General features: G+C 60.4%; 104 protein-coding genes and 1 other RNA gene (2 of these 105 cut by a window edge). 66 read left to right on the top strand and 39 right to left on the bottom strand.

The window, feature by feature from the left end:
- Both AACY02_RS01565 and AACY02_RS01560 read right to left on the bottom strand, forming a co-directional pair.
- Positions 1 to 597 carry the start of a COG3014 family protein gene (locus tag AACY02_RS01565; RefSeq protein WP_339430458.1) on the bottom strand. It extends 798 nt beyond the left edge of the window, so 597 of the gene's 1,395 nt are visible here — the first part of the coding sequence; its start codon is at positions 595 to 597; its stop codon lies beyond the left edge, outside the window.
- A gap of 204 nt (positions 598 to 801) precedes the next feature.
- Positions 802 to 2,211, bottom strand: a complete 1,410-nt coding sequence (locus tag AACY02_RS01560; protein WP_339430503.1) for a COG3014 family protein — start codon at positions 2,209 to 2,211, stop codon at positions 802 to 804.
- A gap of 237 nt (positions 2,212 to 2,448) precedes the next feature.
- Between AACY02_RS01560 and AACY02_RS01555 the strand changes: the two genes are divergently transcribed.
- Complete coding sequence (locus AACY02_RS01555) at positions 2,449 to 4,344, top strand: cytochrome c/FTR1 family iron permease (protein WP_339430457.1); 1,896 nt, start codon at positions 2,449 to 2,451, stop codon at positions 4,342 to 4,344.
- 42 nt (positions 4,345 to 4,386) lie between these two features.
- Positions 4,387 to 4,842, top strand: coding sequence for a YaiI/YqxD family protein (locus tag AACY02_RS01550; protein WP_339430456.1), 456 nt, complete (start codon positions 4,387 to 4,389; stop codon positions 4,840 to 4,842).
- 126 nt (positions 4,843 to 4,968) lie between these two features.
- On the opposite strand, the gene elbB is transcribed toward AACY02_RS01550, so the two are convergent.
- Positions 4,969 to 5,637 (bottom strand): isoprenoid biosynthesis glyoxalase ElbB, encoded by a 669-nt coding sequence (elbB, locus tag AACY02_RS01545; protein WP_339430455.1) that lies wholly within the window; start codon positions 5,635 to 5,637, stop codon positions 4,969 to 4,971.
- Positions 5,638 to 5,752: 115 nt separating this feature from the next.
- Here elbB and AACY02_RS01540 point away from each other — a divergent pair, with 115 nt between their 5' ends.
- The gene (locus AACY02_RS01540) at positions 5,753 to 6,988 is read left to right on the top strand and encodes a sterol desaturase family protein (protein ID WP_339430454.1); all 1,236 of its coding nucleotides are present in this window, start codon (positions 5,753 to 5,755) and stop codon (positions 6,986 to 6,988) included.
- Here the strand turns inward: AACY02_RS01540 and AACY02_RS01535 are convergent.
- Positions 6,969 to 7,601 carry a DedA family protein gene (locus AACY02_RS01535; protein WP_339430453.1) on the bottom strand — a complete coding sequence of 211 codons (633 nt, stop codon included), beginning with the start codon at positions 7,599 to 7,601 and terminating at the stop codon, positions 6,969 to 6,971. The genes AACY02_RS01540 and AACY02_RS01535 overlap by 20 nt on opposite strands.
- A gap of 207 nt (positions 7,602 to 7,808) precedes the next feature.
- Here AACY02_RS01535 and hemB point away from each other — a divergent pair, with 207 nt between their 5' ends.
- Both hemB and ppk1 read left to right on the top strand, forming a co-directional pair.
- The gene (gene hemB, locus AACY02_RS01530) at positions 7,809 to 8,822 is read left to right on the top strand and encodes a porphobilinogen synthase (protein ID WP_339430452.1); all 1,014 of its coding nucleotides are present in this window, start codon (positions 7,809 to 7,811) and stop codon (positions 8,820 to 8,822) included.
- 18 nt (positions 8,823 to 8,840) lie between these two features.
- Positions 8,841 to 11,066, top strand: coding sequence for a polyphosphate kinase 1 (ppk1, locus tag AACY02_RS01525; RefSeq protein ID WP_339430451.1), 2,226 nt, complete (start codon positions 8,841 to 8,843; stop codon positions 11,064 to 11,066).
- A gap of 67 nt (positions 11,067 to 11,133) precedes the next feature.
- Here the strand turns inward: ppk1 and ppx are convergent, their stop codons facing one another.
- The 5 genes from ppx to AACY02_RS01500 form a co-directional block, all read right to left on the bottom strand.
- Complete coding sequence (gene ppx, locus AACY02_RS01520) at positions 11,134 to 12,636, bottom strand: exopolyphosphatase (RefSeq protein WP_339430450.1); 1,503 nt, start codon at positions 12,634 to 12,636, stop codon at positions 11,134 to 11,136.
- 208 nt (positions 12,637 to 12,844) lie between these two features.
- Complete coding sequence (locus AACY02_RS01515; protein WP_339430449.1) at positions 12,845 to 13,582, bottom strand: amino acid ABC transporter ATP-binding protein; 738 nt, start codon at positions 13,580 to 13,582, stop codon at positions 12,845 to 12,847.
- On the bottom strand, positions 13,569 to 14,219 hold the full coding sequence (locus AACY02_RS01510; RefSeq protein ID WP_221730806.1) for an amino acid ABC transporter permease: 651 nt from the start codon (positions 14,217 to 14,219) through the stop codon (positions 13,569 to 13,571). Before AACY02_RS01510 ends, AACY02_RS01515 begins: the two co-directional genes overlap by 14 nt.
- The gene (locus tag AACY02_RS01505; RefSeq protein ID WP_221730805.1) at positions 14,216 to 14,884 is read right to left on the bottom strand and encodes an amino acid ABC transporter permease; all 669 of its coding nucleotides are present in this window, start codon (positions 14,882 to 14,884) and stop codon (positions 14,216 to 14,218) included. Before AACY02_RS01505 ends, AACY02_RS01510 begins: the two co-directional genes overlap by 4 nt.
- A 21-nt stretch (positions 14,885 to 14,905) precedes the next feature.
- Positions 14,906 to 15,691: a transporter substrate-binding domain-containing protein gene (locus AACY02_RS01500; RefSeq protein ID WP_339430448.1), complete on the bottom strand. Its 786-nt coding sequence runs from the start codon at positions 15,689 to 15,691 to the stop codon at positions 14,906 to 14,908.
- 256 nt (positions 15,692 to 15,947) lie between these two features.
- Here AACY02_RS01500 and AACY02_RS01495 point away from each other — a divergent pair, with 256 nt between their 5' ends.
- The 7 genes from AACY02_RS01495 (at position 15,948) to AACY02_RS01465 (ending at position 24,088) form a co-directional block, all read left to right on the top strand.
- The gene (locus AACY02_RS01495) at positions 15,948 to 16,655 is read left to right on the top strand and encodes a FadR/GntR family transcriptional regulator (protein ID WP_339430447.1); all 708 of its coding nucleotides are present in this window, start codon (positions 15,948 to 15,950) and stop codon (positions 16,653 to 16,655) included.
- 120 nt (positions 16,656 to 16,775) lie between these two features.
- On the top strand, positions 16,776 to 17,105 hold the full coding sequence (gene trxA / locus AACY02_RS01490; RefSeq protein WP_003206727.1) for a thioredoxin TrxA: 330 nt from the start codon (positions 16,776 to 16,778) through the stop codon (positions 17,103 to 17,105).
- 248 nt (positions 17,106 to 17,353) lie between these two features.
- Positions 17,354 to 18,613 carry a transcription termination factor Rho gene (rho, locus tag AACY02_RS01485; RefSeq protein ID WP_042561678.1) on the top strand — a complete coding sequence of 420 codons (1,260 nt, stop codon included), beginning with the start codon at positions 17,354 to 17,356 and terminating at the stop codon, positions 18,611 to 18,613.
- A 139-nt stretch (positions 18,614 to 18,752) separates the two neighbouring features.
- On the top strand, positions 18,753 to 20,708 hold the full coding sequence (locus tag AACY02_RS01480) for an acyltransferase family protein (RefSeq protein WP_339430446.1): 1,956 nt from the start codon (positions 18,753 to 18,755) through the stop codon (positions 20,706 to 20,708).
- Between the two features lie 80 nt (positions 20,709 to 20,788).
- Complete coding sequence (ubiD, locus tag AACY02_RS01475) at positions 20,789 to 22,255, top strand: 4-hydroxy-3-polyprenylbenzoate decarboxylase (protein WP_339430445.1); 1,467 nt, start codon at positions 20,789 to 20,791, stop codon at positions 22,253 to 22,255.
- Complete coding sequence (locus AACY02_RS01470) at positions 22,255 to 23,223, top strand: CDP-6-deoxy-delta-3,4-glucoseen reductase (RefSeq protein ID WP_339430444.1); 969 nt, start codon at positions 22,255 to 22,257, stop codon at positions 23,221 to 23,223. Before ubiD ends, AACY02_RS01470 begins: the two co-directional genes overlap by 1 nt.
- A gap of 196 nt (positions 23,224 to 23,419) precedes the next feature.
- Entirely contained in the window at positions 23,420 to 24,088 is a 669-nt protein-coding gene (locus AACY02_RS01465) for a gamma-glutamylcyclotransferase (protein WP_339430443.1), read from the top strand.
- Here AACY02_RS01465 and glpT read toward each other — a convergent pair.
- Positions 24,064 to 25,413 carry a glycerol-3-phosphate transporter gene (glpT, locus tag AACY02_RS01460; RefSeq protein ID WP_339430442.1) on the bottom strand — a complete coding sequence of 450 codons (1,350 nt, stop codon included), beginning with the start codon at positions 25,411 to 25,413 and terminating at the stop codon, positions 24,064 to 24,066. The genes AACY02_RS01465 and glpT overlap by 25 nt on opposite strands.
- A gap of 226 nt (positions 25,414 to 25,639) precedes the next feature.
- Here glpT and AACY02_RS01455 point away from each other — a divergent pair, with 226 nt between their 5' ends.
- Entirely contained in the window at positions 25,640 to 26,269 is a 630-nt protein-coding gene (locus AACY02_RS01455) for a flagellar basal body-associated protein FliL (RefSeq protein WP_339430502.1), read from the top strand.
- A 17-nt stretch (positions 26,270 to 26,286) separates the two neighbouring features.
- On the opposite strand, the gene AACY02_RS01450 is transcribed toward AACY02_RS01455, so the two are convergent.
- On the bottom strand, positions 26,287 to 27,264 hold the full coding sequence (locus AACY02_RS01450; RefSeq protein WP_221730797.1) for an NADPH:quinone oxidoreductase family protein: 978 nt from the start codon (positions 27,262 to 27,264) through the stop codon (positions 26,287 to 26,289).
- A 150-nt stretch (positions 27,265 to 27,414) separates the two neighbouring features.
- On the opposite strand from AACY02_RS01450, the gene AACY02_RS01445 reads away from it, so the two are divergent.
- Positions 27,415 to 27,822 carry a flagellar basal body-associated protein FliL gene (locus AACY02_RS01445; RefSeq protein WP_221730796.1) on the top strand — a complete coding sequence of 136 codons (408 nt, stop codon included), beginning with the start codon at positions 27,415 to 27,417 and terminating at the stop codon, positions 27,820 to 27,822.
- Between the two features lie 19 nt (positions 27,823 to 27,841).
- On the opposite strand, the gene AACY02_RS01440 is transcribed toward AACY02_RS01445, so the two are convergent.
- The 4 genes from AACY02_RS01440 to AACY02_RS01425 form a co-directional block, all read right to left on the bottom strand.
- Positions 27,842 to 28,960, bottom strand: a complete 1,119-nt coding sequence (locus AACY02_RS01440; protein WP_339430441.1) for an ABC transporter permease — start codon at positions 28,958 to 28,960, stop codon at positions 27,842 to 27,844.
- Entirely contained in the window at positions 28,960 to 31,683 is a 2,724-nt protein-coding gene (gene rbbA / locus AACY02_RS01435; RefSeq protein WP_339430440.1) for a ribosome-associated ATPase/putative transporter RbbA, read from the bottom strand. The genes AACY02_RS01440 and rbbA overlap by 1 nt, the downstream gene beginning before the upstream one ends.
- Positions 31,680 to 32,645, bottom strand: a complete 966-nt coding sequence (locus AACY02_RS01430) for an HlyD family secretion protein (protein WP_339430439.1) — start codon at positions 32,643 to 32,645, stop codon at positions 31,680 to 31,682. Before AACY02_RS01430 ends, rbbA begins: the two co-directional genes overlap by 4 nt.
- A 122-nt stretch (positions 32,646 to 32,767) precedes the next feature.
- A complete protein-coding gene (locus AACY02_RS01425) occupies positions 32,768 to 33,217 on the bottom strand; it encodes an EVE domain-containing protein (RefSeq protein ID WP_339430438.1) in 450 nt (149 codons plus the stop codon).
- A gap of 197 nt (positions 33,218 to 33,414) precedes the next feature.
- Here AACY02_RS01425 and AACY02_RS01420 point away from each other — a divergent pair, with 197 nt between their 5' ends.
- Positions 33,415 to 33,570: a hypothetical protein gene (locus AACY02_RS01420; RefSeq protein ID WP_339430437.1), complete on the top strand. Its 156-nt coding sequence runs from the start codon at positions 33,415 to 33,417 to the stop codon at positions 33,568 to 33,570.
- A gap of 34 nt (positions 33,571 to 33,604) precedes the next feature.
- On the opposite strand, the gene AACY02_RS01415 is transcribed toward AACY02_RS01420, so the two are convergent.
- The 4 genes from AACY02_RS01415 to AACY02_RS01400 form a co-directional block, all read right to left on the bottom strand.
- On the bottom strand, positions 33,605 to 34,210 hold the full coding sequence (locus AACY02_RS01415; protein ID WP_339430436.1) for a 5-formyltetrahydrofolate cyclo-ligase: 606 nt from the start codon (positions 34,208 to 34,210) through the stop codon (positions 33,605 to 33,607).
- A 79-nt stretch (positions 34,211 to 34,289) separates the two neighbouring features.
- Positions 34,290 to 34,468, bottom strand: a non-coding RNA gene (gene ssrS / locus AACY02_RS01410) — 6S RNA.
- A 30-nt stretch (positions 34,469 to 34,498) separates the two neighbouring features.
- Positions 34,499 to 34,816, bottom strand: a complete 318-nt coding sequence (locus AACY02_RS01405; RefSeq protein WP_339430435.1) for a cell division protein ZapA — start codon at positions 34,814 to 34,816, stop codon at positions 34,499 to 34,501.
- Complete coding sequence (locus AACY02_RS01400; protein WP_221730788.1) at positions 34,813 to 35,022, bottom strand: TIGR02449 family protein; 210 nt, start codon at positions 35,020 to 35,022, stop codon at positions 34,813 to 34,815. Before AACY02_RS01400 ends, AACY02_RS01405 begins: the two co-directional genes overlap by 4 nt.
- Positions 35,023 to 35,151: 129 nt before the next feature.
- On the opposite strand from AACY02_RS01400, the gene AACY02_RS01395 reads away from it, so the two are divergent.
- From AACY02_RS01395 to gcvH, 8 genes are all read left to right on the top strand, one after another.
- Positions 35,152 to 35,712 (top strand): YecA/YgfB family protein, encoded by a 561-nt coding sequence (locus AACY02_RS01395; RefSeq protein WP_221730787.1) that lies wholly within the window; start codon positions 35,152 to 35,154, stop codon positions 35,710 to 35,712.
- Positions 35,713 to 35,739: 27 nt separating this feature from the next.
- Positions 35,740 to 37,074, top strand: coding sequence for a Xaa-Pro aminopeptidase (pepP, locus tag AACY02_RS01390; protein WP_339430434.1), 1,335 nt, complete (start codon positions 35,740 to 35,742; stop codon positions 37,072 to 37,074).
- The gene (gene ubiH, locus AACY02_RS01385) at positions 37,071 to 38,258 is read left to right on the top strand and encodes a 2-octaprenyl-6-methoxyphenyl hydroxylase (protein ID WP_339430433.1); all 1,188 of its coding nucleotides are present in this window, start codon (positions 37,071 to 37,073) and stop codon (positions 38,256 to 38,258) included. Before pepP ends, ubiH begins: the two co-directional genes overlap by 4 nt.
- A gap of 109 nt (positions 38,259 to 38,367) precedes the next feature.
- Positions 38,368 to 39,585 carry a 2-octaprenyl-3-methyl-6-methoxy-1,4-benzoquinol hydroxylase gene (locus AACY02_RS01380; RefSeq protein WP_339430501.1) on the top strand — a complete coding sequence of 406 codons (1,218 nt, stop codon included), beginning with the start codon at positions 38,368 to 38,370 and terminating at the stop codon, positions 39,583 to 39,585.
- A gap of 176 nt (positions 39,586 to 39,761) precedes the next feature.
- Positions 39,762 to 40,766, top strand: coding sequence for an extracellular solute-binding protein (locus AACY02_RS01375; protein ID WP_339430432.1), 1,005 nt, complete (start codon positions 39,762 to 39,764; stop codon positions 40,764 to 40,766).
- Between the two features lie 157 nt (positions 40,767 to 40,923).
- Entirely contained in the window at positions 40,924 to 42,540 is a 1,617-nt protein-coding gene (locus AACY02_RS01370; RefSeq protein WP_339430431.1) for an ABC transporter permease, read from the top strand.
- Between the two features lie 156 nt (positions 42,541 to 42,696).
- A complete protein-coding gene (gene gcvT / locus AACY02_RS01365) occupies positions 42,697 to 43,779 on the top strand; it encodes a glycine cleavage system aminomethyltransferase GcvT (RefSeq protein WP_339430430.1) in 1,083 nt (360 codons plus the stop codon).
- 48 nt (positions 43,780 to 43,827) lie between these two features.
- A complete protein-coding gene (gcvH, locus tag AACY02_RS01360; RefSeq protein ID WP_339430429.1) occupies positions 43,828 to 44,211 on the top strand; it encodes a glycine cleavage system protein GcvH in 384 nt (127 codons plus the stop codon).
- Between the two features lie 54 nt (positions 44,212 to 44,265).
- Here gcvH and AACY02_RS01355 read toward each other — a convergent pair whose 3' ends face one another.
- On the bottom strand, positions 44,266 to 45,408 hold the full coding sequence (locus AACY02_RS01355; RefSeq protein ID WP_339430428.1) for a DegT/DnrJ/EryC1/StrS family aminotransferase: 1,143 nt from the start codon (positions 45,406 to 45,408) through the stop codon (positions 44,266 to 44,268).
- 158 nt (positions 45,409 to 45,566) lie between these two features.
- Between AACY02_RS01355 and gcvP the strand changes: the two genes are divergently transcribed.
- Positions 45,567 to 48,440, top strand: coding sequence for an aminomethyl-transferring glycine dehydrogenase (gene gcvP / locus AACY02_RS01350; protein ID WP_339430427.1), 2,874 nt, complete (start codon positions 45,567 to 45,569; stop codon positions 48,438 to 48,440).
- A gap of 182 nt (positions 48,441 to 48,622) precedes the next feature.
- Here gcvP and AACY02_RS01345 read toward each other — a convergent pair whose 3' ends face one another.
- From AACY02_RS01345 to AACY02_RS01325, 5 genes are all read right to left on the bottom strand, one after another.
- Complete coding sequence (locus AACY02_RS01345; protein ID WP_169843014.1) at positions 48,623 to 48,943, bottom strand: DUF2388 domain-containing protein; 321 nt, start codon at positions 48,941 to 48,943, stop codon at positions 48,623 to 48,625.
- 66 nt (positions 48,944 to 49,009) lie between these two features.
- Positions 49,010 to 49,453: an NfeD family protein gene (locus AACY02_RS01340; protein WP_339430426.1), complete on the bottom strand. Its 444-nt coding sequence runs from the start codon at positions 49,451 to 49,453 to the stop codon at positions 49,010 to 49,012.
- Between the two features lie 3 nt (positions 49,454 to 49,456).
- Positions 49,457 to 50,377, bottom strand: coding sequence for an SPFH domain-containing protein (locus tag AACY02_RS01335; RefSeq protein ID WP_339430425.1), 921 nt, complete (start codon positions 50,375 to 50,377; stop codon positions 49,457 to 49,459).
- A gap of 91 nt (positions 50,378 to 50,468) precedes the next feature.
- The gene (locus AACY02_RS01330) at positions 50,469 to 52,253 is read right to left on the bottom strand and encodes a GspE/PulE family protein (protein WP_339430424.1); all 1,785 of its coding nucleotides are present in this window, start codon (positions 52,251 to 52,253) and stop codon (positions 50,469 to 50,471) included.
- 92 nt (positions 52,254 to 52,345) lie between these two features.
- Entirely contained in the window at positions 52,346 to 52,684 is a 339-nt protein-coding gene (locus AACY02_RS01325) for a hypothetical protein (RefSeq protein WP_339430423.1), read from the bottom strand.
- A 126-nt stretch (positions 52,685 to 52,810) separates the two neighbouring features.
- Between AACY02_RS01325 and AACY02_RS01320 the strand changes: the two genes are divergently transcribed.
- The gene (locus AACY02_RS01320; RefSeq protein ID WP_221734057.1) at positions 52,811 to 53,275 is read left to right on the top strand and encodes an Lrp/AsnC family transcriptional regulator; all 465 of its coding nucleotides are present in this window, start codon (positions 52,811 to 52,813) and stop codon (positions 53,273 to 53,275) included.
- Between the two features lie 93 nt (positions 53,276 to 53,368).
- Here the strand turns inward: AACY02_RS01320 and AACY02_RS01315 are convergent, their stop codons facing one another.
- On the bottom strand, positions 53,369 to 54,739 hold the full coding sequence (locus tag AACY02_RS01315) for a CYTH domain-containing protein (RefSeq protein ID WP_221734056.1): 1,371 nt from the start codon (positions 54,737 to 54,739) through the stop codon (positions 53,369 to 53,371).
- A 156-nt stretch (positions 54,740 to 54,895) separates the two neighbouring features.
- Here AACY02_RS01315 and argE point away from each other — a divergent pair, with 156 nt between their 5' ends.
- The 11 genes from argE (at position 54,896) to AACY02_RS01260 (ending at position 67,141) form a co-directional block, all read left to right on the top strand.
- Positions 54,896 to 56,050: an acetylornithine deacetylase gene (argE, locus tag AACY02_RS01310; RefSeq protein WP_339430422.1), complete on the top strand. Its 1,155-nt coding sequence runs from the start codon at positions 54,896 to 54,898 to the stop codon at positions 56,048 to 56,050.
- A 184-nt stretch (positions 56,051 to 56,234) separates the two neighbouring features.
- Positions 56,235 to 57,536 (top strand): amino-acid N-acetyltransferase, encoded by a 1,302-nt coding sequence (argA, locus tag AACY02_RS01305; protein ID WP_339430421.1) that lies wholly within the window; start codon positions 56,235 to 56,237, stop codon positions 57,534 to 57,536.
- 562 nt (positions 57,537 to 58,098) lie between these two features.
- Positions 58,099 to 59,424, top strand: a complete 1,326-nt coding sequence (locus AACY02_RS01300) for an OprD family porin (protein ID WP_339430420.1) — start codon at positions 58,099 to 58,101, stop codon at positions 59,422 to 59,424.
- Positions 59,425 to 59,835: 411 nt separating this feature from the next.
- On the top strand, positions 59,836 to 61,182 hold the full coding sequence (locus tag AACY02_RS01295) for an OprD family porin (protein ID WP_339430419.1): 1,347 nt from the start codon (positions 59,836 to 59,838) through the stop codon (positions 61,180 to 61,182).
- Between the two features lie 297 nt (positions 61,183 to 61,479).
- Entirely contained in the window at positions 61,480 to 62,118 is a 639-nt protein-coding gene (locus AACY02_RS01290; RefSeq protein WP_339430418.1) for a peroxiredoxin, read from the top strand.
- A gap of 336 nt (positions 62,119 to 62,454) precedes the next feature.
- On the top strand, positions 62,455 to 63,048 hold the full coding sequence (gene ssuE, locus AACY02_RS01285) for an NADPH-dependent FMN reductase (RefSeq protein ID WP_339430417.1): 594 nt from the start codon (positions 62,455 to 62,457) through the stop codon (positions 63,046 to 63,048).
- Positions 63,049 to 63,149: 101 nt separating this feature from the next.
- Positions 63,150 to 64,130 (top strand): sulfonate ABC transporter substrate-binding protein, encoded by a 981-nt coding sequence (locus AACY02_RS01280; protein ID WP_339430416.1) that lies wholly within the window; start codon positions 63,150 to 63,152, stop codon positions 64,128 to 64,130.
- 25 nt (positions 64,131 to 64,155) lie between these two features.
- Entirely contained in the window at positions 64,156 to 65,316 is a 1,161-nt protein-coding gene (gene ssuD / locus AACY02_RS01275; protein ID WP_339430415.1) for an FMNH2-dependent alkanesulfonate monooxygenase, read from the top strand.
- Entirely contained in the window at positions 65,313 to 66,095 is a 783-nt protein-coding gene (ssuC, locus tag AACY02_RS01270) for an aliphatic sulfonate ABC transporter permease SsuC (RefSeq protein WP_339430414.1), read from the top strand. Before ssuD ends, ssuC begins: the two co-directional genes overlap by 4 nt.
- Positions 66,092 to 66,898, top strand: coding sequence for an aliphatic sulfonates ABC transporter ATP-binding protein (gene ssuB, locus AACY02_RS01265; RefSeq protein WP_339430413.1), 807 nt, complete (start codon positions 66,092 to 66,094; stop codon positions 66,896 to 66,898). The genes ssuC and ssuB overlap by 4 nt, the downstream gene beginning before the upstream one ends.
- Positions 66,899 to 66,925: 27 nt before the next feature.
- Positions 66,926 to 67,141, top strand: a complete 216-nt coding sequence (locus AACY02_RS01260; protein ID WP_003229256.1) for a TOBE domain-containing protein — start codon at positions 66,926 to 66,928, stop codon at positions 67,139 to 67,141.
- Between the two features lie 51 nt (positions 67,142 to 67,192).
- Here the strand turns inward: AACY02_RS01260 and AACY02_RS01255 are convergent, their stop codons facing one another.
- The gene (locus tag AACY02_RS01255; RefSeq protein ID WP_339430412.1) at positions 67,193 to 67,825 is read right to left on the bottom strand and encodes a TetR/AcrR family transcriptional regulator; all 633 of its coding nucleotides are present in this window, start codon (positions 67,823 to 67,825) and stop codon (positions 67,193 to 67,195) included.
- A gap of 189 nt (positions 67,826 to 68,014) precedes the next feature.
- Positions 68,015 to 69,391, bottom strand: a complete 1,377-nt coding sequence (locus tag AACY02_RS01250) for a glutamine synthetase family protein (RefSeq protein WP_339430411.1) — start codon at positions 69,389 to 69,391, stop codon at positions 68,015 to 68,017.
- A 278-nt stretch (positions 69,392 to 69,669) separates the two neighbouring features.
- On the opposite strand from AACY02_RS01250, the gene AACY02_RS01245 reads away from it, so the two are divergent.
- From AACY02_RS01245 to AACY02_RS01210, 8 genes are all read left to right on the top strand, one after another.
- Positions 69,670 to 70,038: a glutamine amidotransferase gene (locus tag AACY02_RS01245; protein WP_339430410.1), complete on the top strand. Its 369-nt coding sequence runs from the start codon at positions 69,670 to 69,672 to the stop codon at positions 70,036 to 70,038.
- 95 nt (positions 70,039 to 70,133) lie between these two features.
- Positions 70,134 to 71,492, top strand: coding sequence for a glutamine synthetase family protein (locus AACY02_RS01240; protein ID WP_339430409.1), 1,359 nt, complete (start codon positions 70,134 to 70,136; stop codon positions 71,490 to 71,492).
- Between the two features lie 56 nt (positions 71,493 to 71,548).
- Positions 71,549 to 72,913: an aspartate aminotransferase family protein gene (locus AACY02_RS01235; RefSeq protein ID WP_339430408.1), complete on the top strand. Its 1,365-nt coding sequence runs from the start codon at positions 71,549 to 71,551 to the stop codon at positions 72,911 to 72,913.
- A gap of 173 nt (positions 72,914 to 73,086) precedes the next feature.
- Positions 73,087 to 74,199: a polyamine ABC transporter substrate-binding protein gene (locus AACY02_RS01230; protein WP_339430407.1), complete on the top strand. Its 1,113-nt coding sequence runs from the start codon at positions 73,087 to 73,089 to the stop codon at positions 74,197 to 74,199.
- A 187-nt stretch (positions 74,200 to 74,386) separates the two neighbouring features.
- Complete coding sequence (locus tag AACY02_RS01225) at positions 74,387 to 75,484, top strand: polyamine ABC transporter substrate-binding protein (protein WP_339430406.1); 1,098 nt, start codon at positions 74,387 to 74,389, stop codon at positions 75,482 to 75,484.
- Between the two features lie 66 nt (positions 75,485 to 75,550).
- Complete coding sequence (locus tag AACY02_RS01220; protein ID WP_339430405.1) at positions 75,551 to 76,693, top strand: ABC transporter ATP-binding protein; 1,143 nt, start codon at positions 75,551 to 75,553, stop codon at positions 76,691 to 76,693.
- Between the two features lie 35 nt (positions 76,694 to 76,728).
- On the top strand, positions 76,729 to 77,610 hold the full coding sequence (locus tag AACY02_RS01215; protein WP_221734061.1) for an ABC transporter permease subunit: 882 nt from the start codon (positions 76,729 to 76,731) through the stop codon (positions 77,608 to 77,610).
- A complete protein-coding gene (locus AACY02_RS01210; RefSeq protein ID WP_221734038.1) occupies positions 77,607 to 78,497 on the top strand; it encodes an ABC transporter permease subunit in 891 nt (296 codons plus the stop codon). Before AACY02_RS01215 ends, AACY02_RS01210 begins: the two co-directional genes overlap by 4 nt.
- A gap of 93 nt (positions 78,498 to 78,590) precedes the next feature.
- Here the strand turns inward: AACY02_RS01210 and AACY02_RS01205 are convergent, their stop codons facing one another.
- Both AACY02_RS01205 and AACY02_RS01200 read right to left on the bottom strand, forming a co-directional pair.
- The gene (locus AACY02_RS01205; RefSeq protein ID WP_339430404.1) at positions 78,591 to 81,002 is read right to left on the bottom strand and encodes a penicillin acylase family protein; all 2,412 of its coding nucleotides are present in this window, start codon (positions 81,000 to 81,002) and stop codon (positions 78,591 to 78,593) included.
- Between the two features lie 103 nt (positions 81,003 to 81,105).
- Entirely contained in the window at positions 81,106 to 81,684 is a 579-nt protein-coding gene (locus tag AACY02_RS01200; RefSeq protein ID WP_339430403.1) for a DUF6436 domain-containing protein, read from the bottom strand.
- 98 nt (positions 81,685 to 81,782) lie between these two features.
- Here AACY02_RS01200 and AACY02_RS01195 point away from each other — a divergent pair, with 98 nt between their 5' ends.
- Entirely contained in the window at positions 81,783 to 82,733 is a 951-nt protein-coding gene (locus tag AACY02_RS01195) for an alpha/beta hydrolase (protein WP_339430402.1), read from the top strand.
- Between the two features lie 99 nt (positions 82,734 to 82,832).
- Here AACY02_RS01195 and AACY02_RS01190 read toward each other — a convergent pair whose 3' ends face one another.
- Positions 82,833 to 83,585, bottom strand: coding sequence for a DUF2059 domain-containing protein (locus tag AACY02_RS01190; protein WP_339430401.1), 753 nt, complete (start codon positions 83,583 to 83,585; stop codon positions 82,833 to 82,835).
- Positions 83,586 to 83,693: 108 nt separating this feature from the next.
- Here AACY02_RS01190 and AACY02_RS01185 point away from each other — a divergent pair, with 108 nt between their 5' ends.
- Complete coding sequence (locus tag AACY02_RS01185) at positions 83,694 to 84,326, top strand: 2OG-Fe(II) oxygenase (protein WP_339430400.1); 633 nt, start codon at positions 83,694 to 83,696, stop codon at positions 84,324 to 84,326.
- Position 84,327: 1 nt separating this feature from the next.
- Positions 84,328 to 84,813: a DUF523 domain-containing protein gene (locus AACY02_RS01180; protein WP_339430399.1), complete on the top strand. Its 486-nt coding sequence runs from the start codon at positions 84,328 to 84,330 to the stop codon at positions 84,811 to 84,813.
- A gap of 120 nt (positions 84,814 to 84,933) precedes the next feature.
- Here AACY02_RS01180 and AACY02_RS01175 read toward each other — a convergent pair whose 3' ends face one another.
- Positions 84,934 to 85,503, bottom strand: coding sequence for a transporter substrate-binding domain-containing protein (locus AACY02_RS01175; protein ID WP_339430398.1), 570 nt, complete (start codon positions 85,501 to 85,503; stop codon positions 84,934 to 84,936).
- A gap of 135 nt (positions 85,504 to 85,638) precedes the next feature.
- On the opposite strand from AACY02_RS01175, the gene AACY02_RS01170 reads away from it, so the two are divergent.
- Positions 85,639 to 86,064 carry a DUF4399 domain-containing protein gene (locus AACY02_RS01170; RefSeq protein ID WP_339430397.1) on the top strand — a complete coding sequence of 142 codons (426 nt, stop codon included), beginning with the start codon at positions 85,639 to 85,641 and terminating at the stop codon, positions 86,062 to 86,064.
- Between the two features lie 53 nt (positions 86,065 to 86,117).
- On the opposite strand, the gene serA is transcribed toward AACY02_RS01170, so the two are convergent.
- Positions 86,118 to 87,347, bottom strand: coding sequence for a phosphoglycerate dehydrogenase (gene serA, locus AACY02_RS01165; protein ID WP_339430396.1), 1,230 nt, complete (start codon positions 87,345 to 87,347; stop codon positions 86,118 to 86,120).
- A 205-nt stretch (positions 87,348 to 87,552) separates the two neighbouring features.
- Between serA and AACY02_RS01160 the strand changes: the two genes are divergently transcribed.
- From AACY02_RS01160 to AACY02_RS01145, 4 genes are all read left to right on the top strand, one after another.
- Positions 87,553 to 88,947 (top strand): FAD-binding oxidoreductase, encoded by a 1,395-nt coding sequence (locus tag AACY02_RS01160; RefSeq protein ID WP_339430395.1) that lies wholly within the window; start codon positions 87,553 to 87,555, stop codon positions 88,945 to 88,947.
- A gap of 41 nt (positions 88,948 to 88,988) precedes the next feature.
- Positions 88,989 to 89,654 (top strand): fumarylacetoacetate hydrolase family protein, encoded by a 666-nt coding sequence (locus tag AACY02_RS01155; protein ID WP_221734095.1) that lies wholly within the window; start codon positions 88,989 to 88,991, stop codon positions 89,652 to 89,654.
- A gap of 267 nt (positions 89,655 to 89,921) precedes the next feature.
- Positions 89,922 to 90,845, top strand: coding sequence for an SdiA-regulated domain-containing protein (locus tag AACY02_RS01150; protein WP_339430394.1), 924 nt, complete (start codon positions 89,922 to 89,924; stop codon positions 90,843 to 90,845).
- 106 nt (positions 90,846 to 90,951) lie between these two features.
- On the top strand, positions 90,952 to 91,869 hold the full coding sequence (locus AACY02_RS01145; RefSeq protein WP_339430393.1) for an SdiA-regulated domain-containing protein: 918 nt from the start codon (positions 90,952 to 90,954) through the stop codon (positions 91,867 to 91,869).
- Between the two features lie 148 nt (positions 91,870 to 92,017).
- On the opposite strand, the gene rpiA is transcribed toward AACY02_RS01145, so the two are convergent.
- Positions 92,018 to 92,692: a ribose-5-phosphate isomerase RpiA gene (gene rpiA / locus AACY02_RS01140; protein WP_339430392.1), complete on the bottom strand. Its 675-nt coding sequence runs from the start codon at positions 92,690 to 92,692 to the stop codon at positions 92,018 to 92,020.
- A gap of 147 nt (positions 92,693 to 92,839) precedes the next feature.
- Between rpiA and ilvA the strand changes: the two genes are divergently transcribed.
- Together ilvA and AACY02_RS01130 are read left to right on the top strand one after the other, a co-directional pair.
- A complete protein-coding gene (gene ilvA / locus AACY02_RS01135; protein ID WP_339430391.1) occupies positions 92,840 to 94,354 on the top strand; it encodes a threonine ammonia-lyase, biosynthetic in 1,515 nt (504 codons plus the stop codon).
- Between the two features lie 40 nt (positions 94,355 to 94,394).
- Positions 94,395 to 94,808, top strand: coding sequence for a DUF2269 family protein (locus AACY02_RS01130; protein WP_339430390.1), 414 nt, complete (start codon positions 94,395 to 94,397; stop codon positions 94,806 to 94,808).
- A gap of 91 nt (positions 94,809 to 94,899) precedes the next feature.
- Here AACY02_RS01130 and AACY02_RS01125 read toward each other — a convergent pair whose 3' ends face one another.
- Positions 94,900 to 95,556 (bottom strand): HAD family hydrolase, encoded by a 657-nt coding sequence (locus tag AACY02_RS01125; RefSeq protein WP_339430389.1) that lies wholly within the window; start codon positions 95,554 to 95,556, stop codon positions 94,900 to 94,902.
- 143 nt (positions 95,557 to 95,699) lie between these two features.
- Here AACY02_RS01125 and AACY02_RS01120 point away from each other — a divergent pair, with 143 nt between their 5' ends.
- Both AACY02_RS01120 and ptsP read left to right on the top strand, forming a co-directional pair.
- A complete protein-coding gene (locus AACY02_RS01120; RefSeq protein ID WP_003229203.1) occupies positions 95,700 to 96,179 on the top strand; it encodes an RNA pyrophosphohydrolase in 480 nt (159 codons plus the stop codon).
- 22 nt (positions 96,180 to 96,201) lie between these two features.
- Complete coding sequence (gene ptsP / locus AACY02_RS01115) at positions 96,202 to 98,481, top strand: phosphoenolpyruvate--protein phosphotransferase (RefSeq protein WP_339430388.1); 2,280 nt, start codon at positions 96,202 to 96,204, stop codon at positions 98,479 to 98,481.
- A 109-nt stretch (positions 98,482 to 98,590) separates the two neighbouring features.
- On the opposite strand, the gene AACY02_RS01110 is transcribed toward ptsP, so the two are convergent.
- Positions 98,591 to 99,337, bottom strand: coding sequence for an NRDE family protein (locus AACY02_RS01110; RefSeq protein WP_339430387.1), 747 nt, complete (start codon positions 99,335 to 99,337; stop codon positions 98,591 to 98,593).
- Positions 99,338 to 99,467: 130 nt separating this feature from the next.
- Here AACY02_RS01110 and AACY02_RS01105 point away from each other — a divergent pair, with 130 nt between their 5' ends.
- The 3 genes from AACY02_RS01105 (at position 99,468) to AACY02_RS01095 (ending at position 102,165) form a co-directional block, all read left to right on the top strand.
- A complete protein-coding gene (locus AACY02_RS01105) occupies positions 99,468 to 100,250 on the top strand; it encodes a sulfite exporter TauE/SafE family protein (RefSeq protein WP_339430386.1) in 783 nt (260 codons plus the stop codon).
- Between the two features lie 80 nt (positions 100,251 to 100,330).
- Positions 100,331 to 101,143: a prolipoprotein diacylglyceryl transferase gene (gene lgt, locus AACY02_RS01100; protein ID WP_339430385.1), complete on the top strand. Its 813-nt coding sequence runs from the start codon at positions 100,331 to 100,333 to the stop codon at positions 101,141 to 101,143.
- A gap of 50 nt (positions 101,144 to 101,193) precedes the next feature.
- Complete coding sequence (locus tag AACY02_RS01095) at positions 101,194 to 102,165, top strand: thymidylate synthase (RefSeq protein WP_221734084.1); 972 nt, start codon at positions 101,194 to 101,196, stop codon at positions 102,163 to 102,165.
- A gap of 123 nt (positions 102,166 to 102,288) precedes the next feature.
- On the opposite strand, the gene cadR is transcribed toward AACY02_RS01095, so the two are convergent.
- Positions 102,289 to 102,738 (bottom strand): Cd(II)/Pb(II)-responsive transcriptional regulator, encoded by a 450-nt coding sequence (gene cadR, locus AACY02_RS01090; protein WP_339430384.1) that lies wholly within the window; start codon positions 102,736 to 102,738, stop codon positions 102,289 to 102,291.
- Positions 102,739 to 102,822: 84 nt separating this feature from the next.
- Between cadR and AACY02_RS01085 the strand changes: the two genes are divergently transcribed.
- From AACY02_RS01085 to AACY02_RS01055, 7 genes are all read left to right on the top strand, one after another.
- Positions 102,823 to 105,078, top strand: coding sequence for a heavy metal translocating P-type ATPase (locus AACY02_RS01085; protein ID WP_339430383.1), 2,256 nt, complete (start codon positions 102,823 to 102,825; stop codon positions 105,076 to 105,078).
- A gap of 16 nt (positions 105,079 to 105,094) precedes the next feature.
- Positions 105,095 to 105,958, top strand: coding sequence for a LysR family transcriptional regulator (locus AACY02_RS01080; RefSeq protein WP_339430500.1), 864 nt, complete (start codon positions 105,095 to 105,097; stop codon positions 105,956 to 105,958).
- 502 nt (positions 105,959 to 106,460) lie between these two features.
- Complete coding sequence (locus AACY02_RS01075; RefSeq protein WP_339430382.1) at positions 106,461 to 106,826, top strand: DUF6124 family protein; 366 nt, start codon at positions 106,461 to 106,463, stop codon at positions 106,824 to 106,826.
- 290 nt (positions 106,827 to 107,116) lie between these two features.
- On the top strand, positions 107,117 to 108,193 hold the full coding sequence (locus AACY02_RS01070) for a putative 2-aminoethylphosphonate ABC transporter ATP-binding protein (protein ID WP_339430381.1): 1,077 nt from the start codon (positions 107,117 to 107,119) through the stop codon (positions 108,191 to 108,193).
- Positions 108,193 to 109,917: a putative 2-aminoethylphosphonate ABC transporter permease subunit gene (locus AACY02_RS01065; RefSeq protein ID WP_339430380.1), complete on the top strand. Its 1,725-nt coding sequence runs from the start codon at positions 108,193 to 108,195 to the stop codon at positions 109,915 to 109,917. The genes AACY02_RS01070 and AACY02_RS01065 overlap by 1 nt, the downstream gene beginning before the upstream one ends.
- A 42-nt stretch (positions 109,918 to 109,959) precedes the next feature.
- Complete coding sequence (locus AACY02_RS01060) at positions 109,960 to 110,985, top strand: putative 2-aminoethylphosphonate ABC transporter substrate-binding protein (protein WP_130900350.1); 1,026 nt, start codon at positions 109,960 to 109,962, stop codon at positions 110,983 to 110,985.
- A 146-nt stretch (positions 110,986 to 111,131) separates the two neighbouring features.
- The gene (locus AACY02_RS01055; protein WP_339430379.1) at positions 111,132 to 112,265 is read left to right on the top strand and encodes a TIGR03364 family FAD-dependent oxidoreductase; all 1,134 of its coding nucleotides are present in this window, start codon (positions 111,132 to 111,134) and stop codon (positions 112,263 to 112,265) included.
- A gap of 93 nt (positions 112,266 to 112,358) precedes the next feature.
- Here AACY02_RS01055 and AACY02_RS01050 read toward each other — a convergent pair whose 3' ends face one another.
- Both AACY02_RS01050 and AACY02_RS01045 read right to left on the bottom strand, forming a co-directional pair.
- Positions 112,359 to 113,735 (bottom strand): GTPase/DUF3482 domain-containing protein, encoded by a 1,377-nt coding sequence (locus tag AACY02_RS01050; RefSeq protein ID WP_339430378.1) that lies wholly within the window; start codon positions 113,733 to 113,735, stop codon positions 112,359 to 112,361.
- Positions 113,728 to 113,875, bottom strand: the 3' end of a protein-coding gene (locus AACY02_RS01045; RefSeq protein WP_339430377.1) for a DUF2868 domain-containing protein. The gene runs 1,232 nt beyond the window's last position; 148 of the gene's 1,380 nt are visible here — the last part of the coding sequence; the start codon falls outside the window, past its right edge; it ends in the stop codon at positions 113,728 to 113,730. The genes AACY02_RS01050 and AACY02_RS01045 overlap by 8 nt, the downstream gene beginning before the upstream one ends.

Here is a 113,875-nt window from a genome sequence, read left to right as displayed (position 1 = left end):
CGGTGCGTCGAGGCTGGCGACCGGGTAGCCTTGCAGGTCTTTGTACTGAGTCTTGATGCCTTCTTTCTCGGCCTCTTCCTCGCTCTTGAGGTATTCCTTGTCACGCAGGTCGGCGATCACCGCTTCACGTTCGTGGGTCCTCTTGATTGCAGTGCGTGCGCCGTCGAAGTCATTGACCGCCAGCAGGTTCAGGGCCATCTGCGTGGTCAGCATGACTTTTTCGTAGTCGTAGCCTTCGTAGCGGCGCACTTTGTCATTGACGATGAAGCTGCCGAACTGGGCCAGATATTTGCCAGTGTCGAGCTTGACCGAGTCTTCCCACTGACCAACCACCTGGTCGGCGCTGGTCCAGGCATTCTGGCTGCCGGACAGGTCGCCCTTGGCGCGCAGCAATTCACCTTTTTCGAAGTAATAGAGCAGGTCTTTGTCTGGGCCGGCGTTGTTCTTTTCCAGCAGGGTCAGCGCGGCATCGACGTTGCCGGAAGCTAGTTGCTGGTTGGTCTGGGCCAGTTCGGAGTCGTAGTTGCGAAACGCCGAACAGCCGGACAGCAGAGTGATAGCGCTGAGCGCGATCAGAGTAGGGGCGCGGAATGCCATGGGGGTACTTCTTCCCTGGAGTAGCTACAGCCGCGGATGCTGGTCGGGCTGGTGTGACCCATCGACAGTGGCGTTGGCCTCCTGCCAATTCCTCATAACCAGAGGAGCTTTAATGCCGCATCGCGATAGCGCGGGCGCGGCATTATAGGCGTGTGGTGCTGGCTATGTAATAGCTTTTTAATTTCACTGGTTAGTTAGGTGCCATTACTGCCCGGCGCTGCCAACGTTCGTAGGTGCTGGTGCTTCGGGTAGCACCAGCGTAGACCCCACGTAGTAGTTCTTGCCCATGAATACCCGCAGATTGAGCACTTGATGGTGCTGATCGACGCGCACGGTGAACCCGTCCTCTGCACGGAAGTACGGAAAGCGCACGCGATGCAGGCCTTTTTTCAGACGTAGCCGGGCGACCAGGGTTTTGTCCGGCAGTGTGCGCCAGGTCCGCGTGTCAGCCTCTTCGAAAGGATCATGCTCGGTGACTACCAGCGAAGCCTTGGCCGGATTGCGTTCGTTCTCTTGAGCCTGGCTGATGGCGGCCATGTTGGCGCGGAACATGGCGCGAGAAATGATCGCCGGCATGTCATCGCGCAAGGTACGCATGGCCATGTCAGTAACGCTGTTGATCATCGTCAACGGGTATTGTTGTCCGTCGACGAGCACGCTCGGTACAGGAGGTGTGATGGTATCGGGCAGCATCACCGGAAACGAGATCGGCGCGACAATCGTCAGGTTTTCGTTCAACCGCACCGGGATCGGCACTTGCACCGAACTGCGCGCCGGAGCAAACCCGGCCTGGACGACGACCAGAACCTCGCTTTCATCTGCTGCCGGCGGGGGCTTGTCCAGATTGCGCAAGGCTTTTTCGAGAAACGGCACACCCGGACGCAATTCGATAGCCTGCCGATAACCGGGTGCCGCGAGGCCGCGTTCACCCAAGGCTTCATACGTGAAACCCGCCAGGTAATGGCTGAACGCACTCTGGTAGCCGTTCTTCAGTTCAACCACTTGCGGGGCGTCGAGGACGGCAACCGGATAGCCTTGCAGATCCTTGTAATGCAACGTGATTCCCTGGCTCTTGGCCTGCTCTTCAGCTTCTTCGTATTGCCGTTCCCGCTGACGCGCAATCAGGGTTTCGCGCTCGTGGGTTTTCTTGATGTCGGCACGCGCACCGTCGAAATCGTTTTCCGCCAGTTGGTTGAGGGCCATCTCTGTGGTCAGCATGACTTTTTCGTAGTCGTAGCCTTCGTAGCGCAGCAACTTGTCATTGACCAGCATCGTGCCCATTTCGTTGCCGAACCGGGTCAGCAGCTTCATGGCGCCGGATGGGTTGGCCTCTTCGCGCTGGAAAATCATCCGGTCAGCCGTGCGCCAGGCTTCCTGACTTTGCGGCAAGGCCGTGCCGGCGCTGAGAATGGCGCCTCTTTCCAGGTAATACAGCAGATCCTTGTCTTCCCAGGGATTGTGCAGCTCCAACAGGTAGAGCGCTTCGTTGAGTTCGCCCTTGGCCATCTCATCGATGGTCTGCTGCATCTCCGAATCGTAATCGCGGTAAGCGGCGCAACCGCTCAGGTGCACGATGGCGCTGAACAACAGAAAAAACGGCAGGCAATGGCGCATCAAGACAGCATCTTCCTTGAACGTCGGGGCGGCGAGGTGACGCATTATAGTGGCGGTTTGCAGAGGCCGGGGCATATGACCAGCGACACTATTGCCCGCGGTATCCTCAAGCCCGGCATGTCGCGCTCGAAGTGCAGGTGGTTACGTTAAAAAACGACCGTAGCGCCGACAAAGCTTGAGTGAATCTCATTGGGAGTGAACAATGTGTTACTTCGTATTACCAATTGAGATTCGTTCATGACTGCGCCGTCCCGTTTTCTGGCCTGGCTGTTGTTCCCGTTGTGCGCTCTGAGTTGCTCCAACCTGCTGGCCGATACGGTGGAAGGCGCGCCGCAAGCCCTGCACATGCTCGATTACATCAGTGCCGACTATCCGCCGACGGTGGACGCGGGCAAGGTCATCGACGACGCCGAGTATCGCGAGCAGCTGGAATTCATTCAGGTGTTGCAGGGGCTGATCGCAGAGTTGCCTGGCAAACCGGAGAAGGCAGGACTGGAACAAGGCGTGATTGCCTTGCGTGCAGCCGTCACCGCACGGCAGAACGGCGCGGACGTTGCCCGTCAGGCGCGGCAGTTGGGTGCGAAGCTGGCCGCGGCCTATGAAGTCAGCCAGGCACCGGTCATCACCCCCGATCCGGCGCGTGCAGCACCGCTCTTCGCCCAGCATTGCTCGGTGTGCCACGGTGAAACCGGTGCCGGCGATGGTCCGGCCGGTGTTGGTCTGGTGCCGCCCCCGGCTAACCTGCGCGATGCCGCACGTCTGGACCACCTGAGTCTGTACGCGATCTACAGCACCCTCGGTCAAGGCGTCGAAGGCACCGACATGCCGTCCTTTGCCGATCAATTGGACGACCGCCAGCGTTGGGACATGGCGACCTATGTCGCCGGGCTCAGCGCCGATGCCTCGGCCGCCAAAGCCGAGAAAACCTATAACATCGCCGACCTGGCCCGCCAGACTCCGGCCGAAGTGCAGATCGCGGAAGGCCCGCAAGCCGCCGCGACGTTCCGCGCCCAGCGTGCGCAGCCGCCGCAGGTCAAGCGTGGCCCGGCGCAGTTGCTCGACTACACCGCAGCGACGCTGGACAAGAGCCTCGCGGCCTACCGCGCCGGCGAACACGATCAGGCCTACGATCTGTCGGTGGCGGCGTATCTGGAAGGTTTCGAACTGGTCGAGAGTTCGCTGGATAACGTCGATGCCAACGTGCGCAAGGACACTGAAAAATCCCTGATGGCTTATCGGCAGTCGTTGCAGGACGGTTTGCCGGTGGCACAGGCCGAACAGCGTCTCGACGCGGCCAAGGCCAAGCTCAAGGAGTCTGCCGGCCTGTTGGGTAACGATGGCCTGAGCTGGTCGCTGAGTTTCATTTCCGGCCTGCTGATCCTGCTGCGTGAAGGCCTGGAAGCGATTCTGGTGCTGGCGGCGATTCTCGCGTTCCTGCGCAATACCGGCCAGCAATCGGCGGTGCGTAGCGTCAATGTCGGTTGGGGCCTGGCATTGCTGGCCGGCCTCGGTACCTGGGCGTTAGCGGCGTATGTGATTGATGTCAGCGGCTCGCAACGCGAATTGCTTGAGGGCGCTACGGCGCTGTTCGCCAGCGTGATGGTGTTGTGGCTCGGCGTGTGGATGCACGATCGCCGCCACGCAGCGGCCTGGCAGGATTACATCAAGAGCAGTCTGGTCGGTGGGGGCGGGCGTTTCGGCTTTGCGATCCTGGCGTTCTTCTCGGTGTATCGCGAGCTGTTCGAAGTGATCCTGTTTTACGAAACCCTGTGGCTGCAAGCCGGCCCGGCCGGACACAACGCGGTACTGGCCGGTGGCGCGACAGCGTTGGTGCTGCTGGTCGGTCTGGCGTGGGTAATCCTGCGTGGTTCGGCGAAGTTGCCGTTGGCGTTGTTCTTCAGCATCAATGCTGCGCTGCTGTGCGCGCTGTCGGTGGTGTTTGCCGGGCATGGCGTCAAGGCGTTGCAGGAGGCTGGGATCTTCGGTACGCGGCCGGTGGCGTTCTTTGATTTCGACTGGCTGGGCATTCATGCCGATGCGTATTCGCTGACCGCGCAGGCGGTGGCGATGGTCGCGATTGTTGTGCTGTACAGCCGCAGTCGCAGGGCTGAGAGCAAGCGTGTAGCCGCTTAACAGCATTCGCTGCGCTCACACTCGCGGGATGAGGAATAGATGATGCGTGTTTGGATCGATGCCGACGCCTGTCCACGGGCGGCGAAGGATCTGGTGGTGAAGTTCGCGCTCAAGCGCCAGTTCGAAGTGGTGCTGGTGGCCGGGCAGCCGCAGATTAAACCGGGGTTGGCCATCGTCAAATTGATCGTGGTGCCGAGCGGCCCGGACGCGGCGGATGATTATCTGGTCGAGCACGCCGTGCCGGGTGAACTGGTGATCTGCAGCGACATTCCGCTGGCCGATCGGCTGGTGAAAAAGGGCGTGGCGGCGCTGGACCCGCGGGGCAAAGAGTTCGATGCACAGAACATGGGCGAGCGGTTGGCGGTGCGCAACCTGTTCACCGATCTGCGTGAACAGGGCCAGGTGAGCGGCGGCCCGGCGCCATTTGGTGATCGCGAGAAGCAGGCGTTTGCCAATGCATTGGACCGGATTCTGACCCGGCTCACCCGCAAAACCTGAGTCCTGCACTGACCCGGTGGGAGCGGGCTCGCTCGCGAAAGCGCTGAGTCATTCAACTCAAAGTTGGCTGATACGACACCTTCGCGAGCAAGCCCGCTCCCACACAGGTTTTGTTTGCAGTCAGGCTCAGACGTCGTTTTCGTGGGTCAACTCAAGTACGCGGTCAACGAGTTTGTTGATCCCGGACGCCGCTTCACTGATGTTCTGCGCCAGCATGTAAGCCGGGGTGGTCACCAGTTTGCGCGCCTTGTCTTCGATGATGTCGCCCACCGCGCACTCTTCGTGGCTGGCGCCCATCTTGTTCATCGCCGTGGCGGTGTCGGCATCGTTGCCGATGGTGCAGGTCACGCCAGGGCCATAGATTTTTGCGGCCAGTGCCGGCGAGATGCAGATCAGCCCTACCGGTTTGCCCGCTTCGGCAAATGCCTCGGCCAAGGCCAGCACGTCGGGCTGCACGGTGCAGCCGGCGCCTTCGATGGCGAAGTTAGACAGGTTTTTCGCCGCACCAAAACCACCCGGCACGATCAGGGCATCGAAGTCTTCAACGTCGGCCTGGCGGATGTCCTTGATGTTGCCGCGGGCGATGCGCGCCGATTCGACCAGCACATTGCGCGACTCGGGCATTTCTTCGCCGGTCAGGTGATTGATCACATGCAATTGCGCAATGTCGGGGGCGAAGCACTGCACCTGCGCGCCGCGTTGATCGAGGCGCAGCAGGGTGATGACGCTTTCATGGATTTCGGCGCCGTCGTACACGCCGCTGCCGGACAGGATCACTGCAACTTTTTTGCTCATGGGTTTCTCTCCAGATTCATGGCGCTAAATGTCCACTAATTTGTCGCGCGTTGCCATAGGGTTAATGGGCGGCCAAGCCTAGGATCTGTCCTAAGGTTTCCCGTCAGGACGCGTCATGGACTTCATTCTCTATGCGGTGCCGTTTTTCTTCGTGTTGATCGTGGTTGAACTCATCGCTGACCGTTGGCGTGGGGTCAGCCACTATCGCCTGGCCGATGCGGTAAACAGCATCAGCACCGGCGTGCTGTCCACCACCACCGGCCTGCTGACCAAGGGCGTGGGGCTGTTGACCTATGCCTTTGCCCTGGAACATCTGGCGCTGCTCAGGCTGCCGGCGGACAGCGTTTGGGTCTGGGTGCTGGCCTTCGTCCTTTACGACTTTTGCTATTACTGGCTGCACCGCATGGGCCATGAGCGAAACATCCTCTGGGCCGCGCATTCGGTGCATCACCAGAGCGAGGAGTACAACCTCTCGACGGCGTTGCGCCAGACCAGCACCGGTTTTCTGCTGAGCTGGATCTTCTACCTGCCAATGGCGGTGCTCGGTGTGCCGCTGCTGGTATTCGTCAGCGTCGCGGCGCTGAATCTGCTTTATCAATTCTGGGTGCACACCCGGCACATCCCCAAGCTCGGATGGTTCGAGTGGTTCTTCGTCACGCCGTCCAATCATCGGGCTCACCATGCACAGAATGCTCTCTACATGGATCGCAACTACGGTGGGGTGTTCATTCTTTGGGATCGGTTGTTCGGTACGTTTCAGGAAGAAGACGACAACGAGCCGGTGATTTTTGGCGTGACCACGCCGCTGGCGAGCTGGAATCCGCTGTGGGCCAATCTGCAGTTTTATGCGCAGTTGTGGAACGACGCGCGCCGTGCCGAGCGCAAATGGGACAAGCTGCGGATCTGGTTCATGCGCACCGGGTGGCGGCCAGCGGATGTCGCGGCCAGGTACCCGATGAACAAGCCGGACTTGAGCCAGTTCCGCAAGTTTGAAGTGTCGATCGACAGCCGCCAGCAGTGGTATGTGGTGGCTCAGTTTGGCGTCTATATCGCGCTGGGCAGTTATTTGATGAATCTGGAACGCAGCTTGCCGGTCGCCGCGTTGATACTCGGCTGGGGGGCTGTGGCGTTCGGTGTGTTTGCGTTGGGCGTGGCCCTGGAGAATCGGCCGTGGGCGTTGAAGGTCGAGTTGCTGCGGCTGGCATCGAACCTGGCGTTGGTGTGGCTGGCGCCGTTGGTTGGGCTTTGGCCGGCCAGCCCGGTGGCGTGGGCTGGCGTGCTCAGTTACAGCCTGCTCAGTGGCATCGGGCTGTACGTGTGTCGCCTGCGACTTACTCGGCTGGCGTCTTAGGCTCGGCCGATTTGGCCAATTGAGCTTTCTGGAGTTGCTCGTCTTCGTAGATCTTCTTCGCCAGACGAGCATTCTTGAAGCGGCGACGCAGCCACAGGCCAACGCCCAGTATCAGCAATGCACCCAGTACCCACAGCTCGTACTTCTTGATGCTGCCGAGCATGCCTTCCAGTACCGCTCCGAAGTGGTAAGCCGCGGCGGCCAGCGCAGTGGCCCAGATCGCCGCGCCAATGCCGTTGAGCAGCAAGTAACGGCCCGGCGGATACCCCGACAGGCCGATCGCCACCGGCATCACTGTGCGCAAGCCGTAAACAAAGCGGAAGCTCAGGACCCAGATATCAGGATGCTTGCGAATGTGCTCCAGCGCGCGGTCACCCATCAGTTGCCAGCGCGGTTTGCGCGCCAGTAATTTGCGCCCATGCTTGCGGCCGAGGAAGTACCACAGCTGATCGCCGGCATAGCTGCCCAGGAACGCCACGACCACCACGATGTTGATGTCCATGTAACCGCGGAACGCGAGGAAGCCTGCGAGCACCAGGATGGTTTCGCCTTCGAAGAACGTGCCTAGAAAAAGGGCAAAGTAGCCGAAGTCATGCAGAAATTGTTGGAGCATTGTCTGGGTGCTGGCGAAATGAACGCGCAGCCTACCCCTTCGGACACATTCAGGAAAGTATCGAGATGTGTCTCGACGTGAACAATTCCTACACTGAGAATGGAATACGCCTACCTGTCACAGGTCTCACACAACTGTCATCTGTTGGTCATAATGGCCGTCTATAACTGTCACGCTCGCCCGTTTGCGCGGGCTCAGGAGTCTGCCGTGAGCTTTACCCCTGCCAACCGTTTGTTCCCCGCCACCCGCCTGCGTCGCAATCGCCGCGATGATTTTTCGCGTCGGCTGGTGCGGGAAAATGTGCTGACGGTCGATGATCTGATCCTGCCAGTCTTTGTGCTTGACGGTGAAAATCGTCGCGAAGCAGTGGCCTCGATGCCGGGTGTAGAGCGCTTGACCATCGACCTGTTGCTTGAAGAAGCCGCCCAATGGGTCGAACTGGGCATTCCGGCAGTGGCGTTATTCCCGGTTACACCCGCAGAACTCAAATCCCTCGACGCCGCCCAAGCCTGGAACCCTGAAGGTATCGCCCAGCGCGCCACTCGCGCTCTGCGTGCTCGTTTCCCGGAACTGGGCGTGATCACCGATGTGGCGCTCGATCCGTTCACCACCCACGGTCAGGACGGCATTCTCGACGAAGAAGGCTACGTGCAGAACGACATCACCGTCGACGCACTGGTGCGCCAGGCCTTGTCGCACGCCGAGGCCGGCGCTCAGGTAGTCGCGCCATCGGACATGATGGACGGGCGCATTCAGGCGATACGCGAAGCGCTGGAAATCGCCGGCCACGTCAACGTGCGGATCATGGCCTACTCGGCCAAGTACGCCAGCGCCTATTACGGCCCGTTCCGCGATGCCGTGGGTTCGGCCTCGAACCTGGGCAAGGCGAACAAAGCCTCTTATCAGATGGACCCGGCCAACAGCGACGAAGCGCTGCACGAAGTCGGTGCGGACTTGTCTGAAGGCGCGGACATGGTCATGGTCAAACCCGGCATGCCGTACCTGGACATTCTTTTGCGGGTAAAAGATGCCTTCAAAGTGCCGACCTTCGTCTATCAGGTTAGCGGCGAATACGCCATGCACATGGCGGCGATCCAGAATGGCTGGTTGAGCGAGGCGGTGATTCTCGAATCACTGACCGCCTTTAAACGTGCCGGCGCTGATGGCATCCTGACTTACTTTGCTGTCCGCGCCGCTCAATTGTTACGAGAGCAGAAATAGCCCTCCCAGGAACATTCAATGAATACCGAAGGACTCACTGAAGTTGCAGTAAAAGAAGCTCAGCCGGTGGTGGAGCAGATCACCGAAACCCCACCGGAACTCGAGCCTGCGCCGCCCGCGCCGGTCGCCGAACCCGCTGCGGCAGCGCCGGTGATCGCTATTCCGGGCCTGGATGACAGCAGCCTGTACATCCACCGCGAGCTCTCGCAATTGCAGTTCAACATCCGCGTGCTGGAGCAGGCGCTGGACGAGTCCTACCCGTTGCTGGAGCGATTGAAGTTCCTGCTGATCTTTTCCAGCAACCTCGACGAATTCTTCGAAATTCGCGTCGCTGGCCTCAAGAAGCAAATCACCTTCGCCCGTGAACAGGCCGGCGCCGATGGTCTGCAACCGCATCAGGCGCTGGCGCGGATCAGTGAGCTGGTACACGGTCACGTTGACCGTCAGTACGCGATCCTCAATGACATCCTGTTGCCTGAGCTGGAAAAGCACCAGGTGCGCTTCATCCGTCGCCGCCACTGGACGACCAAGATCAAAACCTGGGTGCGCCGTTATTTCCGCGACGAGATCGCGCCGATCATCACCCCGATCGGCCTCGACCCGACGCACCCGTTTCCGTTGCTGGTGAACAAGAGCCTGAACTTCATCGTCGAGCTCGAAGGCATTGACGCCTTCGGTCGTGACTCCGGTCTGGCGATTATCCCGGCGCCGCGTTTGCTGCCGCGAATCATCAAGGTGCCGGAAGAAGTCGGCGGCGCGGGCGACAACTATGTGTTCCTGTCGTCGATGATCCATGCTCACGCCGATGACCTGTTCCAGGGCATGAAGGTCAAGGGCTGCTACCAGTTCCGCCTGACCCGGAACGCCGACCTGGCGCTCGATTCCGAAGACGTCGAAGACCTTGCCCGCGCCCTGCGTGGCGAGCTGTTCTCGCGGCGTTACGGCGATGCGGTGCGTCTGGAAGTTGCCGATACTTGCCCGAAACACCTGTCGGACTACCTGCTCAAGCAATTCAACCTGAGCGAGACCGAGCTGTACCAGGTCAACGGCCCGGTCAACCTGACGCGTCTGTTCAGCATCACCGGTCTGGACAGCCATCCGGAGCTGCAATACACGCCGTTTACGCCGCAGATCCCGAAACTGCTGCAAAACAGCGAGAACATTTTCAGCGTGGTCAGCAAGCAGGATATTTTGCTGCTGCACCCGTTCGAGTCGTTCACCCCGGTGGTCGACCTGCTGCGCCAAGCGGCGAAAGACCCGCACGTTCTGGCCGTGCGCCAAACGTTGTACCGCTCCGGCGCCAACTCCGAGATTGTTGATGCGCTGGTGGATGCCGCGCGTAACGGCAAGGAAGTGACGGCGGTCATCGAGTTGCGAGCGCGCTTTGACGAAGAGTCCAACCTGCAACTGGCCAGTCGTCTGCAAGCGGCCGGTGCGGTGGTGATCTACGGCGTGGTCGGCTTCAAGACCCACGCCAAGATGATGCTCATTCTGCGGCGCGAGGCCGGCGAGATCGTGCGTTACGCGCACCTCGGCACCGGTAACTACCATGCCGGTAACGCCCGCCTGTACACCGACTACAGCCTGCTGACTTCCGATGACGCCTTGTGCGAAGACGTTGGCAAACTGTTCAGCCAGTTGATCGGCATGGGTAAAACGCTGCGCATGAAAAAACTGCTGCACGCGCCGTTCACCCTCAAGAAGGGCATGCTCGACATGATCGCCCGCGAGACGCAGTTTGCGCTCGACGGCAAACCGGCGCACATCATCGCCAAGTTCAACTCGCTGACCGATCCGAAGATCATCCGCGCGCTGTACAAGGCTAGCCAGTCAGGCGTGCGCATCGACCTGGTGGTGCGCGGCATGTGCTGCCTGCGTCCGGGCATCGCCGGGGTTTCGCACAACATTCATGTGCGCTCGATCATTGGTCGCTTCCTTGAGCACACCCGCGTGTTCTACTTCCTCAACGGTGGCGAGGAGCAGATGTACCTTTCCAGCGCCGACTGGATGGAGCGCAATCTCGACAAGCGTGTCGAGACTTGCTTCCCGGTGGAAGGCAAGAAGCTGCTGACTCGCGTGAAGAAAGAGCTGGAGCTGTACCTGACCGACAACACCCACAGCTGGAGCCTGCAGTCGGATGGCCGCTACATCCGCAACACGCCAACCGGCAACCAGAACCCGCGCAGTGCGCAGGCGACGTTGCTGGATCGGTTGGGCAGCCCGATTTTGCCGGTGAGCAGCTAAGCTTCGGCTCAAGCGCAATAAAAAAGGCGATCCCTCGGGATCGCCTTTTTTGTATCTGCTCAATGTGTCAGTGCACGGTGAGGACAATCCCGACCCGGGCCAGCCAATCCGCCTCAAGCCCGAAATCCGCCTGTGTCAGTTGGTTCTCGTCCAGCCAGTGTTCCGGGAACTCCACTTCCAGACTGTCGCCATTGGCATGCAGCACCACCTGCGGCATCGCCTGAGTGCCACGAATGTGGTGGAACAGAATCGCAAAGCGCAGCAGCACGCACAGGCGGATCAGCTTGATACCGTCATCGCCGAACTCGGCGAATTTGTCCTTGGGAATGTTGCGGCGGTGGCCGCGAACCAGCAGTGCGAGCATTTGCTGGTCTTCACGGGAGAACCCGGCCAGATCCGAGTGCTCGATCAGGTAGGCGCCGTGCTTGTGGTAGTGATAGTGGGCGATGTCCAGGCCGACTTCGTGCACTTTCGCCGCCCAACCGAGCAGTTCGCGCCAGATACCGTCATCCAGTTCCCAATCCACAGCGACCTGATCGAAGGCGTGCAGGGCTTTGCGTTCGACCCGTGCCGCTTGCTCCAGGTCGACGTGATAGCGCTCCATCAGCGAGGTCAGGGTGCGTTCGCGCACGTCTTCGTGATGATGACGGCCGAGCAGGTCGTAGAGCACGCCTTCACGCAGCGCGCCGTCGCAATGATCCATGCGTTGCAGTTCGAGGGCGTCGAAGATCGCTTCGAGAATCGCCAGACCTGCCGGGAAAATCGCCCGACGGTCAGGTTTGATGCCGTCGAAATCGATCTTGTCGACATCGCCGAGCTTGAACAGTCGGCGTTTGAGCCAGGCCAGGCCTTCGGCATTCACCTCGCCAGTACCATGCCCGCCGGCCTTTAGCGCCAGGCCGATGGCGCGGATGGTGCCCGAGGAGCCGATGGCTTCATCCCAGGTCAGGCGATGCAGGGCGTGTTCGATGCTCATGATCTCCAGCCGCGCCGCCGTGTACGCCTGAGCGTAACGGGCCGGGGTGATCTTGCCGTCCTTGAAATAGCGCTGGGTGAAGCTGACGCAGCCCATTTGCAGGCTTTCACGCAGCAGCGGTTCGAAGCGCTGCCCGATGATGAATTCGGTGCTGCCGCCGCCGATGTCGGCGACCAGACGCTTGCCCGGGGTGTCGGCGAGGGTGTGCGACACACCCAGATAGATCAGGCGCGCTTCTTCACGGCCGGAGATGACTTCCACCGGATGGCCGAGGATTTCTTCGGCGCGATGAATGAATTCCAGGCGATTGCGCGCTTCGCGCAGGGCGTTGGTGCCGACGATGCGCACGGCGCCCAGTGGCATGCCGTTGATCAGTTGGGCAAAGCGCTTGAGGCAATCGAGGCCACGCTGCATCGATTCTTCGTTGAGTTGGCGTTCATCGTTGATGCCAGCGGCCAACTGTACCTTCTCCCCGAGGCGTTCGAGAATGCGAATCTCGCCGTTCTGGGCCTTGGCCACGACCATGTGAAAGCTGTTGGAGCCCAGGTCGATAGCGGCGATCAGGGACAGATTCTTGGCTTGGGATTGCGGCATGGTCAGGGGGTCTCGGTCGATAACCCCGACATCGTGCCACGATCAAACGCTGACGCCAACGCGCAAGGTACAAACCGTTGATTCAGCGCATAAAAGCTTGAGACCGCGGCGTGGCCATTCGCGAGCAAGCCCGTTCCCACAGGTGACCGCGTTCCAATGTGGGAGCGGGCTTGCTCGCGAACAGGGCATCACAGGCAATGAGGATCCATCAGGCAGTCGCTTCGGCGGTACCAATGAAATTCGCCAGCTCCGCCGTCTGCGGATTGGCAAACAACACCTTCGGATCGCCCACCTCATGCACCTTGCCGTGGTGCATGAACACCAACTTATCCCCAACCTCGCGGGCAAAACGCATTTCATGGGTGACCATGATCAGCGTCATGCCTTCTTTCGCCAGTTGGCGCACCACGCTGAGCACTTCGTTGACCAGTTCCGGGTCCAGCGCCGAGGTGATTTCGTCGCACAGCAGCACCTTCGGCGACATCGCCAAAGCACGGGCAATCGCCACCCGTTGCTGTTGCCCGCCGGACAGCCGATCGGGGAATGCATCGAACTTCTCGCCCAGACCCACGCGCTCGAGCATCTTGCGCGCCAGTTCCGCTGCTTTGGCCTTCGGCACTTTTTGCACCACTTGTGGCGCAAGCATCACGTTCTCACCGACGGTCAGGTGTGGGAACAGGTTGAATTGCTGAAACACCATGCCGACTTTCTGTCGCAAGCTGCGCAGGTCGGCGCGGGCGGCGTCGAGGTATTCGCCGTCGACTTCGATCACGCCGTCGTTGATCGACTCCAGGCCATTGAGGGTGCGCAGCAAAGTGGATTTGCCCGAGCCGCTGCGACCGATGATCGCCACCACCTGGCCTTCCTCGACGCTGAGGTCGATGCCTTTGAGGACGTGGTGATCGCCGTAGTATTTATGCAGGGCGGAAATTCTAAGCAGAGGCATGCAGTCTCCTTTCCAGGTAGCGCGCACTGAGGGACAAGGGGTAACAAAGCAGGAAGTAGCCGAGGGCGACGAGGCCGTAGACCATGAACGGTTCGAACGTGGCATTGGCGAGCATGCCGCCGGTTTTGGTCAGCTCGGTAAAACCGATGATCGAGGTTACAGCGGTGCCTTTGACCACTTGCACCGAGAAACCCACGGTCGGCGCCACGGCGATGCGCAGCGCTTGCGGCAGGATCACATAGCGCAGTTGCTCCAGAGGATTGAGCGCCAGACTCGACGAAGCTTCCCACTGACCGCTGGGAATCGCCTCGACACAACCGCGCCAGATCTCTGCCAGATAGGCGCTGGTGAACAGCGTCAGGGCAATCGCGGCGGCCATCCACGGCGAGATTTCAATCCCGGCCAGCGCCACGCCGAAAAACACCAGAAATAGCTGCATCAGCAGCGGCGTGCCCTGGAACAACTCGATCCAGGTGCGGGCGATGCTGCTCGGCAAGGTGTTTTTCGAGATGCGCATGATCAGGATCAGCAGCCCGACAATGCCGCCACCAATAAATGCCACCAGCGACAGCGCCAGCGTCCATTGCAGGCCGATGAGCAGGTTGCGCAGGATGTCCCAGAACGTGAAATCGCTCATTGGCTGCTCCTCGAAATGTAGCGCCGACCGATCCAGTTCAGCAGTTGGCGGATCAGCAGCGCCATGCACAGGTAGATCAGCGTGGTCAGCGCGTAGGTTTCAAAGGCGCGAAAGTTGCGCGACTGAATGAAGTTGGCAGCAAAGCTCAGCTCTTCGGTGGCGATCTGCGAGCACACGGCCGAGCCGAGCATGACGATGATGATCTGGCTGCTCAGCGCCGGCCAGACCTTGCCCAGCGCCGGCAGCAGCACCACATGACGAAACGCCTCGAAGCGACTCATCGCCAGCGCCGCCGCCGCTTCCAGTTGCCCGCGAGGGATTGCCTGGATGCCGGCGCGGATAATCTCGGTCGAATAGGCCCCGAGGTTGATCACCATCGCCAGCACCGCCGCTTGCCACTCGGAAATCTGCACGCCCAGCGACGGCAGGCCGAAGAAGATGAAGAACAGTTGCACCAGAAAGGGCGTGTTGCGGATCAACTCGACGTAGACGCCGAAGATCGCCGAGAACGGGCGGATGTTCCACGCCCGCACCAGCGCCCCTACGATGCCCACGCCCACCCCGAGTACCGCGCCGATGGCTGTCAGCTCAAGGGTAAACAGCGCCCCGCGCAACAGCAGGTCGGTGTTCTGCACCACCGGCATGAAATCGAACTGATAAGCCATGAAGGTCTCCCGCGCAGTCGATCAGAGATCGGCCGGCAGCGGCTCTTTCAGCCAGGTTTTTGAGTTCCTTTCCAGCGCGCCGTCAGCCTTGGCGGTGGTCAGGATGTCGTTGACCTTGGTCAGCAGCGCCGCTTCGTTCTTGTTTACGCCGACGTAGACCGGCGAATCCTTGAGCTTCACTTTCAGGGCCGGAACGCGTTTCGGGTTCTTCTCGCTGATGGCGACCATCACCACGTTGCCGCTGGCGATCAGGTCAACTTGCCCGGCCAGGTAGGCGGCGATGGTCGAGTTGTTGTCTTCAAAGCGCTTGATGGTCACGCCTGCCGGGGCAACCTTGGTCAGCTCGATGTCTTCGATGGAGCCACGGGTCACGCTGATGGTTTTGCCCTTGAGGTCATCGAGGTTGGTGATCGCCGCGTCCGGTGGGCCGAATACGGCGAGGTAGAACGGCGCGTAGGCGCGGGAGAAGTCGATGACTTTTTCGCGCTCGGGGTTCTTGCCCAGGCTGGAAATCACCAGATCGACCTTGCCGGTGGTCAGGAACGGGATGCGGTTGGTGCTGTTGACCGGCGTCAGTTCAAGTTTGACCTTCAACTGATCGGCCAGCAGTTTTGCCGTGTCGATGTCCAGTCCGCGGGGCTTCATGTCGGGGCCGACCGAGCCGAACGGCGGGAAGTCCTGGGGCACCGCGACTTTCAGTGTGCCGCGTTTGATTACGTCGTCCAGACCGTCGGCGTGGGCGGGGACCTGGCTGAGCAGCAGGCTGGAAAACAAGGCGGCGAGGAGGGCGCTGTAACGCTTGGTCATGGACAATCTCCGGATCGGCGGGAAGTGATTTCTGCGATCTGCCACAGCACGGGCCATGCCAATACGCAGGTTTCGTCCCGCAAGACCGCATTTTCAGTGGGTTTGCTCGGTCTTACTGGTCTGAACAGTCAGGATGTTTTTCGCACTCCGATGGCGCATCGGCGCTCAGCACCGAACCCTGCTGGGGCACGACTTGCCGGACTCGGTGAATAGCTTTACAACTAGCCGCACATTGGCCTGGCTCGTCTGAAAAACCATGAACTCGATCTCTCGCGCCGTACCTGAAGTGGCGCTTCAAGCGATTCGCAAACTGATCACCGAGCAGGGCTTCGGCCCGGGCGATGCCCTGCCGTCGCAACGGGATCTGGCATTGCAACTGGGCGTCAGTCGGGCGTCGTTGCGTGAAGCGCTGTCGTCACTGAGCGCGCTGGGCGTGGTCACTATTCAGCCGGGCAAGGGCGTCTTCGTGCAGTCGCCGGTAGAGCTGTCGCGTGGTGAGCATGCACCGGGCTGGTCGTTCGCCGCGCAGGCTTCGCCACTGGATATCTTCCAGTTGCGCTACGCGCTGGAGGGATTTGCGGCGGGGCTGGCGGCGGTGACGTTGAGCACGTTCGATCTGGATGCGCTGGAGGACAATGTCGCGGCGATGCGTGAACAACTGCGTGCCGGCGACTTTGAAGCGGCGGCGAAGCTGGATTTCGAATTTCACCGGCGGATCCTGCTGGCCAGCGGTAATCAGGCGATGCTGAGTATTCTCACGGCCAGTGCGGAGATCTTTCTGGAAAGCCAGAAGCTACCGTTCATCCGCGCAGAACGTGCCATGGAAACCTGGCAGGAACACCGCAAGATCCTTCGTGCGCTTGCCCGTCGGGCTTCTGGTGCGGCGCAAAAAGCCATGCAGGAACATGTGCGCAATGCCGCGCTGCGTACTGGAATCGCCTTCATCGCCCCCGCCACGGCGTGACTTGAGCTATACCCAAACTCATGGGGCACCATAGCAAGACTCAATCATCTGCGGCTTCCTGAACGGAGGAAGGGCGGATATGATGGGCCACGTTTTTTTGCTTACAACCTGGAGAATTCCATGAGCAGCGATCTTATCAAACACGTTAGCGACGCTAGCTTCGAAGCCGACGTACTCAAGGCCGAAGGCGCTGTATTGGTCGACTACTGGGCTGAATGGTGCGGCCCATGCAAAATGATCGCTCCGGTTCTGGACGAGATTGCCGAGACTTACAAAGGCAAGCTGACCGTTGCCAAACTGAACATCGACGAAAACCAGGAAACCCCGGCCAAGCACGGCGTGCGTGGTATCCCGACGCTGATGCTGTTCAAGAACGGCAACGTTGAAGCGACCAAAGTCGGCGCCCTGTCGAAGTCGCAACTGGCTGCTTTCCTCGACGCCAACATTTAAGCGTCGCCGTAAAAGGCCAAAAAAAGCCTCGCATTTTGCGGGGCTTTTTGCGTATTCAGGGCTAGACGCTCCGAAACTCAGGTGGTACATTCGGCCCCGCAATGGTTTCTCCACTGCCCCCTGCTAGCCGTCGCCGACGCACTCCTTTTCGAATAAGTACGCGATCCTGTCGCCTTCTCCGCGGCGCGGCCTCATTAAGCCAAAAGCTTAATTTCCCCCCCCTCCATAAATGATTACGTCATTCCTATATGAATCTGACTGAACTCAAGCAAAAGCCGATTACCGAACTGCTCGAATTGGCCGAACAGATGGGCATAGAAAATATGGCCCGTTCGCGCAAGCAGGACGTGATTTTCTCCCTGCTCAAAAAGCACGCGAAAAGCGGCGAGGAAATCTCCGGTGATGGCGTGCTGGAGATTCTCCAGGACGGCTTCGGCTTCCTGCGCTCCGCTGACGCCTCCTATCTCGCCGGCCCAGACGATATTTACGTCTCGCCGAGCCAGATCCGCCGCTTCAACTTGCGCACCGGTGACACCATCGTTGGCAAGATCCGCCCTCCGAAAGAAGGCGAGCGGTATTTCGCCCTGCTCAAGGTCGACACGATCAACTTCGATCGCCCAGAGAACGCGAAAAACAAGATTCTCTTCGAGAACCTGACCCCGCTGTTCCCGACCGTGCGCATGAAGATGGAAGCCGGTAACGGTTCCACCGAAGACCTGACCGGTCGTGTGATCGACCTGTGCGCGCCGATCGGCAAAGGCCAGCGTGGTCTGATCGTGGCACCGCCGAAAGCCGGCAAGACGATCATGCTGCAAAACATCGCAGCGAACATCGCCCGTAACAACCCTGAAGTCCACCTGATCGTATTGCTGATCGACGAACGTCCGGAAGAAGTAACCGAAATGCAGCGCACCGTGCGCGGCGAAGTGGTTGCCTCGACCTTCGACGAGCCGCCGACCCGTCACGTCCAGGTGGCCGAAATGGTGATCGAGAAGGCCAAACGCCTGGTCGAGCACAAGAAAGACGTGGTGATCCTGCTCGACTCCATCACCCGTCTGGCCCGCGCCTACAACACCGTGATCCCGAGCTCCGGCAAGGTGCTGACCGGTGGTGTTGACGCCCACGCCCTGGAGAAACCGAAGCGTTTCTTCGGTGCTGCGCGCAACATCGAAGAAGGCGGCTCGCTGACCATTATCGCCACCGCACTGGTTGAAACCGGTTCGAAGATGGACGAAGTGATCTACGAAGAGTTCAAAGGTACCGGCAACATGGAACTGCCGCTGGATCGCAAGATTGCGGAAAAGCGCGTGTTCCCTGCGATCAACATCAACCGCTCCGGCACCCGCCGCGAAGAGTTGCTGACCGCCGACGACGAACTGCAGCGTATGTGGATCCTGCGCAAACTGCTGCACCCGATGGACGAAGTGGCTGCCATCGAGTTCCTGATCGACAAGCTGAAAACGACCAAGACCAACGACGAGTTCTTCTTGTCGATGAAGCGCAAGTAAGACGAAGCTGTTTAAAAAGAGCGCTCCCGGAAGGGGGCGTTTTTTTTGCGCTGGATTATCGGTGTACGGGATTGAATTTTACGCGGCTGATAACGGTCTCCCTTTCTGGGTTTGTATCCAAAACAAAGAAAGGGCTTTCATGCATACGTTTGGCAATCGCCGTGATATCGACGGATTACGGGCTCTGGCGGTTATTCCCGTCGTACTGTTTCATTTCGGATTCAATACATTCAGCGGCGGCTTTGTCGGTGTTGATGTGTTTTTCGTCATTTCCGGGTTCCTGATCACGACTATCCTGTTCCGCGAAATCAGCGCTCAGCGCTTCAGCTTCATCGATTTCTGGGCGCGCCGTGCCCGCCGCATCATTCCTGCCCTGACCGTGGTCATGCTGGTGACGCTGGCGCTGGGCTGGTTGCTGCTGACGGCCAAGGACTTCTCCGAGCTGGGCCGAACGGTGCGCTATCAGTCTCTGTTCATCTCCAACATTCTGTTCATGCGCGAGGACGGCTACTTCCAGCCCGCCTCTGATCTCAAACCGCTGCTGCATACCTGGTCGCTGGCGGTGGAAGAGCAGTACTACATCTTCTTTCCACTGCTGATGGCTGCGCTGATCCGTTATGTCCGGCATTGGCGCTGGATGTTGTTCGCGGTGCTGCTGGTGTCGTTTGGCTTGAACATCACCTACATCGAACAAAAGCCGGACTTCGCGTTCTTCTCACTGCCGACTCGCGCTTGGGAGTTGTTGTGCGGCGCGATGCTCGCGGTGATGCCAGCGCCCAAACATGCTGTGCGTCCCTGGCTGTATCAGACAGTGGGTCTCGCCGGTCTGGCAGCGGTTTTGGGCGCGGTGTTCACCTTTGACAAGGCCACGGTTTTCCCGGGCTGGGCGGCGTTGTTGCCGGTGCTGGGCACAACGGCGTTGATCTGGTCGGGCGCGCAAGGGGCTGGTTGGACCGCACGGTTGTTGAGCCTGCCAGCATTGGTTTGGGTCGGGTTGCTCTCTTATTCCCTGTATCTGTGGCACTGGCCGGTGTATGTCTACGCCAACGCTATTTCGATCGACGGCATTCAGCCATTGGAGGCGATTGCCTGGATAGCCTTGGCGCTGGGCCTTGCGTGGCTGAGTTTGCGCTATGTCGAGTTGCCTTTGCGGGAAAAACGCCTGCTTGTCTCTCGCAATGCGGTGCTGGCGGGAGGTCTTGCGGCCATCGTTGTGCTCGTGGCAACGGGATCGGCGATCCGTTCGGCCGATGGTGTTCCTCAGCGCCTGACCGGTAAGGCGCTGGAGTACGCGCAGTCCCGTGAGTGGCATGCAGGGCAGATGAAATGCATGTTGGTCACCCAGGACAAGTCGCTGGACAAGGCCTGCCTGGTGGGTGGCAAGGCGAATGTCCCGGCCACTCAGTTGTTCTGGGGTGACAGCCATGCCGCCGCCTTGCTGCCGGCCATCGAGAGCAATGCCCGTCGCGAGGGGCGTCCGGTATGGCTGTACAGCATGAGCGCCTGTCCGCCGATTCTCAGTGATGACCCGCGTCAGCGCTGCAAGGATTTCAACGAACAGACCATGGAGCGGGTGCGCAGCCTTGGCATCAAGGATGTGGTACTGGCTTCCAACTGGAGCCTTTATGTGTACGGCCGCGAAGACGGTGACAAGAAGGTGCTGCTCAATTCACACGACGATACTGCCCAGGCCGAGCAACGCATGGCCGCTGCGCTGAAGGCGCGCGTGGCTGCGCTGCGAGAGGCGGGGGCGCAAGTCTGGTTGTTCAAGGAAGTGCCGCTGCAGCGCAAAGGCAGCATCAATCGACTGACCAGCCTGGCGCGGATTGGGCGTTCGACCGAGGGGCTTGGTCGTCCGCTGGAGGAGCATCTGGCGCGCCAGCATTTCATCGGTGCCTTGTTCAACGCCATGAGTGCCGCCGACCCAGGGGTGCATGTGATCGATCCAACGCCGCTGATGTGCGCCAGCGGCATCTGCAGCATTGAGGTCAACGGCCACTCCCAGTACAAGGATGAGGATCACCTGTCTGATGTGGGCAGCGCCAGACTGAGTCCCCTGTTTGCGCCATTGCTGCTGGGTACGAGCCACAATTGAGCGATGCCAGACGCTGACGGGCTGCTGTTTGCCCGTCAGAGCAGGTAGGATGTACGCCTATTTTGAGGGTGCCATCGTCAATGAAATTCAAGGATCTTCGGGATTTCGTGCAGCAGCTTGAGCAGCGCGGAGAGTTGAAACGCATCCAGATTCCCGTCTCGCCGGTGCTGGAAATGACCGAGGTGTGCGACCGTACGCTACGGGCCAAGGGCCCGGCGCTGCTGTTCGAGAAACCCACCGGCTACGATATCCCGGTGCTCGGCAACCTGTTCGGCACCCCTGAGCGGGTGGCGATGGGCATGGGCGCCGAGTCGGTCAGCGAGCTGCGCGAAATCGGCAAGCTGCTGGCGTTCCTCAAGGAGCCGGAGCCACCGAAGGGCTTGAAAGACGCATGGTCGAAACTGCCGATCTTCCGCAAGATCATCTCGATGGCGCCGAAAGTCGTCAAAGACGCGGTGTGCCAGGAAGTGGTCATCGAAGGCGACGACGTCGACCTGGCCATGCTGCCCGTGCAAACCTGCTGGCCCGGCGATGTCGGCCCGCTGATCACCTGGGGCCTGACCGTCACCAAAGGCCCGAACAAGGACCGCCAGAACCTCGGCATCTACCGCCAACAAGTGATCGGCCGCAACAAGGTCATCATGCGTTGGCTCAGCCACCGTGGCGGCGCGCTGGATTACCGCGAATGGTGCGAGAAACACCCGGGCCAGCCGTTCCCGGTGTCCGTGGCCCTTGGCGCTGATCCGGCGACCATTCTCGGCGCCGTGACCCCCGTGCCGGACAGCCTCTCCGAATACGCTTTCGCCGGTCTGCTGCGTGGCAACCGCACTGAGTTGGTGAAGTGCCGCGGCAACGACCTGCAAGTGCCGGCCAGTGCCGAGATCATCCTTGAAGGCGTGATCCATCCCGGCGAGATGGCCGACGAAGGTCCGTATGGCGACCATACCGGCTACTACAACGAAGTCGACAGCTTCCCGGTGTTCACCGTCGAGCGCATCACCCACCGGATCAAGCCGATCTACCACAGCACCTACACCGGCCGTCCGCCGGATGAGCCGGCCATTCTCGGCGTGGCGCTGAATGAAGTGTTCGTACCGATCCTGCAGAAGCAGTTTCCGGAGATCACCGACTTCTACTTGCCGCCCGAAGGCTGCTCGTACCGCATGGCCGTGGTGACGATGAAGAAGTCGTATCCGGGGCATGCCAAGCGCGTGATGCTCGGTGTCTGGTCGTTTTTGCGACAGTTCATGTACACCAAGTTCGTTATCGTCACCGACGACGATATCAACGCCCGGGACTGGAACGACGTGATCTGGGCCATCACCACGCGCATGGACCCCAAGCGCGACACGGTGATGATCGATAACACGCCGATCGACTACCTGGACTTCGCCTCGCCGGTCTCCGGCCTGGGTTCAAAAATGGGCCTGGATGCCACCCACAAGTGGCCGGGCGAAACCACTCGTGAGTGGGGCCGCGTGATCGTCAAGGACGACGCCGTCACTCAGCGGATCGATGCCATCTGGAATCAGTTAGGAATAGATTGATGCGTGTAACCCTGCAGCCCTCCGGAGCGGTGCTTGAGATACAGCCCGGTGAGCGGATTCTCGATGGAGCGCGGCGCCTGGGCTACGACTGCCCGCAAAGCTGCCGCAATGGTAATTGCCACGTGTGTGCGGCGCTGCTGGTGGAAGGCCGTGTCGAACAGGCCGGCAAGGTGCACGATCATGGCGAGTTCTACACTTGCATAGCCGAGCCGCTGGAAGACTGCGTCCTGTTGTGGGATGGCGTGCTCGCGCTGGGAGAGTTGCCGGTGCGCAGCCTGTCGTGTCAGGTCATCGAATGCCGGGACGTCGGTGGCGACACCTGGCGTGTGCGCCTGCGCGCGCCGGCCGGTAAACCGCCGCGCTATCACGCCGGACAATATTTGATGATCGAGCGCGAGAACGGCGAAAAATCGGCGTTCTCCATGGCCTCGGCACCGCACGGCGGACGTGATCTGGAAATCCACGTACTGGCGCGCGAAGCCAGTGCGTTGAGCCTGATCGAGCAACTGCAACGCAACGCGATGGTGCGCGTCGAGCTGCCAATGGGCGACACCCACCTCGCCGAACTGCCCGACGGGCCGCTGGTGTTGATCGCCGCCGGTACCGGCATGGGCCAGATTCACAGCTTGATCGAACATTGCCGCGCCAATGGCTTCAAGCATCCCGTGCATCTGTACTGGGGCGTGCGCCGTCCGGAAGATTTTTATGACATCGAACATTGGGACGAATGGCTGAAGCTGCCCAATCTGTTTCTGCACAAAGTCGTCAGCGACCAATGCGGCTGGGAAGGGCGCTGCGGGATGCTGCACGAGGCGGTCTGTGAAGACTTTCCGGATCTCAAGCCTCTGCACGTCTACGCCAGCGGCTCACCTGCCATGGTCTACGGCACGCTCGACGCTTTGGTCGAGGCGGGGATGGATGCCCATCAGATGCGCGCTGATGTGTTTGCCTACGCCCCACGTGCCTGAGTCGTTATAACTCGCTATATAGCTGATCGGTATTTATGCAATTACATAAATACCGGTAGGTTATATATCCACCAGGCAATTAATTAAGAACCGTGCCATGGCACTTAAATTGCCTTTAAACATATGTGCCTTATTGTTTCAGCGGTGCGTTCTATTATGTAATTCATCACCCGCGGGGAGCTGAACGCTATTCGCCATGAGCGCCATTGAAAACGCTTTTCTGAACCTGGCTTATCCTCCGCGGCTCGATCTTGGGCCGCCGCTGACGCACGAACAACTTCTCGCCTCCATGCAATCGACCATGGCGCGCCACAAGGGTGGGCCGGTGTGGCTGTTCGCCTACGGATCGTTGATCTGGCGGCCGGAATGCACAGCGGTGGAGCGCGTGCGCGGGCGTGTGCATGGCTACCATCGTGGCTTGTACCTGTGGTCGCACGAACACCGGGGTACGCCGGAAATGCCCGGATTGGTCTTTGGTCTGGATCGTGGCGGCTCGTGCAGCGGCTTCGCCTATCGGCTGCCGGAAGACAATCTCGACGCGGCGCTGTATGCGCTGTGGAAACGCGAGATGCCGTTCCCGTCTTATCGGCCACACTGGCTCAACTGCCGGCTCGAAGATGGCAGCCAGGTTCAGGCGTTGGGATTTGTTCTGGAGCGACACCTGCCCAGCTATGCCGGCAACTTGCCGGATCATGTGCTGAGCCAGGTGTTTGAAAGCGCTTGCGGACGTTACGGCACGACTCGCGATTATGTCGAGCAGACCGCCCACGCCCTGCGCAGCCACGCCATGCCAGACCGGAATCTGGAGGCGCGGCTCAAGCGCTGTCGATTAAAAGCCGATCAGGCGATGGCTTCGCGGCTCTGACTGGCGACTTGCTTGTGCCAGAGCGTTGGGGCCAGGAAGGCCATCGCCAACAGGCAAGCGCCGACCAGCAGGACGAAACCGCCGTCCCAGCCGAAGTGGTCCACGGTGTAGCCCATCGCGGCACTGGCCGCGACCGACCCCCCCAGATAACCGAACAGACCGGTGAAGCCCGCAGCGGTACCGGCAGCTTTCTTCGGCGCCAGTTCCAGCGCCTGTAAGCCGATCAGCATCACCGGGCCGTAGATCAGGAAGCCGATCGAGAACAGGGCAATCATGTCGACGGTCGGGTTGCCGGCCGGGTTGAGCCAGTAAACCAGTGTCGCGACGGTCACCATCGCCATGAACACCATGCCGGTCAGGCCGCGGTTGCCACGGAAGATCTTGTCCGACATCCAGCCGCACAGCAGCGTGCCCGGAATACCGGCCCACTCGTAGAAGAAATAGGCCCACGAGGTTTTATCCACGGTGAAACCCTTGGCTTCCTTGAGGTAGGTCGGTGCCCAGTCGAGTACGCCGTAGCGCAGCAGGTAGACGAAGACGTTGGCCATGGCGATGTACCAGAGCATTTTGTTGCGCAGCACGTATTTGACGAAAATTTCCTTGGCGCTGAATTCGTCTTCGTGGCTGGAATCGTAGCCTTCCGGGTAATCGTTCTTGTACTTCTCGATCGGCGGCAGGCCGACCGACTGCGGGGTGTCGCGCATGGTAATGAAGGCAAACACCGCCACGCCCAGCGCTACCGCTGCCGGTACATAGAACGCAGCGTGCCAGTCGTTGAACAGGCCCATGCCGATCAGGAACAGCGGGCCGATCAGGCCACCGCCGACGTTGTGTGCCACGTTCCACACCGAGACCACGCCGCCGCGTTCCTTCTGCGACCACCAGTGCACCATGGTGCGTCCGCTCGGCGGCCACCCCATGCCCTGGGCCCAGCCGTTGATGAACAGAAGAATGAACATCATGGTCACGCTGGACGTCGCCCAAGGCGCGAAACCGAAAACGAACATCACCCCCGCCGACACCAGCAGGCCGAACGGCAGGAAGAAGCGCGGGTTGGAGCGGTCGGACACCAGGCCCATGAGGAACTTCGACAAGCCATACGCAATGGCAATCGCCGACATCGCCAGACCCAGATCGCCACGGCTGTAGCCTTCGTCGATCAGGTACGGCATGGCCAGGGAGAAGTTTTTGCGCAGCAGGTAATAACCCGCGTAGCCGATGAAAATACCGGCGAAAATCTGCCAGCGCAGGCGTCGGTAGGTGCTGTCTATTTTTTCTTCAGGCAATGGAGCCTGATGTGCGGCAGGACGAAAGAAAGCAAACATTCAAGAGCTCCAGATTTCTTGTTTTGACTGCGGATGCGAATGTTACAGTTTCGTTACCGAAAATAGCACCGGTTCGCATTGGCAAAACAGCGGAAAATGTTGGAAGTCGCATGTTCTTTTACGAACCTGTCGCTCAGCTGTAAAAACAGGGCGTTTTTGTCGCGTCCAATACGTTGTGTCTTAGACTCGCCGTCAGTAACCCCCACTGCTTCAGCAGAGTTGAATGATGGCCCTGAAAATTCGCAGGTTGGTGCCCAGATTGTTGGTCGCGGTCGCCCTCACCGTTTCGGTGCTGGCGCTGAGTTTCGCGCAGTACCCGGTTGCGCCGGGATTGCGCAACGTCACCGTGCTGATCGTTCGCCACGCCGAAAAGCCTGATGTGGGCAGACAACTCAATGCTCGAGGCGAGCAACGCGCGGTTGCCTATGCCGACTATTTCACCCCGCTGAAACTGGCGGGCGAAACACTCACGCCCCAGCGCCTGATCGCCGCCGGCGATACCGCTGAGAGTGCCCGCTCGCGCTTGACCCTGACCCCGCTGGCCGAGCGCCTGCAGTTGCCCATCGAGCAGCCTTACGACAATGGCGACTTTGAGCAACTGGTCAAAACGCTGCGCAAGAGCAATCAGGCGCATACGCTGTTGATCGCCTGGCATCACGGTCACATCAATAAGCTGATCGCGGAGTTCGGCGGCGATGGCCCGGCACTCACTGGCCGGCCAAAGTGGCCGGATAACGTCTACGACTGGCTTATCGTGCTGAGCTTCGATGACAAGGGGCGTCTGATCCAGTCGCAAAGTCAGAAAATTCAGGAGCATCTGCTGCCGGGCGACCTCCAAGGCGCGTCCGGCGGCTGACGTCTGCGCAACAGCGTTTAGCGCACCTGCACCACCACCTTGCCCACCGCTTTTCGCTGGCCAAGATCATTGATCGCCTGCGCCGCATTGCTCAGCGGATACACCTGCGACACCAACGGTTTTAACTTGCCTTCGGCAAACCAGCCGAACAACTGCTGGAAGTTCGCTGCGTTGTCTTGCGGCTGGCGCTGGGCGAAGGAGCCCCAGAACACGCCGACCACCGCTGCGCCCTTGAGCAGGGCGAGGTTGACTGGCAGTTCGGGAATGCGGCCGCTGGCGAAGCCGACGACCAAGAGGCGGCCGTTCCAGGCGATGGCGCGCACGGCTTGATCAAAAAGATCGCCGCCGACCGGGTCATAGATCACATCAGCGCCTTGGCCGTCGGTGAGGCGTTTGATTTCGTCCTTGAGGCTGGTTTCGCTGTAGTTGATCAGTTCGTCGGCGCCGGCCGCCTTGGCCACCGCGAGTTTTTCCGCGCTGCTGGCAGCGGCGATGACGCGGGCGCCCATGGCTTTGCCGATTTCCACGGCAGCCAGACCGACACCGCCGGATGCACCGAGCACCAGCAGGGTTTCGCCCGGTTGCAGGTTGGCGCGTTGCTTGAGCGCGTGCATCGAGGTGCCGTAGGTCATGCTGAATGCGGCGGCAGTGTTGAAGTCCATCGACGGCGGAATCGGCAGTACGTTGTAGCCCGGCACCGCCACTTGCTCGGCGAAACTGCCCCAGCCGGTCAGGGCCATGACCCGGTCGCCCACCTTCAGATGACTGACCTTTTCGCCGACGGCGCTGACCACGCCGGCCGCTTCACCGCCCGGGGAGAACGGGAAGGGCGGCTTGAATTGGTATTTGCCCTCGATGATCAGCGTGTCCGGAAAGTTGACCCCGGCGGCATGCACCTCCAGCAGGATTTCGTTCTTCTTGGCGACAGGACTGGCGACGTCTTCCAGCACCAGCGACTCGGCAGGGCCGAAGGCTTTGCACAGCACGGCTTTCATCAGGGCTATTCCTTTGGGAGTGATGGCCGATAAGTGTAGGTGTGTCAGTCAACGGGTCAACGAGCATACCCGGCCCTGATAGTCAGCCATAAGCTTGTGCTTGCGCGGCGGGCCGTTATGCTAGGCCGCAAACCGGATAAGGAGCGAATTGTGAAAGCGTGGATCATGTTGTTGCTGGCCCTGTCTCTGCCTGTGGCAGCGCTGGCCGAAGAAGCCAAAGAAGGCGAGGCGCCGAAGGTCAATTACATCACCCTGAGCCCGCCGTTCGTGGGCAACTACGGGTTGGACGGCACGCCAAAACTGAAGGTCTACAAGGCCGACGTGGCGCTGCGCGTAACGGGTGAAGAGGCGACCAAACTGGTCAAGGCCAATGAGCCGCTGATCCGCAATCAACTGGTGGCGCTGTTCGCCCAGCAAACCACCGAGGCGATGGGCAGCATCGATGGCAAGGAAAAACTGCGTCAGGAAGCGCTGAAGCAGACTCAGCAAGTGATGAATGACGAGACCGGTAAACCGGTGGTTGAGGATCTGTTGTTCAATAACCTGATCATTCAGTAAACCATCGCCTCGCCGCTGTTCAAGACGCCAGGCTCTTGCGGAATCGCAGCAGGGCAATGACGAAGAACAGCAGGCCGATGGCCGTCAGCGCCAGCAAGTCCGGCCAGACCACGCTCAGCCCGGCGTCGCGAAACAGTATCGCGGCGCTGAGGCTGACAAAGTGCGTGGACGGCGAGCCCTGCATGACCCACTGCAACCACTGCGGCATGCTGTCCAGCGGCGTGCTGCCGCCCGACAGCAGCAACATCGGGATGATCACCGGAATGGCCAGCAGGCCGAACTGTGGCGTCGAGCGCGCCAGCGTTGCCAGGAAGATGCCCAGCGCGGTACTGGCAAACAGATAAACCGCAGTCACCAGCAAAAACAGGCTCATCGAGCCCGACAAAGGCACGCCCAGTGCCCCTTTGACGACCACCTCCAGCGACAGCCAGGTGCACAGCACCACCACCAGCAGGTTGCTCCATATTTTCGCCAGCATGATTTCCATCGCCGTCAGCGGCAGCACCAGCAAGTGGTCGAGGGTGCCGTGTTCGCGTTCGCGCAGCAGTGCCGTGCCGGTCAGGATGATGGCCAGAATGGTGATGTTGTTGACGATCTGGATCACCGCCAGAAACCAGCCACCCTCAAGATTGGTGTTGAACAGGGCGCGACTGACCAGTTTCACCGGGGCTTTGGCCGCGGCCTCGCTCTGCCCGCCATAGGCCTGCAGTTCACGCTGGAATATCCGGCTGATGTAGCCGGCGCCCATGAACGCCTGGCTCATGGCCGTGGCGTCGACATTGACTTGAATGGCCGGTTGGCGTCCGGCGAGCAGATCGGTCTGAAAGCGCGCCGGGATGTTGATGACGAACGTGTACTGGCCGCTGTCCATGACCGGGTCCAGTTGCGCATAGGGCAGCAGCTCCGGTGTCTGGAACTCCGGCGGTTGCAACGCCTGAGCCAGTTGGCGCGAAAGGGCGCTGTGGTCTTCGTCGACGATGGCCACGCTGGCGTTGTGTACGCCGATCACCGAGCCGGCGGCGGGCATGTAGATCGCCACGGTGAAGGCGTAGAACAGGAACAGCAGCAACACGCTGTCGTGGCGCAGACTGGTCAGCTCTTTGAGTCCCAGGCGCAGGATGTGCGCAAACTTGTGCATCAAACCTCCTGCTTCTTCAGCATGACCAGGCTCAGGCCGGTGAACCCGACAAAGAATCCGAACAAGGCCAGGCATTGCGGCCAGAGCTGGCGCAGATTCAGCGCTTTGGTAAACGTGCCCACCGCGATGTCGAGGAAATGGCCGGCCGGAAACAGCATCCCCATGACCGCCGCCGCCCCTTCAAGCGAAGAGCGCGGCACGATCAGCCCGGAAAACTGGATGGTCGGCAGGCTGGTGATGATCATGGTGCCGAGGATCGCGGCGATTTGCGTGCGGGTGAAGGCCGAGATCAGCAGGCCCATGCTGGTGGTCGCCAACACGTACAGCAAACCACCGAACGCCAGGGTCAGCAGGCTGCCCTTGAACGGCACGCCGAACAGCCAGCGGTTCATCGCCACCAGCACGGCGAGGTTGACCAGACTGATCAGCAGATACGGTGCCTGTTTGCCCAACAGAAATTCCAGACGGGTCAGGGGCGTGGCGTAGAAGTTGGTGATCGACCCCAGCTCTTTCTCACGCACGATACCCAGCGCGGTCAGCATGGCCGGAATGAACGCCAGGATCAGCGCCATGACCCCGGGGCCGATGGCATTGACGCTGACCACATCCTGGTTATAGCGAAAGCGGGTTTGCAGGCTGGCGGCCGGCGGGCGGCTTAACGCCGGACTGCTCTGTTCGGCCAGTTGTTGAAGATTGGCCAGATGCACGGCTTCGACGTAGTTGCGGCTGGTTTCGGCGCGAAACGGCATGCCGCCATCCAGCCACGCCGCCACTTCGGGCTGGCGTCCGGCGTAGAGATCACGGCCGAAGCCGGGCGGGATCTCCAGCGCCAGTTTGATTTCCGAGCGTTGCAATCGTCGATGCAGCGCTTGAGCGTCTTGAATGGCCGGCTGTTCCTTGAAGTAGCGCGAGCCGCGAAAGGCTTCCAGATAGGCCCGGCTCTGCGGCGTTTGATCCTGGTCGTAAACGGCGAACGCGAGGTTTTCGACGTCCAGGGAGATCCCGTAGCCGAAAATCACCATCATGAAAATCGCCCCCGCCAGCGCAAACACCATGCGTACCTTGTCGCGCAGCAATTCCTTGCCTTCGCGACGGGCCACCGCCAACAAGCGACCGAGGCTCAAACCTTGCTGCTTGACCGGCTCAGTCGCGGCCGCTGGCGCCATTGGCGGTTCGGCTGCGGGGTGCGATTCGGCCTTGCCCTGGGCCTGTTCCAGGCAGGTCACGAAGGCCGCTTCCAGCGTGTCGCCGGCGAACTGACGTTGCAGCGCGGCCGGCGTGTCGCAAGCCAATACTTTGCCCGCGTGCATCAGTGAGATGCGGTCGCAGCGCTGGGCTTCGTTCATGAAGTGGGTCGACAGGAAAATCGTCACGCCTTGATCGCGGGACAACTCGATCAGCAAACGCCAGAAGTCGTCGCGTGCTGCGGGGTCGACGCCTGAGGTCGGCTCATCGAGGATCAGCACTTCCGGGTGATGCAACACCGCCACCGCCAGCGAAAGGCGTTGCCGCAGCCCCAGAGGCAACGCGCCGGACGGCTGGTCAGCGACGTCGAGCAGATTGAAGCGCTGGATCAGCCCGTCAATGCGCTGCGCACTCTCGGTTTTGGGCAAGTCGAACAACCGGGCGTGCAGGTCGAGGTTCTGCCGCACACTGAGTTCGCCGTACAGCGAAAAGCTCTGGGACATGAACCCGACCCGCTTGCGCGTGCCCAGATCCTTGGCGTTCACCGGGTTGCCCAGCAACGTCGCGCTGCCTTCGCTGGCCGGCATCAGCCCGGTCAGGACTTTCATGGTGGTGGTCTTGCCGCAGCCGTTGGAGCCGAGAAAGCCGAAAATCTCGCCGCGACCGATGGCGAAGCTGACGTGATCCACTGCCGTGAAGTCGCCGAAACGCAGGGTCAGGTCATGGGCTTCGATGGCGATGTCGGTGTTGCCCTCGGCGCGGGGCGCAATCACCAGCGGCTGAGCATCGTGATCGCTGTCACCCTGAAAATGCGTAAAGGCGTCATCGAGTTTGCCACTCGGGGTCACGGCTGCCAGTTCATGGCTCAGCCCGGTGGCGATCAACTTGCCGCCATCGAGCATCAGGCACTGTTCGAACTGTTCGGCTTCTTCCATGTAGGCCGTGGCCACCAGCAGGGTCAATTGCGGGCGCTGGCGTCGCACATCGTCGATCAGCTCCCAAAAGCGCCGGCGCGAGAGTGGATCGACGCCGGTGGTCGGCTCATCGAGGATCAGCAGATCCGGTTCATGAATCAGCGCGCAGCACAGCCCCAGCTTCTGCTTCATGCCGCCGGACAACTTGCCGGCCGGGCGATCGGCGAACTTCAGCAGATCCGTGGCGAGCAGCAGGTTGTGCATGCGTTGCTCGCTTTCGGCATTCGACAGGCCAAAGAGTGTGGCAAAGAACTGAATGTTCTCGGTGATCGACAGTTCGGGATACAAGTTGCCGCCCAGCCCCTGAGGCATGAAGGCGATGCGGGCATAGAGCGTGTTGCGATGGTGGCGATCCTGAATCGGGCCGCCCAGGACGTCCAGTTGGCCTTGTTGCAGGGCTTTCACGCCGGCGATCAGTCCCAGCAGACTAGATTTGCCCGCGCCATCAGGGCCGATCAGCCCGCAACGGGTGCCGACCGGCAGGCTGAAGGCAATGTCGCTCAACGCCTGCTGTTTACCGTAGCGGTGGACGATACCGGTCGCCTGAACCGCGCAGTTGCTCATTGCAAATTGGCCGGCCAGGCAATCGGCGCGGTGCGCACATAGCCGGCACCGGGCATGCCGGGTTTGGCCTGCGGCACGGCGCTGGGTTGCACCAGTTGCAGCTTGACGCGGAACACCAGTTTTTGCCGCTCGTCGCGGGTCTCGACCTCTTTTGGGGTGAACTGCGATTTGGCGGCAACGAAGCTGATTGTCGCGGGCAACGGCTTGTCTGGCAGGGCATCGAGCAGGACGCGCGCTTCATCGCCCACCGCCAGGCGCCCAGCCACGGAGGCTGACAGGTAAAGATTCATGTATTGGTCGTTAGGGTCGATCAACAACAACACCCGACCGCCAGCCCCCAGCACCTCGCCGGGCTCGGCCATGCGCAACTGGATCACTCCGTCGATGGGCGCGCGCAAGCTGCTGTCATCGATCTCACTGGTCAGTTGCGCCACTTGCGCCTGCGCCGCCCCGATCGCCGCCCCCACCGCAGACACTTGGGCCCGGGCTGCGTTGACGGCGGCGTTACCGGTGCCGATGCGTGATTGCAACTGATCGATGACCTGGGCGCTGACGTAACCGTGCTTGAACAGCGATTGGGATCGGCCAATCTCTTGCTGGGCCAGCAGCAACTCACTCTGGCGTAATTGCACATTGGCCTGCGCGGCGTTGAGGTTTTCCCGGGCGCGCAAGACTTCGGCTTCGGCCTGGTTGCGCTCGGCCTCGAGGGTGCGGGTGTCCATGCGGGCGAGCAATTGCCCTTTGCTGACCTTGTCGCCTTCATCGACCAGCACCTCGGCCAGGCGGCCGGGCGTCTTGCTGGCGATCTGCACCTCGGTGGCTTCCAGTCGTCCATTGCCCAGCGAAAGGCCTTCGGGCAGGCGGTTGCTCACCGAAAGCCAGTAACCGAAGCCACCCGCTCCCGCCAGCAGAACCAGGAGAGCCCCGGCGTATATGAGTGAAGATCGGCTGTGCGTTGACATGAGGGCATCCTGCGGCTATTGCGTCCAGTCTGACGGTTCAAGCGACGGCGTCGCTTGATGTCAATCAAATGAGCGCCAAGCCTAGCCCTTTTTGCAGGTAAAAAACGGTGACCGAAGAGTTATCAGCGTAATCCGAGTACCGCTGCCCATTGCTGGGCTGTGACGGGCATGACTGAAAGGCGACTGCCTTTTTGCACGAGTGGCATTTCGGCCAGCGCGGTCTGCTGCTTGAGGTAGTCCAGCTTCAAGACCCGGGCAAATGTTTCGACATGGGCGACATCAATCGCGCTCCAGGCGTTTTTCTCTGGTGTGGCCTTCGCGTCGAAGTAATGACTCTGCGGCTCCAGAGCCGTCGGATCGGGGTAGGCCGCTTGAATGATTTTGCCAATCCCGGCAATGCCCGGCTCAGGGCAACTGGAATGGTAGAAAAAGAACTCATCGCCCACTGCCATCGCCCGCAGGAAGTTGCGCGCCTGATAGTTGCGCACACCGTCCCAGCGCGCTTTGCCGAGTGTCTCCAGGCCTTTGATTGAGAGTTCGTCGGGCTCGGATTTCATCAGCCAATAGGCCATGTGTTTTTCTCCTGGCGGAATGGGTGGGCAAGTTGTCGGGCAATTTTATGACAAACCGACGGTCGGTTGACGTCAGCGTTTGCGCACAGGTTCACGTTGCCGCAAAATGCCGGCCTTTAAAGCTTGACGCTGCTGCACGGCCTACGAACGGAAACCGCTGCTGTCATCGTGATGAGGTGCCTTGAGGGGGGCAATCGATGAAACGCAAACCGGATTTGCTATGGACTTTGGTTATTTTGTTTGGCTTGGGCGTCGTGACCACCGGTTACGCGCAGAGCCTGTGGACCAACAAGACCGACGCACCAATCGAAGTCGCGCAACAGGTTCAACAGTCGACCGCGTTCAAACGCTGAACTGTCTTTTCGACGCCGCTGATCTGCGCGGCGTCTATCGCGCGAAATACCACGCCTTATCGGTGACCGTGCCTTGCAACGGTACATCCCAGCTCGCCTGCGCCAATCGTTCGACTTTCTGACATTCATGGGCAAGCCCCAGCAGCGTCGGCTTGCGCCAGTTCTTGCGCCGCGCCAGATACGCGAGGCTGCGATCATAGAAGCCGCCGCCCATTCCCAGTCGACCACCGACGTCGTCGAATCCCACCAGCGGCAATAACACCAGATCCAGTGTCCAGATCTTGCGCTGGCGAGCCAGATTGGCGCGCGGCTCGAGAATGCGGAAGCGATTGGGTTTGAGTTTTTCGCCGGGACGGATGCGCTGGAAAACCATTTTGGTGCGTGGCCAGGCGCTGAGCACCGGCAGGTAGGTAGCCTTGCCCCGGCGCTGCGCTTCACGTAGCAGCATGCGTGGGTCGATTTCACCGTCGGTGGGCAGGTACAGGGAAATGTGTTTTGCCCGGCGAAAATGCGGGTCTTGCGCCAGTTGCCGGAACAGCCCCTTGGCGGCCTGGCGTTGTTCGCCCGGTGTCAGTGAACGGCGTGCCTTGCGCAGCAGGCGGCGGAGTTGCGGGCGGGGCAGTAGCGCGGGTTCGGTCATGGTTCGGCTTCGGCAGGTTGGACGAAAACGTACGCATAAAAAATCCGATGTCGGCATTCACCGACATCGGATTCGAATCAGGCTCCCCGGATGAACCGCTGTCAACTTAGCCCTTGAACCCGAAAGTTCAAGGTGGAAGATGCAGTAGACTTTAAGGCTTTCCGTCTGGCGGACATGCACACCAGCCCAACGTGCAACTTCCAGGGTAGTGCGAATCGGCTCAGGGACATCGTCAACTGGCAAGCACCCCAGGGAGTGCGGCGAGTATACCTCAAGCGGCCTGGCGAATCAGCCTTTGCTGACGTCCGGATCTTCGGCCAGCACCAGATCGACACGATCGAGCAAGTCGCGTACCTGTTCACGGGTCGAGCCGCTGGCCTGAATATCCGGGCGCTCTTCTTTGTGCAAGAGATCGTGGGTGATGTTCAGCGCAGCCATCACGGCAATGCGGTCGGCACCGATGACTTTGCCGCTGCTGCGGATCTCGCGCATTTTGCCGTCCAGGTAGCGTGCGGCACTGACCAGATTGCTGCGTTCTTCCTGCGGGCAGATGATCGAATACTCTTTGTCGAGGATCTGCACGGTAACGCTATTGCTTGAACTCATGAGTCTTGCTCCAGGGCCTTGAGGCGCGAAATCATCGATTCGACCTTACGCCGGGCGATTTCGTTTTTTTCAATGAGGTGAGCGCGTTCCTCGCGCCAGGTCTTTTCCTGAGCAAGTAAGAGTGTATTTTGACTCTTTAGTTGCTCGACTCGGGTAATCAGTCTTTCGAGTCTGGCCATCAGCGCTTGCAGGTCGGTGTCTTCCATTGGGGTTCACTGAGTTCGTGTCTGACGGGAGGTGACAGCCGGACAGCCTTTAATAGTCTTGGCGAGTCTGTCGATGTAGGATACAAGGCCTTCATTCTAGACATAGCGCCGTCTGGCGCCTAGCTGCCCATGACCATTGCCAATTCCCCGTACCAAGCTTTTGCCACCCTGCTGACTGCCAGCGGCCACAACGTCTCGCCTGCCGAACTGCATGGCCTGCTGCTCGGACGCAGTTGCGCCGGTGCCGGCTTCAATGCCGAAGAGTGGCTGATCGATGCCGCCGAACTGCTGGAAAGCGAGCCCCAGGACAACGTCCGCAACGCCCTGATCGGCCTGCAAGAGATGGTCAAGGGTGAGTTGACCGGCGACGACGTGACGGTCGTTCTGCTGCTGCCAACCGACGATGCCCCACTCGCTGACCGCGCTGCTGCACTGGGCCAATGGTGCCAGGGTTTCCTCAGCGGTTTCGGCCTCAACTGCCGCGACAGCAGCATGCTCAGCACTGAAGCCACCGAAGTGCTGCAGGATCTGGCAGCGATTTCCCAGGTGCAAGATGCCCTGGAAGAATCCGAAGACGGCGAGACCGACTACATGGAAGTCATGGAGTATCTGCGCGTCGCGCCGCTGCTGCTGTTCTCGGAAACCAAGAAAGCCGATGTGCCGCCAGCCGCCAAGCCGTCGCTGCATTAATCGCGATCCAGGGAAGACCATCTGCCCATGACCCATATCCCGAAAGCGGAATACAGCCGTCGCCGCAAGGCCCTGATGGCGCAGATGGAACCCAACAGCATCGCGATCCTGCCCGCCGCCGCAGTTGCCATCCGCAACCGCGACGTCGAGCACGTCTACCGTCAGGACAGCGATTTCCAATACCTCAGCGGGTTTCCCGAACCTCAGGCCGTGATCGTCCTGATGCCCGGCCGCGAGCATGGCGAATACCTGCTGTTCTGCCGTGAGCGCAACGCCGAACGCGAATTGTGGGACGGCTTGCGCGCCGGTCAGGAAGGCGCGATCCGCGACTTCGGTGCCGACGACGCTTTCCCGATCACCGACATCGACGACATCCTGCCGGGCCTGATCGAAGGCCGCGACCGGGTGTATTCGGCGATGGGCAGCAACCCTGAATTCGATCGGCACCTGATGGACTGGATCAACGTGATCCGCTCCAAGGCGCACCTCGGCGCCCAGCCGCCGAACGAATTCGTTGCTTTGGATCATCTACTGCACGACATGCGCCTGTATAAATCGGCGGCAGAAGTGAAGGTGATGCGCGAAGCGGCACGAATCTCGGCCCAGGCGCACATTCGCGCGATGCAGGCCAGCCGCGCCGGGCTCTACGAGTACAGCCTCGAAGCCGAACTGGATTACGAATTTCGCAAGGGCGGGGCGAAGATGCCGGCCTACGGTTCGATCGTCGCCGCCGGACGCAACAGCTGCATCCTGCATTACCAGCAGAATGACGCGTTGCTCAAGGATGGCGATCTGGTGCTGATCGACGCCGGTTGCGAGATCGACTGCTATGCCAGCGACATCACCCGCACCTGGCCGGTCAACGGCAAGTTTTCGCCCGAGCAGAAAGCGATTTACGAACTGGTGCTGGCCTCCCAGGAAGCCGCCTTCGCCGAAATCGCCCCGAACAAGCACTGGAATCAGGCACACGAAGCCACGGTTCGGGTGATCACTACAGGTCTGGTGAAACTGGGTTTGCTGCAGGGCGAGGTTGACGAGTTGATCGCCAGCCAAGCCTATAAAGCCTTTTACATGCACCGCGCCGGCCACTGGCTGGGCATGGATGTGCACGACGTTGGCGAGTACAAGGTCGGCGGTGAATGGCGCGTGCTGGAAGTCGGCATGGCGCTGACCGTGGAGCCGGGCATCTACATCGCCCCGGACAATCAGAACGTAGCGAAGAAATGGCGTGGCATTGGCGTACGCATCGAGGACGACGTGGTAGTGACCAAGAGTGGCTGTGAAATCCTGACCCGCGGCGTACCGAAAACCGTCGCCGACATCGAAGCGCTGATGGCGCAAGCACGGACACACGCAGCATGAGTCGAGTCAATCTGGCAATCATCGGTGGCGGCCTGGTCGGTGCCAGTCTGGCATTGGCCCTGCAGGCCGGAGCCAAGGCCCGCGGCTGGAAAATTGTCCTGATCGAGCCGTTCGCCCCCGGCGACAGTTGGCAGCCAAGCTATGACGCGCGCTCGTCGGCGCTGTCCTTCGGCTCAAGACAGATTTATCAACGGCTGGGCGTTTGGCAGGAAATCTCCCGCCGCGCCGAGCCGATCAAACAGATTCATGTGTCTGACCGTGGGCGCTTCTCCACCGCGCGTTTGTCGGCGATGGAAGAGGGCGTGCCAGCGCTCGGGTACGTGGTGGAAAACGCCTGGCTCGGCCAGTGCCTGTGGCAGCACATAGATAAAGAAGTGATCAGTTGGCGCTGCCCGGCTGAAGTCACGCGGATGGAGCCGCTGCCCGACGGCTATCGCCTGACCCTCAACGATGAAACCACCCTTGAATGCGACCTCGCGGTGTTGGCCGATGGCGGTCGCTCGGGCCTGCGCGAGCAATTGGGCATCAACGTGCGCAAGCGTCCGTACAACCAGAGCGCGCTGATCGCCAACATCACTCCGAGCGAAGCGCATAACGGCATGGCCTTCGAGCGCTTCACCGACGAAGGCCCTATGGCACTGCTGCCGCTGCCGGAAAACCGCTGCGCACTGGTCTGGACTCGTCTGGGCATGGATGCGCAACGGCTGGCCGACCTGAGCGAGCGCGACTTCCTCAGTGAGTTGCAGGGCGTGTTCGGCTATCGCCTCGGCACCTTGAAGCAGGTCGGTGCACGACATTTGTATCCGCTGTCGCTGGTGGAGGCCGAAGAGCAGGTGCGCTCGCATCTGGCCGTGCTTGGCAACGCTGCGCACAGCCTGCATCCCATTGCCGGGCAAGGCTTCAACCTGTCATTGCGTGATGCCGATGCCCTGGCTTGCGCCTTGCTCGGCAGTGACCAACCGCTGGGCGACTTCGCCACGTTACAGGCGTACCGCGAGCGCCAGCGTCTGGATCAAGACCTGACGGTGGGTTTCTCCGATCAGGTCACGCGTTTGTTCGGCAGTTCCCAGCCTTTGGTGTCGTTAGGCCGCAACATCGGTTTGCTCGGCCTTGATCTGCTGCCCCCGGCCAAGCGCTGGTTTGCCCGTCAGGCTATGGGTTTGGGAACGCGTCCGGATGCTTGAGCGGCTGGCCGGCACTTTCACTTTCAGGATCGCGCCGCCAACTGGCGTGGTCGGTAAAACCCTTTACGTGCGGCTCAAGCCGCAAGCGAGACAGGCTTAAAGCATGGAAATGCGCGCAGATCTGCTGATTGTCGGAGCCGGAATGGTCGGCAGCGCTTTGGCGCTGGCGTTGCAGGACAGCGGGCTGGAAGTCCTGCTGCTCGACGGCAGCCCGCTGAGCGTCAAACCCTTCGATGCCGACGCGGCATTTGAACCGCGGGTGAGTGCGCTATCGGCCGCCAGCCAGCGAATTCTCGAACGCCTTGGCGTGTGGGACGGCATCGCCAAACGACGCAGCAGCCCTTACACCGACATGCATGTCTGGGACGGCAGCGGCACCGGGCAGATCCATTTTTCGGCGAGCAGCGTGCATGCCGATGTGCTTGGCCATATCGTCGAAAACCGCGTAGTGCAGGATGCCTTGCTCGACCGCTTGCATGACTGCGACCTGGGCATGTTGGCCAACGCCCGACTGGAGCAGATGCGCCGCTCGGGTGACGATTGGTTGCTGACCCTGGCCGATGGCCGTCAATTGCGCGCGCCGTTGGTGATCGCGGCCGATGGTGCCAACTCGGCGGTGCGCCGCCTGACAGGCGTGGCCACTCGCGAGTGGGATTACCTGCATCACGCCATCGTCACCAGCGTGCGCAGCAGCCAACCGCATCAGATGACCGCATGGCAGCGCTTTACCGATCACGGGCCGCTGGCGTTTCTGCCGCTGGAGCGTGACGGGCAGCAGGATTGGTGCTCGATCGTGTGGTCGACCACGCCAAGTGAGGCCGAGCGTCTGATGGCGTTGGATCAGACAGATTTCTGCCGCGAGCTGGAACGCGCCTTTGAAGGTCGACTTGGCGACGTGATCAGTGCTGATCCACGCTTGTGCGTGCCGCTGCGTCAGCGTCACGCCAAGCGTTATGTGGCCGAAGGCCTGGCGCTGATCGGCGATGCCGCACACACCATTCACCCGTTGGCCGGGCAAGGCGTGAACCTGGGCTTTCTTGATGCGGCGGTGCTGGCTGAAGTCCTGTTGCAAGCGGCGGAGCGCGGCGAGCGTCTGGCCGATGTGAAAGTGCTGAGCCGTTACGAGCGTCGGCGCATGCCACACAATCTGGCGCTGATGGCGGCGATGGAAGGCTTTGAACGGTTGTTCCAGGCCGATCCGTTGCCGGTGCGCTGGTTGCGCAATGCCGGGTTGAAGCTGGTTGAACAGATGCCGGAGGCCAAGGCGCTGTTTGTACGTGAGGCCCTCGGCCTGACCGGTGATCTTCCGGCCCTCGCCAAGCCCTGAGATTTTCATTGAGGCTACTGCCCCCTTCGCGAGCTTGCTCGCGAAGGGGGCAGAACCGACAGCACAAGTTACAGGCTGCGCAACATCTGGTAACTCCTTGGGAAAGTGTTCGATTGAGAACCTAAATGTGAGTCCTTATCATTTGGCCCACCTTTTCCGACCGAGAGATCACTCCCATGTTGGCACCCAAGCGTCTTCTGACCGCACTGGCCTTGACCCTGATCGGCACCGCCACCGCCCAGGCCGCCGACGAGGTAGTGGTTTACTCCTCGCGTATCGATGAACTGATCAAACCGGTATTCGATGCCTACACCGCCAAGACCGGGGTGAAGATCAAGTTCATCACCGACAAGGAAGCGCCGCTGATGCAGCGCATCAAGGCCGAAGGCGAAAACGCCACCGCCGACCTGTTGCTGACCGTCGATGCCGGCAACCTCTGGCAGGCCGAGCAAATGGGCATTCTCCAGCCGTTCACTTCCAAAGCCATCGATGCCAACATTCCCGCCCAATACCGCTCGTCCACCCATGCCTGGACCGGCCTGAGCCTGCGTGCGCGGACCATCGCCTATTCCACCAAACGGGTGAAACCGGGCGAACTGACCACCTACGAAGCGCTGGCCGACAAAAACTGGGAAGGCCGCCTGTGCCTGCGCACCGCGAAGAAGGTCTATAACCAGTCGCTGACCGCCACCATGATCGAAGTCCATGGCGCAACGAAGACCGAAGAAATCCTCAAGGGCTGGGTCAACAACCTGTCCACCGACGTCTTCTCCGACGACGTCGCGGTGCTCGAAGCGATCAACGCCGGGCAATGCGATGCTGGCATCGTCAACACTTACTACTACGGCCGTCTGCACAAGCAGAAGCCGGATCTGGCGGTAAAACTGTTCTGGCCGAATCAGGCCGATCGCGGCGTACACGTCAACCTGTCGGGCATCGGTCTGACCCAGCATGCGCCGCACCCTGAGGCGGCCAAGGCGCTGGTCGAGTGGATGACCACCCCTGAGGCTCAGAAGATCTTTGCCGACGTGAACCAGGAGTTCCCGGCCAACCCGGCGGTGGCGCCGTCCGAAGAAGTGGCAGCCTGGGGCAAGTTCGTGGCTGACACCTTGCCGGTGGAAGTGGCAGGCAAGCGCCAGGCTGAAGCGATTCGGTTGATGGATCGTGCCGGCTGGAACTGAGTCTGTTGCTTGCTCACCGTTGATCGTGCCCACGCTCCGGGTGGAACGCAGCCCCCGACGCTGCGCGTCGATTTGCTGAAACCCTGACGCGGAACCTCATAAGATGTGTGCCCACGCAGAGCGTGGGCACAATCATTTAGCCCTCAGAGAGCCAAAAGTGGCCCACCCCGTCCAACGCCGCTGGTATCCCATCGTCTTCGCCATTGCTGCGCTGGTGCTGTTGCCCCTGAGCGTGTTGCTGCTCTCATGGCAGAGCATCGACCAGCAGATCTGGTCGCACCTGTGGCAAACCCAGATGCCGCGCCTGCTGGGCAACACCCTGACGCTGGTGCTGGGCGTCGGTGTCGGGGTGACGCTGCTCGGCGTCAGCCTCGCCTGGCTCACCAGCCTGTGCGAATTCCCAGGGCGACGCTGGCTGGACTGGGCGCTGATGTTGCCGTTCGCCATCCCGGCCTACGTGCTGGCGTTTGTCTTTGTCGGCCTGCTTGATTTCGCCGGCCCCGTGCAAACCCTGCTGCGCGAGTGGTTCGGTTCGGGCCTGCGGCTTCCGCGGGTGCGTTCCACCGGCGGGGTGATTGTGGTGCTGGTGCTGGTTTTCTATCCCTACGTTTACCTGTTGGCGCGCACTGCGTTCCTCGCGCAGGGCAAAGGGCTGATGGAAGCGGCGCGGGTGCTTGGCCAATCACCGTGGCAAGCGTTCTGGCGCGTGGCGTTGCCGATGGCGCGTCCGGCCATCGGTGCCGGCGTGGCACTGGCGCTGATGGAAACCCTCGCCGATTTTGGCGCGGTGTCGGTGTTCAACTTCGACACCTTCACCACCGCCATTTACAAAACCTGGTACGGCTTCTTCAGCCTGTCGAGCGCTGCGCAACTGGCCAGCCTGTTGTTGTTGGTGGTGATGCTGGTGCTGTATGGCGAGCGCCGCGCGCGAGGGGCCAACCGGGCGGGCAACGAGCGGCCGCGGGTCAAGGCGTTGTATCACTTGCGTGGGTTGAAGGCGTTCGCGGCAATGAGTTGGTGTGGACTGGTTTTCGCCTGCGCGTTCGTCATTCCGCTGTTGCAACTGATCGTCTGGTTCTGGCAGCGCGGACGCTTCGATCTGGATGAGCGCTACGTCGGACTGATCATTCACACCCTGTACCTGGGGGGGATGGCGGCGTTGATGACCGTCAGCGTTGCGTTGCTGCTGGCCTTCGCCCGGCGTCTGGCACCCACTCGGGCGATTCGTTCCGGGGTGAGTCTGGCCAACCTCGGTTACGCCTTGCCGGGGTCGGTGCTGGCGGTATCGATCATGTTGGCGTTCAGTTATCTGGACCGGGAAATGGTGATTCCGCTCTCCGGCTGGCTCGGTGGCGCAGGCAAACCGTTGTTGCTCGGCAGTCTGGCAGCGTTGCTGATGGCGTATCTGGTGCGGTTTATCGCTGTGGCCTATGGCCCGTTGGAAAACAGCCTGGCGCGTATACGGCCCTCTTTGCCCGAAGCGGCACGTAGCCTGGGTGTCAGTGGGCCACGACTGTTTTTCAAAGTGTATCTGCCGTTGTTGTTGCCCGGGACGCTGAGCGCGGCGTTGCTGGTGTTCGTCGATGTGCTCAAGGAAATGCCCGCGACCCTGCTGATGCGCCCGTTTGGCTGGGATACGCTGGCTGTGCGGATCTTCGAGATGACCAGTGAAGGAGAGTGGGCAAGGGCGTCATTACCGGCGTTGACCCTGGTTCTGGTCGGGTTGTTGCCGGTCATTGGCCTGATCAGACGTTCTGCACACAGAAACACTTAGTCGTCAGTCCTGAATCATGCGGCTACAATGCGCGGCATTCGGTGCGGATCGTCTGACAGACCCGTTCGCTGAAATCGGCTGAAAGCCTTCTATTTCAAGGCTTGAGCGCCGTGCAGCGGCTGTCCGCACCTTCGCCACGCCCGGAAGGAGAAACCCATGGGACAGCGTACGCCTCTGTATGACCTGCATCTCGCCCTCGGCGCGAAGATGGTCGATTTTGGCGGTTGGGACATGCCACTGCATTACGGCTCGCAGGTCGAGGAGCATCACGAAGTGCGCCGCGATTGCGGGGTGTTCGATGTGTCCCACATGACCGTTATCGACGTTGATGGTCCTCAGGCCAAGGCCTGGCTCCAGCATTTGCTGGCCAACGATGTCGAACGCCTGCACCGCCCCGGCCGTGCGTTGTACAGCACCATGCTCAACGAGCGTGGCGGCATCGTCGACGACATGATCGTCTATCGCCTCGACGACGGTTATCGCCTGGTGGTCAACGCCTCCACCCGCGATCAGGATCTGGCCTGGATGCAGGCGCAACTGGACGGGTTCGACGTGCAATTGCACGAACGTTCAGAGCTGGCGATGCTCGCCATTCAAGGCCCGCAAGCCCGACACAAGATTGCCGAACTGGTGACCCAGTCCCGCGCCACGCTGATCCAGCACCTCAAACCTTTCGAAGCTTACGCTGACGGCGACTGGTTCATTGCGCGCACCGGTTACACCGGTGAGGACGGTCTGGAAATCGCCCTGCCAGCGGATCAGGCGCCAGCGTTTTTCAACGATCTGGTCGGCGCCGGCATTTCTCCGATCGGCCTGGGCGCCCGCGACACTTTGCGTGTTGAAGCCGGGATGAACCTCTACGGTCAGGACATTCACCAAGACGTTTCGCCACTGGCCTCGAACATGGCCTGGAGCATTGCCTGGGAACCGGCATCGCGTCAGTTCATTGGCCGCGCGGCGCTTGAGGCGGAAAGAGCCGCTGGCATTGCGCAAAAACTGGTCGGCCTGGTGCTGGAAGAACGCGGTGTTTTGCGCGCTCATCAAGTGGTTCGTATCGCCGATGTTGGCGAAGGGGAGATCACCAGTGGTAGTTTCTCTCCTACGCTAAGCAAATCGATTGCCCTGGCGCGTGTTCCGATGGCCACCGCCGATCGCGCCGAAGTGGAAATCCGTGGCAAGTGGTATCCGGTTCGCGTGGTCAAACCGACCTTCGTGCGCCATGGCAAAACTTTGATCTAACCTTTTCCGGCGGGCACGACCGCTGACAATTTCCTGAGGACACCGAGCATGAGCAATATCCCCGCTGAACTGCGTTTTGCCGAAAGTCATGAGTGGGCGCGTCTGGAAGCTGACGGCACCGTTACCGTGGGCATCAGCGATCACGCGCAGGAAGCGCTGGGCGACGTGGTGTTCGTTGAGCTGACCGACGTGGGCAAAGTGTTTGCGGCTGAAGATCAGGCCGGTGTGGTCGAATCGGTGAAAGCGGCTTCCGACATCTACGCCCCGATCAGCGGTGAAGTGATTGCCGTCAACGAAGAGCTGAGCGGCTCGCCGGAACTGCTCAACTCCGATCCGTATGGCGCGTGGATCTTCAAGCTCAAGCCAAGCGACACCGCTGATCTGGAAAAACTGCTCGATGCAGCGGCCTACAAGGCTGTCATCGGCGAGTAAACCAAACGCAATACCCAAAGCCCCGATCCGTCGGGGCTTTTTGGTGGGCGATCGTCAGGCGCCGCCCAACACGGCTTTCACTGCCGCCACCGAGCGCTCGACATCTTCCATGGTCATGGTGGTGAACATCGGCAGCGACACAATCAGTCGCCCGACCCGCTCGGCCACAGGTAGCGTTCCTTCCTTGAAGCCGCGCTCGCGGTACAGGCTCAGCAAGTGGATCGGCGGGTAGTGATAGCCGATGCCAATGCCACGCGCCTGCATCTGCTCCATGAACGTGGCCCGCGCCGGCAAGCCATCCTGGCGCTCCGGCAATACCAACTGAAACAGGTGCCAGTTGCTGTTCTCGAAATCCGCGGGCGGTAATTGCGCGCCATAGGTGGTTTCGAAATCCTCGCCGAAGCATTTGAAATAGTGTCGGGCCAGTTCACGTCGATGGGCGGTCAACGCCTCGATATGGGCGAATTGACCAAGGCCGATGGCGGCGGCGATGTCGGTCATGTTGAATTTGCCACCGAGCACGTCGACGTCCAGACCGTCGAAACCATGGCGGGTCACGCCCTGCAAGCGGTACTTCTGCGCCAGCCGTGCTTCCTCGGGCGTGTTCAGCACCAGGCAACCGCCCTCGGAGCAGGTCACGTTCTTGTTCGCCTGAAAGCTGAACGACACGAAGTCGCCGGTTGCGCCAATGCGCTGGCCATTCCAGCTCGAACCCAGGGCCTGAGCCGCGTCTTCGACAATGCGCAGATTGTGTTTGGCGGCGATGGCGTACAGGCGATCCATGTCCACTGGCAAACCGGCCAGATACACCGCAATCACCGCTTTGGTACGCGGTGTAATGGCGGCTTCGAGTTGATCCAGGTCGATGTTGCGGGTTATCGGGTCGATGTCGGCAAACACAGGCGTGGCGCCGACTTCAAGGATCACATTGGCCGTGGCCACCCAGGAAATCGGTGTGGTGATCACCTCGTCGCCCGGGCCGATGCCGGCAATGCGCAAGGCGATTTCCATGGTACAGGTGCCGGAGTTGAACGTGCGCACCGGGCGCCCGCCAAAGTATTGCGAGAGCTGCGCTTCAAAGGCCTGAACTTTCGGCCCGCTGGTAATCCAGCCGGAGCGCAGCACGTCGCCTACAGCGGCAATCGTTGCTTCATCGATAACGGGTTTGGAAAACGGCAGGAATGGCAGTTGGCTCATGGGGCGTCGATCATCCGCTGGTTGGATGCCTGAGGCAGGCGCGCCACAGCATGGCCCGAAACCGCCGTCGGCGCCAAGCCGTGCGCGTCGATATCGACTGCTATGCTGGTTTGACCGTGTTGCATTGACGCCGAGCGCCAGCCAAGAGAGAGCCCGTCATGTCCCAGTTGCCGTCCCTGAGCCAGTTACGTGATCCCGATGCCTTCCTGCGCCGTCACTTGGGCCCCGATGCCGCCGAGCAGCAGGCGATGCTCGACAGCCTGGGGCTCGGCAGTCGGATCGAACTGATCGAGCAAACCGTGCCGCCGTCGATCCGCTTCAATCGTGCGCTGGATTTGCCGCCAGCCCTCGATGAGCAAGCGGCACTGGCCAGGTTGCGCGGTTATGCCGAGCAAAATCAGGTCTGGACCAGCCTGATCGGCATGGGTTACCACGGCACCCTCACGCCGACCGTCATCCTGCGCAACGTGCTGGAAAATCCCGGCTGGTACACCGCGTACACGCCCTATCAACCGGAGATCGCCCAAGGCCGGCTCGAAGCGCTGCTGAATTTCCAGCAACTGACCATCGACCTCACCGGCCTCGAACTGGCCAATGCCTCGCTGCTCGACGAAGCCACGGCGGCAGCGGAAGCCATGGCGTTGGCCAAGCGCGTGGCGAAGTCCAAGAGCAATCTGTTTTTCGTCGACGAAAACTGTCATCCACAAACCCTTTCCGTTGTGCAGACCCGCGCCGAGGGCTTCGGTTTTGAAGTGATCGTCGACGCTGTGGATAACTTGAAGCAGCACCAAGTGTTTGGTGCGCTGCTGCAATACCCCGACACGCACGGCGAGATCCGTGATCTGCGGCCGTTGATCGATCACCTGCATGCGCAACAGGCACTGGCCTGTGTCGCCACCGATTTACTGAGTTTGCTGTTGCTGACGCCGCCGGGTGAACTGGGCGCGGATGTGGTGTTCGGCTCATCCCAGCGCTTTGGCGTGCCTATGGGGTACGGCGGCCCGCACGCCGCGTTTTTTGCCAGTCGCGAGGCATACAAACGGGCCATTCCCGGGCGGATCATCGGGGTGTCGAAAGACGCCCGGGGCAACGTGGCGTTGCGCATGGCCCTGCAAACCCGCGAACAACATATCCGCCGCGAGAAGGCCAACTCGAATATCTGCACCGCGCAGGTTCTCCTGGCCAACATCGCCAGTTTCTATGCGGTCTATCACGGGCCGGAAGGTTTGAAACGGATCGCCCAGCGCGTGCATCGATTGACCTGCGTTCTTGCTGCCGGTCTTGAGCGCCACGGCATCAGCCGGGTCAACGAGCATTTTTTCGACACGCTGACGCTGGAGGTGGGCGGTGCGCAAACCGCGATCATCGAAAGTGCTCAGGCTGCGCAGATCAACCTGAGAATTCTTGGCCGTGGCCGAGTCGGTCTGAGCCTCGATGAAACCTGTGACGAACGGACCGTCGGCAAACTCTTCGATGTGCTGCTCGGTGCCGATCATGGGCTGATCGTTGACGATCTTGACGCTGAAGTGCTGCTTTCCGGCATACCCGTTCCGCTCCAGCGCAACACGCCTTACCTGCGTCATCCGGTGTTCAACGCCCATCACAGCGAAACCGAGATGCTGCGTTACCTCAAGCAATTGGAGAACAAGGATCTGGCGCTCAACCAGTCGATGATCCCGCTGGGCTCCTGCACCATGAAGCTCAACGCCACCAGCGAGATGATCCCGATCACCTGGTCACAGTTCGCCCACCTGCATCCGTTTGCGCCGCGAGAACAGGCGGTCGGTTACACCTTGATGATCGAGGAGCTGGAGCGCTGGTTGTGCGCGATCACCGGGTTCGATGCAATCTGCATGCAGCCCAACTCCGGGGCTCAGGGCGAGTACGCCGGGCTGCTGGCGATCCGCAAGTATCACGAGAGTCGTCAACAGGGCGCGCGGGATATCTGCCTGATTCCGTCCTCGGCCCACGGCACTAACCCGGCCTCGGCGCAGATGGCCGGAATGCGCGTGGTGATCGTCGAGTGTGATGACGCGGGTAACGTTGATCTGGAGGACTTGAAGGCCAAAGCCGCCGAGGCGGGGAATAAGCTGTCGTGCCTGATGGCGACCTATCCGTCGACCCACGGCGTGTACGAGGAGGGCATCAGCGAGATTTGCGAGGTTATCCACCAGCACGGCGGTCAGGTGTACATGGATGGCGCCAACCTGAATGCGCAGGTTGGACTGACGCGGCCAGCAGACATCGGCGCCGATGTCTCGCACATGAACTTGCACAAGACCTTTTGCATTCCCCATGGCGGTGGCGGGCCGGGTATGGGGCCGATCGGCATTCGCGCGCACTTGGCGCCGTTCGTCGCCAATCATCCGGTGGTGCCGATTGACGGGCCAATGGCGCAGAACGGCGCCGTGAGCGCGGCGCCGTGGGGCAGTGCGAGCATTCTGCCCATCAGTTGGATGTACATCGCGATGATGGGGCCGCAACTGGCGGACGCCAGCGAGGTGGCGATTCTGGCGGCGAATTATCTGGCCCAGCATTTATCCGGTGCTTTTCCGGTGCTGTACACCGGACGCAACGGTCGGGTAGCCCATGAATGCATTCTCGATCTGCGGCCACTCAAAGCGCAGACCGGTATCAGCGAGGAAGACGTCGCCAAGCGTTTGATGGACTACGGCTTCCATGCGCCGACCATGTCGTTCCCGGTGCCGGGTACGTTGATGGTTGAACCGACCGAGAGTGAATCCAAGGCTGAACTGGACCGCTTCATCGGCGCGATGCTGAGCATCCGCGCCGAAATCAACGAAGTGCAAAATGGCAACTGGCCGGCCGAAGACAATCCGCTCAAGCATGCGCCGCACACGTTGGCGGATGTCACCGGGGTGTGGGAACGGCCCTATAGCATCGAGCAGGGCATCACCCCGGATGCCCATACCAAAGCGCACAAGTATTGGCCGGCGGTGAATCGGGTGGACAACGTTTACGGGGATCGCAACCTGTTTTGTGCCTGCGTACCGGTGGACGACTACCGCTGAACTGACGGTTGAACCGGATCCACTGTGGGCTGGCTCGCGAAAGCGCTGTGTCAGTCAGTAGAGATATTGGCTGGGTTGACGCCTTCGCGAGCCAGCCTGCTCCCACAGGGTTCTATGGTGAATGTGAAATAGCGAGCAAAAAAATGCCGCCCAATCGAGCGGCATTTTTGTGGGCGAAAGGCTTATTCGGAAGCCACGGCGTTCTTCGCCAGAATCGCATTCGCCAATTCCATGTCCGTCGCTTGCAGGCCCGGGTTGTCGGCGCGGACTTTCTGCATCGCTGCTTCCAGATACGGACCGCGAATGCCGCCGTCACTGGCAACGAAACTGCCGGCATCGTCCTGTGCCGCGACGATCAATTTGTGATCCTTGAAGGTCAGGTAAGTCGAACCGGTGGTGGCACCGGACGAAATGACGTTACGCCAAAAGCTGTCCGCCATGGCCGAACCAACGGGAAGGGACAGCAAGGCCAGCGTGGCGACAGCAAGTTTGAGACGCATGATGAGGTGACTCCTGGGGGTTAACTACGGCGTTGGATCGTCATTTTCCCGATCCGGTTCCGTACGCAATCATTCGGCATGCTCAACCAACAAAATCGCGCCTTGTTGCCCGGTCACGCGAACACGCTCGCCAACCGGTGTATCAGGCCCTCTGGCGATCCACACGCCATCAGCAACCTTGATCTTGCCGTGACCGTCGGCAATCGCTTCGCTGACCACGAACACGTTGCCGATCAATTCCTGCCCCCGCAGGTTCAGGAGTGGTTGATCACTGCGACGCACCGCGGTGCGTTGGCGTCGCCACCAATACAGCGCGGTCAGGATCGAAAACAGCGCAAACAGCACCAGCTGGATTTCCCACGGCAGCGTCGGCAAGACAAACGTTGTGACCCCGACAGCGGCAGCCGCCATGCCGATCCACAACAGATAGCCGCCAGCCCCGAACACTTCGAGGATCAGGAACACCGTGCCCAGCCCCAGCCAACTCCAGAAGGTGAACAGTTCGGTCGGCATGACTCAGACCTTCTTGCCGTCAAAAGTCGCTTTGACAATTTCGGTAATCCCACCCACCGCGCCGATCATCGAACTGGCTTCCAGTGGCATGAGGATGACTTTGCTGTTGTTGGCCGAGGCCAGTTTGCCCAGTGCGTCGATGTATTTTTGCGCGACGAAATAGTTGACCGCTTGTACGTTGCCGCCGGCGATGGCTTCGGACACCACTTTGGTCGCCTGGGCTTCGGCTTCGGCCTGGCGCTCGCGGGCTTCGGATTCAAGAAACGCGGCCTGACGGCTACCTTCGGCTTCCAGAATCTGTGCCTGCTTCTTGCCCTCTGCGGTGAGGATCGCCGAGGCTCGCAGGCCCTCGGCTTCGAGGATCTGCGCACGTTTGATACGTTCGGCTTTCATTTGTCCGGACATGGCAGCCATCAGGTCAGCGGGCGGGCTGATGTCCTTTATTTCGATCCGGGTGATTTTGATGCCCCAGGGGGCGGTGGCTTCGTCGACGGTGCGCAGCAGCCGTTCGTTGATGTTGTCACGCTGGCTGAGCATGGCGTCCAGCTCCATGGAACCGAGCACAGTGCGGATGTTGGTCTGCAGCAAATTGCGAATGGCGTGTTCGAGGTTGTTCACCTCGTAGGCGGCCTGGGCCGTGTTGACCACCTGGAAGAAACACACGGCGTCGATCTGCACCGTGGCGTTGTCGGAGGTGATGACTTCCTGAGGAGGGATGTCCAGCACGCTTTCCATCACGTTGATCTTGCGACCGATACGATCCATCACCGGAATGATGATGTTCAGGCCAGGTTTGAGGGTGTTGGTGTAGCGCCCGAAGCGCTCGACCGTCCACTCGAAACCCTGGGGCACGACTTTGAAACCCATGAACAGAATGGCGATTGCCAGGGCCACAAACAGTAAAAGCACACTTCCGGTCTGCATAACGATTCCTTGTTGGATGGATCAATGGGGTTGCGATGGCGCCAGTGTAACGGCGTGGCCCGGGCTTAAGAACAGCTTGATGGCAATCTGATTATTTGTGCTCGCTCTGCGGCGTCACCCGCAGCACCTCCTCAATCGTCGTCAACCCTGCCGCCACTTTCTGTGCGCCGGACAGGCGCAAGCTGCGCATGCCTTCCTTGAACGCCTGGCGGCGGATCGCAGTGAGGTCGGTGTCCGGGGTGATGAAGGCTTTGAGGCTGTCGCTCAGTTGCATGATTTCGTAGACCCCCGCGCGGCCGCGATAACCGGTGTCGCGGCACTCCAGGCAACCGATGGCGCGATGGGCACTGCCCGGCAGCGGCGCCTGCCAGGGGCGGGTCAGGGTTTGCCAGTCCTCATCTTCGAGTGTCAGCGGCGCCTTGCAATGAGGGCACAAGGTGCGCACCAGTCGTTGCGCCATGACCCCGAGTACGGTGGCTTTGATCAGGTAATGCGGTACGCCCAGTTCGAGTAAACGGCTGATCGCACTCGGTGCGTCGTTGGTGTGCAAGGTCGACAGCACCAGGTGCCCGGTCAGTGCAGCCTGAATCGCCATTTCGGCGGTTTCGAGGTCGCGGATCTCGCCGATCATGATGATGTCCGGGTCTTGCCGCATCAGCGCGCGCACCCCGGCGGCGAAACTCAGATCGATGTTGTGCTGCACCTGCATCTGGTTGAATGCCGGCTCGACCATTTCGATGGGGTCTTCGATGGTGCAGAGGTTGACCTCCGGCGTCGCCAGCTTCTTCAGCGTGGTGTACAGCGTGGTGGTCTTGCCCGAACCGGTCGGCCCGGTGACCAGAATGATGCCGTTGGGCTGTCGGGTCATGTCCTGCCAGCGGCGCAGGTCGTCGGCGGAAAAACCCAACTGATCGAAGTTCTTGAGCAGCACTTGCGGGTCGAAGATGCGCATGACCATTTTTTCGCCAAACGCGGTGGGCAGCGTTGATAACCGCAACTCGACTTCACCGCCGTCCGGGGTCTTGGTCTTGACCCGGCCGTCCTGGGGTTTGCGCTTTTCGGCGACGTTCATCCGGCCGAGGCTTTTCAGGCGGCTGACAATCGCCATCGTCACCTGTGGCGGGAATTGATAGACGTTGTGCAGCACCCCATCAATGCGAAAACGCACCGTGCCTTGCTCGCGGCGCGGTTCGATGTGGATATCACTGGCGCGCTGTTGAAAGGCGTACTGGAACAGCCAGTCGACGATGTTGACGATGTGCGCGTCGTTGGCGTCCGGCTCCTGATCGCTGGCACCGAGGTTGAGCAGTTGCTCGAAGTTGCCCAGGTTACCGTTCTGCTGATCGCCGCTGCTCGCGCCGCTGACCGATTTGGCCAGGCGAAAGAACTCGACGCTGAAGCGCTGGATATCTACCGGGTTGGCGACCACCCGTCTGATCGGCAGCTTCAGTACGTGAGTCAGGTCGGCTTCCCAGCCGTTCACATAGGGCTGGGCGCTGGCCACGGTCACCGAGTCGCGGTCGACTCCAACCGCGAGGATCTTGTGCCGTTGGGCAAAGGCGTAGGACATCAGCGGGGTGATGGCGGCGACGTTGATCTTCAGCGGATCGATGCGCAGGTACGGCTGGCCGGCCTGCTGCGCCAGCCACAGGGTCAGGCTTTCAAGATCGAGGTGCTTGCCCGGACGGCTGAGGTCGTCCAGTTGTTGGCTGGCGATGAACTCCAGCGGGTGTATCTGACCGTGGGCGGCATGACGGCGGCGCGCAATCAGCGCCTGCTCCGCCGAGTCCTGGCTGATGAAGCCTTGGGCGACCAGTTCGCGCAGCACATCGTTGAGTTCCAGCCAGCGGTCCTGAATAGCGAGTTGAACGGACATGCGGGCTTCCTTTTAAGCGACGTTGCGCCAAAGGATAGTCGCGGCCCGGCAGACCGTTGGGCCACTACCCGACGAAGCCGTTGCCGGATTTGTCAGCCGGCAGCCTGCGCTGGCGCCTCCCACGCGCTGTCGGCGTTTTGCAGATTCACCGAGCAGACGCTGATCAGGTTACGAAGCTTTTGCGCGATGACCTGAGCGCGATGCCAGCTCAGGCCGCCCATGATCAGATCGATCGACAGCAGATCGTCCAGCCGCTGCACGTTGACCTGCTCGGGCGTGAGCAATTGCAGTGCGAACAGGTTCAGCACTCGCACCAGCAAATCCGGCTCGGCCTCGGCGAGGATCTGATAGTGCGCCAGGCAATGGGCGTTGCTGACGTTCCAGACGTCGGCGCGGGTGGGTGGGGGGGTTACGGCTTCGAGGTGCGGCATGACGAGTCTCCAAAATCGCTGGAGGAATTTTTACATTCGGTGCCGGGTATTTCTTATCTATGATTGGCGTTAATGGCGGCTGATCGGGAAGATCAATTCGCAAAGTTGTCTATTTGAGGTTTTTTTATGCATAGCGAACTGGACGGCTACGACCGCAAGATTCTCGCCCTGCTGCAAGAGGACGCTTCGCTGTCCAGTGCGCAGATCGCCGAACAGGTGGGGCTGTCGCAATCACCGTGCTGGCGGCGGATTCAGCGGATGAAGGAGGAAGGGATCATTCGCGGGCAGGTGACGTTGCTGGATCGCAAGAAAATCGGCCTGAACACGCAGATCTTTGCCGAGATCAAACTCAATGCGCACGGGCGTTCGAACTTCACCGAATTCACCGAAGCGATTCGTGGTTTTCCGCAAGTGCTGGAGTGTTATGTGCTGATGGGCGCGGTCGACTTTCTGCTGCGCATTGTTGCGGCCGACATCGAGGCCTATGAGCGGTTCTTCTTCGAGAAGCTGTCGCTGGTGCCGGGGATTCAGGAAGTGAACTCGATTGTGGCGTTGTCAGAGATCAAGTCCACAACGAGCCTGCCGGTTTGAGTTTTCAGGCGTCTGTAATGGCCTCTTCGCGAGCGGGCTCGCACACATTTGGAATGAGTTTCCCTGTGTGCGACCCTGCTCGCGAAAGCGGTGTTACATGCGCAGCAGCATTTTCCACGCGCGATTCTGATAAACCGCAATCGCCTGCTGCTTGCGCGCATCGAGCAATTCGTCAGTGATGGTCGGCTCGTTGGCCAGTTGCGCCAGTTTGTTCAGCTCGCCGTACAGGCGATCCATTTCCGGGATCTCCAGCACGTTGCGCGCGTGGTGCAGCCAGACCTGAATGCGCTCGATACGCGGCAGTTGCTCGGCCAGATCTTCCGGCTGTTGCTGATAGCGCTGCAATTGCAGGGACGTGGCTTCTTCGCCCAACAGGCGCGGCAACCAACTGTGCAACTGCGCGCCACCCTGACGATTGCCACGCGTGTTGCGCTCGGCGGTCCAGGTGCGGGCCAGCAACCAGCGCGAGGTGTTCAGCGAGAACAGGCCCCAGCGTGGGTCTTGGAGTTCTTCGAGGAACTGCTCCGGCGCGGCTTTGCGCACGTCTTCGTCTTCGATACCGGCCTGAACCAGCGGACGCCAGTCTTCCAGCAATGCATCCAGCGCGACGCGCAGGTCGTGGGTCGATGGACGCGGCGCAGCCTGACCGAGGCTGCTGAGCAGGGCGCGCATTTCCGCCAGGTTTTCGACCCAGTCCAGCAACAGGCGCCAGTGACCGTTGAAACGGTACTGTTCAGCCAGACGCTGGCTGCTGCCGAGCAAGTGCCAGCACAGCGCGGCGAAGGCGTCGTCCAGTGGCGTTTCGGTTGTCAGTTGCGGCGCCGGCAGGCTCAGCGAGTAGCTGTTGGCGTCATATAGACGGTAGCCACGCTCGGCCTTGCTGATGTCGCACGGCATCAGAGCCAGGGTTTCGGCCAGTTCGGCGGCCAGTTCCAGCAGCGCGGCAGGCTCGCCTTCGCGCAGTTCCAGCTCCAGCTCGCAGATTTCTTCTTTCTGTTTGCCGACCACGACGTGGCCCAGATCCAGCGCGGCTTCGATGACCACTTTGCTCTTGCCACGGCCCCAGGCGATTTCGGCGCGCTCGCGAACGAAATCGGTGGTGAAGATCGGCTTCAGGGTTTTCTTGTCCAGTTCGGCCAGTTCCTCGGGCCAGCATTCGCCGTCGAGTTTCTTCACGTCGAGCTTGGCTTTGGGCAGGTTCCAGTCGTATTCGTTACGCTCGGACAGACCGGCAACGCTCTGGCCACGGGTCTTGAGGGTCTGAATCACCTCATCGCCATCCTTGCGCAGGCGCAGGGCAACTTTGGCCTGGGCCAGATCGCGCTCGGGGGTGTCGAAGTACTGGTTCATCAACTCACGGCGTTCCCAGCCACTTTTGTTGCGTTTTTTCAGTAGCGGGTGCTCGCGCAGGGCAGCGAGGGTTTCGCGGCTGACGCGGAGTTTGATTTCGGTTTCTTTCTGCATGGCCGGAAAATCCAGGATCGGGAGCGCAGCCGGGGGAATGTGTGGCTGCCAAGGCCGTGCAGTGTACAGGACTGATTCGTCCTACGCCCTGCGGCGGTTTATTCCTGGCGCCGGATGGTTCTATGATGGACTTCAACTCGGGAGTTGGAGTCAGCGATGCCTTTGCCGTCCATGAAAGACCAGTTCACTGCGCTGATTGCCGCGCCGTCGGTCAGCTGCACCCAACCGAACCTGGATCAGTCCAACCGGGCGGTCATCGATCTGCTTGCCGGCTGGCTGGGTGATCTGGGTTTCAGCTGTGATATCCAGCAGGTCACTCCCGGCAAATTCAACCTGCTCGCCAGTTTCGGCAGCGGCCCCGGCGGGCTGGTGCTGGCCGGGCACAGCGACACGGTGCCGTACGACGATGCGTTGTGGCAGACCGATCCGCTGACTCTCACCGAAGTCGATGGCCGCTGGGTCGGTCTGGGCAGTTGTGACATGAAGGGCTTCTTCGCCCTGATCATCGAAGCCGTGCGCCCGCTGCTCGACCAACCGTTCAAGCAACCGCTGCTGATCCTCGCCACTTGCGATGAAGAGAGCTCGATGTCCGGCGCCCGTGCGCTGGCCGAGGCTGGGCGGCCGCTGGGCCGTGCTGCCGTGATCGGCGAGCCGACCGGGCTCAAGCCGATCCGCATGCACAAAGGCATCATGATGGAGCGCATCGACATTCTCGGGCAGAGCGGCCATTCGTCGGATCCGCGCCTGGGCCACAGCGCCCTCGAAGCGATGCACGATGCCATCGGCGAACTGCGTGGCCTGCGCCTGCTGTGGCAGCGTGAATTCAACAACCCACAGTTCAGCGTGCCGCAACCGACGATGAACTTCGGTTGCATCCATGGCGGCGACAACCCCAACCGTATCTGCGGCCAGTGTTCCCTGGAATTCGACCTGCGCCCGTTGCCGGGCATGGACCCGAACGTGCTGCGCGCCGAGATTCTGCGCAAGCTCAACCCGGTCGCCGAACGGCATCAGGTGAAGATCGACTACAAACCGTTGTTCCCGGAGGTGCCGCCGTTCGAGCAGGCTGAAGATGTCGAATTGGTGCGTATTGCCGAAAAGCTCACCGGTCACCGTGCCGAAGCAGTAGCGTTTGGCACCGAAGCGCCTTATCTTCAGCGCCTGGGCTGCGAAACCATCGTGCTCGGCCCTGGCGACATCGCTTGTGCGCATCAGCCCGGCGAGTACCTTGAAATGTCACGTTTGCAGCCTACCGTGCATCTATTGCGACAGTTGATTGAACATTACTGCCTGAGCCCGGACAAACCCTGATGTCTCCTTGCGGGAGCGGGCTGTGTTTTGTCCGATCAAACGCTGTAAATTGCCAACATCCCAACCCGTATTCATGAGGAGAGCGCGCGTGTCGCCAAGCCTGTTCCGACGATAACCACCAGCCCGCTGTGCGTTTTCCGTTTCGCCCTTTTTTCCGGCTGCTATTTATTACAGGCCCAGGTTCATGCCCGAATACGTTAATTGGCTTCGTCACGCGTCCCCTTATATCAATGCCCACCGCGATTGCACCTTCGTCGTCATGCTGCCCGGCGACGGCGTTGAGCATCCGAATTTCGGCAACATCGTCCACGACATCGTGCTGCTGCACAGCCTCGGCGTGCGTTTGGTGCTGGTGCACGGTTCGCGTCCGCAGATTGAAACCCGCCTCGCCGCTCGCGGCCTGACTCCGCATTACCACCACGGCATGCGCATCACCGATGCGGCGACGCTGGAATGTGTGATCGACGCCGTTGGCCAACTGCGGATCGCCATCGAAGCGCGCCTGTCGATGGACATGGCTTCCTCGCCCATGCAGGGCTCGCGTCTGCGCGTGGCCAGCGGCAATCTTGTTACCGCGCGGCCGATCGGTGTGCTGGAAGGGGTCGACTATCACCACACCGGCGAAGTGCGCCGGGTCGACCGCAAGGGCATCAACCGTTTGCTGGACGAGCGTTCGATTGTGTTGCTGTCGCCGCTGGGGTATTCGCCGACCGGCGAGATTTTCAACCTGGCTTGCGAAGACGTCGCTACTCGCGCCGCCATTGACCTGGGCGCCGACAAGTTACTGCTGTTCGGCGCTGACCTTGGCCTGATCGACGAGAACGGCAAACTGGTGCGTGAGCTGCGCCCGCAGCAAGTACCGGCGCATTTGCAGCGTCTGGGCAGCAGCAATTATCAGGCGGAGTTGCTCGATGCCGCCGCTGAAGCCTGCCGTGGCGGCGTTGCGCGCAGCCATATCGTCAGTTACGTCGAGAACGGCGCGCTGCTGACCGAACTGTTCACCCGTGACGGTGGCGGTACGTTGGTGGCCCAGGAGCAATTCGAGCTGGTACGCGAGGCGGCGATTGAAGACGTCGGCGGCTTGCTCGACCTGATCAGCCCGCTGGAAGAGCAAGGCATTCTGGTGCGTCGTTCGCGCGAAGTGCTGGAGCGCGAGATCGAGCAGTTCAGCGTGGTTGAGCGTGAAGGCATGATCATCGCCTGTGCGGCGCTGTATCAGATTGCCGAATCGGATGCCGGCGAACTGGCCTGCCTGGCAGTAAACCCGGAGTACCGCCACGGCGGTCGCGGTGATGAACTGCTGGAGCGCATCGAGACTCGTGCCCGGGCCCAAGGCTTGAAGACATTGTTCGTCCTCACCACGCGTACTGCGCACTGGTTCCGTGAGCGTGGGTTTGAGCCAAGCAGCGTTGAGCGTCTGCCGGCAGCGCGGGCCTCGTTGTACAACTTTCAGCGCAATTCGAAGATCTTCGAAAAGACGCTTTGATTCATCAGGGGGTGGGGAGCCGGTACAGGCTGCAAGCTCCCCATCCCATCGTGTTTCTTCTGACACTCTCCTCCTGATTTCCCACCACTGAAAACGACGTCTGAATCGAGCCGGGTCATGCCGGCAAGGACGGCGGCTGCGCTGTGAGCGGAAAAAATCTTCCGATACACAAACTGTAACAATTGACCCGGATAGTGCGCTGGGTTGGCTGTTGGGGTGACGGAATTGTGTCTGGATTGCTTCAGTGCAAAACGGACTAAACAGGATGCTCTTAATACCCTTCAGGAATTGACTGGCGCGTTGTCGTGGGGAGCACCATAGCGCGCAAATGCGGGGTTCAAATTCCTAAAGGGTATTAGAAAAGAAGGTATCCATTCTTTTCAGGTTCATGACGAATTCATGAACCTGCATGGACCAAAAAACCGGAGATTAGACCATGGTCGTAGACACACAAAGTTACGATTGACTTGTGGGTCACGCTCTGGCGCTAATCGCGAACCTTCGGACTCGGGCATCGATCCGGGCCAGGAAAACAAGAATTAGAAACGAGAGGAGCTTAACAATGAATAAGTCCACTTTGGCCGTGGCTGTGGCCGTAGGGGTTTTGGCGCAGCAGGCAGGCGCCGCGGGTTTCATCGAAGACAGCAAGGCGTCCATCAGTTCTCGCACCATGTACTTCAATGCCGACAATCGTGACGGCGGATCGGATCAGAAAGAAGCCGCGCAGGGCTTCAAGTTTGATTACCTGTCCGGTTTCACTCAAGGCACGGTCGGTTTTGGTCTTGATGTCCAGGCGCTCAGCGGTATTCACCTGGACGGTGGCCGTGGTCATCACCCAAACAATAATTCGTTCAATCCAAGTGATTCCGACGGCTCGGCCACGCAGTCGTGGAGCCGCATCGCAGGTAACGTCAAGGCACGTCTGTCCAAGACCGAAGCTCACTTGGGTGGCGCGCTGCAACCTAGCTTGCCGATTCTGGTCGCGAACGATAGCCGTCTGCTGCCTCAAACCTTCGAGGGTGGCACGATCACCTCCAAGGAAATCGACAACGTCACCTTCAACGCCGGTCAGCTCGAGCACGCGGTGGGTCGCGCCTCGTCAAACAGTACCGGCCTGGCCGTGGCCGGTGGTACGCAGGATAGCAATCAGTTCCGCTATGCCGGTGCTGACTGGAAGGTCACCAAAGACCTGACCCTGCAGTACTACCACTCGAACCTGAAAGACTATTACAAGCAGAATTTCTTCGGTCTGGTGCACGTTCTTCCGATCAGCACCAACCAGTCGTTCAAGACCGATATCCGCTATTTCGACAGCAGCTCCGACGGCAAGAACGGCGAAGCCGGCTATCAGTTCAACAACAACAACGGCTATGCCAAGAACGCCGGTGAAGTTGACAACAAAACCTGGAGTGCGATGTTCACCTACACCTTGGGTGGCAGTGCCTTCCTGGTGGGTCATCAGCGCGTCAACGATGACGGGGGTTTCGTCTTCCTGAACCAAGGCAACGTGGTCGATGGCAATGGTCGTAACGAAGGTGCGGGGGGCGCGAGCTTCTACCTGTTCACTGATGCGATGGTCAACAGCTTCATTCGTGCCGGTGAAAACACCACGTTCGGTCAATACAGCTATGACTTCGCTGCGCTGGGCGTGCCTGGCCTGAAAGCCTCGGTTGCCTACTTGTACGGTGATGACATCAAAGCCAAGAACGGTGGCGCCGATCAGTCCGAGTGGGAACGTGACCTGCGTGTGGACTACACCATTCAGCAAGGTGCTCTGAAAGGGTTTGGCACGACGGTGCGTCATGGTACTTACCGTGGCAGCGGTACCGGCATCGCCAGCCAGGATCAAACGCGTCTGATCTTCAACTACACCTATAGCTTCATGTAAAAAGTTCTCGAAAAAGAACCTCGCCCTTTGGCGAGGTTTTTTTTGCGTTTTTTTTGATATTCCTTAATTAGAGCTTCTAATTGTTTTTTATTCTTTTTTGCTTTTTATGCGGGGGGCTAAAGTGAGCCCGTCCGGAGCCGGTGATCTGCCCGGTGTTTTGGCCATTTTGTCCCTCGACAATCCTGGCATTCAGGAATCGGCGCTTCAGCCGATACCTCGGATCGGTGGTGCGTTTGTATATACCCTAACGCTATGAAAAAGAGCTGGATAATTCTTTTTGGGATTATGCCGGGGTATTCTTCCGCGGCTTTGGCTGGGGGGTAAACGGCCAGCCGCGAATGACACGTTGAGGATTGCGGGCAATCGATCCGCAACCGCCAACAAAAGAACTGGAAACGATAGGAGCGATACATGAACAAGTCCACCTTGGCCCTGGCTGTGGCCGTAGGGGTTTTGGCGCAGCAGGCAGGCGCCGCCGGTTTCATCGAAGACAGCAAAGCTACCTTGGGGCTGCGTAACTTCTACATCAATAACGATAACCGTGACTCGGGTGCTCACTCCACCCAGAGCAAAGCTGAAGAATGGGGCCAAGGCTTCGATCTGCGCTTCATCTCCGGTTACACCCAAGGCACCGTCGGTTTCGGTATCGATGCCATCGGCCTGTTGGGCGTGCGTCTGGATTCGGGTGGCGGCACCAATGGGGCAACCAGCAGCACGTCGTACGGCGGCACGGTTTTCCCAAGTGAGTCCAATGGCAAAGCGGTTAACAACTTCTCCAGCCTGGGCCTGACTGCCAAAGCCAAGATCTCCCAGACTGAACTCAAGCTCGGCACCCTGCAGCCAAAGCTGCCAGTCATCGTGACCAACGATGGCCGTCTGCTGCCGCAAACCTTTCAAGGTGGCCAGATCACGTCCAACGAGATCAAAGACCTGACGCTGATTGGCGGTCAGATCGAAGCTGTGAAGGGGCGTAACTCCAGCAATAACGAGAACCTGGCCATTGGCGGTGCAAGTGCTCGTACGGCTAACAGCAACAAGTTCATCTACGCCGGTGGTGATTACAAAATCACCAAAGACCTGACTGCCCAGTACTACTACGGCAATCTGGAAGACTTCTACAAACAGCACTTCCTGGGCCTAGTTCACAACTGGGCAATCGGCCCTGGCGTGTTGAAATCGGACTTGCGTTATTTCAACAGCTCCGATGACGGCTTGAACGGCCACGACTCGGCTTATTTCAGTAACGGTAACTACACCGGTTTCAATGCGGGTAAGGGCAAAGTCGACAACAACCTTTACAGCGGCTTGTTCCTGTATAGCGTTGAAGGTCATACCTTCGGCGGCGGCTACCAGGTCAGCAACGGCAGCAGTGACTTCCCTTGGCTGAACCAGGGTGATGGGTCCTCGGCTTACATCACCACCGACATGCAGATCGCCAAGTTTGCCCGTGCTGGCGAACGTACGTGGCAGGCTCGCTACTCCTATGACTTCGCCAAGGTTGGCGTGCCTGGCCTGACCGCGGGTGTGGTTTACCTGCGTGGCGATAATATCGACACCGTGGGTAAAAATGGCCGTGAAAACGGCCACGGCAACTCCGAGTGGGAACGCGACCTGACCATCGGTTACGTCGTACCGCAAGGTCCGCTGAAAAACGTTGGCGTGATGTGGAAAAACGCTATGTGGCGCAACGACATCCCAGGTCAGCGTGACCAGGATGAAAACCGCCTGATCGTCAGCTACTCGATCCCGCTGCTGTAATCGCGCGTCTCGATTCGCTGAAGTAAAAAAAGCCCCGTCCGGCATCGCGCCGGACGGGGCTTTTGCGTTTTCGAGTCAGACTCACCCCCGTAAGCCCTCCCCGAAGTTCCACTCTTTTGCAGCTACTCAAGGCCTTCTCGAACCTTGCGAGCGATGTTCGGCGCGATGCCCTCGAGCGTCCAGTGAACGATGTTTAATATTCTTTTTTGGTATTGATGTCTTCTTATTTATTCTTTTATTAAAGGACGAAAGCCGAGCTACAGTTTAGGTCTCCAAACATTGATCAGGAGCAGCATCATGAGCCTCAGACTCGGCGACATCGCCCCCGATTTCGAACAAGACTCCAGCGCCGGCAAGATTCGTTTCCACGAATGGCTCGGCGATAGCTGGGGCGTGCTGTTCTCTCACCCGGCGGACTTCACCCCGGTGTGCACCACGGAGCTGGGCTTTACCGCCAAGCTCAAGGACGAGTTCAGCAAACGTGGCGTCAAAGCCATCGCACTGTCGGTCGACCCGGTGGATTCGCATCAAAAGTGGATCGAAGACATCAACGAAACCCAGAACACTCTCGTCAACTTCCCGATCCTGGCCGATGCCGATCGCAAGGTGTCGGATTTGTACGACCTGATCCACCCGAACGCCAGCGACACCTTGACCGTGCGTTCGCTGTTCGTGATCGATCCGAACAAGAAGATTCGTCTGACCATCACCTACCCGGCGAGCACCGGGCGCAACTTCCACGAGATTTTGCGGGTGATCGATTCGCTGCAACTCACCGACAACTACAAAGTGGCCACACCGGCCAACTGGCAGGACGGTGATGAGGTGGTGATCGTGCCGTCGCTCAAGGATGAAGACGAGATCAAGCGGCGCTTTCCGAAGGGCTACCGCACGGTGAAACCCTACCTGCGCCTGACGCCGCAGCCGAACAAGTGAATCAATGAAGTTTGCGGTGTAGCCACCACCGCTTTCGCGAGCAAGCCCACACACATTTTGAAATGCGTTCCCCCCCCCTGTGGGAGCGGGCTTGCTCGCGAAGGCGTCAGTTCAATCAGCACAGGGTTCAGCATTTTCAGCACCCAACAGCAGGGGATTTCAGGCCGTTTGACGGCCTGTTTTTTTGCCTGGGGGAACGTCAATCGCATAGCTCTAAAGTGCATAACCAAATAAATAAATATGATTTATGGATATATAAATCAACTGGTAAGGTCACTCACATCGACGCGAGATCGCATCCTGCGAATCGCCTGTAACGCTTAAGGAATGGTCTCAATGCTGGTCGTCTCTCTCGGTGGCAGTCCCAGCCTGCGCTCCCGCTCCGGGGTGCTGCTGGAGCGCTCGCAACGCTGGTTGCAGGCGCAAGGGGTGGAAGTGGTGAGTTATCAGGTGCGGGACTTTCCCGCCGAAGATTTGCTTCACGCCCGTTTCGACAGCCCGAAGGTACTCGACCTGCTGGCGCAGATTGAAAACGCCGACGGCCTGCTGATCGCCACGCCCGTATACAAGGCTTCGTTTTCCGGTGCCCTGAAGACCGTGCTGGACCTGCTGCCCGAGCGCGCCTTGCACCACAAGGTTGTTTTGCCGATGGCCACGGGCGGTAGCATCGCCCACATGCTGGTGGTCGATTACGCGCTCAAGCCTGTGCTGTCGGCATTGAAAGCCCAGGAAATGCTGCAAGGGATTTTTGCCGAGGACAGCCAGATCGCTTACGGCCAAGGCAGTGCCGTGGCGCAACTGGCGCCGGCGCTGGAGCAGCGTCTGCATGAGGCGCTGGAGCAGTTTGTCAGCGCCATCGCCCGCCGACCGAAGCCGCTGGAGCCGGGCCTGTTGAATGAACGTTTGTTGAGTGCTCGCTGGAGCATTTGAGCCGATTGTCCAGATACATCGAAACATGAAGTACTCGCCTTACTCGCCCGCCAACGGGCAAGCAGGTGCAGCCAAAACCCAACAGCAAAAAGGAGAGCGCTATGCGCACTGTATTTTTGCGTCGTGGTCTGGTCGCTCTGTTTGCTGCGGCTGTCACCTTCGGCGCCATCACTCAAGCTCAAGCCGAGACGTTGCGGATCGGTTATCAGAAGTACGGCACGCTGGTGCTGCTCAAAGCCAAAGGAACCCTGGAAGAACGCCTCGCCGCTCAAGGCGTGGACGTGCAATGGACTGAATTCCCCGGTGGCCCACAACTGCTGGAAGGCCTGAACGTCGGCTCGATCGACTTTGGCGTCACGGGCGAAACCCCACCGGTCTTCGCTCAAGCCGCCGGCGCCGATCTGCTCTATGTCGCCTATGAACCGCCGGCGCCGAACAGCGAGGCGATCCTGGTGCCGAAAGACTCGCCGATCACCTCGGTGGCCGATCTCAAGGGCAAGAAAGTCGTCCTGAACAAAGGCTCCAACGTTCACTACCTGCTGGTGCGCGCTCTGGAAGACGCCGGCCTCAAATACACCGACATCCAGACCGTATTCCTGCCGCCAGCCGATGCGCGTGCGGCGTTCGAGCGTGGCAGTGTCGACGCTTGGGTCATCTGGGATCCGTACCAGGCCGCCGCCGAAAAACAACTGCAGGCGCACACCCTGCGTGACGGCCAAGGCATTGTCGACAACCACCAGTTCTATCTCGCGACCAAGCCTTACGCGCACAAACATCCCGAGGTGATCAAAGCCCTCATCGAGGAAGTGCGTGCCGTGGGTCAATGGTCCAAGGCCAACCCTGAAGCGGTGACCCAACAGGTTGCGCCGCTGCTCGGGCTGCCGGCGGATATCACCCTGACGTCGATGAAGCGCCAGGGTTTTGGGGCGCTGTTCCTGACCCCGGACGTGGTCGCCGCACAACAGAAAATCGCCGACACGTTCTTCCAGCTCAAGCTGATTCCCAAGCCGTTAAGCGTCAAGGACGTGATCTGGACCCCTGCGCCCGCCGTGGCCCAACGCTCAGTCAGCCAAGCCCAGTAATTCCAATTCCCAAGGAGACCACTCCATGAGCCTCAATATCTTCTGGTTCTTGCCTACCCACGGCGACGGCCATTACCTGGGCACCGCCGAAGGCGCCCGCGCCGTCGACCACGGTTATCTGCAACAGGTCGCGCAAGCGGCGGATCGCCTGGGTTTTGGCGGTGTGCTGATTCCCACCGGGCGTTCCTGCGAAGACTCCTGGCTGGTGGCGGCGTCGCTGATCCCGGTGACCCAGCGTCTGAAGTTCCTCGTCGCCCTGCGCCCCGGGATCGTTTCCCCGACGGTGGCGGCGCGCCAGGCCGCGACGCTGGATCGCCTCTCTGGCGGTCGCGCGTTGTTTAACCTGGTGACCGGCGGTGACCCGGAAGAATTGGCCGGTGACGGTTTGTTCCTCAGTCACGAAGAGCGCTATCAGGCCTCGGTGGAATTCACCCGCATCTGGCGCCGTGTGCTGGAAGGCGAAACCGTGGACTACGACGGACAGCACATCAGTGTGAAGGGCGCCAAGTTGCTCTATCCGCCGATCCAGCAACCGCGTCCGCCGCTTTACTTCGGCGGCTCGTCGGAAGCAGCGCAGGACCTGGCTGCCGAGCAGGTTGAAATGGTGCTGACCTGGGGCGAGCCGCCAGCGGCAGTGGCCGAGAAGATTGAACAGGTGCGCGCCAAAGCGGCCAAGCTCGGACGTACCGTGCGCTTCGGCATTCGTCTGCATGTGATCGTCCGTGAAAGCAACGCCGAAGCGTGGCAAGCGGCGGATCGCTTGATCTCGCATCTGGACGACGACACCATCGCCCGTGCTCAAGCTTCGCTGGCGCGTTTCGATTCGGTCGGTCAGCAACGCATGGCGGCATTGCATGGCGGCAGTCGCGACAACCTCGAAGTCAGCCCGAACCTGTGGGCCGGTGTCGGTCTGGTGCGTGGCGGTGCCGGGACGGCGCTGGTCGGCGATGGCCCGACCGTGGCGGCGCGGGTGAAGGAATACGCGGATCTGGGCATCGACACCTTTATCTTCTCCGGTTATCCACACCTCGAAGAGTCGTATCGCGTGGCGGAACTGCTGTTCCCGCACCTGGACATCGAGCGCCCGGAACGGCCGAAAAGCACCGGGTATGTCAGCCCGTTCGGCGAGATGGTTGCCAACGACATTCTTCCCAAAACCGCGTCGCAAAGCGTGGGCGCGCCATGAAGAAAATTATCCACAGCCTCGCGCCCTGGGCGTTGCCGGTGTTGTTGCTGGCGGTGTGGCAGTTGTCGGTGTCGGCCGGTGGGTTGTCGACACGGATTCTGCCGGCACCGGTGGCGGTGATCGAGGCCGGCGTGCGCCTGGTGCGCAGCGGTGAAATCTGGACGCACCTGGCGATCAGTGGTTGGCGCGCGGCACTCGGTTTCACCCTCGGGGGCAGCATCGGTCTGGTGCTGGGGTTCATCACCGGGCTGTCGACATGGGGCGAGCGCCTGCTCGACAGCTCGGTGCAGATGATCCGCAACGTGCCGCATCTGGCGCTGATTCCGCTGGTGATCCTGTGGTTCGGCATCGATGAGTCGGCGAAGATTTTTCTGGTGGCGCTGGGCACGCTGTTTCCGATCTACCTCAACACCTACCACGGCATTCGCAATGTCGACCCGGCGCTGGTGGAGATGGCGCGCAGTTATGGCTTGTCCGGTTTCAGCCTGTTCCGGCAGGTGATTCTGCCGGGCGCGTTGCCTTCGATTCTGGTCGGGGTGCGCTTCGCGCTGGGCTTCATGTGGCTGACGCTGATCGTCGCTGAAACCATTTCGGCCAGTTCCGGCATCGGCTATCTGGCGATGAACGCCCGGGAGTTCTTGCAAACCGACGTGGTGGTGCTGGCAATCCTGCTTTACGCGGTGCTCGGCAAACTCGCCGACCTCGCCGCCCGTGGACTTGAACGTGTGTGGCTGCGTTGGCATCCGGCCTATCAGGTTGCCAGGGGAGGTGCGGCATGACGGCTCAACAACCTCCACGCCTGCTGCGCGGTATACCGCTGGCGGTGCGCAACCTGCAAAAGACCTTCGGTTCACGCCAGGTTTTGCGTGACATCGATCTGCACATTCCGGCGGGGCAGTTTGTCGCGGTGGTCGGGCGCAGTGGTTGCGGCAAAAGTACCTTGCTGCGCCTGCTCGCCGGGCTCGATCAACCGACTGGCGGCGACCTGCTTGCGGGCTGCGCGCCGCTCGGCGATGTGCGGGAAGACACCCGGCTGATGTTCCAGGAAGCACGGTTGCTGCCGTGGAAAAAGATCATCGACAACGTTGGCCTCGGTCTCGCGGGCAACTGGCGTCCCAAGGCGCTCGAAGCACTCGACGCGGTCGGGCTGGCGGATCGTGCCAACGAATGGCCGGCAGCTTTGTCCGGAGGGCAAAAGCAGCGTGTTGCTCTGGCCCGGGCGCTGATCCACCAACCGCGACTGTTATTGCTCGACGAGCCACTCGGCGCGCTGGATGCGCTGACCCGGATCGAGATGCAGCAACTGATCGAACGCCTCTGGCAGCAACACGGCTTCACCGTGTTGCTGGTGACCCACGATGCCAGCGAAGCGGTGGCGATTGCCGACCGTGTGATTCTGATCGAGGACGGCGAAGTCGGTCTCGATCTGCCTGTGGAACTGCCACGCCCTCGCGTGCGCGGTTCGCACAGGCTGGCCGCACTGGAAACCGAAGTGCTCAACCGCGTTCTTTCCCTGCCTGGCGAACCGCCGGCGCCGGAACCTGTTTCACCACTGCCTGCGCAACTGCGTTGGGCGCAATAACTCAAGCAAACGACAGGAATCATTGCCATGACTATCAAAGCCATCAACGTGCGTAACCAGTTCAAAGGCTCGATCAAGGAAATTGTCCTTGGCGACGTGCTGTCGGAAATCGACGTGCAGACCGCCTCGGGTATCGTCACTTCGGTGATCACCACCCGCTCGGTCAAGGAGCTGGAACTGGTGGTCGGCAGCGAGGTGATTGCCTTTGTGAAATCCACCGAGGTGTCGATCGCCAAGTTGTAAGCCGCTGTTTGTACCTGGCTTGAAGTCTGCGGCGTGCTCGCGAAGAGGGCGCTAGCGAATTCTCTTGGGCAGATAGGGCGGTAAATACAAACCGATATAGGCATCGAACACCCGCATCCCTTCTTCAGCCATGCGCGGTGTGATTTGTCCGTGTTGCTGCACCGAGCGTGCATAGACGCGGTCACCCAGTTCCATCGCCAGGGCAAACACGTCGACATCCTCCGGCAGTCTCGGCAGTTCGAAATGATGCTCGAACAGCTTGTGCATCAGGTCGCCCAGTTCGAGGTCGTGTTGCCGGTCGGCCTGGGTGACTTCGGTAAGACCGTGCTGGGCGAGGATCAGTTGGCGCGCCGCGGCGTCCTCGTCGTAGATCTCCAGCATCCGTTGTTCGACCAGTCGTGACAGGTCGCGCCAGTCGCGCAGGGTTTCATGGTCGATTGGCGCTTGCAGGCAGGCGCGAAAGGCAGCGTGAACATCGGCTGTCAGTGCTTCGAGCAGCGCCGGGACGCTGGCGAAAAAGTGGTAAACGGAGGAGGGCGGAATCTGTGCGCGCTCGGCCACGCTGTAGATCGACAGACTGGCCACACCCTCGGCGGCCAGCAGCGTGCGTGCGGCGTCGAGTATCGAATCGATCCGTGCCTGACTGCGGGCGCGGGGTTTGCGAATGGTGGCGGGTCGCGTCATGGAAGTCTCCTGCGGGGCAGCGGGCATTGTACGAGCCAGTGTGTGTGTTGTCTGCCAGGACGCCTTCGGGAGCGAGCCCCCTCCCACAGTTGATCTCTGTGTACTCACCATTCATCCCGAGGGTGCGGGCCATAAAAAAACGCCGTTGGCTGCAATAGCCAACGGCGTTCCTTTTGGCGCCACAACCGCTTAAACGGTATGCAGGTACCAGTTGTACTCGAGGTCGGAGATGGAGTGTTCGAACTCCTCCAGCTCGCTCTCTTTACAGGCGACGAAGATATCGATGTATTTCGGATCGATGTACTTGGCCATCACCTCGCTGTCGTCCAGCTCACGCAGTGCATCGCGCAAGTTGTTCGGCAGGCTTTGCTCGTTCTGCTCGTAGCTGTTGCCTTCGACGGGCGCGCCTGGCTCGATCTTGTTGGTCAGGCCGTGATGCACGCCTGCCAGTACCGAAGCCATCAGCAGGTACGGGTTGGCGTCGGCGCCGGCCACGCGGTGTTCGATACGCACGGCATCTGCAGATCCGGTCGGTACGCGAATCGCCACGGTGCGGTTGTCCAGGCCCCAGCACGGCGAGTTCGGCACGTAGAACTGTGCGCCGAAACGACGGTAGGAGTTGACGTTCGGGCAGAGGAAAGCCATCTGCGCCGGCAGGGTCTCGAGCACACCGCCGATCGCATGACGCAGTGCGGCGTTCTGCTCGGGATCCTCGCTGGCAAAAATGTTTTTGCCATCTTTATCAAGAATCGAAATGTGGACGTGCAAACCGTTGCCCGCCTGGCCCGGGTAAGGCTTGGCCATGAAGGTGGTGTCCATTTCATGGTCGTAGGCGATGTTCTTGATCAGACGCTTGAGCAATACAGCGTAATCGCATGCCTTGATCGGGTCGGCGACGTGGTGCAGGTTCACTTCGAACTGCGCCGGGGCACTTTCCTTGACGATGGCGTCGGCCGGGATGCCTTGCTCTTTGGCACCTTCCAGAATGTCCTGGAGGCAGTCGACGTATTCGTCGAGGTCGTCGATCAGGTAAACCTGCGTCGAGTGCGGGCGCTTACCGGAGATCGGCGAGCGTGGCGGCTGCGGACGGCCGTTCACGTTTTCCTGGTCGATCAGGTAGAACTCGAGTTCGAATGCGGCGCAGATGGTCAAGCCCATCTCGTCAAACTTTGCAACAACTTGACGGAGCACTTCGCGCGGATCGGCGAAGAACGGATCACCTTCCAGTTCGTGCATGGTCATCAACAGTTGCGCGGTCGGGCGCTTCTGCCAAGGCTCGTTGCACAGGGTGTCGGGGATTGGATAGCAGATACGATCGGCGTCGCCGATGTCCAGGCCCAGACCGGTGCTTTCCACCGTCGAACCATTGATATCCAGAGCAAATAGAGAGGCCGGCAGGTTGATGCCTTTCTCGTAAACCTTGTGGAGGCTGGTGCGTTCTATGCGCTTGCCGCGCACCACACCATTCATATCCGCAATCAGAAGGTCAACGTACAGAACCTCAGGATGTTCCTTAAGGAACGCGTTCGCTTCATTAAGCTGAACGGCACGCGGGGGTACCGACATGATGCAACACCTTTGTTGTTAAAAATATCAATCATTGATCTTTTCTGGTTTCAGTCAACCCGAACGGCCTGCCGAAGTCAAGCGAGGCCTTTTTTGCCCTAAAAAAGCGCTGCAAGGGCATTTATGGGGCACTTTGGGGCGGTTTTTTGCCTTTGGCACGCTTGGCACCCGCGGGCTTGAGCAGGCCGTGTTGTATTTTTTACGGGGGTGTTGTGTAAAAAAATGAACAAGGCTAAGCTCCGATCAAACCCATAACAGCAATAATACCGGGGTGCTTCATGTCTCGCCTGCCGTTAATCGGCATCACCGACTGCTCGCAACAGTCCGGTCTGCATGCTCATCACATCAGTGGCGACAAATCCGTCCGTAGCGTAGCCAGCATGGCGCGTGGCCTGTTGACGATGTTCTCGCAAGCAGCCGGCCATACGGCACCGTCCGATATTCTGGACGTACGGGCAAGCATCCTCTTTATGGCGTCTCCTTCCAATATAGTTCTCTTTCTCTCCCAAAGCCTGCGCCGCTCCCCACGTCGTGCTCATGATTCTGCACGCGCGGCTGCACGTTTCCAGAGTGCACAAGAAATGCAACGCCAGCGTAAAGGGCAGGTAAGCTCTTCTTTCATTGTCTATGCGCGGTGCCAGGCGTAAGCCGGCACTGCGCGCAAGCAAGCCCCCTTTAACGCGACGCACAAGCGTCAAACTTTGCCTGACCTAGCGTCAGGAGACTCAGCCCAGAGGCATTTATGAGTAACAACCTCGACCAGCTCACCGATTGGTTGAAAGACCACAAGATCACAGAAGTCGAATGCATGGTCGGCGACTTGACCGGCATCACCCGGGGCAAGATCTCGCCGACCAACAAGTTCATCGCCGAGAAAGGCATGCGCCTGCCAGAGAGCGTGCTGTTGCAGACCGTGACCGGCGACTATGTCGAAGACGACATCTATTACGAACTGCTCGACCCGGCCGACATCGACATGATCTGCCGCCCCGACCAGAACGCCGTGTACCTGGTGCCGTGGGCCATCGAGCCCACCGCGCAGGTGATCCACGACACCTACGACAAGCAAGGCAATCCGATCGAGCTGTCGCCGCGCAACGTCCTCAAGAAAGTCCTGAAACTCTATGCCGACAAGGGCTGGCAGCCGATCGTGGCGCCGGAAATGGAGTTCTACCTGACCAAGCGCAGCGACGACCCTGACTATCCGTTGCAGCCGCCGGTCGGCCGTTCGGGTCGTCCGGAAATCGGTCGCCAGTCGTTCTCCATTGAAGCGGCGAACGAATTCGATCCGCTGTTCGAAGACGTCTATGACTGGTGCGAACTGCAGGAGCTGGACCTCGACACGCTGATCCACGAAGACGGCACGGCGCAGATGGAAATCAACTTCCGTCACGGCGACGCGCTGTCGCTGGCCGATCAGATTCTGGTGTTCAAACGCACCATGCGCGAAGCCGCGCTCAAGCACAACGTGGCCGCCACCTTTATGGCCAAGCCGATGACCGGCGAGCCGGGCAGTGCGATGCACTTGCACCAGAGCATCATCGACATCGAGACCGGCAAGAACGTTTTTTCCAATGAAGACGGGACCATGAGCCAGTTGTTCCTGCACCACATCGGTGGTTTGCAGAAACTGATCCCTGAGCTGTTGCCGCTGTTCGCGCCGAACGTCAACTCGTTCCGTCGCTTCCTGCCGGACACCTCGGCACCGGTGAACGTGGAATGGGGCGAAGAAAACCGCACCGTGGGCCTGCGCGTACCGGATGCCGGCCCGCATAACCGCCGGGTGGAAAACCGTTTGCCGGGCGCTGATGCCAACCCCTATCTGGCGATCGCGGCGAGCCTGCTCTGCGGTTACATCGGCATGGTCGAGGGTCTGAACCCGAGCGCACCAGTCGTTGGTCGTGGCTATGAACGCCGCAACCTGCGTCTGCCGCTGACCATTGAGGATGCGCTGGAACGCATGGAAAACAGCGCGACCATCGAGAAATACCTCGGCAAAACTTTCATCACCGGCTATGTCGCGGTCAAGCGCGCCGAGCATGAAAACTTCAAGCGCGTGATCAGTTCGTGGGAGCGTGAGTACCTGCTCTTCGCCGTCTGATACGCCAGGCGCGGCGCTCAGGCGGCGCGCCTTCACCTCTGACAAGGAGAATTGGCATGACCAGCAACAACCCGCAAACCCGTGAGTGGCAAGCGCTGAGCAGCGATCATCACCTGGCCCCGTTCAGCGATTTCAAGCAGTTGAAAGAGAAGGGCCCACGGATCATCACCAACGCCAAAGGCGTTTACCTGTGGGACAGCGAAGGCAACAAGATCCTCGACGGCATGGCCGGGCTGTGGTGCGTGGCCATCGGTTACGGTCGCGATGAACTGGCCGACGCCGCCAGCAAGCAGATGCGCGAACTGCCTTACTACAACCTGTTCTTCCAGACCGCGCATCCTCCAGCGCTGGAACTGGCCAAGGCCATCGCTGACGTCGCGCCAGCAGGCATGAACCACGTGTTCTTCACCGGTTCCGGCTCCGAAGGCAACGACACCATGCTGCGCATGGTTCGCCACTACTGGGCGATCAAGGGCCAGCCAGACAAGAAAGTCATCATCAGCCGCAAGAACGGCTATCACGGTTCGACCGTGGCCGGCGCGAGCCTGGGCGGCATGACGTATATGCACGAGCAGGGCGACTTGCCGATCCCGGGCATCGTCCACATCGAGCAGCCGTACTGGTTCGCCGAGGGCGGCGACATGTCGCCAGAAGAGTTCGGTGTCTGGGCGGCCAATCAACTGGAAGAGAAGATTCTCGAAGTCGGCGTCGACAACGTCGGTGCCTTTATTGCCGAGCCGATCCAGGGTGCCGGTGGCGTGATCATTGCGCCCGACACCTACTGGCCGCGCATCAAGGAAATCCTCGCCAAGTACGACATCCTCTTCGTTGCCGACGAAGTGATCTGCGGTTTCGGTCGTACCGGTGAGTGGTTCGGTAGCGATTTCTACGACCTTGCGCCCGACATGATGACCATCGCCAAGGGCCTGACGTCCGGCTATATCCCGATGGGTGGTCTGATCGTGCGTGACGAAGTGGTCGCGGTGCTCAACGAAGGTGGCGATTTCAACCACGGCTTCACTTACTCCGGCCACCCGGTGGCGGCGGCGGTGGGTCTGGAAAACATCCGGATTCTGCGCGAAGAAAAAATTATCGAGACCGTGCGCAACGAAACGGCACCGTATTTGCAGAAACGTCTGCGGGAACTGAACGATCACCCATTGGTAGGTGAAGTTCGCGGTGTTGGTCTGCTGGGGGCGATCGAGCTGGTGCAGGACAAGGCCACTCGCAAGCGTTACGAAGGCAAGGGTGTCGGCATGATCTGCCGTCAGTTCTGCTTCGACAACGGGCTGATCATGCGCGCTGTGGGCGACACCATGATCATCGCGCCGCCGCTGGTGATCAGCAAAGCGGAGATCGATGAGCTGGTGACCAAGGCGCGCAAGTGTCTGGACCTGACCCTCAGTGCGGTACAAGGCTAAGTGCTAGGCTCTGAGCGGGGGAGCCGCGGCGCTCTTGCTCAAAGCTGTCACAAAGGCGGGTCTTTTCTTGAAAGACCGCCTCTGAACTTGCCAGACTAGTCGCGGTTCCAGTTGTCCGGGTTCGGCCGCTGAACAAAGTGGTTCAAAAAAGAAAAAATTTGGAGCATCAACGCATGAAGGCATTAGGCAAAAAGCTCGCTGGCAAGACTCTGCTCGCCATGTCCCTGATGGGAATCATGGCCGCTGCGGCTCAGGCGGACGACAAGGTGTTGCACGTCTACAACTGGTCCGACTACATCGCCCCGGACACCATCAAGAAGTTTGAAGACGAGTCGGGCATCAAAGTCGTCTACGACGTTTTCGACAGCAACGAAACCCTCGAAGCCAAATTGCTGGCGGGCAAATCGGGCTACGACATCGTCGTGCCGTCGAACAACTTCCTGGCCAAGCAGATCAAGGCTGGCGTCTACCAGAAACTGGACAAGTCCAAGCTGCCTAACTGGAAAAACCTGAACACCGACCTGCTCAAGGCTGTGTCGGTCAGCGACCCGGGCAACGAGCACGCCTTCCCGTACATGTGGGGCTCGATCGGCATCGGCTTCAATGCCGAGAAGGTCAAGGCTGCACTGGGTGCCGATGCGCCGGTCAACTCCTGGGACCTGATCTTCAAGCCTGAAAACGCTGCCAAGCTGAAATCCTGCGGCATCAGTCTGCTCGACTCGCCAACCGAGATGATTCCGGTGGCGCTGCACTACCTGGGCCTGCCAACCGACACCCAGAAGAAAGAAGACATCGCCAAGGCTGAAGCGCTGATCATGAAGGTGCGTCCTTCGATCGCCTACTTCCATTCTTCCAAGTACATCTCTGACCTGGCCAACGGCAACATCTGCGTCGCTATCGGTTACTCGGGCGACATTTACCAGGCCAAGTCCCGCGCGGCTGAAGCCGGTGGCAAGGTGAAAGTCAGCTACAACATTCCGAAGGAAGGTGCCGGCAGCTTCTACGACATGATCGCCATCCCTAAAGATTCCGAAAACGTCGAAGGCGCCTACAAGTTCATGACCTTCCTGCAGAAGCCGGAAATCATGGCTGAAATCACCAACGCCGTGCGTTTCCCGAACGGTAACGCCGCTGCAACGCCACTGGTTGATAAAGACATCACCAGCGACCCGGGCATTTACCCACCGGCCGACGTGCTGGCCAAACTGTACGCGATTGCCGACTTGCCGGCCGCGACCCAGCGTTTGATGACCCGCAGCTGGACCAAGATCAAATCGGGCAAATAAGCCGGTTTGAGGCAGCAACCGCTGGCCGTCGTCTTTGCGAGGCCGGTCAGCGGGACAAATAAATGACAGAAAGTTTTGCTGGAACGGTTTTTCGAGGGTAAGTTGCGCGCCGGTTTTGTTGTCGGGCAGCCATGGCTGTCATGCCGCGCGGGGCAACTTGGGCCCACCTAATCTAGAGGACCTCCACGTGCCTGTTTTTTCTTCTTTGCGCAATGCACTGCTGGTTGCTACCGGCCTGACGATCGCTGTTGGTGCCCAGGCCGCCGGTACCGTGCACATTTATAACTGGTCGGATTACATCGGCGAGAACACGCTGGCCGACTTCGAGAAAGAGACTGGCATCAAACCGGTCTATGACGTGTTCGACTCCAACGAAACCCTGGAAGGCAAGCTGCTGGCCGGGCGTACCGGTTACGACGTGGTCGTGCCGTCGAACCACTTCCTGGGCAAGCAGATCAAGGCGGGCGCGTTCCAGAAGCTCGACAAGTCGCAACTGCCCAACTATTCCAATCTCGACCCTGCGCTGCTCAAACGTCTTGAGCAGAACGATCCGGGTAACCTTTACGCCGTGCCTTACCTGTGGGGCACCAACGGCATCGGTTACAACGTCGACAAAGTCAAAGCGGTATTGGGCATCGACAAGATCGACTCCTGGGCCGTGCTGTTTGAGCCAGAGAACATCAAGAAGCTGCAAAGCTGCGGCGTAGCGTTCCTCGATTCGGCCGATGAAATGATGCCGACCGTGCTCAATTACCTGGGGCTGAATGCGAACAGCACCAATCCTGAAGATTACAAAAAGGCTGAGGCCAAGTTACTGGCGGTACGGCCTTATGTGACTTACTTCCACTCCTCCAAATACATTTCGGATCTGGCCAACGGCAACATTTGTGTGGCGGTCGGCTTTTCCGGTGACGTCTTCCAGGCCAAGTCCCGGGCGGCTGAAGCCAAGAAGGGCGTGAACATTGCGTACTCGATTCCGAAAGAGGGCGGTGCGCTGTGGTTTGACATGTTGGCGATCCCCAAGGATTCGGACAACGTCAAAGAGGCCCACGCCTTCATCAACTATTTGCTCAAGCCTGAGGTGATCGCCCAGGTCAGTGATTATGTCGGTTACGCCAACCCCAATCCGGGTTCGGACAAGCTGATGGAACAGTCCATTCGCACCGACGAAGCGGTTTATCCACCGCAAGCAGTCCTCGACAAGACCTACGTGTCGACCGAATTGCCACCCAATATTCAGCGTTTGATGACCCGCAGCTGGACCAAGGTCAAGTCGGGCAAATAAGGCACAAACATCCTGGGTTCGTCCGCATTGGACGAACTGCACTCTTTTTTTCTGGGAGTTTCGTAAATGGCAGTTGCCTCCGGCGCCTACAAGAAAGCCCTCGAGGGCGACCAGACACCTAAACAGGTGTTGGTCAAAATCGACCGGGTCACGAAGAAGTTCGACGAGACGATTGCCGTGGACGATGTGTCCCTGGAAATCAAAAAGGGCGAAATTTTTGCCCTGCTCGGCGGTTCGGGATCGGGCAAATCCACTCTGTTGCGGATGCTGGCAGGGTTCGAACGGCCCACGGAGGGGCGCATTTTCCTCGACGGCGTCGACATCACCGACATGCCGCCTTACGAACGACCGATCAACATGATGTTCCAGTCGTACGCCTTGTTCCCACACATGACGGTGGCGCAGAACATTGCCTTCGGCTTGCAGCAGGACAAGATTCCCAAGGCTGAGGTCGAGGCCCGCGTGGCCGAGATGCTCAAGCTGGTGCAGATGAGCCAGTACGCCAAGCGCAAGCCGCATCAACTGTCCGGCGGTCAGCGTCAGCGTGTGGCGCTGGCACGTTCGCTGGCCAAGCGGCCGAAGCTGCTGCTGCTCGATGAGCCGATGGGCGCACTGGATAAAAAACTGCGTTCGCAGATGCAGTTGGAACTGGTCGAGATCATCGAGCGCGTCGGCGTGACCTGCGTGATGGTGACGCACGACCAGGAAGAGGCCATGACCATGGCCGAGCGCATCGCGATCATGCACCTGGGCTGGATCGCCCAGATCGGCAGCCCGATCGACATCTACGAAACCCCGACCAGCCGCCTGGTCTGCGAATTCATCGGCAACGTCAACATCTTCGAAGGCGAAGTGATCGACGACGCCGAGGGCCACGCGACCATCACCTGCAATGACCTCGACCGGCAGATCTACGTGGGCCACGGGATCAGCACCTCGGTGCAGGACAAGTCGGTCACTTACGCGATCCGTCCTGAGAAGCTGCTGGTCACCGCCGATCAACCGACCTGCGAATACAACTGGTCGAGCGGCAAGGTGCATGACATTGCTTATCTGGGCGGTCACTCGGTGTTCTACGTCGAATTGCCGAGCGGCAAACTGGTGCAGTCCTTCGTTGCCAACGCCGAGCGCCGTGGCGCACGGCCGACCTGGGGCGATCAGGTTTACGTGTGGTGGGAAGATGACAGCGGCGTGGTACTTCGCTCATGAACATGCGCAAGTTCAAACGACGGCTTAACCGAATAATTCCCAATGGCCGTCAACTGGTCATCGGGGTTCCATTCATCTGGCTGTTCCTGTTCTTCATGTTGCCGTTCTTCATCGTCCTGAAGATCAGCTTCGCCGAAGCCGATGTGGCCATTCCGCCCTACACCGAGATCTACACGTTCGCCGAGCAGAAGCTGGAACTGCTGCTGAACCTGGGCAACTACGCGTTGCTCGGTGACGACGAACTCTACATTGCCGCGTATCTCGGTTCGCTGAAGATGGCGTTTTTCAGCACGCTGTTGTGCCTGCTGATCGGCTACCCGATGGCCTACGCCATCGCCAGCGCCCGTAAAGAGCTGCAAACGGTGCTGGTGCTGCTGATCATGATGCCGACCTGGACCGCAATCCTGATCCGCGTTTACGCGTGGATGGGCATCCTCAGCAACAACGGTCTGCTCAACGGTTTCCTGATGAGCATGGGGTTGATCGATCAGCCGCTGCAAATCCTCAACACCAACCTGGCGGTCTACATCGGCGTGGTCTATTCGTACCTGCCGTTCATGATCCTGCCGCTGTACGCCAATCTGGTGAAGCACGATCAGAGCTTGCTGGAAGCGGCTTCCGACCTCGGTTCGAGTACCTTCAACAGCTTCTGGAAAATCACGATTCCGCTGTCCAAGAACGGGATCATTGCCGGCTGCATGCTGGTGTTCATCCCGGTGGTGGGCGAGTTCGTGATCCCGGAACTGCTCGGCGGTCCGGAAACCCTGATGATCGGTAAAGTCCTCTGGCAAGAGTTCTTCAACAACCGTGACTGGCCGGTGGCGTCCGCGCTGGCGGTGGTGATGCTGGCGATCCTGATTGTGCCGATCATCCTGTTCAACCGCAGTCAGGCCAAGGAAATGGAGGGTAAAGAATGAAGCGCTTCCGTTTCTCCAGCCTGATGCTGGTTCTGGGTTTGTTGTTCATCTACCTGCCGATGCTGATCCTGGTGATCTACTCGTTCAACGCCTCGAAATTGGTGACGGTGTGGGGCGGCTGGTCGATCAAGTGGTACGTCGGCCTGCTCGACAACAGCCAACTGATGGGCTCGGTGCTGCGCTCGCTGGAAATCGCCTGCTACACCGCGGTTGCCGCGGTGGCGCTGGGCACACTGGCGGCGTTCGTGCTGACCCGTATCACCCACTTCAAGGGGCGTACGCTGTTCGGTGGTCTGGTGACCGCGCCGTTGGTTATGCCAGAGGTCATCACCGGTCTGTCGCTGTTGCTGCTGTTCGTGGCCATGGCGCAGATGATCGGCTGGCCGCAGGAGCGTGGCGTTGTCACCATCTGGATCGCTCACACGACGTTCTGTGCCGCGTATGTGGCGGTGGTGGTGTCGGCGCGTCTGCGTGAGTTGGACTTGTCGATCGAAGAAGCAGCGATGGATCTGGGGGCACGGCCATGGAAGGTGTTTTTCCTGATCACCATCCCGATGATCGCGCCGTCGCTGGCGGCGGGTGGCATGATGTCGTTCGCTTTGTCGCTGGACGATCTGGTACTGGCGAGCTTCGTTTCCGGCCCGGGTTCGACGACCCTGCCAATGGAAGTGTTCTCGGCGGTGCGTCTGGGCGTGAAGCCTGAGATCAACGCTGTGGCCAGCCTGATTCTGCTGGCGGTGTCGATCGTGACGTTTTTGGTCTGGTTCTTCAGCCGCCGCGCCGAAGAAGCCCGCAAGAAAGCCATCCAGCAAGCCATCGAAGAAAGCGCTGCCGATTCGTGGAAGCAGCCGGACGTGCGCCGCGCACAGGCGCCGGAAGCGGTGTAAGCCATGCCGGGTTGGCCTCATTGCGCAGGCCAACCCAATCATAACGGTGGGAGCGGGCAGGCTCGCGACGAGGCCCCTCCAGCCAGCCTGGAACTACTGGGCAGCCCGCGCCGGTAGCAGCTTCAAGGTACTGCGGGTATTGGCCATGACTTCCTCATCGCTGAAATGCGCCTGCATATACATCCCTTCCACATACGCTTCAGCCTGATCGTCATAGTGACTGTCGAACGGCACGCCGCTCTGGCCGACCGGGTTGATGGTCAAGCCGTGAGCCGGGTCGGCGAAGTCCACCAGGCGCCGCGTCGAGGGCCCGTAAGTCACTGGCCACGGCGCCGGGCCGATCTTCGCCGAGAGGTTGTTCGGTACTTCATGGCTGCCCGGCGCCGCGAAAGGGCCGACGTTGAAGATGCGATCCAGGGGCTTTTGCTGCCCCAGCGGATGCCCGTGGGTCAGGGTGTGCGCCATGCCCCATTTCCACCCGCCAACGTCGTCGCCGAGGGTCAGCTTCAGGTGCTTCATGCTCGCCTGCCACGCCGCTCGCACGGTATCGGCGCGGGTCTCTTTGTTCTGCGTGTTGCGGTTGTCCCACCACGGCGAGTCGGCGTTGGCCGCCAGGCGTGGCAGCGCGGCATCGATCACCCGCGTCGACAGCAGCGTCTGGAAAAAATCATTGCCCAACTCGTCACGCATCGCCGCATCAGCCAGGTCATAGAGAAACTGGTTGAACACCGTCGCACTGACCGAATCCAGCGGATAGTCGCCTTGCCACTGCGCCAGTTGCTCGATCAGTTTGCGCTCGGCCGGGTCCGTCACCACTTCGCGCAACACTGGCAATAGCGGCGCCAATAGACGCGGGCCGTAGCCGGTGGTGGTGCCCAGTTGCAGCTTCTGGTTGGCTTCGTTGGTCCACTTGATGTTCTTGTCACTGAGTTGACGATTGAGTTGCTGGCCACGATCGGCCAGGTTGTAGTAACCGGGAATCTCCATGCCGGTCGGCGACACAGGCTGGAAATTGGCCGAGACGATGTAGCCGCGCGCCGGGTTTTCCTCCTGCGGGTTGGCGCTGAACGGGTAGTAACCGTCCTTGTCTGCCTGATTGGTGCTGCCGTCGAGAATGAAACCCGGTTTGACCCCGGCCGGGCGCTTGGGCAACAGCGCAGAAGCCCACCAGGCGATATCCCCTTTGGCATTGGCGTAGACGAGGTTCAGCCCCGGTGCCTGCACCTTGGCCGCGGCGGCACGGGCCTTGGCCAGCGTGTCGGCGCGGTTGAGCTGATAGAAACCTTCGAGGATCGGGTTCGGCGTTTCGAGGAAGGCCCACCACATGGCAATCGGCGTTTTCCCGGCGGCGCTGCCGAGTGCGTCGTTGACGATCGGGCCGTGGGGCGATTGGCGCAGGGTGATCGTCACCGGTGCCTGGCCCTTCACCGCAATCTGCTGCTCGGTGCTGACCATGTCGGTCCACTGCCCGCGATACCAGACCTGGTTCGGATTGTCCGGGTTGACCTTCTCGGCGATCAGATCCAGATCGTCGTTCTGGAACATCGTCAGGCTCCAACCGAAATCCATGTTGTGCCCCAGAAACGCGAACGGCACCAGCGCCTGATGGTGGCCGTAGAGTTCAAAACCCGGCGCCGACAACTGCGCCTCGTACCACACCGACGGCACCGAGAAGCGAATATGCGGGTCACCGGCCAGCAGCGGTTTGCCACTCTGGCTGCGGTTGCCGGCAATCACCCAGGCGTTACTGCCTTCGAACTGCGGCAGACCATTGTCGATCAGCGCCTGTTCGCTGAGGCGGGCGAGGGCGCTGAGGTCTTTCCAGTCGCCAGCCGCGAGGGCTGGCGTCGGGTTGCTGCGGCCCTTGGCCAAGACACCCTTGGGCTGCCAGTCGAGGTCGAAGACGTTGAGGTAATCGGCACCGAGTTGATCGCGCACATAGCTCAGCAACGGCTCGGTGCGAAACGCGGCGGCAAAGCTGTAAGCCATGTAACCGGCGACGCTGATGCTGTCTTCAGCCGTGAACGGCCGTTTGGGGATGCCCAGTACGTCGAACTCAATGGGCGCTGCGTGCGTGTCCTGATATTGGTTGATGCCATCCAGATAGGCTTGCAGGCCCTTCCACGCCGGTGACTGCTGATCGAGGCTGGCCACGTAACTGGCGGCGCGCTCACGAATGCGCAGGCTGCGGAACAGTTTGTCGGTGTCGAGCAGTTTCGGCCCGAGCACTTCGGCCAGTTCGCCACGGGCGAGGCGGCGCATGGCTTCCATCTGGAACAGACGATCCTGGGCGTGGACATAGCCGAGGGCGCGGTAGAGATCGGTTTCGTTCTCGGCACGAATATGCGGCACGCCGCGCTCGTCGTAACGCACGGTCACCGAACCTTGCAGGTGGCGCAGTTCAACCTGGCCCTTTCGCGTTGGCTGCTTGCTGTAGACGTACCAGCCGCCCGCACATAGCAGGACAACGATGAGCAAGGCAAGAACGGTGAACACGCGCTTCATGGTGACTCCTTGTGAATGCGGGATTGCCGCCCGTGCGGGCTGCAAACAATTAGCACAGAGCTTCCGTGCCGTGCATCGCTGTCCTTGAAAAGTCCGGAACGCCTTAATGCGTCTCGACCGGCCACGGACAATAACAACCGACCGCCAAGGTGTGTGTGGCATTGACCGGGCGATCATCCGTCAGTGCGTTCAGGATCGGTTCGATAAAGCTGTTACTGGCGTTGCAGGTCAGGCCCTCGCTGTAGGGGCCGAAGTACGCCAGTTTGCCGCTGCGGTCCCAAATCGCCACAGCGGGGCTGGCGGGAACCTGTTCGGAGCCGGGCAATATCGCAATGGTTTTCAGGCGGCTCAACGTGGCGGGCAACTGGCCGTGGCTGCCGGGCTTTTGCACGGCAAAGAACTCCACGCCTTTGCCGCTGAACTGCTCGACCATCTCGCTCAGGTGCTGTTGGTTGCCAACGTTGCACGGGCAGGCGGGGTCCCAGAAGTGCACCAGTCGAATCGGCCCGGGGCCGGCAAGATCATCCGGCAGGCGCAACGGGTCGCCGGAAAACACCGCGGTGTGTTCGCTGAACGCCCGCAGATAGCGGCCCTGAAACCAGTCGTACGCCATCCACAGCACCCCGGCGCAGACAAGCGCGATCAGGCTGGCAAACAGTGCGGTGCGGTAGGGCGAACGCATGGATTTTGCTCCTCGGAGGGCGGCTAGCTTGCCATGCTTGCTTCTACAGATGAATATCTCAGGCCGATAAAGTCTGTTTACCGCTCTGGAATTGCCTCATGCCTGCTACCTTCGATCCCGATCATTTACGTGCCAGCCTCAAGCCTTTGGCCCAGTGGCAGCCGTTGTCGGAGGAGGCAAAGGCCTATCAGCGGTTCTATAAAACCGATTTCCCCGGGCGGGATGTCTGGCGCGGCATCGGTCGATTCGAGGTGGACGGTTACGAACTGGTCAGCCATTGCTGGTGGCCGGAAAAGGTCAAGGGCACGCTGTTTCTGCTGCACGGTTTTTACGATCACACCGGGCTTTATCGACATGTCATCGAGTGGGCGCTGGATCAGGATTTTGCCGTGATCGCCTGCGACTTGCCGGGGCACGGTCTGTCGAGTGGTGTGCGGGCGAGCATTCGTGACTTTTCCGAGTATCAGGACACCCTGCAAGCCCTGTTTGCCGAGGCGCATTCGATTGCCCTGCCGCAGCCGTGGCACTTGTGCGGGCAAAGTACGGGCGGGGCGATTGTGGTCGATCATGTGCTCAACCATGGTGAGAACAGTCCGGCGCAAGGCCAGTTGATTCTGTTGTCGCCCCTGGTGCGGCCGCGGGCGTGGGGCTGGTCGCAGTTGAGTTATTACCTGCTGCGACCGTTTGTTCGAGGCATTGCCCGGCGCTTCAGCGAGAACTCCAACGATCCGGATTTCCTGCCGTTTCTGCTGGCCGATCCGTTGCAGCCCAAGCGCTTGCCGACCGCATGGGTCGGCGCATTGTCACGCTGGATCAATCGGGTCGAGTACGCGAAAAAAAGTCCGCGCCGGCCGCTGATCATTCAAGGGCAGGCGGACATGACCGTGGACTGGCAGCACAACCTGCAGGTGTTGAAGTGGAAGTTTGATCGGCCGCAGATTTTGCTGCTGCCGCAGGCGCGGCATCATCTGGCGAATGAGACGGCTGATATGCGCGAGGAGTATTTCGAGTTTCTGAACAAGCGGATCAGGGGGCGTAATCCTCAGTGATTCCAAGGGCCTCTTCGCGAGCAGGCCCGTTCCCACAGGAGACCGCGATCACAGTGGGAGCGGGCTTGCTCGCGAAGGCGGCTTGTCAGGCGACGCAGTTTACTGGCCGAGGTTCGAAGTGTTTTGCCCCACCGCCAACCCCGCCCGAATCGCCGCCAGCGCCGCTTGATAATAAGCCTTGCCCTCCGTCGACTCGGCAAACGTCGCAAACTCTTCGAGTTCTTCATCCGACAAGTCGCGATAAACGTAGAGCAGTGTGTTGTTCATGTCGGCGCCGATCTGATCCATCAGCCGCTGGCGCTGACCATTCAACATCCCTTGCGCCTGGCCACCGCCGAGCAGTCCCGGAATCATCGAACTCAAACTGTCGGCCGCCACACCCGCAATGGCGAGGCTGACCTCGGCGCCAGCTTCACGAGCCGGCAGCGCCTGGGCGAGGTGGCCGATGATCAGCAGACGGCTGTCGCTGACCTGCATCTTGGGCAGACCTTTGGCATTTTTCGCCAGTTGGTCGCGCCGGGTCGCCAGCAATTCAGCGGCGACGATTTTTTTACCCAGCGGCGATTGGAAGAAGGACAGCGCCGGTTTCGGATCGGCAAGGTTCTGGCGCAACTGGGCTTCGGCGCGTTGATCCATGGCTTGTGGCGCAAAACGCTGGTTGCTGTTGCTCACCAATGCTTGAAAAACCGCAGGCGGCAGGCTGTTTTGATAACGCTGCTGGGCAGCACTCAGGGCGTCATTGAAGTGCGCACGTTGATCTGGCCAGCCGGCGACCTTGTAAAGCTGATCATGGCCGTCCGCCCAGGCGGGCAAAACGCAGAACATCAACAGTGAAAAAAACAAACGGCGCATAGGGACTCCTGTCAGCAGCGCACTATTCTCCGTGCGGTGTCGGTACTTGTCGAGAATTCGTAGCAAGCCGCTGCGTGGCTCTGTCGGATTTCTTGTCGCAGGCATACTATGCGCGCCATGCAAATATCCTCTGAACACCCGATGCTGTTACGTATCGTCGACGACCTGGCCGAGCATGGCTGGTCGCAGCAGAACATTTTCCTGCCCGCGGGTTTGACCCGCGAGCTGGCGGCCGAGTGCCGTAAACGTGAGGCCGAGGGGGAACTGGCGCCGGCGGCGGTCGGTCGCGGGCCCTTTTCAGAGATTCGCGAGGGTATTCGCGGCGATCATATCCAATGGATCGACCCGGGGCAGGCCGAGGCCAGCGACCGTTATCTGCACCTGATGGACAGCCTGCGCGAGGCGCTCAACCGGGGGCTGTTCCTCGGACTTGAAGACTTCGAGTGCCACTTTGCGCTGTATCCGCCGGGCGCGTTCTATCGCAGGCACGTCGATCGTTTTCGCGACGATGACCGGCGCATGGTTTCGGCGGTGATCTATCTCAACGAGGCCTGGCTGCCTGAGGATGGCGGTCAGTTGCGCATGTACCTGGGTGATGAGCGCGTTCACGACGTACAACCCATCGGCGGTTGTCTGGTGGTGTTTCTTTCTGGCGAAGTGCCGCATGAGGTGCTTCCGGCAAACCGCGAGCGCTTGTCGCTGACCGGCTGGTTCCGCCGCCGTGGCAACGAGCCTTTCTGAGATGCACAAGATTCTGGTCAGTCGCTGCCTGTTGGGCCATCGCGTGCGCTACGACGGCGGGGCCAGTGGGCCGTTTGATTTGCTCGGACAGTGGCTCGACGAAGGGCGGGTGGTGCCGTTGTGTCCGGAAGTGGCCGGTGGTTTGCCGACCCCGCGGGCAGCGGCAGAGATTCCGGGCGGGCAGGGTGGCGAGGTGCTGGATGGCGTTGCTTCGGTCATCACCACCGACGGTGAGGATGTCAGTGCGCAGTTTCTCGATGGCGCGCGGCAGGCACTAGAGTTGGTGCGCAAGCACGGTATTCGGGTGGCGGTGCTCAAAGCCAATAGCCCGTCGTGCGGCAATCTGCTGACGTATGACGGCACGTTCAGTGGAGTGAAAGTCAGCGGTGAAGGCGTGACAGCTGCGCTGCTCAAACGCCATGGCGTGCAAGTGTTCAGTGAACTTGAATTGCCGCAGGCTGCAACAGCCCTGACACAACTCGATTAAAAGCCCACCCCAGATTCCCGTGTGGGAGCGGGCTTGCTCGCGAAAGCGGTGGGTCATTCAACATCTGCATTGACTGACACGACGCCTTCGGGAGCAAGCCCCCTCCCACAGGTTTTGTGTTCACTCGGGTTTGGTGAACCACTTCTCGGACAACGCCGCCAACCGCCCATCCGCCTTGATCCGCTGCAACGCACTCTCAAGGCTGGAGTGAAACGCCGGATTACCCTTTTGAAACGGAATCGCCAGGTCTACCGGCGTGGCCGCTTTCGGCTTGTCCTCGGTCAGTGACTGCACCAGCATCATCGATTGTGGTTGCTCATCCTTCTTCGCCAGCCACTGCGAATCGATCTGGCTGTATGGCTGGCTGAAGTCGAAACGATCCTTGAGTTCGGGTGTCAGTGCTATGTGATTGAGCGCGACGTCGTACTTGCCGCTTTCAACGCCCTGGAGCAGATCGTCCTCGTCGGTGACGATGAAATCGACGCGAACATCCAGTTCGCTGGCCAGCATTTGCCCAAGCTCAACCTCGAACCCTGTGAGTTTGTCGCCATCCTTGTAATTGAAGGGCGGTGTATTAGCCTCAAGGGCGATGCGCAACTCGCCACGGTCGTTGACGTCATCAATCAATTCGGCATGAGCCAGCGGGCTCAGAAGGGGTAGCAGGCAGATCAGGCCAGGCAGAAAACGCATGGTCACTCCTTTGAAATCATTATCGCGATGCTCTGAGTCAGGCTCGCTTTGCTATGGTTGTCGAGTGCCTTCGACAACGAATGGTCATGAAGTTGTCATGACCACGCGGATTTTACGGAAAAACTGGAGAAGAGAATGAAAACGTTTATGTCACGAGCCGCGTTGGCTGGTCTTCTGTTGAGCGCGTCGATGATGGCCAGCGCTGCCACGCCAGCGCCGGCGGGAGCTTCCGTAAGCATCGTCGAGCCGAGCAGCGGCGCCGTTGTCGACAAGACCTTCAAGGTCAAATTTGCAGTAAAGGGCATTGCGTTGGCGCCCGCTGGTAATCTCACGACTAACACTGGCCACCATCACCTGCTGGTAGACGCCAAGAGCACTGTTCCTGCGGGCGCTGTGATTCCGGCAGACGCCAACCATATCCATTTCGGCAAAGCCCAGACTGAAACCGAACTGACGCTGACGCCAGGCAAGCACACGTTGCAGTTGGAACTGGGCGACAAGAGCCACATGGCTTTCGATCCGCCCATCGTTTCGGAAAAGATCACCGTAACGGTGAAATAAAAAAAGGGAGCCGCTGGGCTCCCCTTTTTTTAGTTGCAAGCTTGAAGCTGCTCTTAGAACAACACACGGCTACGAATAGTGCCGTTGATGTGCTGCAGCTTCTCTTGCGCCAGATCCGAGTACTCGGCGTCGACGTCGATCACCACGTAGCCGACTTTCTCGTTGGTCTGCAGGAACTGACCGGAGATGTTGATACCGTTTTCGGCGAAGACCTTGTTGATCTCGCTCATCACACCCGGGATGTTCTCGTGGATGTGCAGCAGGCGGTGCTTGCCAGGGTGAGCCGGCAGGGCCACTTCCGGGAAGTTCACCGACGAAACGGACGTACCGTTGTCGCTGTACTTGACCAGTTTTTCCGCCACTTCCAGACCGATGTTGGCTTGCGCTTCAGCGGTCGAGCCACCGATGTGCGGGGTCAGGATCACGTTGTCCAGGCCACGCAGCGGGCTTTCGAACTCTTCGTCGTTGGAGCGTGGCTCCACCGGGAAGACGTCGATGGCCGCGCCGATCAGGTGCTTGTCCTTGATCGCGTCCGCCAGGGCGTCCAGTTTGACCACGGTGCCGCGTGCTGCGTTGATCAGAATGCCGCCCTTCTTGATGGCGCGGATTTCCTTCTCGCCGATCATCCACTGGGTCGCAGCGGTTTCCGGAACGTGCAGGGTCACGATGTCGGACATGCCCAGCAGCTCGTTCAGGTTGCCGACCTGGGTCGCGTTGCCCAGCGGCAGCTTGGTCACGGTGTCATAGAAGAACACCTGCATCCCCAAGCCTTCGGCCAGAACCGACAACTGAGTACCGATCGAGCCGTAGCCGACGATGCCCAGCTTCTTGCCACGGATCTCGAAGGAGTTGGCTGCGGATTTGATCCAGCCGCCACGGTGGCAGGACGCGTTTTTCTCAGGGATGCCGCGCAGCAGCAGGATCGCTTCGGCCAGCACCAGCTCGGCCACGGAACGAGTGTTGGAGTACGGCGCGTTGAACACGGCGATACCGCGCTCGCGAGCCGCGTCCAGGTCAACCTGGTTGGTGCCGATGCAGAAGCAACCGACCGCTACCAGCTTCTTCGCGTGATCGAAGATCTCTTCAGTCAGTTGGGTGCGCGAACGAATGCCGATGAAGTGAGCGTCAGCGATCTTTTCCTTGAGCTGGGCTTCCGGCAGAGAACCTGTGAGGTACTCGATGCTGGTGTAGCCCGCCGCCTTGAGGACGTCGACAGCCGATTGGTGGACGCCTTCGAGAAGAAGGAACTTGATCTTGCTCTTATCGAGAGAAGTCTTGCTCATCTGCGTAAACCTGTATCCCGGAGAAAAATGGCAGGAAATGGTCAACAGACATTGACCTGGACGACAAGAAAGCCGTCACCGCAGAACAGGCGTTTGGGCACTGGTCGGCGGGGTCGGTATGCTAGCATAACGACCCCGCTAAACACTCATTCCTGCGACGTGAAGCGTTCTCAGGATGACCATGAATTGTTCGAGAGTTCTGTCGATGACCAATCCTGCCCTGATTGATGAACTGAAGACCCTGGTCGAGCCTGGCAAGGTCCTGACCGACGCCGACTCCCTGAACACATATGGCAAGGATTGGACCAAGCACTTCGCCCCCGCGCCGAGCGCCATCGTGTTTCCCAAGACTATCGAACAGGTGCAGGCCATCGTCCGTTGGGCCAATACGCACAAGGTTGCGCTGGTGCCTTCGGGCGGGCGCACCGGGCTGTCCGCCGCTGCGGTGGCCGCCAACGGCGAAGTGGTCGTGTCATTCGATTACATGAACCAGATTCTCGACGTGAACCTCACTGACCGCACCGCCGTGTGTCAGCCGGGCGTGGTCACCGAGCATTTGCAGAACGTCGCTGAAGAAAAGGGCCTGTACTACCCGGTGGACTTCGCATCGGCGGGTTCCAGCCAGATTGGCGGCAATATCGGCACCAATGCCGGCGGGATCAAGGTCATTCGCTACGGAATGACCCGCAACTGGGTTGCCGGCATGAAGGTGGTCACCGGCAAGGGTGACGTGCTGGAGCTGAACAAAGATTTGATCAAGAACGCCACCGGTTACGACCTGCGCCAGTTGTTCATTGGCGCCGAAGGCACCCTTGGATTTGTCGTTGAAGCGACCATGCGTCTGGATCGTGCGCCGAAAAACCTCACGGCGATGGTCCTCGGCACCGCTGATTTCGACTCGATCATGCCGGTGCTGCACGCCTTCCAGGGCAAGCTCGACCTGACCGCGTTCGAATTCTTCTCCGACAAGGCCTTGGCCAAAGTGCTGGGTCGCGGTGATGTGCCGGCGCCGTTTGAAACCGATTGCCCGTTCTACGCGCTGCTGGAGTTTGAAGCGACCACTGAAGAAGTGGCCAACAGCGCGCTGGAAACCTTTGAACATTGCGTCGAGCAGGGCTGGGTACTGGACGGCGTGATGAGCCAGAGCGAAACCCAGTTGCAGAACCTGTGGAAGCTGCGCGAGTACATCTCCGAAACCATCTCGCACTGGACCCCGTACAAGAACGACATCTCGGTCACCGTTTCAAAAGTGCCGGCGTTCTTGCAGGAAATCGACGCGATTGTCGGCGAATACTATCCGGACTTTGAAATTGTCTGGTTCGGCCACATCGGCGACGGCAACCTGCACCTGAACATCCTCAAGCCCGAAAGCCTGAGCAAGGACGAGTTCTTCGCCAAATGCGCCACCGTCAACAAGTGGGTGTTCGAAACCGTCGAGAAGTACAACGGCTCGATCTCCGCCGAACACGGCGTGGGCATGACCAAACGCGATTACTTGACCTACAGCCGCTCGCCGGTCGAAATCGAATACATGAAAGCGGTCAAAGCGGTGTTCGACCCGAACGGCATCATGAACCCGGGCAAGATTTTCGCGGTTTGATTGGCAATCTCTGATGAATCAATGAAGGCAGGAGTCGGTAAATGAGCTATCAGCACCAGTATGTCGACGGCACGCGTATTCACTTCCCGCTGGGAAAAGTGGTGTGCATTGGGCGTAATTACGCCGAACACGCCAAGGAATTGGACAACCCGGTGCCTACCGAGCCGTTGCTGTTCATCAAGCCGGGCAGTTGCGTGGTGTCGCTGGAAGGCGGTTTCAGCATTCCGACCGAGCGCGGTTCGGTGCATTACGAAGCGGAAATTGCCGTGTTGATCGGCAAGCCGCTGTCGACCAAGCCAAGCCGTGAAGAAGTGCTCGATGCGATCTCCGGTTTCGCTCCGGCGCTGGATCTGACCCTGCGCGACAAGCAGGCCGAGCTCAAATCCAAGGGCCTGCCGTGGGAAATCGCCAAGTCGTTCGACGGCGCGGCGGTGCTTGCCCCGTTCGTGGTGGGCAGCACCTTTGCTGATCTGACCGATATCGGCATCCGCCTGACCATCAACGGCGAAGTCCGTCAGGACGGCAACAGCAGCGCGATGCTCAACCCGATCGTGCCGATGATCCAGCACATGGCCGGCTGCTTCTCGCTGCAGGCCGGTGACGTGATCCTGACCGGCACGCCGGTGGGCGTTGGCCCGCTGAACGTCGGCGACGACATCGTGCTGGAACTGGTCGGCGCCAGCCGCTTTACCAGCAGCGTGCGCTAACCGCCACACTGCAAAAACCTGTGGGAGCGGGCTTGCTCGCGAAAGCATTTTGTCAGTCAACGAAGATGTCGACTGATCCGACGCCTTCGCGAGCAAGCCCGCTCTCGCATTGGTTTGTGGTGACCCGAATATCGGGGACAAACCACGACAATCTCGCCATTTGCCGTTTTTTTCACATCCCGTCTGGATAATTTCCGTCATTCTGGCGTCTGAGCCGGCCTCTTTGTGCTATTACCCATAGCCTGAATTTTCGGAACGCATCCCTCGATGGCATCTCAAACTCAGCTCAAAACCCCTCGCCGCTCACGTTTCGCCCTGCGCTGGTATTCCTGGCTATTGCTGGTGATCGTCGCAGCGTATGGGCTGGCGTATCTGATGCATTGGGATGATCGCGGTGCGCTGTGGGTACTGGAGCGTTTCGAAAGCCCGGCCGAGCAAAAGGGAAGTGTCTGGCTGCCGGATTACCGGGTGGTCATCGATGCCAAGCCGCTGCCGGGCATGGAGAAGGATGAGGCGTCGGATCTGGCCTACAACCCGCAGACCAAAACCCTGTTCTCGGTGATGGGCAAGAACCCGTTTCTGGTCGAACTGACCCTGCAAGGCGATGTGCTGCGCAAGATGCCGCTGGTGGGCTGGGCCAACCCGGAAGGCGTCACGATCATGGAAAACGGCCTGATGGCCATTGTCGATGAGCGTCTGCACATGCTGTCGATCGTCAAGGTCGACGCCGATACGCGTGAGCTGAACATCGCCAATTTCCCCAAGTACGACCTTGGCCCCTCGAAAGACCAGAACAAAGCTTTCGAAGCGATTACCTGGGATGCGCGCAACCAGCAGTTCCTGCTGGGCGAGGAGCGTCCACCGGTGCTGTTCACCTGGAAAAGCGATGGCAGCCAGACGCTCAAAGGCGACAAGCAGAAGCTGGACAGTGATGAGCTCGACATTCGCAATCTCTCGGCGTTGGCGATTGACCCGCGCACCGGTCACACATTGGCGTTGTCGGCTGACTCGCACCTGTTGCTGGAGCTGGACGAGAAGGGCGAGCAAGTCAGTTTCATGACCCTGCTTGGCGGCTTCAACGGTTTGAAGAACACCATTCCCCGCGCCGAAGGCGTGGCCCTGGACGAGGCAGGCACGCTGTATATGGTCAGCGAGCCGAACCTGTTCTATCGCTTCGAAAAGCAGAAGTAATGCCCTTGCTGGGGAGGCTCTTGTCGTCCAAGGCAAGTGGCCATTAAGCTTCATTTCAGACAGGCGTGATATTTCATCCGCCTGTTTTGATTCCGAGCCCTCCTGCATGCGTCGATTTGCCCGTCCCAAGCCTCTCCTTGTCATCCTTTCGGTGATTGCTCTGATCGCGTTGATCGCGATTGGCCAATACCTGCGCCTGTTCGAGCGCGCCTGGTTCAATCTGCACACCCTGTGGCAACCGCTAAGCAGCGAGGCCATTGGTCTGGATCAATATCGGGTGGAGATCGAGGCGCGGGTAATCGAGGGGCTGGACGATGACGTGTCGGCGCTGACCTACGATCCGGTGCGCAACAGTCTGTTCACAGTCACCAACAAACATGCCGAGCTGGTCGAACTGTCGCTGGAGGGCAAAATCCTGCGCCGCATCGCACTGATCGGCTTTGGTGATCCGGAGGCGGTTGAGTTCATCAGTGCCGATACTTATGTGATCACCGACGAGCGCCAGCAGCGGTTGATCAAGATTCACCTGGAAGATGTCACCACGTTCCTCGATGCGGCGGACGCCGAGCAAATGACCCTGGGTGTGCACGCGAGCAGCAACAAGGGTTTTGAGGGGCTGGCTTATGACTCGGTGGGCAAGCGCTTGTTTGTCGCGAAAGAGCGCGACCCGATGCTGATCTACGAAGTGCACGGTTTCCCGCACTTCAACCCGGAAAAGTCCTACGCGGTGCATGTGATCAACAATCCCAAACGGGATGCCGGCATGTTCGTGCGTGATCTGTCGAGCCTGCAATACGACGAGCGCAGCGGGCATTTACTGGCACTGTCGGATGAGTCGGGGCTGATTCTGGAGCTGGATGTGGGTGGGCGCCCGTTGAGCACCCTGTCGCTGAGCAAGGGCCGACAAGGCTTGCAGAAAACCGTGCCGCAGGCAGAAGGCATTGCGATGGATGACGACGGGACGCTGTACCTGGTGAGTGAGCCGAACCTGTTTTACGTCTTCAAAAAGCCCGCCCAGAACTGACTGACACCGCAAAAAACCAATATGGGGCTTGCTCGCGAAAGCGGTGGACCAGACAACGCAGATGTCGACTGATCCACCGCTGTCGCGAGCAAGCCTGCTCCCACAGGTGGGGGCATGCATCTGCCTACAAAAATGTGGGCAGTCTGGCTTACTCAGCCTTCAGCGTTTTCACACCTTCACTCGTACCCAGCAGCAGCAGATCCGCCGGACGCGCGGCGAACAAACCGTTGGTGACCACGCCGACGATGGCGTTGATCTGCGTTTCCAGCTCCACCGGATTGGTGATCTGCATATTGAACACGTCGAGGATGATGTTGCCGTTGTCGGTCAGTACACCTTCGCGGTACACCGGGTCGCCGCCCAGTTTCACCAGTTCGCGAGCGACGTGGCTGCGAGCCATCGGGATGACTTCCACCGGCAGCGGGAATTCGCCCAGCACCGGCACCAGTTTGCTGGCGTCGGCGATGCAGATGAAGGTCTTGGCCACGGCGGCAACGATCTTCTCGCGGGTCAGGGCCGCGCCGCCGCCCTTGATCAGGTTCAGGTGCTCATCGCTTTCATCAGCGCCGTCGACGTAGAACTCCAGGTCGCTGACGGTGTTCAGTTCATAGACGGGAATCCCGTGGCCCTTGAGGCGCGCGGCGGTGGCTTCGGAGCTGGCGACCGCGCCATCGAATGCGCCCTTGTGCTGGGCCAGTGCGTCGATGAAGCAGTTGGCGGTGGAGCCGGTGCCGACACCGACGATGCTTTTGTCGTCGAGTTTCGGGAGGATGAAGTCGACAGCGGCCTGAGCCACTGCCTGTTTGAGTTGATCCTGGGTCATGCGGGCTCCGGAAGCGGGCGAGGTGAGTACGGAAAGGCCGGCATTATAGCCCCAAGCGGGTCTAAAACCTCTGCAATCGTGTGGTCGCCCGGGCAAAAGCCGGGTTAGACTCCTTGGCCCTGCCCAACCGCTCAGTGATGCTTTCCGATGCTCGAACAGTACGTCAAAAAGATCCTCACCTCGCGCGTTTATGACGTTGCCGTAGAAACCCCGCTGCAGAACGCTCGCCAGCTCTCCGAGCGGCTGGGCAATGACATCTGGCTCAAGCGCGAAGACTTGCAGCCGGTGTTCTCGTTCAAGATTCGGGGCGCCTACAACAAGTTGACCCAACTGAGCGACGAAGAACGCGCCCGTGGTGTGGTCACCGCTTCAGCGGGCAACCACGCGCAGGGTCTGGCCCTGGCGGCGAAAGTGCTGGGCGTCAAAGCCACCATCGTCATGCCCAAGACCACCCCGGAGATCAAGGTCGAAGGCGTGCGTTCGCGTGGCGGCAAAGTGGTGCTGCACGGCGATTCGTTCCCGGAAGCGCTGGCCTATTCGCTGAAACTGGTCGATGAAAAAGGCTACGTCTACATCCACCCGTACGACGATCCGCACACCATTGCCGGGCAGGGCACCGTGGCGATGGAGATTCTGCGTCAGCACCCGCAGCCACTGGATGCGATTTTCGTCCCGGTCGGCGGCGGCGGCCTGATCGCCGGTATTGCGGCGTACGTGAAATACCTGCGTCCGGACATCAAAGTCATCGGCGTCGAGCCCGACGACTCCAACTGCCTGCAAGCCGCCATGGCTGCCGGCGAACGCGTGGTGTTGCCGACCGTGGGCATCTTTGCTGACGGCGTCGCGGTGGCGCAGATCGGCCAGCACACCTTCGACATCTGCAAAGATCATGTCGATGAAGTGATTACCGTCAGCACCGACGAGATCTGTGCGGCAATCAAGGATATCTACGACGATACCCGCTCGATCACCGAGCCTGCCGGCGCCTTGGGCGTGGCCGGGATCAAGAAGTACGTCGAGTTGCGCGGCGTCAGCGGCCAGACCTTTGTCGCCATCGACTCCGGTGCCAACGTCAACTTCGACCGCTTGCGTCACGTTGCCGAGCGCGCCGAACTGGGCGAAGGCCGCGAAGCGATCATCGCCGTGACCATTCCCGAAAAGGCCGGCAGCTTCAAGGCGTTCTGCGAGGCCATCGGCAAGCGTCAGATCACCGAATTCAACTACCGCTACAACACCGGCAGCGAAGCGCACATCTTCGTCGGCGTGCAGACCCACCCGGAAAACGACCCGCGCAGCGCACTGCTGGCGAGCCTGGCCGAGCAGGGCTTCCCGGTCATTGACCTGACCGACAACGAATTGGCCAAGTTGCACATCCGCCACATGGTCGGCGGGCGTGCGGCGCAGGTGGTTGATGAAGTGGTGCTGCGCTTCGAATTCCCGGAGCGTCCGGGCGCGCTGTTCAACTTCCTCAACAAACTTGGCGGGCGCTGGAACATCTCGATGTTCCACTACCGCAACCACGGCGCGGCGGATGGCCGGGTGGTCGCCGGGCTGCAAGTGCCCCACGATGAGCGGCATCTGGTGCCGCAGGCGCTGGCGCAAATCGGTTATCCGTACTGGGACGAAAGCGACAACCCGGCCTATAAGCTGTTTCTTGGCTGAACGGCTACGCTGATGGGCATGGCCCAAGGAAAAGAAACCCATGGAAACCCTGACCACCCTGAAAGTCCTTCACGTCGCTGCAACCGTGGTGATACTCACCAGCGGCCTGGGGCTCGCCGCGCTGACCTGGCGTAATCGCAGTCAAGGGCCGGCCAGCACGATGCAGCGTCCGTGGTTGTTTGTCTGGTGTCTGATGCTGATCGGCATGTTGAGCATGCCCTTCACCGGCTGGTGGCTGGTGCATCTGATTGGCTGGCCATTGGGGCAGTTCTGGATTCTGGGCTCCAGCGTGATCTATGCCGTGGCCACATTCAGTGCCGTTTGGTTGCTTGTTCGGCTGAATCGACGGTGGACGAGCGGGGGCGGTAACTGGAAATTCAGTCTGGCGCTGGCGATTGTCAGTGGTGTCGGATTTCTCGCCATTGCGGCGTTGATGGGGGCCAAGCCTGTTTAAGGCTTGAGACCGGGTTGCCCCTTCGCGTGCAAGCCCGCTGCCACAGGGGAACGCATTCCAGTGTGGAGTGGGCTTGCTCGCGAAAGCGATTTCAGTCGCGCAGTGTGATGACCGGCCAGCCACGCTTTTCGGCTTCAGCGCGCAGGTTCGGATCCGGATCCACGGCCACCGGGTTCGCCACTTGCTCCAGTAGCGGCAAGTCATTCATCGAGTCGCTGTAGAAGTAGCTGTCTTGCAGCGAATGCCCGGTTTCTTCCAGCCAGCGATTCAGGCGCGTCACCTTGCCTTCACGGAAGCACGGGATATCGGTGCTGCGCCCGGTGTAACGGCCATCGACCATTTCGCACTCGGTGGCGATCAGGGTTTCAACGCCCAAACGAACGGCAATCGGCGCGGTCACGAAACGGTTGGTCGCGGTGATGATCACCAGTTTGTCGCCGGCATCGCGGTGTTTTTTCAACAGGTCGAGCGCCTTGGGCAACACGATGGGCTCGATGCAGTCACGCATGTAGTCGTTGTGCCATTGATCGAGCACGGCCATTTCGGTGCGGCCGAGAATCTCCAGGCAGAAATTCAGATACGCGGCGTTATCCAGCTTGCCGGCCAGGTAATCCTGATAGAACTCGTCGTTGCGCGCTTTGTACGCGACCGGGTCGAGGAAGCCGCGTTCACACAGATAGTCGCCCCAAGCGTGGTCGCTGTCGCCGCCCAGAAGGGTGTTGTCCAAATCGAATAGAGCCAGGCGCATTGCAGTTACCCGCTGAAAAGTCAGTAAAAAGGCGACAAGAATACGGTCTTTTCACAAGAGTGCACATAAGGTAGGAACCTTCGTTGCCGCCTTATCAAGCTTTGTGGAACAATGCGGCGACATGCGTTTGCGAGGTTGTTGCCGTGATCGACCCCGATGGTTTCCGCCCCAATGTCGGGATCATTCTGACGAATGACGCCGGCCAGGTGCTATGGGCTCGCCGTATCAATCAAGATGCCTGGCAGTTTCCACAAGGGGGAATCAACCCTGAAGAGACGCCGGAAGACGCCTTGTACCGCGAGCTGAACGAAGAAGTTGGCCTGGAACGTGAAGATGTTGAAATACTCGCCTGCACACGGGGCTGGTTGCGCTATCGTTTGCCGCAACGTCTGGTGCGTACCCACAGCCAACCGCTGTGCATCGGCCAGAAACAGAAGTGGTTTCTCCTGCGCCTGATCTCCAACGAGCAGCGGGTGCGGATGGATTTGACCGGTAAACCGGAGTTCGATGGCTGGCGCTGGGTCAGCTATTGGTATCCGTTGGGCCAGGTGGTGACATTCAAGCGCGAGGTGTATCGCCGCGCCCTCAAAGAGCTTGCCCCGCGCCTTTTAGCGCGCGACTGACGACGGAGTTCGACCCCGAGCCATGCTCAATACGCTGCGCAAGATCGTCCAGGAAGTTAACTCCGCCAAGGATCTCAAGGCGGCGTTGGGGATTATTGTGTTGCGCGTCAAAGAGGCCATGGGCAGCCAGGTCTGCTCGGTCTACCTGCTTGATCCCGAGGCCAACCGCTTCGTCCTGATGGCCACCGAGGGCTTGAACAAGCGCTCGATCGGCAAAGTCAGCATGGCACCCAACGAAGGTCTGGTGGGTCTGGTCGGCACGCGTGAAGAACCCCTGAACCTCGAAAACGCCGCGGATCACCCGCGCTACCGCTACTTCGCCGAGACTGGTGAGGAGCGCTATGCCTCCTTCCTTGGCGCACCGATCATTCACCACCGCCGCGTTGTCGGCGTGTTGGTCATCCAGCAAAAAGAACGCCGCCAGTTCGACGAAGGTGAAGAAGCCTTCCTCGTGACCATGAGCGCGCAGCTCGCCGGCGTTATCGCCCACGCCGAGGCCACCGGTTCGATCCGGGGTCTGGGCCGTCAGGGCAAAGGCATTCAGGAAGCCAAGTTCGTTGGCGTGCCGGGCTCGCCGGGTGCGGCGGTCGGTACGGCGGTGGTCATGTTGCCGCCGGCGGATCTGGACGTGGTGCCGGACAAGACCATCACCGATATCAACGCCGAACTGGCACTGTTCAAGACCGCCATTGAAGGCGTGCGCGCCGACATGCGTGCCTTGTCGGCGAAACTGGCGACACAACTGCGTCCCGAAGAGCGCGCGCTGTTCGACGTTTATCTGATGATGCTCGACGATGCCTCGCTCGGCAGCGAAATCACCACTGTGATCAAGACCGGCCAGTGGGCGCAGGGTGCGTTGCGTCAGGTGGTCACCGAACACGTCAACCGTTTCGAACTGATGGACGATGCCTACCTGCGTGAGCGTGCGTCGGACGTCAAAGACCTCGGCCGCCGCTTGCTGGCCTACTTGCAGGAAGAGCGGCAACAGAACCTCGTCTACCCGGAAAAAACCATTCTGGTCAGCGAAGAACTGACGCCGGCCATGCTCGGCGAGGTGCCGGAAGGCACGCTGGTTGGTCTGGTTTCGGTACTCGGTTCGGGGAACTCCCACGTTGCGATCCTGGCCCGGGCCATGGGTATTCCAACGGTGATGGGCCTGGTCGATCTGCCGTACGCCAAGGTCGACGGCATTGAAATGATCGTCGATGGCGTTCGTGGCGAGGTTTACACCAACCCCAGCGAAGTGCTGCGCAAGCAGTTCGCCGAAGTCGTCGAAGAAGAGAAACAACTGGCGCTGGGCCTCGATGCCCTGCGTGATCTGCCCTGCGTGACCCTCGATGGGCACCGCATGCCGCTGTGGGTCAACACCGGCCTGCTGGCGGATGTGGCGCGGGCGCAGAAGCGTGGCGCCGAAGGTGTCGGTCTGTATCGCACCGAAGTGCCGTTCATGATCAACCAGCGCTTCCCGAGCGAGAAGGAACAACTGGCGATCTACCGCGAACAGCTCGCCGCGTTCCATCCGCAACCGGTGACCATGCGCAGCCTGGACATCGGCGGTGACAAGTCGCTGTCGTACTTCCCGATCAAGGAAGACAACCCGTTCCTCGGCTGGCGCGGCATTCGCGTCACCCTCGACCACCCGGAAATCTTCCTGGTGCAGACCCGCGCCATGCTCAAGGCCAGCGAGGGCCTGAACAACCTGCGGATTCTGCTGCCGATGATTTCCGGCACCCATGAACTCGAAGAAGCCCTGCACCTGATCCACCGGGCGTGGGGCGAGGTGCGCGACGAAGGCACCGACGTGCCAATGCCGCCAATCGGGGTGATGATCGAGATTCCGGCAGCGGTCTACCAGACCAGGGAACTGGCGCGGATGGTCGACTTCCTCTCGGTCGGCTCCAACGACTTGACCCAATACCTGCTGGCGGTGGACCGTAACAACCCACGGGTGGCGGATCTCTACGACTACCTGCACCCGGCCGTGCTGCAAGCGTTGCAAACCGTGGTGCGCGACGCCCATGCCGAGGGCAAACCGGTGAGCATTTGCGGCGAGATGGCCGGTGATCCGGCGGCGGCGGTGCTGTTGATGGCGATGGGCTTCGACAGTCTGTCGATGAACGCCACCAACTTGCCGAAGGTGAAGTGGATGCTGCGTCAGGTCAATCTGGACAAGGCCAGGCAATTGCTGGGCGAATTGATGACCATCGATAACCCGCAAGTTATCCACAGTTCGCTGCAACTGGCGCTGAAGAACCTTGGGTTGTCGAAGATCAATCCGCCGGCGGTCAACAAAGCCCTTTAAAAGGCTGATCGCCCCCTCGCGAACAAGCCCGCTCCCACAGGGGATTTGTGTCGATCACAGATCCAATGTGGGTGCGGGCTTGCTCGCGAAGGTGTCAGTCCAGATACCGCTAAACCACAATCTCGACTTCCCCCAGATGCCCGCCATACGGCCCGAAGCTGCGCTCCACCATCCTGCGCGTCCCATCCGCCTGCACCACCAGCGCCGTACTTGCCCGCGTCCCGTAACTCTGGCTGGCAATAAACACACTCGACAGCAGTGATTCCGTCGCCAGCCCCACGCCGGTGTCCGGCAACTCGGCAAACGGCGCCGTTTGCGCATCGCCAAGTAACGCCAGCAACCGTGCAGGCTGCGGATCCTCCAGCACTGCACTCAACGCCGCCCTGGCCTTGAGCAGCTTCGGCCACGGCGTGTCCAGTCCGGCATTGGATAATCCGTAGACCCCGGACTGCAGCATCACCGGCTCCGACATCCGTGCGTTGTAGTGCCATAGCTCATGGCTGTTGCCCAGCAGCAGGTTGAACCCGGCGTACTCTGGTGAGCGACCGACAACGCCGGCCAGATAGTCATCAATCGCCTCATCGCCCGCGAGAAACCCCGCCACCAGCTCCCCCCGCGATTTACGCGCCGGCGGCTGATGCGGGTCGCGGATATTGGTCAGCGCCGCAAAGCGCCCGTTGGCGCCGATCCCCAGCCAGGTGCCACCGGCTTCGAGATCGCGTCCGGCGTGCACATGCGGTGCCTCAGGCCATTGCCCCAGCGGCAGACTGGGGCGGGCGTAAAACTCGTCACGGTTGGCCGCAACGATCAGCGGCTGGGCATGGCCCGGGCGCCAGGCAAAAACGATCAGGCACATAAGGTGGTCCTTGTGTGTTTTTTGTCCACTCTACGCATCCGGCGTCCGTGCATCCATCGCCAGTTCCGCCTAAGGGTATGCATCCGTTACCATGCCGCTCCGGTTTGGGGAAAGCGTCTGGGAGACGGTCATGGAATTTCTGCTCTATCTGGCGCTGGGCGCCTGTGCAGGCGTGCTGGCCGGGCTGTTCGGGGTGGGCGGCGGGATCATTATTGTCCCGGTGCTGGTTTACAGTTTCACGTTGCAGGGCTTCGACCCATCGATTCTGACCCACCTGGCGGTCGGCACGTCGTTGGCGACGATCATCTTCACCTCGGTCAATGCCGTGCGTGAGCACCATCGACGTGGTGCGGTACGCTGGCCGGTTTTTGCGTGGATGACCGTGGGTATTCTGGTCGGCGCCGGTTTCGGTGCGCTGACGGCCGAAGCGATTTCCGGGCCGCATTTGCAAAAAATCATCGGCGTATTTGCCTTGGTGATTTCCGTGCAGTTGGCGCTGGACGTCAAACCCAAGGCCAGCCGAACGGTGCCGGGCAAACTCGGTCTGTCCGTGGCTGGCAGCGTGATTGGCTGGGCCTCGGCGATTTTTGGCGTCGGCGGCGGATCGCTGACCGTGCCGTTCCTGACCTGGCGCAGCGTGCCGATGCAGCAAGCGGTAGCGACCTCGTCGGCCTGCGGTCTGCCGATCGCCCTGGTCAGTGCATTAAGTTTCATGATTCTGGGCTGGCACGATCCGCTGCTGCCGGCCCATAGTCTCGGCTTTGTCTATTTGCCGGCGCTGTTGGGCATCGCCCTGACCAGCATGGTGTTCGCCCGTCTCGGCGCACGATTGGCACATAGATTATCGCCACGCTTGCTCAAACGGCTGTTCGCCGCTTTGCTGTTTTGCGTTGGCTTGAGTTTTCTGCTTTGAGCAGGTCGCAATCCTGGCTTAATCCTGAGGTGACAGCGTCGCCCGGGAATTCTGGTTTCAACTTCTAACGAGGAGTCGCAATGCTGCCTTACCCGCAGATCGACCCGGTGGCCCTGGCCATCGGTCCGCTGAAAATCCACTGGTACGGTCTGATGTACCTGATCGGCATCGGCGGCGCCTGGCTGCTGGCGTCCCGGCGGTTGAACCGCTTCGACCCGACCTGGAGCAAGGAGAAACTCTCCGACTTGATTTTCTGGTTATCGATGGGGGTCATTGTCGGCGGGCGGTTGGGTTACGTGCTGTTCTACGATCTGAGCGCCTACCTGGCCAACCCGTTGCTGATTTTCGAAGTGTGGAAGGGCGGCATGTCGTTCCACGGCGGCTTTATCGGCGTGATGCTGGCCGCGTTGTGGTTCGGCAAAAAGAACAACAAGTCGTTCTTCCAGTTGATGGACTTCGTCGCACCGATGGTGCCGATCGGCCTGGGCGCCGGGCGTATCGGCAACTTTATCAACGCCGAGTTGTGGGGCAAGCCGACCGACGTGCCGTGGGCGATGATCTTCCCGCCGTTCAGCGACCCGGCGCAGTTGCCGCGTCACCCGTCGCAGCTGTATCAGTTCGCCCTTGAAGGCGTCGCGCTGTTCCTGATCCTGTGGTTGTTCTCGCGTAAACCGCGGCCGACCATGGCGGTATCGGGGATGTTCACGCTGTTCTACGGCATCTTCCGTTTCATCGTCGAATTCGTCCGTGTACCGGACGCGCAACTGGGCTATCTGGCCTGGGGCTGGCTGACCATGGGTCAGGTGCTTTGCGTGCCGATGGTGCTTGCCGGTCTGTACCTGATCTGGCTGGCTTATCATCGCGCCCCGGCAGCGCCCGCGGCGGCCGTATAAATTCGAAGGCCGGGGGCGACGGCCCCCGGGTTCAAGGACACAGGTAACTCATGAAGCAATATCTCGAACTGGTCTCGCACGTCATCCAGAACGGCACCAAACAGGCCAACCGCACCGGCATCAACACCATCAGTTTCCCGGGGGCGATGCTGCGTTTCGATCTGCAGGAAGGTTTTCCGGCGATCACCACCCGCAAGATGGCCTTCAAATCGGCCATCGGCGAGATGTGCGGTTTTCTGCGTGGTGTGAACAACGCCGCTGAATTCCGCGCGCTGGGCTGCAAGGTCTGGGACCAGAACGCCAACGAAAACGCCCAGTGGCTGGCCAACCCATTCCGTCAGGGCGACGACGACCTCGGCGAAATCTATGGCGTGCAATGGCGCAAATGGCCGGCGTACAAGCAGATTCCGTTGAGCAACACCGCGGCCATCGAACAAACCTTGAGCAATGGCTACAAGCAGATCGCTCAAGGCGAAGAAGACGGCCAGGCCTACGTGGTGCTGTACAAAGCCATCGACCAGGTGCGCCAGTGCGTCGACACGATCATCAATGATCCGGGCAGCCGCCGCATCCTGTTCCACGGCTGGAACTGCGCCCAACTCGATGAAATGGCCCTGCCGCCGTGCCATCTGCTGTACCAGTTCCACCCGAATGTCGAGACCAGGGAAATTTCCCTGACCCTATACATCCGCTCCAACGACTTGGGCCTGGGCACGCCGTTCAACCTCACCGAAGGCGCCGCGCTGCTGAGCCTGATCGGTCGCCTGACCGGTTACACGCCGCGCTGGTTCACCTATTTCATCGGTGACGCCCATGTCTACGAAAACCACCTGGACATGCTCAACGAACAGCTCAAGCGCGAACCGTTCGCCATGCCGAAACTGAAAATCTCCGACCGCGTGCCGGAATTTGCCAAGACCGGTGTGTATCAGCCGGAGTGGCTGGAACTGGTGGAGCCGAGCGACTTCTCGCTGGAAGGCTACGAGCACCACGCGCCGATGACCGCGCCGATGGCGGTCTGAGGTTTCACGCAATACCCTGTGGGAGCGGGCTTGCTCGCGAAGAGGGTGTGTCAGTCAATTATGTGTTGGCTGACACACCGCTTTCGCGAGCAAGCCCGCTCCCACTTTGGTTATCGGGTGTTCTTAATGGCCGTGACTACGGCCCACATGCGAATGCTCCACCTCCGTCGCCACCACCCCGCCACTCACTTCCAGCCGCTGCAAAATCCCGCATTGATCGGCCCCCGGCCTTTCGCCACAGCGTTGGCGCAGGTCGAGCAGTTGTGTCTGCAACGCCAATAACCCGTCAATTCGTGCCTTCACATGCTGGATGTGTTCATCGATCAGCGTGTTGACGCTTTCACACTGATCCTGCGGGCTGTCACGCATGGCCAACAGGCTGCGGATTTCTTCGAGGGTCATGTCGAGGGTGCGGCAGTTGCGGATGAAGGTCAGGCGTTCGGCGTGGGCCTGGGTGTAGACGCGGTAGTTGCCGTCGCTGCGGGCGGGCTCTGGCAGCAGGTTTTCGCGCTCGTAGTAACGAATGGTTTCGACGGCGCAATCGGTCAGCTTGGCCAGTTCTCCGATCTTCATGACGGCAATCTCCAAAAGGGTGCTTGACCCTATAGTGGCTACAGGGTCTTTACTTGGCAACAGGCACCTTCATGGACGCGACCAATGAGCGATTCCCTGCACTCCCACAAACCCCACGCGGGGCACGACCACAGCCATAAATTGCAGCCTGTGCATAAACATGACCACGGCGGCGACGCTTGCTGCGCATCGAAAGCCGCCGCACCTGCACGGGTGCTACTGAGCGAAAAGACCAGCGCCGACGCCCGGCTGAGCAGCTTTTGCATCGAGGCGATGGACTGCCCGACCGAACAGACGCTGATCCAGAACAAACTCGGCAAACTGGCCGGCGTCGAGCAACTGGAATTCAACCTGATCAACCGCGTGCTCGGTGTGACCCACACGCTGCCAGGCACCGAGCCCATCACTGAGGCAATCAAATCCCTCGGCATGCACGCCGAACCGCTGGAGGCGGGCGTCGAGTCGCCAGCCCCGGCCCCCGTGAAAAAACACTGGTGGCCATTGGCGCTGTCCGGCGTCGGTGCGCTCGCCGCCGAAGTGATCCACTTCACCAACGCCGCGCCGACCTGGGTGGTGGCGATCATCGCGCTGGTGTCGATCCTCAGCGGTGGCCTCGGCACCTACAAAAAGGGCTGGATTGCCCTGAAGAACCGCAACCTCAACATCAATGCGCTGATGAGCATCGCCGTGACCGGTGCCGTGTTGATCGGCCAATGGCCGGAAGCGGCGATGGTGATGTTCCTGTTCACCGTGGCCGAGTTGATCGAAGCACGTTCGCTGGATCGTGCGCGCAACGCGATCAGCGGTCTGATGCAAATGACCCCGGAGCAGGCGACCGTATTGCAGGCTGACGGTCGCTGGCTCGAACAGGAAGTGAAAAGCGTCGAACTCGGCGCCCGCGTGCGGGTAAAACCCGGCGAGCGTATTGCGCTGGACGGTGAAGTCGTCAGCGGCCGTTCGACCATCGATCAGGCGCCGATCACCGGGGAAAGCCTGCCGGTGGAGAAAACCGTGGGCGATAAAGTCTTCGCCGGCACCATCAATCAGGCCGGTTCGCTGGAATACGCGGTCACCGCAGCGGCGAACAACTCGACGCTGGCGCGGATCATTCACGCCGTCGAGCAAGCCCAGGGCGCACGCGCACCGACCCAGCGCTTCGTCGATCAATTCTCGACAATCTACACCCCTGCGGTGTTCGTCCTGGCCCTGGCCGTGGCGATCATTCCGCCGCTGTTCATGGGCGCGGTGTGGTTCGACTGGATCTACCGCGCGCTGGTGTTGCTGGTGGTCGCGTGCCCATGTGCCTTGGTGATTTCCACCCCGGTGACCATCGTCAGCGGCCTCGCGGCGGCGGCGCGCAAAGGCATTCTGGTCAAGGGCGGCGTGTACCTGGAGGGCGGTTTCAAGCTCGATTATCTGGCGCTGGATAAAACCGGAACCATCACCCACGGCAAACCGGTGCAGACCGATTACCTGTCCCTCGATCCGACGGCCGACGCCACCGCCCCGGCGATTGCTGCCGCGTTGGCCGGCCGTTCCGATCACCCGGTGTCGCTGGCCATCGCCAACGCCGCTGTGGATAAAAACCTCGCGGCGCAGATTGTGGATAACTTCGAAGCGCTGGCCGGCCGTGGCGTCAAAGGCGAGATCAACGGCCAGGTCTACTACTTGGGCAACCATCGTCTGGTTGAAGAGCTGAACCTGTGCTCCCCGGCGCTGGAAGAAAAACTCTTCGCGCTGGAGAAACAGGGCAAATCCGTGGTGCTGTTGCTCGACAAGTCCGGCCCGCTGGCGCTGTTTGCGGTGGCCGACACCGTCAAGGAGACCAGTCGCGAAGCGATCCGCCAGTTGCATGCGCTGGGCGTGAAAACCCTGATGCTCACGGGCGATAACGTCCACACCGCGCAGGCGATTGCCGCGCAGGTCGGCATCGATCAGGCTCAGGGCGATTTGTTGCCGACCGACAAGCTGCAAGCCATCGAAGCGCTTTACGCACAGGGCCACCGGGTCGGCATGGTCGGCGACGGTATCAACGATGCCCCGGCATTGGCCCGCGCCGAGATCGGTTTTGCCATGGCCGCAGCGGGCACCGACACGGCTATCGAAACTGCCGATGTCGCCCTGATGGACGACGATCTGCGCAAGATTCCGGCATTCATCAGCCTGTCTCGCGATACCGCCAGCATCCTGAAACAGAACATTGCATTGGCGTTGGTGATCAAGGCTATCTTTCTTGGGGTAACCTTCGCCGGGCTCGCCACCATGTGGATGGCGGTGTTTGCCGACATGGGCGTGAGCCTGCTGGTGGTGTTCAACGGTTTGCGCCTGTTGCGCAAATAGACGATGAGGGGTGGTTGTGCTGAGTGCCGAGCTGAAGGCGTTTTACATGGTGGCCCGTCTGGGCAGCATCACTTTGGCGGCGAAAAAACTCGGCCTCAGCCAACCGACCGTGACCACGCAGATTCGTAACCTCGAAAGCCACTATTCGGTAGAGCTGTTCTACCGTGGCGGTCGCCGATTGAGTGTCAGCGACGAAGGCGCGCGGCTGCTGCCGATGGTCAAGGCGTTGTTGCAGCAGGAAGCCGATATCGAGTTTTTCCTGCGCAACAGCGGCCAGGTGCAAGGCACGCTACGCATCGCCGCGACCGCGCCGTATTACATCCTCGATCTGGTGAAGACTTTTCGCGAACGCCTGCCGCAGGTGGACGTGTCGGTGGAAATCGGCAACTCGCAGCAGGTGCTCGAAGCGCTGGAGGATTACCGGGTCGATGTCGCCGCGTCGTCGCAGTTGCTGGATGATGCGCGGCTGATTCGTCGGGTGCTCGGCACGGATCCGCTGGTATTGGCGGTGCATCGCAATCACCCGCTGGCGGTGCATGAGCATGTGTCGCTGAGTGCGTTGGTCGGGCATACGTTGCTGATGCGCGAGTCGGGTTCGACCACGCGGCGGTTGACCGAAGAGTTGCTGGCCAGCGCCGGGGTGAGTTTCGGGCCGCTGCTGGAGATCGGCAGCCGTGAATCGATTCGCGAGGCGGTGTTGCGCAACATTGGCATCAGCATCATTGCCCGCCAGGAAGTGCCGCATGATCCGCAGCTAAAGGTGCTGACCCTTGAGCATGCGCCGCAGATTCCCGAGTACCTGTACTGCCTCAAGGAGCGCAAGAATGCGCGGTTGCCGGCGGCGTTTTTGGGGTTGGCGCAGGAAATGTCCCCGGCCTGAGATCTTTCAGTGCCTGTGCCGGCCTCTTCGCGAGCAAGCCCCACATTGGAATGCGTTCCCCCTGTGGGAGCGGGCTGCTCGCGAAGGGGTCAGTCGCCGCAGCAAAATCCGACAGGTAAATCCCCAATCTCTGTAGGGCACTAAACCCTTTCCAGCGCAGGTGTTTAAAGACACTCGGTGTTACGCCCGGCAGCCTACAAATCCTTGCGCCGCTGCCTACGCATGCACCAGAATCCGCCGGCTTGTGCGCCTTGGGCTGGCTGCGTAACTTGGTTCGCATCACTGATTTCCAGTGATCGGGTTTAGTAGCCCGGATCAGTTGACTTACGGCTGCACAAGAATCATCCAGTCGGGCGCTTGCTTGCACTTGATGGTGGCTGTGCGCATGGCATCTTCGGGTGCGCCGGGTCTTGAGTCTTCTGCCGGTCTACTAACTTGCGCACAGCTGCCACCCCTTTCGTTTAGTAGCGAGATGGCTGCGGCTCTACTGGAGAAAGACTCAATGTTCAAACCAACGCCAAACCCGCCGATCTCCGATCCGGCATCCCCCTACGAATCGCCCGATTCAAAGAAATTCCACGAAGCCGCCGAGCGCGCCCTCGACCACTATCTCTGCCCGCCGGCCGCCGCCATCATGGCCACGTCCTACACCCCCAACACGCTCTACATGGCACACCCTGAGGCTGACACCGAATCCCTGCTGGCCGACGCCAGTGAAACCCTCGGCTCCGCCACCGTCATGCTCCACAACCACGCAGCAATGGTTGAAGGCTCGAACCGCAAAACCCTGCAAGGCATCGCCCAGGTGGTGATGCTGGCCGAGCTGGCGGTCAATCGTGTGCTGGACAGGTTAGTGCCGACCGAGTGATCAACGCGCTCAGCGGCGCATGCCCATGTGCCACTGAGTGGAGGCTAGAGGTGTCGATCGCCTGAATCTTTTGGTGAATGTCTGGGCCTCTTCGCGAGCAAGCCCCACATTGGAATGCGTTCCCCCTGTGGGAGCGGGCTTGCTCGCGAAGGGGGCAGACCAGGCAATGCAGAACCTCAGCCCAAACCAAAATCCCCGAATACCACTATCAGCCGTTTTTGCCTCACTGCCACATGACGGACGCATTACAACGCTAGGATTTGCCTCATCTGCTTGATGAGGTCTGTCCCATGAATCCTGCCATCGCAACCACCCTGACTCACCCAGGCGCACCGATGAACGTGCGCGGCGTGCAGAAGCGCTTTGGCGCGTTCACCGCACTGGATAACGTCTCCCTCGACGTCGCGGCCGGTGAACTGGTGTGCCTGCTCGGCCCGTCCGGGTGCGGCAAGACCACGTTGCTGCGTTGCATCGCCGGTCTGGAAAAGCAGGACAGCGGCGAGTTGTACCTCGGTGACCGCGATGTCTCGAATCTCGCACCGCAGGCCCGGGACTACGGGATTCTGTTTCAGTCCTACGCACTGTTCCCCAATCTGACGGTGGAGGCGAACATTGCCTACGGCCTCGCCGGCAGCGGTCGCGATGAAGTGCGCCGCCGCGTCGGTGAGATGCTGGAACTGGTCGGCCTCACCGGCAGTGAGAAAAAGTACCCCGGCCAATTGTCCGGCGGCCAACAGCAACGGGTGGCACTGGCCCGCGCTCTGGCCCCGGCACCGTCGCTGCTGCTGCTCGACGAACCGATGTCGGCCCTTGACGCCCGGGTGCGTGAGCATTTGTGTACCGAACTGCGCCAACTGCAACGCAACCTCGGCATCACCACCCTGATGGTCACGCACAATCAGGACGAAGCCATGCTGATGGCCGACCGCATCGCCGTGATGAATAACGGTCGGGTCGAGCAGTACGCCACCCCGCAGGACATCTACAACCGCCCGGCCACACCGTTTGTGGCCGAGTTTGTCGGGCAGGGTAACTGGCTGCCGTTCCAGCGCAGCAGCGCCAGCCACGCCCGGGTGGGCGGGATGGATGTGCGTCTGGCGGATGGCAGCGTGAGCGGCGCCTCGGGCCGATTGTTCTGCCGCCCCGAAGCGATCAACGTCAATCCGCTGGTGCACGAAGAAAACCTGTTCCCGGCCAAAGTCCGCGAGATCACCTTCCTCGGCAACCGCTGCCGCATGAGCTTCGAACTCGATCAACTGCCCGGCCACGCGCTGCTCGCCGAACTGGCGCCGGAGGCCATGCCGCGCCTCGGCGCCCAGCAGATCATGGTTGCGTTGCCGCCGCGCAGCCTGCAGGTGTTTGCCTGATGAGCAGCCACCTCGCGCTGCCGCTCCCGCATAAGCAGGTGCGTCAGACGTCCCGTGCCGAGATCGGCGACCGCATCTTCGTCGTCGGCGGCAAACTCCTGCTGCTGGTACTGCTTGGCGTTGCGGTGCTGTTGCCGTTGCTGGCGATCTTCTGGCGCGGCTTCAGTAGCGAAGCCGGGCAGGGCGGTGGCTGGCTCGCTGCGAAAGAACTGGCGACCAGCGAGAATTTCCACTGGCTGCTCGGCAACAGCCTGAAAGTTTCCCTCAGCGTCGCAGCCATCGTCGTACCGCTGGCCTACCTGTTTGCCTACGCCCTGCAACGCACGTTGATTCCGGCCAAAGGCATCTGGCGCGGGATTTCCCTGCTACCGCTGATGGCGCCGTCGATGCTGCCGGGGATTGCGCTGGTCTATCTGTTCGGCAATCAAGGCCTGTTGCGCGGGCTGCTCTCGGACAACATCTACGGGTTCTGGGGGATTGTGCTGGGTGAGGTGATCTACACCTTTCCCCATGCGCTGATGATTCTGCTGTCGGCGCTGTCCCTGGCCGATGCGCGGCTGTTCGATGCGGCGTCGAGCATGGGCGCCAGTCCGGCCAAGGCGTTTCGCAGCATCACCTGGCCGGCGACCCGACAGGCTGTGTTCGCCGCGTTCTGTCTGGTGTTCACCCTGACCATCACCGATTTCGGTGTGCCGGTGGTGGTCGGTGGCGACTATCAAGTGTTGGCGCTGGAGGCTTATAAAGCCGTGGTCGGCCAGCAGCAATTCGGCCGTGGTGCGTTGATCGGCATGGTGCTGTTGCTGCCGGCGCTGCTGAGCTTTGGCGTCGATGCGTGGTTGCGTCGACGTCACGGCGACTCCATGAGTGGCCGCGCCCAGGTGTTCAAACCGGCGCCGTCGAAAGTGCGTGATGGCTGCTATCTGGTCATCGTCCTGCTGATCTGCGCGGCGTTGCTGCTGGTGTTCGGCATGGCGGTGTTCTCCTCGCTGGTGAAGTTCTGGCCGTACAACCTGTCGCTGTCGCTCAACCACTATCAGTTCAACGAAACCGCCGGCGGTGGCTGGCTGGCCTACAGCAACAGTTTGAAGATGGCGCTGGGTACGGCGCTGATTGGCAGTGTGCTGATCTTCACCGGCGCGTATCTGATGGAAAAAACACGCACGCAACGCGGCCTCAATCTGGCGTTGCGCATGCTCAGTTTCGTGCCGATGGCGGTGCCGGGGTTGGTGCTTGGTCTGGGTTACGTGTTCTTTTTCAACCTGACCGGCAACCCGCTGCATGTGCTCTACGGGACGATGACCCTGCTGATCGTCTGCACCATTGCGCACTATCTGACCACCGCACAAATGACCGCAACCACCGCGCTGCGCCAGCTCGATGCCGAGTTCGAAGCCGCCGCGCTGTCGCTCAAGGCGCCGCTGTATCGGCATTACCTGCGCGTGACCGTGCCGATCTGCCTGCCGGCGTTGCTGGACATCGTGCGTTACCTGTTCGTCTCGGCGATGACCACGGTGTCGGCGGCGATCTTCCTCTACAGCCCGGACACCATTCTTGCGGCGGTGGCGGTGCTGAACATGGATGACGCCGGCAACGTCGGCGGCGCGGCAGCGATGTCGACCCTGATTCTGTTCACCTCGGCGGGCGTGTCCTTGCTGCTGGCGTGGGCTTCGCGCGGTTTGCTGCGCCGTTCCCAGGCCTGGCGGCAAACCGCGCCCGGTCACTGATGTTTCCCGTAACCCTCAACTCAAAAAGACAGGAAAACGATCATGTTCAAGCCTATGGCCCTGGCCGCTGCTGTGCTCGCCACTTTCAGCCTGAATGCCTTCGCGGCGAAAACCGAGTTGACGGTGTACACCGCCCTCGAAGCCGAGCAACTGAAGTCCTACAAGGACGCCTTCGAAAAGGCCAACCCGGACGTCGAGATCAAATGGGTGCGCGATTCCACCGGGATCATCACCGCCAAACTGCTGGCCGAAAAGGCCCGTCCGCAGGCTGACGCCGTGTGGGGCCTGGCCGCCTCGAGCCTAGCGATCCTCGACCAGCAAGGCATGCTGCAAAGTTACGCACCGAAGGATCTGGGCAAGATCGGCGCGAACTACCGCGACGCCGCCAACCCGCCGGCCTGGGTCGGCATGGACGTGTGGGCCGCGACCATTTGCTTCAACACCGTCGAAGCCGAGAAGCAGGGCTTGAGCAAACCGGTGAGCTGGCAGGACCTGACCAAGCCTGAGTACAAAGGCAAGATTGTCATGCCCAACCCGGCGTCGTCCGGCACCGGTTTCCTCGACGTCAGCGCCTGGCTGCAAACCTTCGGCGAGAAGCAGGGCTGGGCGTACATGGACGGCCTGCACCAGAACATCGGCCAGTACGTTCACTCCGGCTCCAAGCCTTGCAAACTGGCGGCGGCGGGCGAGTTCCCGATTGGTATTTCCTTCGAATACCCGGCCGTTCAGTTGAAGCGCCAGGGCGCGCCGCTGGACATCATCCTGCCGAAGGAAGGCCTGGGCTGGGAGATCGAGGCGACTGCCGTGATCAAAGGCACGCCGCATGAAGAAGCCGCGAAGAAACTCGCCGACTTCTCCGCCAGCGCCGAGGCGATGGATCTGTACAAGGAGAACTTCGCTGTTCTTGCCCAGCCGGGGATCGCCAAGCCGCAGACGGAATTGCCGGCTGATTACGAGCAGCGTTTGATCAAAAACGACTTTGCCTGGGCCTCGAAGAACCGCGACGAGATCCTGGCCGAGTGGCGCAAGCGCTATGACGGCAAGTCCGAGAAAGTCGTCGCCAAGTAAGCTCTTTATCGACTGACAGGGCCGCTTCGCGAGCAAGCCCGCTCCCACATTGGATCTTCAGTGAACACACATTCTGTGGGCACCCAAAATCCCCTGTGGCAGCGGGCTTGCTCGCGAAGGCGGTCTCCCATTCAGGGAAAATTTCCATGACACAACACAACGACCTGCTGATCGTCGGCGCCGGCATCCTCGGCCTGTCCCACGCCTATGCCGCCGCCAAACGCGGTCTCAAAGTCACGGTTTTCGAACGCACGGCCACGCCCCTCGGCGCCTCGGTGCGCAACTTCGGCCAGGCACTGGTCACCGGCCAGCCACCCGGGCCAATGCTCGAACTGGCCAAGGCCAGCCGCGAGATCTGGGGCGACTGGGCGCAGCTCGCCGGCCTGCAAATCAAGCGTAACGGCTCGTACCTGTTTGCCCGCACTGAAGCTGAAGAACACCTGCTCGAAGCCTTTTGCGCCGGCCGCGCCGTGGAACACGGTTACAACGTCGACTTGTTGCGCGGCGCCGCGTTGCGCGACCTCTACAGCGGTCAGTTCAGCCATCACCGTGCAGCCTTGCACGGGAGGGACGATCAACAGTTGTATTCGCGTGAAGCGATTCCAGCATTGATCGATTACCTGCGCCGCGACCTCGGCGTCGAATTTCATTTCTCGACGCTGGTGCGCGATGTGGAGCCGGGGCGTCTGCACAGCACGGCCGGTTCGTTCACCGCCAAACAGATCATCGTCTGCTCCGGCCATGATTATCAGACGCTGCTGGCCGAACCGATTGCCACGCTCGACCCGCAAATCTGCCGCCTGCAAATGCTCCGCGCCAAACCGCACGTCGACCTGAACCTGCAACACGCCTTGCTCACGGGGTTGAGCGGCGTGCACTACGGCGCCTTCGCCGACTTGCCGGAAGCGGCGGCGGTGCAGGCGCAGATCCTGCGCGAACAACCGCACCTGCATGAAAACGGCATTCACCTGTTGATCAGTCCGACACCGTATGGCGAGTTGATCATCGGCGATTCGCACCACTACGGCAGCGATCCGTCGCCGTTCAACGCCGAGCAAGTCGACACCTGGATGCTCGAACTGGCCGAACATACCCTCGGCTGCAAGGTGAAAGTGATCGAGCGCTGGCAGGGTGTCTATGGCGCCCGTGGGCCGGGGCCGTTTTCGTTCCTGCGCCCGGCACCGGGGCTGAGTGTGGCGCTGATGCACACCGGCGTCGGCATGAGCGTCGGTCCGGCCATGGCCGAGCGCAATGTCGCGCAGTTGCTGGGGGACATTTGATGGCAGGTCACAAGACCTTCATTCGCGAGCAAGCCCGGGGGAATGCGTTTTTCTGTGGGAGCGGGCTTGCTCGTGAAGAGGCCGGCTCAGGCGCTACAAATCCTCAGCCAAAGACTCAATTTGCTCCTGCCGCTGCGCCTGATTCAACTTCGCATGCGGGTTGAGCGACGACCATTGCGGATGCGCCCGCGCCTTGCTCAGCGCCTCCGGCAACTTGCCCTGTCGCCAGGTTTTGTCCTGCGGTGCGGCAACCTGAACCGCGTCCAGCGCCGCATGCCCGCGCTGATCCAGGGCCAGCAGCAACTGGCGCTGGCGCAACGCCAACAGCCGCAACACGGCATCATCCACCGTCAACTCGCGCTGGCCTTTGATCTTGCCGAGCAAGCGACTGCCATAACTGCGCGCCGTTTGCAGCGCACCGCCAGCAATTGCCCCGGCCAATGCCGCCGCGCCGAGGGTGATGCCGCCCACCAGCAAATCCACGCCAGCCCCGGCGGCTGCCCCGGCAGCGATCCCGCCCCCCACACGCACACCGAGTTGCTTCAAGGTTTCCGGGTTGAACAGGTCATCGCCCCAGCGGCCATCGAGCAACGGTAGATCACTCGCCGCCGCATCCTGCGGGCGAAACGCATACAGCTTGAGCAGCGCTTCGACGCACTTCTGTTCGCGCTGGCGCACAGCCTTGCGCAGTTCGCTGATGGCTTGCTGTTCCTGCTCGGCTTCGCTGACCACGCTGCGGCGGCACGCGGCGCAGTCGATCAGCAATTCGGCAATCAACCGCGCTGCACTGTGCTGCCGGGCGAGTCGCTGTGCCTGCTGATCTGCAATCAAGCGTTCCAGTTGCGGCCGGGCGTTTTCCAGCAACAAGGCGAGGCTTTCATACAGCCGTCGCGCACCATCCTCGGGCGGCGCCACGCTGTCGAAACGCACCAGCGCATGCAGACCAAGACGCGCCAACGCGTCACGCCAATCCGGTTCGCGGTGGTTGGCGCTGCTGACGAAATTGAGCACCGGCAGCAGCGGTTTGCCGCAACTGGCCAACACTTCCAGTTCATCGCGGTACTTGGCCAGCACCGGCTCGCGGGCGTCGATCACATACAAACCGGCGTCGGAGGCGAGCAGTTGCCGCAACACTTTGGCTTCCTGTTCGAAACGCTGGCGCGCCTCGCTGCCGTCGAGAAACCGCGCCAGCCGCGCCGGGCCGTCGAGGCGTTCGCCGGGGCGTTCCAGACGTTCGAGAAAATCCAGCAGGGCGATGGCGTCTTCCAGCCCCGGCGTGTCGTAGAGGTCGAGCAACGGCTCGCCGTCCACCGACAGTCGCGCGCCCTCGACATGCCGGGTGGTGCTTGGCCGATGCGAGACTTCGCCGAAACCGACATCGCGGGTCAGCGTGCGCAACAGCGAAGTCTTGCCAACGTTGGTGTGGCCGACCACGGCGAGTTTCAGCGGCGCTTTGAAGGCATCAGTCATGACCGTTCTCCAGCCAGTTCAACGGCGCGCAATCAGCAAAGGGTAGTTCCAACTGTTGCAGTGCGATGTGCCAGTCGCCGAGGCGTTCGGCGTCCAGCGCTTCACCGGGCGGCGCTTGCAGCAGCCAGACGCGGGTGGCG

Source organism: Pseudomonas sp. EA_65y_Pfl2_P78 (assembly GCF_963970495.1).
Taxonomy (GTDB): domain Bacteria; phylum Pseudomonadota; class Gammaproteobacteria; order Pseudomonadales; family Pseudomonadaceae; genus Aquipseudomonas; species Aquipseudomonas baetica_A.
The sequence above is the reverse complement of the archived record's forward strand: the minus strand, read 5'-3'. Positions and strand labels throughout refer to the sequence as shown.

Coding starts and splice junctions, on each gene's coding strand:
- AACY02_RS01505 (WP_221730805.1), bottom strand. CDS start 14,884: ATGGCTTATCAGTTCGATTTCATGCCGGTGGTGCAGAACACCGACCTG.
- AACY02_RS01195 (WP_339430402.1), top strand. CDS start 81,783: ATGCCTGCTACCTTCGATCCCGATCATTTACGTGCCAGCCTCAAGCCT.
- AACY02_RS01220 (WP_339430405.1), top strand. CDS start 75,551: ATGGCAGTTGCCTCCGGCGCCTACAAGAAAGCCCTCGAGGGCGACCAG.
- AACY02_RS01395 (WP_221730787.1), top strand. CDS start 35,152: ATGACCATTGCCAATTCCCCGTACCAAGCTTTTGCCACCCTGCTGACT.
- rho (WP_042561678.1), top strand. CDS start 17,354: ATGAATCTGACTGAACTCAAGCAAAAGCCGATTACCGAACTGCTCGAA.
- gcvT (WP_339430430.1), top strand. CDS start 42,697: ATGGGACAGCGTACGCCTCTGTATGACCTGCATCTCGCCCTCGGCGCG.
- serA (WP_339430396.1), bottom strand. CDS start 87,347: ATGAGCAAGACTTCTCTCGATAAGAGCAAGATCAAGTTCCTTCTTCTC.
- AACY02_RS01205 (WP_339430404.1), bottom strand. CDS start 81,002: ATGAAGCGCGTGTTCACCGTTCTTGCCTTGCTCATCGTTGTCCTGCTA.
- AACY02_RS01295 (WP_339430419.1), top strand. CDS start 59,836: ATGAACAAGTCCACCTTGGCCCTGGCTGTGGCCGTAGGGGTTTTGGCG.
- AACY02_RS01495 (WP_339430447.1), top strand. CDS start 15,948: ATGAACTCGATCTCTCGCGCCGTACCTGAAGTGGCGCTTCAAGCGATT.
- AACY02_RS01255 (WP_339430412.1), bottom strand. CDS start 67,825: ATGACGCGACCCGCCACCATTCGCAAACCCCGCGCCCGCAGTCAGGCA.
- AACY02_RS01060 (WP_130900350.1), top strand. CDS start 109,960: ATGTTCAAGCCTATGGCCCTGGCCGCTGCTGTGCTCGCCACTTTCAGC.
- AACY02_RS01465 (WP_339430443.1), top strand. CDS start 23,420: ATGAGCGCCATTGAAAACGCTTTTCTGAACCTGGCTTATCCTCCGCGG.
- AACY02_RS01085 (WP_339430383.1), top strand. CDS start 102,823: ATGAGCGATTCCCTGCACTCCCACAAACCCCACGCGGGGCACGACCAC.
- AACY02_RS01180 (WP_339430399.1), top strand. CDS start 84,328: ATGCACAAGATTCTGGTCAGTCGCTGCCTGTTGGGCCATCGCGTGCGC.
- ssuB (WP_339430413.1), top strand. CDS start 66,092: ATGACGGCTCAACAACCTCCACGCCTGCTGCGCGGTATACCGCTGGCG.
- AACY02_RS01070 (WP_339430381.1), top strand. CDS start 107,117: ATGAATCCTGCCATCGCAACCACCCTGACTCACCCAGGCGCACCGATG.
- AACY02_RS01170 (WP_339430397.1), top strand. CDS start 85,639: ATGAAAACGTTTATGTCACGAGCCGCGTTGGCTGGTCTTCTGTTGAGC.
- AACY02_RS01105 (WP_339430386.1), top strand. CDS start 99,468: ATGGAATTTCTGCTCTATCTGGCGCTGGGCGCCTGTGCAGGCGTGCTG.
- rbbA (WP_339430440.1), bottom strand. CDS start 31,683: ATGAGCAACTGCGCGGTTCAGGCGACCGGTATCGTCCACCGCTACGGT.
- AACY02_RS01175 (WP_339430398.1), bottom strand. CDS start 85,503: ATGCGTTTTCTGCCTGGCCTGATCTGCCTGCTACCCCTTCTGAGCCCG.
- AACY02_RS01290 (WP_339430418.1), top strand. CDS start 61,480: ATGAGCCTCAGACTCGGCGACATCGCCCCCGATTTCGAACAAGACTCC.
- AACY02_RS01110 (WP_339430387.1), bottom strand. CDS start 99,337: ATGTGCCTGATCGTTTTTGCCTGGCGCCCGGGCCATGCCCAGCCGCTG.
- AACY02_RS01260 (WP_003229256.1), top strand. CDS start 66,926: ATGACTATCAAAGCCATCAACGTGCGTAACCAGTTCAAAGGCTCGATC.
- AACY02_RS01540 (WP_339430454.1), top strand. CDS start 5,753: ATGGACTTCATTCTCTATGCGGTGCCGTTTTTCTTCGTGTTGATCGTG.
- AACY02_RS01420 (WP_339430437.1), top strand. CDS start 33,415: ATGAAACGCAAACCGGATTTGCTATGGACTTTGGTTATTTTGTTTGGC.
- AACY02_RS01415 (WP_339430436.1), bottom strand. CDS start 34,210: ATGACCGAACCCGCGCTACTGCCCCGCCCGCAACTCCGCCGCCTGCTG.
- AACY02_RS01340 (WP_339430426.1), bottom strand. CDS start 49,453: ATGCCGACCGAACTGTTCACCTTCTGGAGTTGGCTGGGGCTGGGCACG.
- ptsP (WP_339430388.1), top strand. CDS start 96,202: ATGCTCAATACGCTGCGCAAGATCGTCCAGGAAGTTAACTCCGCCAAG.
- lgt (WP_339430385.1), top strand. CDS start 100,331: ATGCTGCCTTACCCGCAGATCGACCCGGTGGCCCTGGCCATCGGTCCG.
- AACY02_RS01480 (WP_339430446.1), top strand. CDS start 18,753: ATGCATACGTTTGGCAATCGCCGTGATATCGACGGATTACGGGCTCTG.
- AACY02_RS01320 (WP_221734057.1), top strand. CDS start 52,811: ATGCATAGCGAACTGGACGGCTACGACCGCAAGATTCTCGCCCTGCTG.
- ppx (WP_339430450.1), bottom strand. CDS start 12,636: ATGCCGCAATCCCAAGCCAAGAATCTGTCCCTGATCGCCGCTATCGAC.
- AACY02_RS01455 (WP_339430502.1), top strand. CDS start 25,640: ATGGCCCTGAAAATTCGCAGGTTGGTGCCCAGATTGTTGGTCGCGGTC.
- AACY02_RS01065 (WP_339430380.1), top strand. CDS start 108,193: ATGAGCAGCCACCTCGCGCTGCCGCTCCCGCATAAGCAGGTGCGTCAG.
- AACY02_RS01130 (WP_339430390.1), top strand. CDS start 94,395: ATGGAAACCCTGACCACCCTGAAAGTCCTTCACGTCGCTGCAACCGTG.
- AACY02_RS01440 (WP_339430441.1), bottom strand. CDS start 28,960: ATGCACAAGTTTGCGCACATCCTGCGCCTGGGACTCAAAGAGCTGACC.
- AACY02_RS01240 (WP_339430409.1), top strand. CDS start 70,134: ATGAGTAACAACCTCGACCAGCTCACCGATTGGTTGAAAGACCACAAG.
- AACY02_RS01095 (WP_221734084.1), top strand. CDS start 101,194: ATGAAGCAATATCTCGAACTGGTCTCGCACGTCATCCAGAACGGCACC.
- AACY02_RS01380 (WP_339430501.1), top strand. CDS start 38,368: ATGCGCGCAGATCTGCTGATTGTCGGAGCCGGAATGGTCGGCAGCGCT.
- AACY02_RS01400 (WP_221730788.1), bottom strand. CDS start 35,022: ATGGAAGACACCGACCTGCAAGCGCTGATGGCCAGACTCGAAAGACTG.
- AACY02_RS01185 (WP_339430400.1), top strand. CDS start 83,694: ATGCGCGCCATGCAAATATCCTCTGAACACCCGATGCTGTTACGTATC.
- AACY02_RS01515 (WP_339430449.1), bottom strand. CDS start 13,582: ATGCCTCTGCTTAGAATTTCCGCCCTGCATAAATACTACGGCGATCAC.
- AACY02_RS01535 (WP_339430453.1), bottom strand. CDS start 7,601: ATGCTCCAACAATTTCTGCATGACTTCGGCTACTTTGCCCTTTTTCTA.
- AACY02_RS01325 (WP_339430423.1), bottom strand. CDS start 52,684: ATGCCGCACCTCGAAGCCGTAACCCCCCCACCCACCCGCGCCGACGTC.
- pepP (WP_339430434.1), top strand. CDS start 35,740: ATGACCCATATCCCGAAAGCGGAATACAGCCGTCGCCGCAAGGCCCTG.
- AACY02_RS01500 (WP_339430448.1), bottom strand. CDS start 15,691: ATGACCAAGCGTTACAGCGCCCTCCTCGCCGCCTTGTTTTCCAGCCTG.
- AACY02_RS01230 (WP_339430407.1), top strand. CDS start 73,087: ATGAAGGCATTAGGCAAAAAGCTCGCTGGCAAGACTCTGCTCGCCATG.
- AACY02_RS01425 (WP_339430438.1), bottom strand. CDS start 33,217: ATGGCCTATTGGCTGATGAAATCCGAGCCCGACGAACTCTCAATCAAA.
- AACY02_RS01075 (WP_339430382.1), top strand. CDS start 106,461: ATGTTCAAACCAACGCCAAACCCGCCGATCTCCGATCCGGCATCCCCC.
- AACY02_RS01150 (WP_339430394.1), top strand. CDS start 89,922: ATGGCATCTCAAACTCAGCTCAAAACCCCTCGCCGCTCACGTTTCGCC.
- AACY02_RS01160 (WP_339430395.1), top strand. CDS start 87,553: ATGACCAATCCTGCCCTGATTGATGAACTGAAGACCCTGGTCGAGCCT.
- ppk1 (WP_339430451.1), top strand. CDS start 8,841: ATGAATACCGAAGGACTCACTGAAGTTGCAGTAAAAGAAGCTCAGCCG.
- AACY02_RS01405 (WP_339430435.1), bottom strand. CDS start 34,816: ATGAGTTCAAGCAATAGCGTTACCGTGCAGATCCTCGACAAAGAGTAT.
- AACY02_RS01050 (WP_339430378.1), bottom strand. CDS start 113,735: ATGACTGATGCCTTCAAAGCGCCGCTGAAACTCGCCGTGGTCGGCCAC.
- AACY02_RS01200 (WP_339430403.1), bottom strand. CDS start 81,684: ATGCGTTCGCCCTACCGCACCGCACTGTTTGCCAGCCTGATCGCGCTT.
- AACY02_RS01190 (WP_339430401.1), bottom strand. CDS start 83,585: ATGCGCCGTTTGTTTTTTTCACTGTTGATGTTCTGCGTTTTGCCCGCC.
- AACY02_RS01145 (WP_339430393.1), top strand. CDS start 90,952: ATGCGTCGATTTGCCCGTCCCAAGCCTCTCCTTGTCATCCTTTCGGTG.
- AACY02_RS01510 (WP_221730806.1), bottom strand. CDS start 14,219: ATGAGCGATTTCACGTTCTGGGACATCCTGCGCAACCTGCTCATCGGC.
- rpiA (WP_339430392.1), bottom strand. CDS start 92,692: ATGACCCAGGATCAACTCAAACAGGCAGTGGCTCAGGCCGCTGTCGAC.
- argA (WP_339430421.1), top strand. CDS start 56,235: ATGCCCGAATACGTTAATTGGCTTCGTCACGCGTCCCCTTATATCAAT.
- ubiH (WP_339430433.1), top strand. CDS start 37,071: ATGAGTCGAGTCAATCTGGCAATCATCGGTGGCGGCCTGGTCGGTGCC.
- ilvA (WP_339430391.1), top strand. CDS start 92,840: ATGCTCGAACAGTACGTCAAAAAGATCCTCACCTCGCGCGTTTATGAC.
- ssuC (WP_339430414.1), top strand. CDS start 65,313: ATGAAGAAAATTATCCACAGCCTCGCGCCCTGGGCGTTGCCGGTGTTG.
- ssuD (WP_339430415.1), top strand. CDS start 64,156: ATGAGCCTCAATATCTTCTGGTTCTTGCCTACCCACGGCGACGGCCAT.
- AACY02_RS01335 (WP_339430425.1), bottom strand. CDS start 50,377: ATGCAGACCGGAAGTGTGCTTTTACTGTTTGTGGCCCTGGCAATCGCC.
- AACY02_RS01250 (WP_339430411.1), bottom strand. CDS start 69,391: ATGTCGGTACCCCCGCGTGCCGTTCAGCTTAATGAAGCGAACGCGTTC.
- AACY02_RS01450 (WP_221730797.1), bottom strand. CDS start 27,264: ATGAAAGCCGTGCTGTGCAAAGCCTTCGGCCCTGCCGAGTCGCTGGTG.
- AACY02_RS01375 (WP_339430432.1), top strand. CDS start 39,762: ATGTTGGCACCCAAGCGTCTTCTGACCGCACTGGCCTTGACCCTGATC.
- AACY02_RS01355 (WP_339430428.1), bottom strand. CDS start 45,408: ATGAGCCAACTGCCATTCCTGCCGTTTTCCAAACCCGTTATCGATGAA.
- ubiD (WP_339430445.1), top strand. CDS start 20,789: ATGAAATTCAAGGATCTTCGGGATTTCGTGCAGCAGCTTGAGCAGCGC.
- cadR (WP_339430384.1), bottom strand. CDS start 102,738: ATGAAGATCGGAGAACTGGCCAAGCTGACCGATTGCGCCGTCGAAACC.
- AACY02_RS01470 (WP_339430444.1), top strand. CDS start 22,255: ATGCGTGTAACCCTGCAGCCCTCCGGAGCGGTGCTTGAGATACAGCCC.
- elbB (WP_339430455.1), bottom strand. CDS start 5,637: ATGAGCAAAAAAGTTGCAGTGATCCTGTCCGGCAGCGGCGTGTACGAC.
- AACY02_RS01560 (WP_339430503.1), bottom strand. CDS start 2,211: ATGCGCCATTGCCTGCCGTTTTTTCTGTTGTTCAGCGCCATCGTGCAC.
- AACY02_RS01550 (WP_339430456.1), top strand. CDS start 4,387: ATGCGTGTTTGGATCGATGCCGACGCCTGTCCACGGGCGGCGAAGGAT.
- AACY02_RS01300 (WP_339430420.1), top strand. CDS start 58,099: ATGAATAAGTCCACTTTGGCCGTGGCTGTGGCCGTAGGGGTTTTGGCG.
- AACY02_RS01315 (WP_221734056.1), bottom strand. CDS start 54,739: ATGCAGAAAGAAACCGAAATCAAACTCCGCGTCAGCCGCGAAACCCTC.
- glpT (WP_339430442.1), bottom strand. CDS start 25,413: ATGTTTGCTTTCTTTCGTCCTGCCGCACATCAGGCTCCATTGCCTGAA.
- AACY02_RS01210 (WP_221734038.1), top strand. CDS start 77,607: ATGAAGCGCTTCCGTTTCTCCAGCCTGATGCTGGTTCTGGGTTTGTTG.
- AACY02_RS01555 (WP_339430457.1), top strand. CDS start 2,449: ATGACTGCGCCGTCCCGTTTTCTGGCCTGGCTGTTGTTCCCGTTGTGC.
- AACY02_RS01155 (WP_221734095.1), top strand. CDS start 88,989: ATGAGCTATCAGCACCAGTATGTCGACGGCACGCGTATTCACTTCCCG.
- AACY02_RS01245 (WP_339430410.1), top strand. CDS start 69,670: ATGTCTCGCCTGCCGTTAATCGGCATCACCGACTGCTCGCAACAGTCC.
- argE (WP_339430422.1), top strand. CDS start 54,896: ATGCCTTTGCCGTCCATGAAAGACCAGTTCACTGCGCTGATTGCCGCG.
- AACY02_RS01055 (WP_339430379.1), top strand. CDS start 111,132: ATGACACAACACAACGACCTGCTGATCGTCGGCGCCGGCATCCTCGGC.
- AACY02_RS01330 (WP_339430424.1), bottom strand. CDS start 52,253: ATGTCCGTTCAACTCGCTATTCAGGACCGCTGGCTGGAACTCAACGAT.
- AACY02_RS01280 (WP_339430416.1), top strand. CDS start 63,150: ATGCGCACTGTATTTTTGCGTCGTGGTCTGGTCGCTCTGTTTGCTGCG.
- AACY02_RS01430 (WP_339430439.1), bottom strand. CDS start 32,645: ATGTCAACGCACAGCCGATCTTCACTCATATACGCCGGGGCTCTCCTG.
- AACY02_RS01125 (WP_339430389.1), bottom strand. CDS start 95,556: ATGCGCCTGGCTCTATTCGATTTGGACAACACCCTTCTGGGCGGCGAC.
- gcvP (WP_339430427.1), top strand. CDS start 45,567: ATGTCCCAGTTGCCGTCCCTGAGCCAGTTACGTGATCCCGATGCCTTC.
- gcvH (WP_339430429.1), top strand. CDS start 43,828: ATGAGCAATATCCCCGCTGAACTGCGTTTTGCCGAAAGTCATGAGTGG.
- ssuE (WP_339430417.1), top strand. CDS start 62,455: ATGCTGGTCGTCTCTCTCGGTGGCAGTCCCAGCCTGCGCTCCCGCTCC.
- trxA (WP_003206727.1), top strand. CDS start 16,776: ATGAGCAGCGATCTTATCAAACACGTTAGCGACGCTAGCTTCGAAGCC.
- AACY02_RS01235 (WP_339430408.1), top strand. CDS start 71,549: ATGACCAGCAACAACCCGCAAACCCGTGAGTGGCAAGCGCTGAGCAGC.